This window comes from Candidatus Izemoplasmatales bacterium, assembly GCA_041649275.1.
GTDB lineage: Bacteria > Bacillota_I > Bacilli_A > Izemoplasmatales > Hujiaoplasmataceae > UBA12489.
Window position 1 is genome coordinate 57,672 of record JBAZNL010000001.1, and the last position, 114,665, is coordinate 172,336.

Annotated in this window: 104 protein-coding genes and 1 tRNA gene (2 of these 105 cut by a window edge); 18 read left to right on the forward strand and 87 right to left on the reverse strand. The window is 63.1% G+C overall.

The features are described 5' to 3' along the window. The 11 genes in view from WC509_00230 to WC509_00280 are tightly spaced (at most 26 nt apart) and all read right to left on the reverse strand, a layout consistent with a single transcriptional unit that may run on beyond the window. On the reverse strand, positions 1 to 1,355 hold the beginning of the coding sequence (locus WC509_00230) for a metallophosphoesterase family protein (GenBank protein ID MFA5005884.1). It extends 2,032 nt beyond the left edge of the window; the window shows 1,355 of its 3,387 coding nt (coding positions 1–1,355); its start codon is at positions 1,353 to 1,355; its stop codon lies off the left edge, out of view. Positions 1,356 to 1,377: 22 nt separating this feature from the next. Beyond that, positions 1,378 to 3,828 carry a glycoside hydrolase family 125 protein gene (locus WC509_00235; protein ID MFA5005885.1) on the reverse strand — a complete coding sequence of 817 codons (2,451 nt, stop codon included), beginning with the start codon at positions 3,826 to 3,828 and terminating at the stop codon, positions 1,378 to 1,380. A gap of 26 nt (positions 3,829 to 3,854) precedes the next feature. Further along, positions 3,855 to 8,843 (reverse strand): cadherin-like domain-containing protein, encoded by a 4,989-nt coding sequence (locus tag WC509_00240; GenBank protein ID MFA5005886.1) that lies wholly within the window; start codon positions 8,841 to 8,843, stop codon positions 3,855 to 3,857. 14 nt (positions 8,844 to 8,857) lie between these two features. Beyond that, on the reverse strand, positions 8,858 to 10,249 hold the full coding sequence (locus WC509_00245; GenBank protein MFA5005887.1) for a hypothetical protein: 1,392 nt from the start codon (positions 10,247 to 10,249) through the stop codon (positions 8,858 to 8,860). 4 nt (positions 10,250 to 10,253) lie between these two features. Further along, complete coding sequence (locus WC509_00250; protein ID MFA5005888.1) at positions 10,254 to 11,192, reverse strand: DUF1861 family protein; 939 nt, start codon at positions 11,190 to 11,192, stop codon at positions 10,254 to 10,256. Continuing rightward, the gene (locus WC509_00255; GenBank protein ID MFA5005889.1) at positions 11,189 to 12,085 is read right to left on the reverse strand and encodes a carbohydrate ABC transporter permease; all 897 of its coding nucleotides are present in this window, start codon (positions 12,083 to 12,085) and stop codon (positions 11,189 to 11,191) included. The genes WC509_00250 and WC509_00255 overlap by 4 nt, the downstream gene beginning before the upstream one ends. Continuing rightward, entirely contained in the window at positions 12,082 to 13,017 is a 936-nt protein-coding gene (locus WC509_00260) for a sugar ABC transporter permease (GenBank protein MFA5005890.1), read from the reverse strand. The genes WC509_00255 and WC509_00260 overlap by 4 nt, the downstream gene beginning before the upstream one ends. Before the next feature lie 21 nt (positions 13,018 to 13,038). Beyond that, complete coding sequence (locus WC509_00265) at positions 13,039 to 14,358, reverse strand: extracellular solute-binding protein (GenBank protein MFA5005891.1); 1,320 nt, start codon at positions 14,356 to 14,358, stop codon at positions 13,039 to 13,041. 4 nt (positions 14,359 to 14,362) lie between these two features. Beyond that, positions 14,363 to 15,394 (reverse strand): glycoside hydrolase family 130 protein, encoded by a 1,032-nt coding sequence (locus tag WC509_00270; GenBank protein MFA5005892.1) that lies wholly within the window; start codon positions 15,392 to 15,394, stop codon positions 14,363 to 14,365. 22 nt (positions 15,395 to 15,416) lie between these two features. Then, positions 15,417 to 17,261 (reverse strand): Ig-like domain-containing protein, encoded by a 1,845-nt coding sequence (locus WC509_00275; GenBank protein ID MFA5005893.1) that lies wholly within the window; start codon positions 17,259 to 17,261, stop codon positions 15,417 to 15,419. Between the two features lie 11 nt (positions 17,262 to 17,272). Next, the gene (locus WC509_00280) at positions 17,273 to 19,276 is read right to left on the reverse strand and encodes a hypothetical protein (GenBank protein ID MFA5005894.1); all 2,004 of its coding nucleotides are present in this window, start codon (positions 19,274 to 19,276) and stop codon (positions 17,273 to 17,275) included. 196 nt (positions 19,277 to 19,472) lie between these two features. Between WC509_00280 and WC509_00285 the strand changes: the two genes are divergently transcribed. The 5 genes from WC509_00285 (at position 19,473) to WC509_00305 (ending at position 23,856) form a co-directional block, all read left to right on the forward strand. Continuing rightward, positions 19,473 to 20,462 carry a LacI family DNA-binding transcriptional regulator gene (locus WC509_00285; protein ID MFA5005895.1) on the forward strand — a complete coding sequence of 330 codons (990 nt, stop codon included), beginning with the start codon at positions 19,473 to 19,475 and terminating at the stop codon, positions 20,460 to 20,462. Positions 20,463 to 20,654: 192 nt separating this feature from the next. Continuing rightward, positions 20,655 to 22,046, forward strand: coding sequence for an oxaloacetate decarboxylase subunit alpha (locus WC509_00290; protein MFA5005896.1), 1,392 nt, complete (start codon positions 20,655 to 20,657; stop codon positions 22,044 to 22,046). A gap of 1 nt (position 22,047) precedes the next feature. Continuing rightward, a complete protein-coding gene (locus tag WC509_00295; GenBank protein ID MFA5005897.1) occupies positions 22,048 to 22,350 on the forward strand; it encodes an OadG family protein in 303 nt (100 codons plus the stop codon). Further along, entirely contained in the window at positions 22,347 to 22,676 is a 330-nt protein-coding gene (locus tag WC509_00300) for a biotin/lipoyl-containing protein (protein ID MFA5005898.1), read from the forward strand. Before WC509_00295 ends, WC509_00300 begins: the two co-directional genes overlap by 4 nt. Before the next feature lie 4 nt (positions 22,677 to 22,680). Further along, complete coding sequence (locus tag WC509_00305) at positions 22,681 to 23,856, forward strand: sodium ion-translocating decarboxylase subunit beta (GenBank protein MFA5005899.1); 1,176 nt, start codon at positions 22,681 to 22,683, stop codon at positions 23,854 to 23,856. 90 nt (positions 23,857 to 23,946) lie between these two features. Here the strand turns inward: WC509_00305 and WC509_00310 are convergent, their stop codons facing one another. After that, the gene (locus WC509_00310; GenBank protein MFA5005900.1) at positions 23,947 to 24,486 is read right to left on the reverse strand and encodes a hypothetical protein; all 540 of its coding nucleotides are present in this window, start codon (positions 24,484 to 24,486) and stop codon (positions 23,947 to 23,949) included. Positions 24,487 to 24,650: 164 nt separating this feature from the next. Here WC509_00310 and WC509_00315 point away from each other — a divergent pair, with 164 nt between their 5' ends. Next, positions 24,651 to 25,385 (forward strand): biotin--[acetyl-CoA-carboxylase] ligase, encoded by a 735-nt coding sequence (locus tag WC509_00315; protein MFA5005901.1) that lies wholly within the window; start codon positions 24,651 to 24,653, stop codon positions 25,383 to 25,385. 141 nt (positions 25,386 to 25,526) lie between these two features. After that, entirely contained in the window at positions 25,527 to 25,706 is a 180-nt protein-coding gene (locus tag WC509_00320; GenBank protein ID MFA5005902.1) for a hypothetical protein, read from the forward strand. A gap of 47 nt (positions 25,707 to 25,753) precedes the next feature. On the opposite strand, the gene WC509_00325 is transcribed toward WC509_00320, so the two are convergent. The 6 genes from WC509_00325 to WC509_00350 all read right to left on the reverse strand — a co-directional run bounded on the left by WC509_00325 (position 25,754) and on the right by WC509_00350 (position 33,573). Beyond that, positions 25,754 to 26,287 carry an immunoglobulin-like domain-containing protein gene (locus WC509_00325; GenBank protein MFA5005903.1) on the reverse strand — a complete coding sequence of 178 codons (534 nt, stop codon included), beginning with the start codon at positions 26,285 to 26,287 and terminating at the stop codon, positions 25,754 to 25,756. Next, entirely contained in the window at positions 26,280 to 29,159 is a 2,880-nt protein-coding gene (locus WC509_00330) for a S8 family serine peptidase (protein ID MFA5005904.1), read from the reverse strand. The genes WC509_00325 and WC509_00330 overlap by 8 nt, the downstream gene beginning before the upstream one ends. Before the next feature lie 105 nt (positions 29,160 to 29,264). Beyond that, a complete protein-coding gene (locus WC509_00335) occupies positions 29,265 to 31,166 on the reverse strand; it encodes a DEAD/DEAH box helicase (protein ID MFA5005905.1) in 1,902 nt (633 codons plus the stop codon). A gap of 18 nt (positions 31,167 to 31,184) precedes the next feature. Next, positions 31,185 to 31,532: a DUF1801 domain-containing protein gene (locus tag WC509_00340; protein MFA5005906.1), complete on the reverse strand. Its 348-nt coding sequence runs from the start codon at positions 31,530 to 31,532 to the stop codon at positions 31,185 to 31,187. A 108-nt stretch (positions 31,533 to 31,640) separates the two neighbouring features. Continuing rightward, entirely contained in the window at positions 31,641 to 32,273 is a 633-nt protein-coding gene (locus tag WC509_00345; protein MFA5005907.1) for an RloB family protein, read from the reverse strand. A 1-nt stretch (position 32,274) separates the two neighbouring features. Then, the gene (locus WC509_00350; protein ID MFA5005908.1) at positions 32,275 to 33,573 is read right to left on the reverse strand and encodes an AAA family ATPase; all 1,299 of its coding nucleotides are present in this window, start codon (positions 33,571 to 33,573) and stop codon (positions 32,275 to 32,277) included. A gap of 226 nt (positions 33,574 to 33,799) precedes the next feature. Between WC509_00350 and WC509_00355 the strand changes: the two genes are divergently transcribed. Continuing rightward, positions 33,800 to 34,831, forward strand: coding sequence for a branched-chain amino acid aminotransferase (locus WC509_00355; protein MFA5005909.1), 1,032 nt, complete (start codon positions 33,800 to 33,802; stop codon positions 34,829 to 34,831). Between the two features lie 85 nt (positions 34,832 to 34,916). On the opposite strand, the gene WC509_00360 is transcribed toward WC509_00355, so the two are convergent. The 3 genes from WC509_00360 to WC509_00370 all read right to left on the reverse strand — a co-directional run bounded on the left by WC509_00360 (position 34,917) and on the right by WC509_00370 (position 37,229). Continuing rightward, positions 34,917 to 35,114, reverse strand: a complete 198-nt coding sequence (locus WC509_00360) for a DUF4250 domain-containing protein (GenBank protein MFA5005910.1) — start codon at positions 35,112 to 35,114, stop codon at positions 34,917 to 34,919. Between the two features lie 276 nt (positions 35,115 to 35,390). Next, positions 35,391 to 36,641 (reverse strand): KamA family radical SAM protein, encoded by a 1,251-nt coding sequence (locus WC509_00365; protein ID MFA5005911.1) that lies wholly within the window; start codon positions 36,639 to 36,641, stop codon positions 35,391 to 35,393. A 150-nt stretch (positions 36,642 to 36,791) separates the two neighbouring features. Further along, positions 36,792 to 37,229: an SRPBCC family protein gene (locus WC509_00370; GenBank protein MFA5005912.1), complete on the reverse strand. Its 438-nt coding sequence runs from the start codon at positions 37,227 to 37,229 to the stop codon at positions 36,792 to 36,794. Positions 37,230 to 37,343: 114 nt separating this feature from the next. Between WC509_00370 and WC509_00375 the strand changes: the two genes are divergently transcribed. Continuing rightward, positions 37,344 to 37,877, forward strand: a complete 534-nt coding sequence (locus tag WC509_00375; GenBank protein MFA5005913.1) for a GNAT family protein — start codon at positions 37,344 to 37,346, stop codon at positions 37,875 to 37,877. A gap of 49 nt (positions 37,878 to 37,926) precedes the next feature. Here the strand turns inward: WC509_00375 and WC509_00380 are convergent, their stop codons facing one another. Genes WC509_00380 through acpP form a run of 12 tightly spaced genes read right to left on the reverse strand, consistent with a single transcriptional unit; the run spans position 37,927 to position 47,459 of the window. Further along, a complete protein-coding gene (locus WC509_00380) occupies positions 37,927 to 38,460 on the reverse strand; it encodes a biotin transporter BioY (GenBank protein MFA5005914.1) in 534 nt (177 codons plus the stop codon). Between the two features lie 4 nt (positions 38,461 to 38,464). Then, positions 38,465 to 38,887 (reverse strand): 3-hydroxyacyl-ACP dehydratase FabZ, encoded by a 423-nt coding sequence (gene fabZ, locus WC509_00385; GenBank protein ID MFA5005915.1) that lies wholly within the window; start codon positions 38,885 to 38,887, stop codon positions 38,465 to 38,467. After that, entirely contained in the window at positions 38,887 to 40,134 is a 1,248-nt protein-coding gene (gene fabF / locus WC509_00390) for a beta-ketoacyl-ACP synthase II (protein MFA5005916.1), read from the reverse strand. The genes fabZ and fabF overlap by 1 nt, the downstream gene beginning before the upstream one ends. 8 nt (positions 40,135 to 40,142) lie before the next feature. Then, positions 40,143 to 40,886: a 3-oxoacyl-[acyl-carrier-protein] reductase gene (gene fabG / locus WC509_00395; GenBank protein MFA5005917.1), complete on the reverse strand. Its 744-nt coding sequence runs from the start codon at positions 40,884 to 40,886 to the stop codon at positions 40,143 to 40,145. Beyond that, the gene (fabD, locus tag WC509_00400; protein MFA5005918.1) at positions 40,870 to 41,820 is read right to left on the reverse strand and encodes an ACP S-malonyltransferase; all 951 of its coding nucleotides are present in this window, start codon (positions 41,818 to 41,820) and stop codon (positions 40,870 to 40,872) included. Before fabD ends, fabG begins: the two co-directional genes overlap by 17 nt. Next, positions 41,820 to 42,752, reverse strand: a complete 933-nt coding sequence (locus WC509_00405) for a DUF561 domain-containing protein (protein ID MFA5005919.1) — start codon at positions 42,750 to 42,752, stop codon at positions 41,820 to 41,822. Before WC509_00405 ends, fabD begins: the two co-directional genes overlap by 1 nt. Before the next feature lie 8 nt (positions 42,753 to 42,760). Then, positions 42,761 to 43,699, reverse strand: coding sequence for a beta-ketoacyl-ACP synthase III (locus tag WC509_00410; protein ID MFA5005920.1), 939 nt, complete (start codon positions 43,697 to 43,699; stop codon positions 42,761 to 42,763). Next, on the reverse strand, positions 43,683 to 44,525 hold the full coding sequence (locus WC509_00415; protein MFA5005921.1) for an acetyl-CoA carboxylase carboxyltransferase subunit alpha: 843 nt from the start codon (positions 44,523 to 44,525) through the stop codon (positions 43,683 to 43,685). Before WC509_00415 ends, WC509_00410 begins: the two co-directional genes overlap by 17 nt. Then, positions 44,522 to 45,397: an acetyl-CoA carboxylase, carboxyltransferase subunit beta gene (gene accD, locus WC509_00420; protein ID MFA5005922.1), complete on the reverse strand. Its 876-nt coding sequence runs from the start codon at positions 45,395 to 45,397 to the stop codon at positions 44,522 to 44,524. The genes WC509_00415 and accD overlap by 4 nt, the downstream gene beginning before the upstream one ends. Beyond that, positions 45,378 to 46,754, reverse strand: coding sequence for an acetyl-CoA carboxylase biotin carboxylase subunit (accC, locus tag WC509_00425; protein ID MFA5005923.1), 1,377 nt, complete (start codon positions 46,752 to 46,754; stop codon positions 45,378 to 45,380). Before accC ends, accD begins: the two co-directional genes overlap by 20 nt. Beyond that, positions 46,744 to 47,202, reverse strand: a complete 459-nt coding sequence (accB, locus tag WC509_00430; GenBank protein ID MFA5005924.1) for an acetyl-CoA carboxylase biotin carboxyl carrier protein — start codon at positions 47,200 to 47,202, stop codon at positions 46,744 to 46,746. Before accB ends, accC begins: the two co-directional genes overlap by 11 nt. Before the next feature lie 14 nt (positions 47,203 to 47,216). Further along, positions 47,217 to 47,459, reverse strand: a complete 243-nt coding sequence (gene acpP, locus WC509_00435) for an acyl carrier protein (GenBank protein MFA5005925.1) — start codon at positions 47,457 to 47,459, stop codon at positions 47,217 to 47,219. Between the two features lie 621 nt (positions 47,460 to 48,080). On the opposite strand from acpP, the gene ispG reads away from it, so the two are divergent. Next, on the forward strand, positions 48,081 to 49,130 hold the full coding sequence (ispG, locus tag WC509_00440) for a flavodoxin-dependent (E)-4-hydroxy-3-methylbut-2-enyl-diphosphate synthase (GenBank protein MFA5005926.1): 1,050 nt from the start codon (positions 48,081 to 48,083) through the stop codon (positions 49,128 to 49,130). A gap of 73 nt (positions 49,131 to 49,203) precedes the next feature. Here ispG and WC509_00445 read toward each other — a convergent pair whose 3' ends face one another. From WC509_00445 to WC509_00490, 10 genes are all read right to left on the reverse strand, one after another. Next, a complete protein-coding gene (locus WC509_00445) occupies positions 49,204 to 49,797 on the reverse strand; it encodes a nitroreductase family protein (GenBank protein MFA5005927.1) in 594 nt (197 codons plus the stop codon). 112 nt (positions 49,798 to 49,909) lie between these two features. Beyond that, positions 49,910 to 50,401, reverse strand: a complete 492-nt coding sequence (locus WC509_00450) for a hypothetical protein (GenBank protein MFA5005928.1) — start codon at positions 50,399 to 50,401, stop codon at positions 49,910 to 49,912. Between the two features lie 147 nt (positions 50,402 to 50,548). Next, a complete protein-coding gene (locus tag WC509_00455; protein MFA5005929.1) occupies positions 50,549 to 51,310 on the reverse strand; it encodes a CvpA family protein in 762 nt (253 codons plus the stop codon). 26 nt (positions 51,311 to 51,336) lie between these two features. Beyond that, complete coding sequence (gene gcvPB, locus WC509_00460; GenBank protein MFA5005930.1) at positions 51,337 to 52,803, reverse strand: aminomethyl-transferring glycine dehydrogenase subunit GcvPB; 1,467 nt, start codon at positions 52,801 to 52,803, stop codon at positions 51,337 to 51,339. After that, positions 52,800 to 54,134, reverse strand: a complete 1,335-nt coding sequence (gene gcvPA / locus WC509_00465) for an aminomethyl-transferring glycine dehydrogenase subunit GcvPA (protein ID MFA5005931.1) — start codon at positions 54,132 to 54,134, stop codon at positions 52,800 to 52,802. The genes gcvPB and gcvPA overlap by 4 nt, the downstream gene beginning before the upstream one ends. A gap of 12 nt (positions 54,135 to 54,146) precedes the next feature. Further along, positions 54,147 to 54,524, reverse strand: coding sequence for a glycine cleavage system protein GcvH (gcvH, locus tag WC509_00470; GenBank protein ID MFA5005932.1), 378 nt, complete (start codon positions 54,522 to 54,524; stop codon positions 54,147 to 54,149). Beyond that, entirely contained in the window at positions 54,521 to 55,630 is a 1,110-nt protein-coding gene (gcvT, locus tag WC509_00475) for a glycine cleavage system aminomethyltransferase GcvT (GenBank protein ID MFA5005933.1), read from the reverse strand. The genes gcvH and gcvT overlap by 4 nt, the downstream gene beginning before the upstream one ends. A 19-nt stretch (positions 55,631 to 55,649) precedes the next feature. Next, complete coding sequence (locus WC509_00480; GenBank protein MFA5005934.1) at positions 55,650 to 56,636, reverse strand: lipoate--protein ligase; 987 nt, start codon at positions 56,634 to 56,636, stop codon at positions 55,650 to 55,652. 43 nt (positions 56,637 to 56,679) lie between these two features. Continuing rightward, complete coding sequence (locus tag WC509_00485) at positions 56,680 to 57,405, reverse strand: Fic family protein (protein MFA5005935.1); 726 nt, start codon at positions 57,403 to 57,405, stop codon at positions 56,680 to 56,682. A gap of 99 nt (positions 57,406 to 57,504) precedes the next feature. Then, positions 57,505 to 58,764 carry a hypothetical protein gene (locus tag WC509_00490; GenBank protein MFA5005936.1) on the reverse strand — a complete coding sequence of 420 codons (1,260 nt, stop codon included), beginning with the start codon at positions 58,762 to 58,764 and terminating at the stop codon, positions 57,505 to 57,507. 408 nt (positions 58,765 to 59,172) lie between these two features. On the opposite strand from WC509_00490, the gene WC509_00495 reads away from it, so the two are divergent. Further along, the gene (locus WC509_00495; GenBank protein MFA5005937.1) at positions 59,173 to 59,745 is read left to right on the forward strand and encodes a helix-turn-helix domain-containing protein; all 573 of its coding nucleotides are present in this window, start codon (positions 59,173 to 59,175) and stop codon (positions 59,743 to 59,745) included. An 83-nt stretch (positions 59,746 to 59,828) separates the two neighbouring features. Here WC509_00495 and WC509_00500 read toward each other — a convergent pair whose 3' ends face one another. Continuing rightward, the gene (locus tag WC509_00500) at positions 59,829 to 61,448 is read right to left on the reverse strand and encodes a class I adenylate-forming enzyme family protein (protein MFA5005938.1); all 1,620 of its coding nucleotides are present in this window, start codon (positions 61,446 to 61,448) and stop codon (positions 59,829 to 59,831) included. Positions 61,449 to 61,467: 19 nt separating this feature from the next. Continuing rightward, positions 61,468 to 62,268: a heparan-alpha-glucosaminide N-acetyltransferase domain-containing protein gene (locus WC509_00505; protein ID MFA5005939.1), complete on the reverse strand. Its 801-nt coding sequence runs from the start codon at positions 62,266 to 62,268 to the stop codon at positions 61,468 to 61,470. A 146-nt stretch (positions 62,269 to 62,414) separates the two neighbouring features. On the opposite strand from WC509_00505, the gene WC509_00510 reads away from it, so the two are divergent. The 3 genes from WC509_00510 (at position 62,415) to WC509_00520 (ending at position 65,393) form a co-directional block, all read left to right on the forward strand. Then, positions 62,415 to 63,614: a hypothetical protein gene (locus WC509_00510; GenBank protein MFA5005940.1), complete on the forward strand. Its 1,200-nt coding sequence runs from the start codon at positions 62,415 to 62,417 to the stop codon at positions 63,612 to 63,614. 73 nt (positions 63,615 to 63,687) lie between these two features. Next, positions 63,688 to 64,212, forward strand: coding sequence for an RNA polymerase sigma factor (locus WC509_00515; protein MFA5005941.1), 525 nt, complete (start codon positions 63,688 to 63,690; stop codon positions 64,210 to 64,212). Further along, entirely contained in the window at positions 64,209 to 65,393 is a 1,185-nt protein-coding gene (locus WC509_00520) for a hypothetical protein (GenBank protein ID MFA5005942.1), read from the forward strand. The genes WC509_00515 and WC509_00520 overlap by 4 nt, the downstream gene beginning before the upstream one ends. Positions 65,394 to 65,441: 48 nt before the next feature. Here WC509_00520 and WC509_00525 read toward each other — a convergent pair whose 3' ends face one another. From WC509_00525 to WC509_00600, 16 genes are all read right to left on the reverse strand, one after another. Then, complete coding sequence (locus WC509_00525) at positions 65,442 to 66,350, reverse strand: cation diffusion facilitator family transporter (GenBank protein MFA5005943.1); 909 nt, start codon at positions 66,348 to 66,350, stop codon at positions 65,442 to 65,444. A gap of 72 nt (positions 66,351 to 66,422) precedes the next feature. Further along, the gene (locus tag WC509_00530) at positions 66,423 to 67,352 is read right to left on the reverse strand and encodes an aldo/keto reductase (protein ID MFA5005944.1); all 930 of its coding nucleotides are present in this window, start codon (positions 67,350 to 67,352) and stop codon (positions 66,423 to 66,425) included. A gap of 243 nt (positions 67,353 to 67,595) precedes the next feature. Beyond that, positions 67,596 to 67,683 (reverse strand) — tRNA-Leu (locus WC509_00535). Between the two features lie 108 nt (positions 67,684 to 67,791). Then, positions 67,792 to 69,645 (reverse strand): ABC transporter ATP-binding protein, encoded by a 1,854-nt coding sequence (locus tag WC509_00540; GenBank protein MFA5005945.1) that lies wholly within the window; start codon positions 69,643 to 69,645, stop codon positions 67,792 to 67,794. A gap of 1 nt (position 69,646) precedes the next feature. Next, positions 69,647 to 71,491: an ABC transporter ATP-binding protein gene (locus WC509_00545; GenBank protein MFA5005946.1), complete on the reverse strand. Its 1,845-nt coding sequence runs from the start codon at positions 71,489 to 71,491 to the stop codon at positions 69,647 to 69,649. 42 nt (positions 71,492 to 71,533) lie between these two features. Next, the gene (argS, locus tag WC509_00550) at positions 71,534 to 73,243 is read right to left on the reverse strand and encodes an arginine--tRNA ligase (GenBank protein MFA5005947.1); all 1,710 of its coding nucleotides are present in this window, start codon (positions 73,241 to 73,243) and stop codon (positions 71,534 to 71,536) included. Between the two features lie 45 nt (positions 73,244 to 73,288). After that, positions 73,289 to 73,804, reverse strand: a complete 516-nt coding sequence (locus tag WC509_00555; protein ID MFA5005948.1) for an NUDIX domain-containing protein — start codon at positions 73,802 to 73,804, stop codon at positions 73,289 to 73,291. 73 nt (positions 73,805 to 73,877) lie between these two features. Then, positions 73,878 to 75,710, reverse strand: a complete 1,833-nt coding sequence (locus WC509_00560; GenBank protein ID MFA5005949.1) for an ABC-F family ATP-binding cassette domain-containing protein — start codon at positions 75,708 to 75,710, stop codon at positions 73,878 to 73,880. Positions 75,711 to 75,868: 158 nt separating this feature from the next. Continuing rightward, positions 75,869 to 76,906: a magnesium transporter CorA family protein gene (locus WC509_00565; protein ID MFA5005950.1), complete on the reverse strand. Its 1,038-nt coding sequence runs from the start codon at positions 76,904 to 76,906 to the stop codon at positions 75,869 to 75,871. 120 nt (positions 76,907 to 77,026) lie between these two features. Further along, entirely contained in the window at positions 77,027 to 78,220 is a 1,194-nt protein-coding gene (locus tag WC509_00570) for an extracellular solute-binding protein (protein ID MFA5005951.1), read from the reverse strand. Positions 78,221 to 78,255: 35 nt separating this feature from the next. Next, complete coding sequence (locus WC509_00575) at positions 78,256 to 79,188, reverse strand: ABC transporter permease (GenBank protein MFA5005952.1); 933 nt, start codon at positions 79,186 to 79,188, stop codon at positions 78,256 to 78,258. Continuing rightward, on the reverse strand, positions 79,185 to 80,018 hold the full coding sequence (locus WC509_00580) for an ABC transporter permease (GenBank protein MFA5005953.1): 834 nt from the start codon (positions 80,016 to 80,018) through the stop codon (positions 79,185 to 79,187). Before WC509_00580 ends, WC509_00575 begins: the two co-directional genes overlap by 4 nt. After that, positions 80,015 to 81,055, reverse strand: coding sequence for an ABC transporter ATP-binding protein (locus tag WC509_00585; protein ID MFA5005954.1), 1,041 nt, complete (start codon positions 81,053 to 81,055; stop codon positions 80,015 to 80,017). The genes WC509_00580 and WC509_00585 overlap by 4 nt, the downstream gene beginning before the upstream one ends. 171 nt (positions 81,056 to 81,226) lie before the next feature. After that, positions 81,227 to 81,448 (reverse strand): hypothetical protein, encoded by a 222-nt coding sequence (locus WC509_00590; GenBank protein ID MFA5005955.1) that lies wholly within the window; start codon positions 81,446 to 81,448, stop codon positions 81,227 to 81,229. A 235-nt stretch (positions 81,449 to 81,683) separates the two neighbouring features. Beyond that, entirely contained in the window at positions 81,684 to 83,009 is a 1,326-nt protein-coding gene (locus WC509_00595; GenBank protein ID MFA5005956.1) for a HAMP domain-containing sensor histidine kinase, read from the reverse strand. Continuing rightward, the gene (locus tag WC509_00600; GenBank protein ID MFA5005957.1) at positions 82,993 to 83,715 is read right to left on the reverse strand and encodes a response regulator transcription factor; all 723 of its coding nucleotides are present in this window, start codon (positions 83,713 to 83,715) and stop codon (positions 82,993 to 82,995) included. Before WC509_00600 ends, WC509_00595 begins: the two co-directional genes overlap by 17 nt. Before the next feature lie 153 nt (positions 83,716 to 83,868). Here WC509_00600 and WC509_00605 point away from each other — a divergent pair, with 153 nt between their 5' ends. After that, on the forward strand, positions 83,869 to 84,324 hold the full coding sequence (locus tag WC509_00605; protein MFA5005958.1) for a glutathione peroxidase: 456 nt from the start codon (positions 83,869 to 83,871) through the stop codon (positions 84,322 to 84,324). A 52-nt stretch (positions 84,325 to 84,376) separates the two neighbouring features. Here WC509_00605 and WC509_00610 read toward each other — a convergent pair whose 3' ends face one another. After that, positions 84,377 to 85,240, reverse strand: a complete 864-nt coding sequence (locus tag WC509_00610) for a hypothetical protein (protein ID MFA5005959.1) — start codon at positions 85,238 to 85,240, stop codon at positions 84,377 to 84,379. Positions 85,241 to 85,392: 152 nt separating this feature from the next. Here WC509_00610 and WC509_00615 point away from each other — a divergent pair, with 152 nt between their 5' ends. Continuing rightward, positions 85,393 to 86,115 carry a phosphatase PAP2 family protein gene (locus tag WC509_00615; protein ID MFA5005960.1) on the forward strand — a complete coding sequence of 241 codons (723 nt, stop codon included), beginning with the start codon at positions 85,393 to 85,395 and terminating at the stop codon, positions 86,113 to 86,115. 47 nt (positions 86,116 to 86,162) lie between these two features. On the opposite strand, the gene WC509_00620 is transcribed toward WC509_00615, so the two are convergent. From WC509_00620 to WC509_00655, 8 genes are all read right to left on the reverse strand, one after another. Further along, the gene (locus WC509_00620) at positions 86,163 to 86,459 is read right to left on the reverse strand and encodes a pyruvate kinase alpha/beta domain-containing protein (protein ID MFA5005961.1); all 297 of its coding nucleotides are present in this window, start codon (positions 86,457 to 86,459) and stop codon (positions 86,163 to 86,165) included. Further along, on the reverse strand, positions 86,460 to 87,587 hold the full coding sequence (gene pyk, locus WC509_00625; GenBank protein MFA5005962.1) for a pyruvate kinase: 1,128 nt from the start codon (positions 87,585 to 87,587) through the stop codon (positions 86,460 to 86,462). A 68-nt stretch (positions 87,588 to 87,655) separates the two neighbouring features. Further along, positions 87,656 to 89,488 carry a translational GTPase TypA gene (typA, locus tag WC509_00630; protein MFA5005963.1) on the reverse strand — a complete coding sequence of 611 codons (1,833 nt, stop codon included), beginning with the start codon at positions 89,486 to 89,488 and terminating at the stop codon, positions 87,656 to 87,658. 28 nt (positions 89,489 to 89,516) lie between these two features. Next, positions 89,517 to 90,389, reverse strand: a complete 873-nt coding sequence (locus WC509_00635; GenBank protein MFA5005964.1) for an RluA family pseudouridine synthase — start codon at positions 90,387 to 90,389, stop codon at positions 89,517 to 89,519. Positions 90,390 to 90,457: 68 nt separating this feature from the next. Then, on the reverse strand, positions 90,458 to 90,826 hold the full coding sequence (locus tag WC509_00640; GenBank protein MFA5005965.1) for an HIT family protein: 369 nt from the start codon (positions 90,824 to 90,826) through the stop codon (positions 90,458 to 90,460). Position 90,827: 1 nt separating this feature from the next. After that, the gene (locus WC509_00645) at positions 90,828 to 91,130 is read right to left on the reverse strand and encodes a DUF5668 domain-containing protein (protein MFA5005966.1); all 303 of its coding nucleotides are present in this window, start codon (positions 91,128 to 91,130) and stop codon (positions 90,828 to 90,830) included. Between the two features lie 181 nt (positions 91,131 to 91,311). Continuing rightward, a complete protein-coding gene (locus WC509_00650; GenBank protein MFA5005967.1) occupies positions 91,312 to 93,483 on the reverse strand; it encodes a hypothetical protein in 2,172 nt (723 codons plus the stop codon). A 37-nt stretch (positions 93,484 to 93,520) separates the two neighbouring features. After that, positions 93,521 to 97,597 (reverse strand): EAL domain-containing protein, encoded by a 4,077-nt coding sequence (locus WC509_00655; protein ID MFA5005968.1) that lies wholly within the window; start codon positions 97,595 to 97,597, stop codon positions 93,521 to 93,523. Positions 97,598 to 97,783: 186 nt separating this feature from the next. On the opposite strand from WC509_00655, the gene rpsT reads away from it, so the two are divergent. Then, positions 97,784 to 98,047: a 30S ribosomal protein S20 gene (gene rpsT / locus WC509_00660; protein MFA5005969.1), complete on the forward strand. Its 264-nt coding sequence runs from the start codon at positions 97,784 to 97,786 to the stop codon at positions 98,045 to 98,047. A 71-nt stretch (positions 98,048 to 98,118) separates the two neighbouring features. On the opposite strand, the gene holA is transcribed toward rpsT, so the two are convergent. The 8 genes from holA to WC509_00700 are packed head-to-tail and all read right to left on the reverse strand — an operon-like array spanning position 98,119 to position 105,361. Beyond that, positions 98,119 to 99,090 carry a DNA polymerase III subunit delta gene (gene holA / locus WC509_00665; GenBank protein ID MFA5005970.1) on the reverse strand — a complete coding sequence of 324 codons (972 nt, stop codon included), beginning with the start codon at positions 99,088 to 99,090 and terminating at the stop codon, positions 98,119 to 98,121. Further along, positions 99,087 to 101,285 (reverse strand): DNA internalization-related competence protein ComEC/Rec2, encoded by a 2,199-nt coding sequence (locus WC509_00670; GenBank protein ID MFA5005971.1) that lies wholly within the window; start codon positions 101,283 to 101,285, stop codon positions 99,087 to 99,089. Before WC509_00670 ends, holA begins: the two co-directional genes overlap by 4 nt. Beyond that, positions 101,254 to 102,039: an SLBB domain-containing protein gene (locus WC509_00675; protein MFA5005972.1), complete on the reverse strand. Its 786-nt coding sequence runs from the start codon at positions 102,037 to 102,039 to the stop codon at positions 101,254 to 101,256. The genes WC509_00670 and WC509_00675 overlap by 32 nt, the downstream gene beginning before the upstream one ends. 45 nt (positions 102,040 to 102,084) lie before the next feature. Continuing rightward, positions 102,085 to 102,774: a class I SAM-dependent methyltransferase gene (locus WC509_00680; GenBank protein ID MFA5005973.1), complete on the reverse strand. Its 690-nt coding sequence runs from the start codon at positions 102,772 to 102,774 to the stop codon at positions 102,085 to 102,087. Then, complete coding sequence (gene rsfS / locus WC509_00685) at positions 102,752 to 103,099, reverse strand: ribosome silencing factor (protein MFA5005974.1); 348 nt, start codon at positions 103,097 to 103,099, stop codon at positions 102,752 to 102,754. The genes WC509_00680 and rsfS overlap by 23 nt, the downstream gene beginning before the upstream one ends. Continuing rightward, the gene (gene yqeK / locus WC509_00690; protein ID MFA5005975.1) at positions 103,096 to 103,680 is read right to left on the reverse strand and encodes a bis(5'-nucleosyl)-tetraphosphatase (symmetrical) YqeK; all 585 of its coding nucleotides are present in this window, start codon (positions 103,678 to 103,680) and stop codon (positions 103,096 to 103,098) included. The genes rsfS and yqeK overlap by 4 nt, the downstream gene beginning before the upstream one ends. Next, positions 103,680 to 104,798, reverse strand: coding sequence for a ribosome biogenesis GTPase YqeH (yqeH, locus tag WC509_00695; GenBank protein MFA5005976.1), 1,119 nt, complete (start codon positions 104,796 to 104,798; stop codon positions 103,680 to 103,682). Before yqeH ends, yqeK begins: the two co-directional genes overlap by 1 nt. A 5-nt stretch (positions 104,799 to 104,803) precedes the next feature. Beyond that, entirely contained in the window at positions 104,804 to 105,361 is a 558-nt protein-coding gene (locus tag WC509_00700) for a YqeG family HAD IIIA-type phosphatase (protein MFA5005977.1), read from the reverse strand. A gap of 152 nt (positions 105,362 to 105,513) precedes the next feature. Here WC509_00700 and WC509_00705 point away from each other — a divergent pair, with 152 nt between their 5' ends. Further along, positions 105,514 to 106,875, forward strand: a complete 1,362-nt coding sequence (locus tag WC509_00705; protein MFA5005978.1) for an MATE family efflux transporter — start codon at positions 105,514 to 105,516, stop codon at positions 106,873 to 106,875. 51 nt (positions 106,876 to 106,926) lie between these two features. On the opposite strand, the gene WC509_00710 is transcribed toward WC509_00705, so the two are convergent. The 9 genes from WC509_00710 to alaS all read right to left on the reverse strand — a co-directional run. Continuing rightward, entirely contained in the window at positions 106,927 to 107,637 is a 711-nt protein-coding gene (locus tag WC509_00710; protein MFA5005979.1) for a hypothetical protein, read from the reverse strand. Then, positions 107,630 to 109,453 carry a YgiQ family radical SAM protein gene (locus WC509_00715; protein ID MFA5005980.1) on the reverse strand — a complete coding sequence of 608 codons (1,824 nt, stop codon included), beginning with the start codon at positions 109,451 to 109,453 and terminating at the stop codon, positions 107,630 to 107,632. Before WC509_00715 ends, WC509_00710 begins: the two co-directional genes overlap by 8 nt. Position 109,454: 1 nt before the next feature. Then, on the reverse strand, positions 109,455 to 110,066 hold the full coding sequence (locus WC509_00720) for a YgjP-like metallopeptidase domain-containing protein (GenBank protein ID MFA5005981.1): 612 nt from the start codon (positions 110,064 to 110,066) through the stop codon (positions 109,455 to 109,457). Beyond that, the gene (locus tag WC509_00725) at positions 110,063 to 110,749 is read right to left on the reverse strand and encodes a 5'-methylthioadenosine/adenosylhomocysteine nucleosidase (protein MFA5005982.1); all 687 of its coding nucleotides are present in this window, start codon (positions 110,747 to 110,749) and stop codon (positions 110,063 to 110,065) included. The genes WC509_00720 and WC509_00725 overlap by 4 nt, the downstream gene beginning before the upstream one ends. A 45-nt stretch (positions 110,750 to 110,794) precedes the next feature. Then, complete coding sequence (gene greA, locus WC509_00730) at positions 110,795 to 111,262, reverse strand: transcription elongation factor GreA (protein ID MFA5005983.1); 468 nt, start codon at positions 111,260 to 111,262, stop codon at positions 110,795 to 110,797. 45 nt (positions 111,263 to 111,307) lie between these two features. Then, positions 111,308 to 111,928, reverse strand: coding sequence for a uridine kinase (udk, locus tag WC509_00735; GenBank protein ID MFA5005984.1), 621 nt, complete (start codon positions 111,926 to 111,928; stop codon positions 111,308 to 111,310). An 82-nt stretch (positions 111,929 to 112,010) separates the two neighbouring features. Then, positions 112,011 to 112,388: a DUF1292 domain-containing protein gene (locus tag WC509_00740; GenBank protein MFA5005985.1), complete on the reverse strand. Its 378-nt coding sequence runs from the start codon at positions 112,386 to 112,388 to the stop codon at positions 112,011 to 112,013. Between the two features lie 8 nt (positions 112,389 to 112,396). Then, positions 112,397 to 112,813, reverse strand: coding sequence for a Holliday junction resolvase RuvX (gene ruvX, locus WC509_00745; protein MFA5005986.1), 417 nt, complete (start codon positions 112,811 to 112,813; stop codon positions 112,397 to 112,399). Next, positions 112,810 to 114,665 carry the 3' portion of an alanine--tRNA ligase gene (gene alaS, locus WC509_00750; GenBank protein ID MFA5005987.1) on the reverse strand. The gene runs 778 nt beyond the window's last position, so 1,856 of the gene's 2,634 nt are visible here — the last part of the coding sequence; the start codon falls outside the window, past its right edge; the stop codon is at positions 112,810 to 112,812. The genes ruvX and alaS overlap by 4 nt, the downstream gene beginning before the upstream one ends.

Below are 114,665 nucleotides of genomic sequence, written 5' to 3' on the forward strand. Positions count from 1 at the left end.
ATCCAGCCGGAGCCGGCGAGGACGAAGTCGCTCGACCGCATCATCCCCATCCGTTCCTGGTTCAGGTCCTTGTTCGCGTTGTCGTAGGGATCGGCGTAGACGCCGAAGAGGTAGTTCCCGTCCTTGTTGTAGGGGTTCGTGCCGGCGGAGCCGTAATACGCGGTCGAAACGACACGTTCGTTCCGAAACGCCGTGAGCGCGCTTTCGTCCTTCCAGATCCCGTAGGTCGTCCAGCCGGAGAGGTCGCCTTCCTCGAAGCCGCCGTTTACGATCTCGTAGGCGGCTTCGTCGTAGACGGTGACGAGGGTTCCCTCCCCGTCCTGCGCGATCAGGTAGGCGCGGACGGTCGAAGCGGAACCCGCCGCGAAGCTCATGAGGAACTCGCCGGTCGGCGCATAGCGCTTCTGCGAGACCCTCCGGACGGCGCCTTCGGTGTCGATGGTCAATTCGGCGATCCGGTCCGCATGGGTGAGGAAGCCGCACTCGACGAAGGCATAGCCTTCCGGCAGGACGTAGCGCGCGAGGCCCGTCTTCCGGAATTCGTCGTGCCGGAGGCCGAGGTCGCCCTGATGGACGACCCGCGGGGCCGATGCCGGCGCGGCGTCGGCGTAGACCGCGACGAGCGCGGTCGATGAAAACACCGTGAAGGAGAACGGCGTGCCGTAGCCGAAGACCTTGCCGTCCCTCTCCCAGTGGTGGAAGACCTTGCCGGACGGGGCTTCGTCGGCGACGGCGGTCGCGACCGCGTTGTAGGCGTAGGTGCCGTCGCCCGAACCGCCCGCGACCGAGACGGCGTAGGTGCCGGCCTCGACGGTCTCGTAGGCGACGTGGGTGACGACGTCGGATGTCACATGGTCGTAGGCTTCGCTCCATCCGGTCACGGCCATGCCGGGGCGGTCGGGAAGCGACGCCGGCGGCGTCGCGGTCGCACCGTCCTGGACGTATTCGACCTTGAGGATCTTCCCGTTGGCGTCGACGAAGGCGACCACGTGGCGATCGGAGGGGCTGAAGACGGCGGTGAGGGCGTTTTCGCCGGTGAGGATGAACTCGTGGTCGAGCGGGACGGAGAGGATCGTGCCGTTCAGTTCCCAGAAGAGGAACGTGTAGTCGACGGCGCCGGAAGGCGCGTCGGCGAGGTCTCCCTGCAGGGAGATCTTCTCGCCGTAGACCATTCCCGCGATCGTCGTCGAAAGAATGTTGGAAGGATCGAAATAGGACGTCAGCTCGACCGTCACGGGGACGGCCGACTGGTTCCCGCCCGAGGCGGAGACGATCGGGAGGTCACGGCGGAAGAGACCCGCGAAGGCGAGGGACGAAAGGATCAGGATCGTGATCAGAAACGTCTTCTTCTTCATCGTCCCGGGACCTCCTTTCGGGTCATGAGGCCGGTTCGGCCTCGAGGATCGCGGTCAGGTACAGATGGGCGTAGAGCGCGCACGGCCACGTGAAGTAGTCGCGGCTGTACTGCGTCGGATCGTTCGCGTTGAACGCCTCGTGCATCACGTAGGTGCCCGCCGTCGTGGCGGTCATCCAGTCGATGCATCGGCGGGCTTCTTCGGGATCGAGGGCGGTGAGGCCCTGCATCGCGATCGCCATGTGCCACGGCACCGGCACGTCCGGATGCGGGTTTCCTCCCGATCCGACGCCGTCGTGCGGATCGCCGATCCCGCTCGCGTACGTGCCTTCGTAATAATAGGGGTTCTCCGACGAGAGGATGAAGGCGCGGGTCCCAAGGTACGTCGGGTCGTCGGCGCCGCAGTATCCGAGCCACGGGGCGGAGAGAAGCGAGGGGATGTTCGCCATGTCGGTCAATAGCTTGTGGGCGGAGGAGGACGGATCGGCGTTTTCGCCGTCGGTCTCGAACACCCAGATGCGGCCGAGCGTCGGGTGGTCGTAGACGCCGTAGGTCTCGATGCCCTGGCGGATCGAGGCGGACAGGGCGGAAGCGCGCGCTGCGAGCGCCGGCGCCTTGCCAAGCGCCTCGAGCAATGCGGCCATCTTCGCCATCGTCGCCGCCGCGAACATGTTCTGCGGGATGTTGTAGCGGTAATGGGTCACGTCGTCGGACGGCCGGTAGGCGCTCCAGACGAGACCGGTGCCGACCGCGAAGGCGTTCTGCCCCGCTCCCTGGTCGTAGCCGTTGGTGATCCGGTAGTCGGCATCCGAATGGTTCTGCTCGTGTTCGAGGGTCGTGATCGCGCGGTCGAGCGCGATCTGGAAGAAGGCGTCGAAGACGCCGTCGTCTTCGGTGATCTCGTAGTACTGCGAGGCGAGCCAGAACGGATAGGTGAGGCTGTCGACCTCGAACTTGCGTTCGAAGGCGCTCCCGTCCGGGTTGAAGGCGTTCGCGTACGGGTCGCGGCGGATCAGCTCGAACTGGCGCTTCAGGAGTCCCTCGACCAGCTGCTTGACGTCGGAATCGAGGTTCATGAAGCGGAGATACGCGAGCACCTGCGCGCTCGAGTCGCGGAGCCACATCGCGTCGATGTCGCCGGTGCGGATGAAGACGGTTCCGTCGGGATCGACTTCCGTCACCGACGGAAACGTGCCGACGCGGTTTTGGACCCCGTCCAGCGTCGCATAGAAGGTCTTCTGGAAGGTGAGCCGTTCGGTCTCGTCTTCGATGCCGGCGATCAGGCCGTCCACGGTCGCGCGCATTTCCGCGTAGTCCGGCGTGGTGTCAAAGGGTTCGAGGAGGTTGACGGCGACCTCGTCGGTCATGGACGGATACGCCGCGTAGAAGGTGGCGAGGTCCTCGAAGGTGACGAGACCCCAGTCGCCGCGGGCGTTGTCGACGAGCTCGACGTAGAGGCATTCGCCCAGATGATCGTACAGGTCTACGTAATAGAGATGGGTGTTCTCCTCGTCGGCTTCCTTCCAGCGGTCGCTGTAGGTGCGGAACACTTCTTCGTTCGTCCCGACCTTGAGGATCGAGAGGTAGGTGAGGTCCGAATGCTTGGTCGCGCCGAGGCGGAAGGAGATGAGGCCGGTGCCGCCGACCTTGAAGGCGGAGGACCGGAGGAGTCCGACCCTGGTCTCGTCGGGGCGGTTGGAGAGTCGATCGTTGGCGTTCAGATGACTGGCCCGGAAGGCGCCGTCCTCGCCGACGGCCGTCCAGCCCGAGAGCGACCCGGTCGCGAAGTCGGCGTTGTAGAGCACGTTCGGGGTCCCCGCCGCGTCGGCGAAGACGGGCTTGACGTCTTCCGCCAGGGTCATCCCCGAGAGGTCCGGAGCGACCGGGTAGTACGTTTCGAAGGCGTCGAAGGTGAGGTAGCCGCGGTTTTCCGTCGAGCGGTCGACGAGCAGGATCCGCACCGTTTCCCCCATCATCGCCGAGAGGTCGGCGCAGTAGGGGACGAGGTTGTCGACGCGATACCCGGAGGGATCGGTCGCATATGCGGTCTCGTGGTAGAGGGCGTTTCCGAAGCGGAACCGTTCGACGCCGGTCTCATCGTCGACGATCGAGACGTAGGTGAGTCCCGGGTTCGCCCCGGCCCCGAGCCGGAAGGTGAGGATGCCGGCGCCGCCGATCGTGAAGGGAGCCGAGGACAGGACGCCGACGGCGGTCTCGTCTTCCCGTCCGTAGAGGTAGGCGCCTTCCTTCCCGTAGGGCACGGCGGCGGCGGTCGCGTCGTCGTCGGTGACGCCGGAAGCGGTAAACGCGGTGCCGGAGACGATCGTCCAGCCGGTGAGGTCGCCGGTCTCGAAGCCGCCGTTCTCGATTTCGTACGGCGCGGGGTCGACGGTCGTCACGGTCGTCGTCTCCCTGCATCCGAGGAGGATGGTGGCGAGGGCGAGGATCGCGACCATGGAGAGATGTCGTTTCATGCGGTCACCCGCCTTTCTGCTTCGGTTCATGGGATCGGGTCGAAGGCGAGCGGAAGGCCCGTGATCGATACCGCGCGGTCGCCGCTCGTGACGGCGTTCCATTCGGTTTCGCTCACGAAGCGGATCGAGTCGATCTTCGATACGCCCCACGAGGCGTTCACGTTGTCGACGATCTCGAGGTAGTAGAGCTTCGACTCGTCGAGACCCGAGAGGTCGAGCATGTGGTTGTCGAAGTTGCCGTCCTGCTTGGTCGAGAGGTTGTCCCGGCGCACGAAACGCAGGACTTCGATGTTCGTTCCGACCTCGCGGATCGAGATCGAGACCTGCTTGTCGAACCTGAGGCCGCCGGCCCAGTCGAGACGGAGGTACTTCATCCCGACGACGGTGAAGGCGGAGGAGCGGAGGAGGCCGGTGGCGGAATCGCCGCCGACCGAAGAGATCGCGTAGCCGTCGGCGACCTGGAAGATCCCGTCCGGATTCGACCAGCCGTCGAGGCCGGACGAGAACGATCCGTTCTTGATCTCATTGGTTGCGGTGTCGATCCCGAGGACGGTCGGAAGGACGTTCTCGGCGAGGGTGTCGGAAGTGGTCGCCGGCGCGCTTCCGAAGTAGGTCAGGAAGGAATCGGCGGACAGGACGCACCATTCGTTGCTCATCGTGTCGGCGATGACGAGGTAGTAGGTCTCCCCGAGGGTGCCGACGGCGGAAAGGTCATAGTAATACGGGAAGAGGCAGGCTTCCGCGTTTTCGGTGCCGGAGAGGGTCGTATCGCCGAAGTGGCGGTTCCCGAAGCGGGCGATCTCGACGTCGTCCGACGCGCGGCGAACCGACACGTAGGCGAAGGCGTCGTTCTTTCCGCCGCCGAGTCTGAAGGCGATCCAGCCGGAACCGCCGAGGACGAAGTCGGACGATCGCAGATAGCCCATCCGTTCCTGGCCGGAGTCCTTCGTGATCGCGCCGCCGTAGATCCCAAGGTTGAAGGACCCGTCGCGGTTGTAGGTGTAGTTTCCGTCGAAGTAGGTGCCGGAGACGACGCGGTCGACGGTCCACGCGGTCATCCCGCTTTCGTCCTTCCAAAGCGAGAACGACGTCCATCCGGAAAGATCCGCGGTCTCGAAACCGCCGTTTTCGACGCGGTTTTCGCGGTGGTCGTAGGGAACCGTGACGGAGAGGTCGTTTCCGTCCGCGGTGCGGATCACGAAACTGATCACTCCGGCGTTCTCCGCCCGCCGCGTCGCCATCCAGGCGACGGACAGGGTGAGGATCCCGGTCTCGTCGTCGAAGGTGTAGTCGGCGTCGCGGATGAGCGTCGCCGCTCCGGCGGTGAGGTTCTCAAAGACGTTTCCCGCCAGGTCGACGCCGTAGCTGACGGATGCGGAAACGTCGATGAGATAGCCTTCCGAGACGAGCAGCGCCTCGGGAAGGGTCGTGAAGGGCGTGATCGCGATCGCGAGGGTCAGGTCGCCGCCCGTCGTCATGATCGTGAAGTCGAGTTGCGAAGGCGTCCCGAGAAGGCTTTCCAGGTACGCCCCGTCGAACGTGAGGATGCCGGGTGTATAGGAATAGGCCGCCGTCGGGACCGTCGCCGAACCGAACAGGATCGACGAGATCGAATCATCGTAGAGCGAGAACGCCACCTCGACGTCGACCATGGAATGTTCCCCATAGGCGAAGGGACCGGTTCCGAGCTCGGGCGTCCGCGAATCCGTGACGACGATCGTCAGATCGACGGAACCGGTCGCGTTTCCGACGCGGATCACGACGTCGACGTAGCCCTGGACGGACAGGAATCCGGACTTGATCGTCAAAAGATCGCCGTCGAGGACGTAGTAGGCAGGGGCGAGCGGAACGCCGCCGCGGGTGATCGCAAGCGGTGAAAGCGGGTACCCCGTCAGAAGGAACGTCACGTCCGCGGGGGCGGCGAGGTCGAACGACGCGACTTCTTCTTCGCACGCCGGCGCGCCGAGGACCGTGAGCTGGAAGTCCGCGTTCCCGCCGTCGGTCCAGAGGGTGAACGCGTGCGGGCCGAACGCCAGGGTTTCGAGATACGCGGCCGTCAGGTCGAAATAGAGGATGGAGCCTTCCCGCGGTCCGACCGTGTAGTCGGTGTCGAGAAGAAGGTCACCCGAAGCGCCGGTGATCTTCAGAATCGGGAAGTCGGTGTCGCCGGACGCGTTCGTGATCGGCCAGCGCAGGTTTTCGCCGCCCGTGACGAAGGTCTTGTCGGTGGCGTCGGCGATCGCCGGCGGCACCTCCAGATAGACGATGTCCATCTGGATGAAGACGCTCGCGAGACCGACCTCGTCGGTCGCCTGATAGTCGAAGACGACGATGCCCCACCAGCCGGGGGCGCGGACGAACGTGAAGGCGTCCTTGGCGTCGTCGATCGTGATCGTGCCGAAGTCGCCGAAGAGGGTCTTTCCGTCAAGCGAGATCTGGACCGTCGACGGCTCGCCTTCCTGCGCGTCGAGATGGTCGAAGGCGCTGCCGCCGGTGAAGACGTAGGAATCGATCAGAAACGATCCGGCCGCGGTCACGCGGAACGGCTCGTCGACGATCGTCTCGTAGGTGTATTTCGTCACGTTCTGGCTGCCTTCGCTGGCCGTCGCACGGTCGCTCACGTGCAGTTCGAAGGTGTCGGATCCATGGGTGTTGGTCACGGTGAAGACATGGATGCCGTACGGAAGCGAGACAAGATAGGCTTCGCGGAGGATGATCCGGTCGATTTCGACGGCGTAGGCTTCGTTCGACAGGATGACCCCGCCCGTCGCGACGGTCGTCTCGGCCTCGCGGCCGGACAGGCTCGTCCAGACGATCAGGTCATCTACGACCTCGGCGCGCGCGACGAGGGTCGTCTTCGAGCCGGCGACGACCTGCGGGCCGGTCGGATTCTTGACGTGGATCGTGACAAGCGCCACGCCTTCGACGCTGACGACATGGTCGCCCGCGGAACGGGCTTCCAGGAAACCTTCCCTGATGGTCAGAATCCCGTCCGCATAGGCGTAGTCGACGCCCGCGGTCCAGGCGACGTCCGCGAACGTGAAGTCGGCGGGATCGAGGTCGTGGGCGTACGGGGTGATCGCGAAGGCGAGGTCCCCGCCCGTCACCGTGAGGACGTAGTCCGCTTCGTCCGGTTCCGCAAGGACGGCGCGGGTATCCCGCACCTCGATCGTGAAGTCGGATGCGCCGGCTTCGGTCACGAGGGTGAAGGTGTGGACGCCGACGGAGAGGGTGAGGAGATACGACGCCCTGATCGAGAAGAGGCGGGCGTTTCCGCCGGTGCGGAGGATGAAATTCCCCGCGCCGATCGAGTCTTCGCCTTCCTTGACGTCGACCATCTTGAAGTACAGGGAGGACGATTCGGAACCGAAGGTGTCGACCGTCATCACGACGTCGCCGAAGGAGACGGCCTTGTCGACGACCTTTGCGCCGACGGCGTCGTAGACGAACGGATTCACGGTCTTGTACAGGAGGACGATCGTCCGCTCGGCGGATGCGCCGTAGGTGTCGGTCACCGTGAAGGCGATCTCGACCGCCCCGGCGTAGACGCTGTCGGGGACGAAGTCGAAGGTGCCGTCGCCACGGTCGGTGAGGGCGCCGGCGCCGGAAACGAGCGAAAACGCATAGCCGAGGTCGCCGACCGCGTCCGTCACCAGACCGCGGAAATCCTCCGCGAGGACGCTTTCGCCCGGCAGCTTGATGAAGTCGTCCTTGGCGGCGATGACCGGGACGTCGTTCAGGACGAATCCGACCGCGACGGTTCCGGACGAGAGGGTGATCAGAACCGTCTTCTCCCCGGGCGCGTAGGTGCCGGTCTCGGCGCCGGCGAGCGTGAGGCGCGTTCCGTCGAACGCATAGAAGGAGGCGTTCACGGGCGTGCCGTCGATCGCGACCGACACCAGGGTTCCCCCCTTGGGGTCGACGTCGATCGGCAGGTCGGCGGTGTCGCCCTTCAGGAGAATCCCGGTTCCGACGATTTCGGCCGTCGGATGAGCGCTTACGGCAACGGAAAACGCGCGTTCGCCGGCGGTGGTCGTAAGCAGGAACTCGTAGGTTCCGAACGCGAGCGTCGAGAGGTAGTCGGCCTTGATCGTGACCGTGTCGAACTCGTCGTCGAGGACGTAGTCGTAGGGATCGATGCCATGACCCGTAACGATAACGAGGTCGCAGGCGAACACGACCGGTTCGGCGCCGTTCTTGTCGACCGCGAAGGTCACGTCGGCGGGAGCGTCGAGGTCGAACGCCTGGTCCGGAATCGGACTCGGATCGACCGTCTTGTAGGTGAGCGTGACGTCCCGCGAGGCGAAGGCGCCGTATTCGTCCGTCGCCGTGATCCGGATCACGGCCGTGCCGGATCCGATCCCGTCCGGGACGTAGTCGAAGGAACCATCAAGACGGTCCGTGAAGACGCCGTCGCCCGAAACGAGGAGATAGCGCACCGCGAGGGCGCCGATCGCGTCGTTCACGAGTCCGGTCCAGTCCTCGCCGGAAATCGCTTCGCCGGGATACTTGATGAAGTCGTCCTTGGCGGAGATCGTCGGGACGTCGTTACAGACGAAGGCCGCGTCGGCGGTCCCGCCGGTCGTTTCGAGAACCAGCGCGTGATTCCCGAGAGAGAGGTCCGCCAGGGTCGCGGCGTACAGGTGCAGGATCCCGCCGGAGAGGTCGTAGTCGCCGGAACCGAGGCTCCCGCCGTCGATCGCGACGGAAACAAGCGCCGCCCCCTTCAGGTCGGCCGCGGCCTCGAGGCCGTCGCCGCCGACGGTGTAGACGGACGGGCCGTCAAACGACAGCGTCGGCGCGTCGTGGATCGTGACCGTGCCGGTCGTCGTCCCGGTCGAACCGGTCGTCGTCGTGCGCGACCCGGTGGTCGTGGTCGCGGTCGTTGTCGACGTCGAAACGACGGTGCCGGTCGTCGGCAGCGTCGGGAGGGTGGTGGTCGTGACCTCCGCGCAGCTGGCGGGGAGGATGCCCATCGCGATGAGCATGAGGATGATCTCGAAGATTTTTTTCATGCGTCCATCTCTTTTCATGAGTTCAGGTCCGTTCCCGCCTCGCCGAAATCGTAATCCGGCGCGATCGCGTAGTAGGTGACGATGTCGTCCACGAAGATCACGTCCCAGGGTCCGGCGGCGTTGTCGACGATCTCGATGTAGCATTCCTTCCCGAGATACGCGGAAAGGTCAATGTAGTAGGTGATGAGCGCGTTCCCGTCGTGGCGGACGTTGGCGAGCCGGAAGAGCTCCCGATTCGTCCGCCGCTCGCGGATCGAGACATAGGTGTCCTTGTCGAAGCGGGCTCCCTGCGCGGCGCCGATGCGGAGGCTCACGATCCCCGACCCGTCGATCCGGAAGAGCCCGGACCGGAGCAGCCCGGTGGCGGCGTCGCCGCCCTCGTCGCTCCGCAGGACGCCGTCCAGGATGCGGAAGGAGGCCAGATCCCCGGACCATCCCGCAAGACCGTTTGCGAACGATCCGTTCTCCACCTGGTTCGTGACGTAGGCCGCCTCGAAGGCCGGCTTCACGTCAACGGCGAGAAAACCGACGTCGGGGACCGTCTCTTGGTAGGTCTCGAAGGCGTCGAAGGTGAGAAAGTCCCAGGCGTGTCCGCCGCGGTCGACGATCTCGAGGTAGAGCCTTCGGCCAAGCAGGGCGGTGAGGTCGGCGCGGTAAGGGGCGAGGTTCTCCCCGAAGTAGGCGGGATCGGTTTCGGAGACGCCGACGTCGAAGGCGGCGTTCCCGAAGCGGGCCACCTCCGTCCCCGTGCTCGCATCGTAGACCGAGACATAGGAGAGGTCGGGGTCGTCCCCGCCGCCGAGCAGGTATGTGATCCAGCCGACGCCGCCGAGGGTGAAGACGCTCGAACGGAGGATTCCCGTCTTCTCGGTCCAGGCGTCGCCGCCGTCGCCCTCGAAGGCGAAGACGAAGCCGCCGGTGCCGCCGAAGGGGATGGAGCTCCCGGGGACGAGCGCGTTCTCGCGCACGGCCGCTGCCGAGAAGGAAAGCAGCGCGTCCTCGCCCTTGAAGGACGTGATTGCGGTCCAGCCGGTCAGATCGCCGGTCTCGAAGCCGCCGTTCACGACGCGGCAGGAATTCTGCTCGTCGGCGACGGATAGTTCGAGGGTCGCCGTCCCGGAGGTGTAGACCGCATCGAAGGCGTAGGTGCCCGGCGCCAGGGTCGCGAGGTAGACGGCCTTGATCGTCACCGTCCCGTCCGCGACGAGGTAATCGCCCGAGGCGATGCCGTGGCCCTCGAGCCAGGCGAAGGAACCCTCCCCGGCGTCGATCGCGAACGTCACGTCGTTCATCGCCGAAAGCGAGAAGACGGCGTTCTCGGACGTGAAGTCGAGCGCCGCCGCGCACGCCGAAAGGACCCCGACGAGGGCCAGGACGAAGAGCGTTTTCAGGCGGCGGACGAACATGGGATCACTCCTTTTCGAAGGCTTCGAACGGATCGTCGACGATCGCCGCGTGCGCTTCGGCGTCGGACAATCCGACATAGACGGTGGCGGTACCGTTGCCGTGGCGGACGAGTCCGCCGGCGAAGACGACGTCGACGAGGTCGGGGCGCTTGGCGGCGCCCGGTGTGAAATCGCGGCGTTCGCACAGGATGTTGACTTCCGTGCTTCGGCGCGTGGCGGGATCGAAGACGAAGGTCATCCCGTAGTAGTGGCGGACGTCGCCTTCCGACATCGTCGCGATGTGCCCGACGATCCCGAGCAGGCCGCCCTCGAGCGGAAGGATCTGGTTCACGCCCCCCCAGCATCCCTCCGGGAACTGGGTGGCGAGCAGCGGTGCGCTTGCGATCGCGGCCGGGTTCACGCCCGAAAGGTCGTCGCAGGCGTAGTAGCCGATCCGGCCGGGGCCGGCGATCCCGCCCTGGGGACGGGTGAAGACGTGGAGCACGCCGCGGCGTTCGACGCGGACGTCCTTCATCTTCGCGGGCGCGTCGGCGATCCGGACGAGGGTGGAGAGGTCGTCGCCCCGGTAGAACGCGGTGTTCCACGTGTCGATCCGGCCGTCGGCGTCCTCATGGATCGCGGTGCCGCCGATCAGGAGCGCGCCGTCCAGAACGGTCGCGTACGGATCCTGGAAATCGTCGATCCCGCCCGGGAGGACCCGGTAGCAGTCCAGATCGACCTTCTCGAAGAAGCGCACGGCCGATCGTTCGCTTTCGCGCCGTTCGACGCGGCCGGCGATCAGGCGCCTTCCCTTCCACGAAAACTCGTTTGAGACGTTGTAGACGTCGAAACCGTCGACGCCGAGGAATTCGAGTCGCGCCGTCTCGTAGACGGCCGGATTGCGGCGGTGCCGTTCGACGAGGGTCGACAGCGCCGTCGGTTCTGTCACATACTTGATGTTCATCCCTTGATCCCCACTCCGGAGACGCTCTCCATGAATTGTTTTTGCATGAAACTGAACAGCAGGACTTCCGGAATCATCGCGATCAGGCTCGCGACCGACACGTAGTTCCAGGGGACGATCGGATTGCTGCCCCCCCATTGATAGAGGTTTTCGAAGATCGTGATGCTGTTGGCCATCAGCCAGTTGCTTTGCCGGGTGACGTAGAGCGCGGGACCGTACAGGTCGTTGTAGGTGCCGATGAAGTACAAAAGGATCGCCGTCACGAAGACCGGACGGTTGAGCGGGACGGCGATCTTCCAGAAGATCCGAAACTCCGAGTAGCCGTCGATCCGGGCGGCCTCGATGTAGGCCTTCGGGATGTTCTGGAAGAACTGCTTGAAGAGGAAGATCATGAAGACGTCGGTCCCGAACCAGCAGGCGATCCAGAGCGGGATGTAGGCGATCTCCCGGAGCCCGGTGTTGACCATGAACTCGTAGATCGGGATCCCGAGGATCTCCCCGGGGATCATCATCGTCGCGAGCAGGACGACGAAGATCGCGTTCTTGTGGGGGAAGCGGTAGACGGCGAAGGCATACCCCGCCATCGAGCACGTGATCGCCGTGCCGAGGGTCTTGAGAGCGAACACGGCCATCGTGTTCAGAAACATCCGGACGACGTCGTAGTCGGGATGGGTGAGGACGAACTCGATGTTCTCGAAGAGGGCGAACGAGTGGGGAAACATCGTCGCCTGGGTGGAGGATTCGGCGAGGTCCTTCATCGCGGTGATGACGAGGTAGTACAGCGGCAGAAGCGCGACGATCGCGAAGAGGATGAGGGGGATGTACACGAGCGCCTGACGGCGGTTGCGCCGGCGACGGACCGCCGACAGCGGCTTCTTCCCGGAGGGGCTCATAACGCCACGTCCTTCTGGACATAGTACCGGGAGAACAGGAAGTTGAGTCCGGTGAGGGCGAGGATGACGAGGAAGAAGAGCCACGCCATCGCCGCCGCATAACCGAGCTCGTAGGAGTAGTCCGGGGTGAAGGCGGTCATGAACATGTAGATGGGGAAGAGGAGGGTCGAGTGCGCCGGCTCGCCGCTGCCGTTGCCCATCACGTAGGCGAGCGAGAACGACCGCATCCCGTCGATGGTGATCATGATCACGTTCAGGAAGAGCATCGGCGAGATCAGGGGCATGGTGATCTTCCAGAACTTCCGGAAGGGCGTCGCGCCCTCGATGTCGGCGACCTCGTAGAGCGATGCGGGGATTCCCTGGAGGGCGGCGAGGAAGACGAGCATCTTGACGCCGAACCCCATCGCGGACACGAGGATCATCGTGACGAGGGCGGTTTCCGGCGAGACGTACCACAGCGGCGGATTCGCCACGCCGAACGTCTCGAGGATCCGGTTCAGGAGTCCGGTATTCGGATTGAGGATGTTCTTGTAGACGGCCCCGACGGCGAAGGCGGGGATGATGAACGGCAGAAAGTAGATCGTCCGGAAGATCCCGATGCCCTTCACCTTGGCGTTCAGGAGCATCGCCAGGATGAGCGAAGTGACGAGCACGAGGATCCCGGATCCGACCGCGAAGACGAGCGACTGGATCATTGAGCGTTTGAACAGAGGATCCCCCGCGAGGGCCAGACGGTAGTTGTCCCAACCGACGAAATGGACGTCGATTCCATAGACGGTCTTGTCGGTGAACGACAGGACGATCGTGCGGATCACCGGTACCAGATAGAAGAGCAGGAAGCCGAGGAGGGCGATGCCGGCGAACAGGAGAAAGTACTTGTATTCCTTGCGGTAGCCGCGTTTCAGGATCCTGGCGAGTGCGCGCTTCTCCATCGGTCCGCGCCTCCTTTCTTCTCAGTCGTACAATCCGTCGTAATAGTCGTCCACGTGGGTCTTGATGCGGGACAGCACCGCCGCGACGTCCGTCTCGGATCCGCGTCCCTCGTACATCAGAAGATACAGTTCGGTCATCACCATGTCGCGCATGACCTTCGCGAAATCCTTCTCGGCGGGCAGGGTCACCGCGATCTCCATCGCATCGAAGACGATCGTGTGGTCGATCGAGGCCCGCTCCGTTTCCGGCAGGGCGTCGATCAGACTTTCCATGTCGTTGCGCGCGCCGATCTTGCCGTATTTGTACATTTCGACCGCGCCTTCCTCGCCGGCCCAGATCTTGAGGAAGGTGAAGGCCTGCTCCTTCTTCTCGGAGCGCACCGAAATCCCGAAGGCGTCGGCGGAGATCTCCCCGCCGCGGGCGTCGGGACGGCCGACCGGCGTCGGCAGGAGCTGGACGCCCCAGTCCATGTCGAGGAGGTCATAGGCGTACCAATCGCCGAGGTGACCGCCGAAGATCATCGCGACGTTCCCCGCAAGAAACGAGAAGCCCGAGGACTGTTCGACGGCGTCGGGGGCGAACTTCTCGGTCGCCGACCCCATCGACTTGGAACGGTAGAAGGTCGTCGCCGCAAATGCCGCCGCGGAATCGAGGGCGCAGATATGGTCTTCCGTTTCCGGAACGTAGAAGGTGCCGCCCATCTGCTGGAGGTAGACGAGCCATTCGCCCCACCAGCCGAGCTGCGCCTCGGCGCCGAATCTCGTGTATGTGCGGTCGTCGCCGCTTCCGGTGTACTGCGAGAGGATGACCCCGGCGGTCCGGAAATCGTCCCAGGTCCAGTCGGCGCGCGGATAGACGGATTCGTCAGAGGAAAGCCCGAAGGCGGATCTGAGTTCGTCTTCCTTCCCGTCGAAGAGAGTCTTGTTGTAATAGAGAAGGGAAGTGTTGACCGCCGTCGGAAGGGCGTAGACTTTTCCGTCGAAAGTGAGGGCGTCGATCAGGACCTCGCGGTAGTCGGACACGTCGATGTCGGGATCGGCGTCGAGGTAGGGGGAGAGGTCGACGAAGATGTCCTTCATCGACCGGATCGCGACCGTCGACGTCTTGATGATGTCTGGTTCGTCCTTCGTGTTGATGATCTTGACGGGATCGAGACCGTAGGTGGCGCGGACAGATATCCCGGTGGTCTCCGTGAAGTACGTGAAAAGTTCGTCGTAGCGGCCCTCGTCCTCGATGTCGAGGGCGATCCGGAGGATGTCGTCCTCTGCGCCGCCGCAGGCGAAGAGCGCCATGCTTGCGAAGAACGCGACGAACAGGCAGATGATGCGTTTGACGATCATCGTCTCACACCTCCGCCATCGTCGCGACGGCCTCCGCGACGGTCATCCGGCAGAGCGCCACGTTCTCGTCGCAGACGCCGTAGTAGATCGAGAGGACGTCGTCTTCGAGGGTCACCCCGCAGGTGAAGACGACGTTCTTCACGAACCCGTCGCGCTCGTACGGTTCCGTCGGCTCGAGCAGCGGCCGCGCGCCCTTCATCAATACCCGGTTCGGATCCTTCCGATCGAGGAGCATCGCCGTCAGATGGTAACGATCCGATGCGTCCGCGGAATGGTAGACCTCGAGCCATCCGCGGGGCGTCAGGAGCGGGACCGCGCCGGCGCCGACGCGGACCGACGGGGCGTATCCGACCCGCGCTTCGGTCATGACCTTGTGGTTCCCCCAGTCGACGAGGTTCGGGCTTTCCGCGGTCCAGACGTCGAGCTTTCCGAAATGCGAGAGGCTCGGGCGATGGAGCGCGAAGTACTTCCCATGGATGCGCTTCGGGAAGATCACGCAGTCCTTGTTGTCGGAATGGAAGATGTTGCCGATGCGGCGGAAGTCGACGAAGTCGGTCGTCGCCATCAGCCGCACGTTGATGCCGCAGTCGGAGACCGCGGTATAGGTGACGAAGAAGGTCGATCCGATTTTCGTGACGCGGGCGTCCTCGATGCCGTAGCGCTCGTAGATGCCGTCCGGCTGCACGATCCCGGCGGCGTCGAAGGCGAAGTGCTCGCCGTCCCGCGAACGGGCGACGCGCAGATGCGAGATCGAGGTCAGGTACGACTGCCGGTGGTTCCGGATCAGCCGCGGGTCGCAATAGTCGTAGTCGGGATCGTCCTTGGGAAGCCGCACGATCTCCATCCCGCCGGTCGCCGACAGGACCGGAACGAGGAAATGGTCCGGATCGTCCTGGACGACGGCTTCGGCCACGCGGGCGAGCATGACGTAGCCGGCGCCGACTCGGACGACGGCCGGGTTGAAGACGCCGATCACCCGGAATCGGGGACGGGAGGGGATGACGTTCTTGGCTTCGATGATCAGTTTCTTCTCCATGTCGTTCCTTTCGGCCCCGTCTTCAGTCGAGGGAGTAGATCTTGAGGCTTCGGATCCGCATCGTCGCGTCGGCGAACTGGGCGCCGATGTCGGATCCGTTGACGACGAGATAGACGCGGAAGAACGGATACGCCGGCGTGAAGGCGACCGTCTGCACGCCCGCTTCGTTGCCGGAGGCGATCTTGATCGGGTTCGCGCTCACGGGCGCGCCGTCGATCGAAGGATAGTACAGGATCCTGATCTCCCACATCGTCTTCACGTAGTCGTTCATCCGGTTGAGTTCTCCGACGTCGAGGATGAACTCGACGGCGTGACCTTCGGGAGCCGCGAGGACGCCGCTCACCAGTCCGCCGAAGCAGTACTTCGCTTCGGGGTACTTGTCCTGCCGGATCACGGCGACGTCGCCGGAAAGCGTGACCGAGGCCGGCGAGAGCGCGTGGATCACGGCGTCGTCGGCTTGCCGGGTGCGGTCGGGGACGATCCATCGGGCGGGGTCGGCGAAAGCGGACGCTTCGAAAGCGGAAATCAGCGTCGCCGCCAGCATCGTCAGTTCGTACTTGCGGACCGAACCGTCGTCCCAGACGACGATCGCGCGCTCCTCATAGGTATCGGATTTCGACCACGCCGCGGCGTGCTCGGCGTAGACGGCGCCGAAGGAGGCGGCGTAGCGCTCGGAGACGAGGACGCCGTCCGTCATGCGGTAGACCGTCGCCCCGCCGCTGCCGGCGAGGGCGATGCCGATTTCGCTCGTTCCCCCCGACAGGGCCGCGTCCGCGACGGCGACGTCCGCGGGCGATTCGGGATCGAAGTAGTTCTCGACGATCGCCGCGCGTCCGTTTCTTCGGACCGCGAGGAAGGGGGCTCCGGCGATCGCGTATTCCTGGTCGTTCTCGCCCTCCCAGGTCGTGCGGTAGAGGTCGAGGAACGCCTGGGCGTCGCCGGCGGTGCCGTCGAATGCGAGTTCGCCGAGTCGCGAGGCGAGCGCGGCGGGATCCTCGTATCCGCTCCTGACGACGATGTCCACGGCGGCGGACTTGCTCTGGTCGACGGCCGCGGTCGCGACGATCGACGTCGTCCCGACGCCGACGAAGGCGACCGAACCGTTCTCGTCGACGGTGGCGACCTCCTCGTCGAGCGAACTCCAGAGGACCGATCCGTCGCCGACGGCGGGCGAAATCGCCGCCGACAGCGCGACGGGATCGCTGCCCTTGAGCCGTTCGACGGCATTCCCGACGATCGCCTCGGAGATGATCGAGACGCCCGTGACGGGTTCGGTGTCGTTGGTGATCGAGATGCTCTTCAGGACCAGTTCGGCGGTCTGCTTCTCGCCGTCCGGACCTTTCGCGAGGATGTGGAAGGAACAGTTCTTGATCTCGCCGTCGTACTTCCAGCCGGACGCATAGCCGGGATCCGGCTGGGTGTTCTTGACGCGGTATTTCGTCGAGAGCATCGCATCCACGACGTTGATCGAGACGACGCCGGACGCACCGGAGTCGGAGAGGACGTAGAAGTACTCGCTTTCGCCTTCGACGGCGAGCTTGACGATGTACTGCTCGAAGCAGTCGACGACCTCCATCCGGAAGATGACCGCCTTCGAGAAGTCGAGTCGGATCGTCGGCGTCTGCACGCCGCCGTAGTTGTCGAGACTGGCGTCGACGTTCCAGATCACGGCGGTGTCGCCCTCGGCGCGGTAGAACGCCATGCCGGCGGGCGTGGCGCTGCCGAAGGCGGCGATCGCCTCGGCGTCGTAGGAGGTCGTGACGGCCGGGGCGGTGGTCGCCTGCGTCGTCGTCTTGCCGCAGGCGAGGATGCCGGCGGACAGGAGGAGGATCGATAGGAGTAGTGCGAATGGACGGATGTTCTTCATGTCGGGAAACCTCATCGGCAGACCACGCGCTTGGTGACGTAGTCGGACCGTCCGGCGCGGGTCGTGATCGTAATCTTGATCGTATAGTCGGTATCGGGCAGAAGCGCCTTGTCGTAGGAGAATGAAGCGATCGGCGCGCCGTCGTAGGCGACGATCCCGTCGAAGGCGATCCGCATCGCGACGACTTCGTCGCCGCGCGGCGCGGCGTAGCCGATCGCGATCGCGTCGGCGGACGTCAGTTCGGTGCGGGACGCGAGGCCGGGAAGCGTCACGGCAGCGCGGTAGCGGGCGACCATGACGCCGTCCACGAGGACGTCGTCGCCCGCATGCGTCAGGACGCTGCCGGCGGGAAGGACGACGAGGACGCTCGCCGACTTCGCGGGGATCGAGACGTTCACCGCGCCGCCGACGTTCTTCGCGACGTAACGCTTCGTGACCGCGTCGAACAGGTCGTAGGCGTCGCCGCCGTCGAAGCGGATCACGCGATCCGCATCGTAGGGATTGTAGTAGAGGAATCGTTCGTAGTCGTTGACGCCGAAGCTGTCGGTCGCGTTCAGGTCGATCGCGAGGATGCCCTCGACGTCGGTCGGGGAGACGATGCCGGCGAAGGCGCCGAGGAACGCGGAACTGTACACGGAGAGGTCGCTCGGCTGTCCGAACATCGTCGTGGCGTCGCCCATGGCGAGGCGGCGGACGCCGCCGAATTCGTTGCGGAATCCTTCGTAGAGGAGCGATCCGGCGCGGTCGAAGGAGAGGTATCCGGCCATTGTCTGGTGCGCGAGGGTCTGGTTCTGCGGGAAGAAGACCCTGGCGTTGTTCGCGAGGTTGAGGATGTACTTCCCGATCGCGGCCGCATAACGCTCGTCGTATTTCGCGACCGGCGCGAGCACGGTCGCGAGATGGAACGAGTTCATCGCGAAGGCATAGTCGCCGGCCTGGCCGACGAGACCGTCGACCGCGACGCCGTCGAAGTCGCCGCTCATCGCGGACCATCCGGGACGGAAGGCGGAATCGCCTTCGAACAGGTAGTCGAGGAACTTTCCGACGTCGTAGTCGGTGCCGTAGCGGGCGTTCAGGGCGGCGGCGACGAAGGGGGCGTAATCGGTCAGCGCTTCATAGTTGGGGTTGCGGGGATAATCCTGCAGGTAGTCGAGGACCTGCTTGGCACCGTCGAGGTAGCGCGTCTCGCCGGTGATCGCGTACGCGGAATAGAACAGGAACGCGAGACCGCCGTTCGGCGGCTCGATGTGGTCGCCGACCACCGTCGGCGACTCCAGCACGACGTTGTATCCGACGAACTCGTAGTCGGGGTCGCCCAGCTCGTCGATGAAGAACGGAAGCGCCTCGAGCCACTGGTCGGCGCCGTTCAGCACGACCTGCCGCATGGTGGGGGTATCGGGATACAGGTCGTAGAGACGCGCGAACAGGATCTGCGGGAACACGTCGTACCAGAAGCTCTGGCCCTGGAGGCCGACGTTGTGGACCAGCTTCGATCCGGTGTCGTAGCTCGCAAGCGTCATCTCGACGAAATCGTAGACGTCCGAACCGAACGTCTGGGAGCTCTTGTCGATGCCGGCATAGCTCGATCCCAGCACCATCGCGATCGTCGTGACCGCCTCGGATCCCGAGGACACGACGCGCGCGTCGCCGACGTAGGTCGGAAGGCCGAAGGTGCGGTCGAGATACCCGGAGACGAGCGGGTCGTAGCCGGCCGGCACGCGCGCCTGGTCGATCCAGAAGCCGATCGGATTCCAGCTCGAGGCGTCCGCGGCGACGTAGGAAGGCGCGACGGCATCGGGATCGGCCGCAAACCCGAAGACGACCTCGTCGAGCGCGACCGCCTTTTCGAGATAGTCGAAGAAGGAGTATCCTTCCGGCAGGTCGGGGTAGGCGTCGACGCCGTGGATGTTCTTCGCGATCGCATCGTCCACGCCGAAAACCTGCGGCGTCGCGCAGGAGATCAGGAAGACGGAGAGGGCGATGTTCAGGATAACAAAACACACGAGTTTTTTCATGCGCCGTACCTCAATGCTATATTAGCATAAGAGAAAAACGTTTGCACTACAAACCTTTCAAATTAGGCGAAATATGTTAGTCTTTTTGATTAATTTGTAAGCGCTTTTTGGTTAATTTTTTATGTTATCCTTGACTTAAGATTAATGTTGTGGTAATTTGGGGGACGAGATGTTTTCATTAACCTGGAGGATCCCGATGGCAAAGGTCACGCTGGAAAAAATCGCACGCGACATGGGATGCAGCAAGGTCGCGGTCTACAAGGCGCTCTCCGACCAGAAGGGCGTGAGCGACGAACTCCGCGGCCGCATCAAGGCCCACGCCGACGCGCTCGGTTACGTTCGAAGACTCTCGCCGCAGGAGGCGAAGAACAAGAAGTTCATCTTCTTCATCAGCCAGGACTTCTTCCTGATGCCCTCGGAGCAGTACTACTCGACGATCTTCTACTTCCTCTCCGCCGAATGCAACAAGGCGAACAGCACCCTGCAGATCGCGTTTCTCGAACCGGTGCGGACCTTCGAGCGGATGGAGGCGGCGATCGCCTCGTTCAAGCCCGACGGCATCTTCATCGCCGGCCAGATCGGCGACTCGATCCTGGATCGGATCGACGGCCTCGGGACGCCCGTCGTCGTGGTCGACTACTTCTCGCCGATGCACGCCGGAAACTACGTCTTCGTCGACAACTTCCACCTCTCCTACGCGCTCACCCGGTATCTTCTTGGAAAGGGGCACCGGCGGATCGGCTTCGTCGGCGACGTGACGAAGACCTCGTCGATCGCCGACCGCTACTTCGGATACCTGAAGGCGATGAGGGAAGCCGGCGTCGCCCCCGACGACGACTGGCACGTCAACGTCAACATCGAACACAACGTCGACGTCCCGGTGATGACCTTCGCGAACCTCCCGACCGCCTTCCTCTGCCATTGCGACGCGGCCGCCCAGTGGATGTACACGTCGCTTGCGATCAAGGGGCTTCGGATTCCCGACGACGTTTCGATCGTCAGTTTCGACAACACCCCGCTGTGCGACTCGCTCCTTCCGAAACTGACGAGCGCCGGGCCGCACAAGGACTACTACGCCAAGAAGGCGTTTACGGCGATGATCGAGGTGCTCGCGAACCCGAACCGGAACGTCCACGTGACGATCCGGACCGCCCTCGTCGAACGCGGTTCGGTCCGCGCGCTCTGAACCGAAGAAAGGCCCGATCCGGCCTTCCGCCTGCACGCGGAAGGCCGTTTTTGTCGGTTCGCGAAGCGGATGCGGCCGATTCGCCCCATGAAACCCGCTTTCACGGAAATCGCCCCTCCCGTTTCTTTGAAACGGTGTATAATGGGTCTTGAATACGGCTTTCGAACATCATGAGGAAAGGATGCGATTCGAATGGGCGTGAAGATCGTCGAAACGGCTCTCAGGGACGGACACCAGTCCCTGTTCGCCACCCGCATGACGACGGAGGAGATCCTCTCCGCGATCGACGACCTCGACAAGGCGGGCTACTACTCCCTCGAGGTCTGGGGCGGAGCCACCTTCGACGCCTGCATGCGCTTTTTGAACGAAGACCCGTGGGAGCGGCTCCGGAAGATCCGCGCCCGGGTCAGGAACACGAAGCTGCAGATGCTTTTCCGCGGCCAGAACATCCTCGGCTACCGCCACTACTCCGACGACGTCGTCGAGATGTTCGTGAAGAAGTCCCTGGAAAACGGCATCGACATCATCCGCGTCTTCGACGCCCTGAACGACGTGCGCAACCTGAAGTGCGCCGTCGACGCGACGAAGAAGTACGGCGGCCACTGCCAGATCGCCCTCTCCTACACCACCTCCCCGGTCCATACCGTCGACTACTACGTCACACTGGCGCAGGAGGTCGAACGGATGGGCGCGGACTCGCTCTGCATCAAGGACATGGCCGGCGTCCTTCTACCGGACGACGCCTACGAGCTCGTCTCGCGCCTGAAAAGGAACACGAAGCTGCCGATCGACGTCCACAGCCACTGCACCGGCGGGATGATGGACATGACCTACCTGAAGGCGATCGAGGCCGGCGCCGACATCGTCGACTGCGCGATCTCGCCGCTTTCCGGCGGCACCAGCCAGCCGGCGTCGGAAGCCTTCCAGTACGTCCTCGCCGGCACGGAGCACGATCCGCACCTCGATCTCGAGGCGCTCGGTCGGGCTGCCGTCAAGCTTGGCGCCGTCCGGGACAAGTACCTCGCGAACGGTCTCCTCAATCCCAAGGCGCTCTCCCCGGATCCCCGCGTCCTCAAGTTCCAGCTTCCCGGCGGGATGCTCTCGAACCTGATGAGCCAGCTCAAGGAACAGAACGCGATGAACCGCTACGAAGAGGTCCTGAAGGAAGTCCCGCGGGTCCGGAAGGACCTCGGCTACCCGCCGCTCGTGACGCCGCTCTCGCAGATGGTGGGCACCCAGGCGGTCATGAACGTGATGACCGGAGAACGGTACAGGATGGTCCCGAACGAGATCAAGGAATACCTCCACGGCTTCTACGGGAAGAGCCCCGCGCCCGTGGACGAGGAGATCCGAAGGAAGATCATCGGCGACGATGCGGTGATCACGCACCGTCCCGCCGACGACCTGGCTCCCGAGTTCGAAGGGCTCAAGGCGAAGTACAGGGATCTCGCGCGATCGGACGAGGACGTCCTCTCGCTCGCACTCTTCGAAGCCGTCGCCCAGAAGTATCTTTCCCAGAAATACGCCCCGCCGATATCGGCGGTCGAGACGGTCGAGTTCGACCTGAAGATCGGAGGCCGATGAGATGTTCCTCGCGATCCAGTATCCGTTCCTGCAGGGACTGATGGTCTCCGTCGTCTGCGTCCTGATCGTCTTCGCCATGCTCGAACTCATCACCCTCGTCGTCGGCGGGATCCGGAACCTGATCCGCGAAGAACCCGCGGACGGCCCCGAGCCGCCGGCCGCGCCGATTCAGGCAAAGCCCTTCGGTCCCGAGGACCTGAAGGACGACGACATGGTCGCCGCCGTCCTCGTCGCCGCCATCGATTTCCGTGAAAGCACGAAACAGGAACCCAACGTCGTATCCGTGAAGGAGATCCGCTCATGAAACTCTACAAGGTCAAGGTCAACGGCAAGGTCTACGAAGTCGAACTCGAAAGCGTGACCGAATCGAACGCGAAGATCGAATCGCCGAAACCGGCGCCCGCCGCCGATGCGGCAGGCGCGCAGGTCGTCGCGCCGATGCAGGGTCAGATCGTCAAGGTGAACGTCGAGGTCGGAACGATGGTCAAGAAGGGCGCGATCCTCGCCGTGCTCGAGGCGATGAAGCTCGAAAACGAGATCCTCTCGCCCGTCGAAGGCGTCCTCCGCCAGGCCGCCGTCGCGAAGGGTCAGTCCGTCGCCGCCGGCCAGCTCCTGTTCGTCGTCGGTTAAGGCCATGGGTTCCGACCTGATCGAATCGATCCTCCGCTTCCTCGGCGATTCAGGCATCGCCGGCTTCTTCTCGGAAGGCGGCTGGAAGGCGGCGCTGATGGTGCTGCTTGCGCTCGCGATGCTCTATCTCGCGGTGTTCCGCAAGTTCGAACCGTACCTGCTCATCCCGATCGCGTTCGGGATGCTGCTCGTGAACATTCCCGGATCGGGGATGTTCGTGAAGACGACCGAAGTCGTCGGCACCGAGACCGTCGTCTCCTATTCCGGACTACTCGGCTACCTCTACTACGGCGTCAAGTTCGGCATCTATCCCTGCCTGATCTTCCTCGGGATCGGCGCCACGACCGATTTCGGTCCGCTGATCGCCAACCCCAGGAGCATGCTCCTCGGGGCGGCCGCCCAGATCGGCATCTTCGTCACCTTCCTCGGCGCCATCCTCTTCGGCTTCTCGGCCGCCGAGGCCGCCTCCATCGGCATCATCGGCGGCGCCGATGGACCGACCGCGATCCTGCTCACCTCCCGGCTCGCCCCCGACCTGCTCGGACCGATCTCGCTCGCCGCCTACTCCTACATGGCGCTCGTCCCCTTCATCCAGCCGCCGATCATCCGGCTCCTGACGACGAAGAGGGAACGCCTGATCCGGATGACGCAGCTCCGACCCGTCGGACGCGTCGAGCGGATCGTCTTCCCGATCGCCGTGACCGTCCTGTGCGGATTGATCGTGCCGAGCTCGGTGCCCCTGATCGGGATGCTCATGCTCGGGAACCTGATCAAGGAATCGGGCGTCGTCCCGAACCTCGTCGAGACCGCCGGCAAGTCGCTCCTCTACATCGTCACGATCCTCCTCGGCCTGTCCGTCGGCGCGACGGCGACCGCCGACGCGTTCCTCTCGCTACAGACCCTCTTCATCGTCGGCCTCGGGCTCTTCGCCTTCGGCACGGCGACCGCCGCGGGCGTGCTCGGCGGAAAGCTGATGAACGTCCTCTCCAAGGGCAAGGTCAACCCGATGATCGGGGCCGCCGGCGTCTCGGCGGTGCCGATGTCGGCGCGCGTCGTCCAGCTCGTCGGCCAGAAGGACGATCCGGAGAACTTCCTATTGATGCACGCGATGGGTCCGAACGTCGCCGGCGTCATCGGCAGCGCCGTCGCCGCCGGACTGTTGTTCACATTCTTCGGATGAGGATCGATTTTCAGAGTTGAAACGAGGGTTCCGGCCAGTTCCGGAACCCTCGTTTCGTTCTATGATGCGAAGACCGACCGCGCGCGGCCGTCACTGCTCGTGGTACGATCCCTTGCGGATGCCTGCGGGGGCGGCGCCGGGATCGACTGCGATCGCGGGATCCTTCGCCTTCTTCCATGCCGCCTGGCAGAGCGCGGGCAGGTCCCGGTAGCGGCTGAAGGTGGCGAGTTCAACGTACGGGAGATTCTTCCGGAGCCGCTCCGGGATCGCCTGGAGCGCCTTCGGGGCGCCGGCCCGGATCTTGTCGAGCGACACGTCGGGACTCTCCATCATCAGAAGCACGATCCCCTTGCGGATCCCGGTTTTGCCCAGAAGGGCGTGATGGAGTTCCTGATCGACGTGCGCCTTCATGGAGGTCGTAGGGCCGACAACGCAGACGACGACGTCGGACGGGTCGTAGAAGGTCTTCACGAGGTCCTGGAGGATGTGCTGCGGCGACTTGTCGGGCACGGCGAAGTCGGCCGGCACGCATTTCGCGGAATGGCCCGTTTCCTTCAGATATCCCATCACCGTCTGGCATTGCTTCGCGTTCGGGGAGTCGTAGCAGAGAAACACGTTCGGATTCGACATGTCGATCCCTCCTTCGCGTTTTATCCTAACATGCCCTCCCCGTCGAATCAAGGCGTTCGCCGAAATCGTTCCGTTTTCACGGCGATTTCACCTTGCCTTCTTTCAATCGTCATCGTTTGATGATACAATTCGACCAGATGAACGATGAAGCGAGGACGATCCCCATGAACCACATCCGACTCGAAACGGTCGACTCGACCAACGAACGCCTGAAACGCGAGTATCAAGGACATCCCCATCTCACCGTCCTGTCCGCCGTCCGCCAGACGGCCGGACGCGGCCGTCTCGGACGCGTCTGGATCGACGACGGGAAATCCGCCCTGTTCTCGATCCTGCTCAAAGAGGGCCTCGACGTCGCGACCCTCGACCGGATCCCGCTGATCGCGGCGGTCGCGCTCCACAAGACGCTCAAGGCCTACGTCCGCGGCCTGCGGATCAAATGGCCGAACGACATCGTCTGCGCCGAGGGGAAGCTCGCCGGGATCCTCTGCGAGAGCGTGATCGAGGACGGACGCGTCCTCGCGCTCGTCGTCGGCTTCGGCGTGAACGCGAACACCCTCGACTTCCCCGACGAGATCGCGGCGAGCGCCGTCTCGCTCTTCGGTCTCACGGGCAGACGGACCGATCCCGTCGAGATCGTCGAACGGACCGCCGCGGCCTTCGTCGCCGAACTGGCGGCGGAACGCGCGGGCGAGTCCGACTGGCGCGCCTACGCGAACCGCGTCTCCGCCCTCAGGGGCGAACGCATCTTCTTCCTCCGGGAGGGCGTCCGCCGCGACGGCGTCGCCGGCCGGATCCAACAGGACGGATCGCTTCGCGTCGAGACGTCCGCCGGAATCCTCGACCTCCGCAGCGGCGAGGTCACGATCACCGGCGGGATGAAGCTCCCTTCCGAATGATTCCCTGCGACCCGAAACCATCCTTTGAGGTTCAATCGAAAACGTGTTCATCGGCGATACGCCAATAAAACGGTGCGCCCGCGCGTATAATGGTTGTAGCGAACCCATCGCCCACCATCATCTGATCCGGGAGGAACCAACATGCTTCGCAAGAAACGACCGTCGTCGGAAGTCGTCCTCTACAACTTCGACGTCAAGAACCAGGAACTGAAACTGCTCCACCGCGGCGAGGACATCCCCGCCGAATTCCGGAGCTACCAGAAGCTCTGGCGGCTCACGGACAAGCACCGCAAGGTGGAGACGATCATCATCTCGATCTAGGAAAACGGCCGGCGTACCCATGGAATCCATGGAGCGCCGGCCGTTTTCTATCCGTTGTCGCTTCGGAGCACGTTCACGTAGCGCACGGCGACGGTCTCGTTTCCAGCGCCGTCGGTCGCGACGTAGGTGATGATGTATTCGCCGGGGATGTCGGAGGTCACGACGCCGCGGACCGTGACGGAGACCGTTCCGCCGTCGTCGGTCGCGGTCACGCCGGCATCGGTCCAGACATCGCCTTTCAGGATCGTGTCGACCCCCGCGTTCAGGACGACGACCGGAGGAATCTCGTCGACGACCGCGACATAGCGGACGACCTCCTTCACGATGTCCTTGTACGTGCACCGGTAGACGATCCGGTAGAACCCGACCGCGGCGACGTCGACGGTGTTCTCGACGACCTCGACGGAGAGCGGGAGCCAGCCCGCCGTCGCCTTCGCGCCGGCGTCGACGAAGACATCGTTGATCTCGACGGTGTCGACGCCCGCCCGGAGAACGATCGTGACGTCGCCCTCCGCGATCGGGGCGCACCCGAGCAGCAGGAATGTCGAAAGGAACATGACGACGATCAGAAACCTACGCATGGTCTTCCTCCTTCCGCCAGAGCGGAATCGAGAGCACCGGGACGGTGCCGCCGGCGTCGACGACGAAGACATAGCGCGTCCTCGTCGTCGTCGCGCCGTCCAGTTCGACCGCATAGGTGATCAGATAGATTCCCGGAACGCCGGTGTCGACGGTTCCGGTGATCGCGACGCTTCCGCGGTTCGAGGTCGCGCCGGCCTCGACGTACGCACCTCCGACGGGAATGGTCGAGAGCCCGTCGCGCAGCGTGATCTCGACCGGGACCGTGGTTGTCCGGACGTTGACGATGCGGCTGAGCCGGTAGACTTCGACGTCCTCGAAGACGATCGCATAGGTCACGACGAAGCGACCGGCAAGGATCGCCGCGGGGATCCCGCTGGCGACGACCTCCACCGTCGGATCGGCGCACTCGACGCCCGGATCGATCCAGACGTCGTTCGAGGCGATCGTGTCGACGGACGGGACGAGCGCGACCGTCGTCGCGTCGAAGGCCATGGTATAGCGCGGGTAGAGGTCGAGGTCGGCGACGACGGAATCGAACGCCTCGCTCCAGCCGGCGAAGGAAAACGTCACGGCGAGGGTCGCGGTGCGGACGGGATCGGCCGGCGGGGTCGCGGCCGCGCCGTAGAGGACGTGATCGGTCGCGATCACCGTCCCGGCGGCGTCATGGAAGCGGACCAGGTAGACGATCGGTTCGAGTTTCGCGTAGAGGACGAGATCCCCTGCGATCGGGGCGGGGACGTATGCCTGAAGCAGCGCTTCGTCGACGAACCATCCGGAAAACGTCGCACCGGTCGCGACCGGATCGGCCGGGGCGGGCACTTCGCCCGGCGAGTAGTAATAGACGGTGTCCAAAGATTCGGGAACCCGGAGCGTGATCGAGAAGGAGGTCGCCAGGAAACGGGCGTAGAGGGTGATCGCCGCCGTCGCCGGTGCGGGAACGTACGATGTCGAATAGGTCTCGTCGAGATACCAGCCGGCGAACTCGTGGTCGGCCATCGTCGGGTCCGGCAGCGCCGGTACCTCGCCGTAGAAGAACGCGACGGGATCGATCGGGTCGCCGGGGGTCACGACCGTGGCGTAGAGGACGATCCGGTCCATTCCGGCGTAGAGGACGAGGTCGGCGGTCGCCGGAGCCGGAACGTAGGGGATCGTGGCCTCCGCATCGAGGAACCAGCCGCGGAACGCGTACCCCTCGCGGACCGCGTCGGGGAGGACGACGGCGGACCCCTCCTCGAAGGTGAGGACCGCGTCCGTCTCGTCGAGGACGACGAGGGTCACGTCGTGGACCACGATCGCCGAAAAGCCGGCGTAGAGGGAAAGGTCGGACGTGACCGGGGCGCTCTCGTAGGGGACGGTCCGTTCCTCGTCGACGAACCAGCCGGTGAAGCGATAGCCGTCGCGGACGGATGCGGGGAGGTCGAAGACGTCGCCGTGCGCGACCACGAGCGCGTCGATCGGCGCACCGTCGGTGAAAAACGTCACGGTGTGGTGGGAATCGGAGAAGAACGCGTACAGGGTCATGTCCGCGGTGACCGGGACGCCGCGCACCCACGGGACCGTAAGCGCCTCGTCGAGGCACCAACCGACGAAGACCATGTCGGGCTTGGTCGGCGGAAGGGGCAGGGTCAGATAGCGGCCGTCCTGGATCCAGACGGAATCCACGGAGGAACCTCCGTCGGTGAAAAAGGAGACTTCGTGGAAGACGGTCGCGAGGAGCGCATAGGCGTCGACGATCCCGTAACCGTAGTACGGATCGACGCCGATCGGGCCGGCGTCGTCGGCGGTGCCTTCGAGGCGCGCGCGGATCTCCGGCACCGTGGCGTCGGGGAGGTACGACCGGAGAAGCGCCACGACTCCCGTCACCTGCGGAGCGGCGAACGACGTCCCCGAAACGCTCGCATATCCGTCGGAGAGGCTCGTCGTGACGATGTCGGTTCCCGGCGCGGCGAAGTCGACCGCGGCGTTGTGGTTGGAGTAGTCGGCGACCATCGAGGTCGGACCGACCGCCCCGACCGAGAGGACCGTCGGGAAGGAGGCGGGATAGAAGAGTTCGTCCGTACCGTCGTTGCCGGCGGCGCCGACGACGACGACGTCGTGTTCGAAGGCGTACTCGACGGCGGTCTTCGTGAGCGGATTGGCGTACGATCCGCCGAGCGAGAGATTGATCACGTCGGCGCCGTGGTTGACGGCGTAGTAGATGCCCTCGATGATCGATGCGTCGGAGAAGGAACCTTCGCCCGCGGCGTTGGCCTTGATCACGAGCAGGGCGACGTTCTGGGCGATGCCGGCGATGCCGATCCGGTTGGCGCGGATGGCGCCGATGACGCCGGCGACCATCGTGCCGTGGCCGACGTCGTCGACGACGGCGGCGGATCCGGCGGTATCGGTGACGGTGTTATAGGAGAGCGGGGAGATCCTTCCCGCGAATTCGTCGTGGGTGACGTCGATCCCGGTGTCGATGATCGCGACCGTGATCGCACTCGATCCGGTCTCGAGCTCCCAGGCTTCGGTGACCCGCGTCAGGTCGAGGGCGTACTGATCGGAAAGGTAGGGATCGGATTCCCGGCCGAGGACATCCGTGGCGATGGCGCTTTTCGCGTTGTACGCGAATCCGGCCGCGATGTATTGGACCGCGCGGCCGGGATCGCCGCGGAAGACGGCAAGGCCGGATTCGGAGACCTCGACGACGGCCATGCCGTACCGTTCCGCGAGCGCCGACGCTTCGGCTTGATCCCGTACCATCGCGAGGAATTCGCCATCCACGACGTCGAAATCCGCCACGGTTCCCGCCTTGACGACGAAAAGCGGCGCAAGCGCCGACAGGAGGAATAGCAGGATCGCGATCGCGGGGAAGAATCTCGTACGCTTCATGGGTCGCCTCGTCGATGTCGTCTATTCGTATTATATACGCATTCGCCGGTTTTCGTATTGGCGGGACCGAAAAAATGCGCCGGAATCGCTTCCGGCGCATCGGCTTCAGTTCTTCTTCTTTTCGTCGGGAAACGACATCAGGTCGGGAGCCTTGTATCCAGGCAGCTTGGTCGGGTCAAATCGCTTCCAGCCGCCGGGGAGGTCACCCGCCGGCTTCGGCTGCGCCGGTTCGATCGATGGTTCCCACAGCGGATCCTCGTCGGCCCGTACCTTCTTCGGCTCCTCGGGGAGCGGATCGGGGAAGGACCTGTCGCGCGGCTCGGGACGGTTGTCCCGGTGCTTTCCGCCCTGGTTCTGGCGATCGCGGTCGCGGCGCGGCTGATCCTGCTTCTTCGGCTGCGGCTGCGGCTGCGAGGCCCGCGTGTCGGTCTTCTCGAGGAGGACGAAGTCGGCCGGATCGTAGGCCTTTTCGGGGTGGTTCGGCTTCTTGAACTGCGGCTTCGGGATCGGCGCCTGCTGGGGCTTCTGGGAAGTCGGCTGCTTGGGGGAATCGGATTGACCTTCCTGCGCCTTCGGCTTCGGCGCATTCTGGTTCTGGGGTCTCTGCTGGTTCGGATTCTGCGGCTTCGGCTGGTTCTGCGGCCGCGGCGGGTTCTGGACCTGCGGTTTCGGCTGGTTCTGGGGTTTCGGCTGGTTCGCGTCCGGCTTTCTGTCGTTCTGTTCCATCGGGATTCGTTCTTCCTTCCTTGCGGGCCGCGGTGCGGCATGGTCGTTCTTCGCGTCGTGGCGCGAGAAGTTCTTGGGCTCCCGGTCGGCGTCGGACAGTTGCTTCGGCGATTTCGCGGCGCCCGTGACAGTGAGCGGATCGGGGTAGTTCTCGGCGTGCGGATGGTTCCGCACGATCGGGATCGGCTTCTTGATGTGCTTCACGATGTCCCTTAGCATCGGCAGTTCGTCGACGTCGCAGAAGGAGATCGCGTCGCCGGCGAGACCGGCGCGGCCGGTGCGGCCGATGCGGTGGATATAGGTCTCCGGGACCTCGGGGAGGTCGAAGTTGATCACGTGCGAGAGGTGGTCGATGTCGAGGCCGCGGGCGGCGATGTCGGTGGCGACGAGAATGCGGGTCTTCTTCGCCTTGAAGTCGCCGAGCGCCGTCTGGCGCGCGGTCTGCGACTTGTTTCCGTGGATCGCGTCCGCCGGCAGGCCGGCGAGGGTGAGTTCCTTCACGATCTTGTTCGCGCCGTGCTTGGTGCGCGAGAAGACGAGCGCGGAGGTGATCGACGGATCCTCGAGGAGGAGGATGAGGAGGCGCGTCTTGTTCTTCTTGGCGACGAAGTAGACCTTCTGGTCGATCGCGTCGACGGTCGTCTCGACCGGCACGACGGCGATCCGGACCGGATCGATCAGGATCGATTGCGCGAGTTCGGCGATCTCGGAAGGCATCGTCGCCGAGAAGAGCATCGTCTGACGCTTCTTCGGCAACTTTGCGATCACCTTCTTGACGTCGTGGATGAAGCCCATGTCGAGCATCCGGTCGGCTTCGTCGAGGACGAAGACGTCGAGGCTCTCGAGATGCACGAAGCCCTGGTCCATGAGGTCGAGGAGGCGTCCCGGGGTGGCGACGAGGACGTCGACGCCCGCCTTGAGGGCGTCCGTCTGCGGCGCCTGGCCGACGCCGCCGAAAATGACGGTGTTGCGGATCGTGAGGTAGCGCCCGTAGGCGTCGAAGCTCTCCTTGATCTGAAGCGCGAGTTCCCTGGTCGGCGTCAGGATCAGCGTCCGGATCGGACGGAATCCCTTCGGGAGGTTCATCGCGGAAAGCCTTTGGAGGATCGGGATCGCGAACGCGGCGGTCTTGCCGGTGCCGGTCTGGGCGCTGCCGATGACGTCCTTCCCGAGGAGGAGCGGCGGGATCGCGCGTTCCTGGATCGGGGTCGGGGTTTCGTATCCTTCGGTCTTCAGGGCGCGGAGGATCGGTTCGATGATGGAAAGCTGGTCAAACTGCATTCGGTAATCTCCTTTGGATTAACGCAGCGGCATGCGCGCCGCGAGTTCGTCGAGGATCGACGGAAGCTCGGCCGCGGCCGCTTCGTCTTGATAGCGGATCTGGTAGGAACCCTTTCCGAACTTCGCCTTCGGATGGCGCCCCTTCAGGCCTTCGAGATACTCGAAGTCGAGCGTGTGGAGGGTGAAGTGGGCGGCGTGGAACGAGAAGGCGATGAAGTCGTACTTCCCCTTGCGCCACGCCGGCATCCCGTAGTAGAGCCGGTCCTCGAGCTCGGGATGGTTTTCGCGCATGTGGTCGAGGATCGGAGCGAGCCGTTCCTTGGCGATCGCGGTCTGTTCGTTCAGAAAGGCGTCGACGTCGTTCATGGCGGTCCTCCCGAGGAAACAGCGTTCCATGGATATTATACACCATGCGGCCGATTCTCACGACGCTTTTGTTCAAAACGGACGAAGCCGGCGTCGGCGACGTCGGCTTCACTGTTTTTTTGCGTTGATGAGGAATTCCACAAGCTGATAGACCGTCGTCGCGGACTCGAGTTCCCAGATGTGGGCGTCGGCGGCTGCGGGATGGTCGTTCATGTATTCCCTCTTCATCGTCTGGTGCATCATCTTGGCGTTGACGGCCGCCTGTCGGTAGCGCGGAACGAAGTGGTTCTCCAGCAATCTGGCATCGTTCTTGTCGTACGGGCCGGATCCGAACTGCTCCTTCTTCAGCAGCGCGGTCATCGAAGCCTTCAGTTGCTTCATCGTCGACTTGGCTCGGAAAGGGGCGAAATGGTTGAGGAGCCAGACCTCGAACGCCCGGTTCGAACACGCGACGCTGACGTTCTCAGCCGAGCGCGTAAGTTCGCACGCTTCCTTGACTTTCCCATGATGTTGGAAATCGTCGACGTCGAACACGCACCAGATGCGGTTGTACCCTTCGGAGAGCGTGATGGCCTTCTCCACAAGGCCGACGGGATCGGCGTTCTCGAACTTCACGGAGACCGAGTAATAAGTCCGAAGACCCGACTTCAGAAGTTCGAAGTAGTTCTTCTCGGAGTGTTCGCCGTTCGTCAGGATCAGGACCTTGTTCTTCGGGGTATATGGTTTCCCGGCGCGGGCCATCTCATTGGTCCTCGGTCATGTCCGGGACTCCCGAATAGAAGCCGAGGAGGTATTTCTTGCTGAAGAGGTCGTTCTTGCGTACGCCCTTGTAGTCCGACAGGGCGCGGATCGAGGAAGCGCCGGCGGGATCCTTGCTGGCGAAGAGGATCTGGTCGCGGCGGACGGGGCCGTCCATCAGCAGGATGTTGTGCGCCGTGCCGACGAGCTGCGAATTCAGCGGATTGCGGTCGATCGAGTTGTACATGCGCATGAGATAGTCTGCCAGGACGACATGGAACTTGGTGTCGATCTCGTCGATGAGGATCACGCGCCCCTCGTGGAGCGACGCGAGGATCCAGCCGAGATAGAACATGAGCCGGCGCGTCCCCTCGGAGTGGAACTCGCGGTCGCGAAGAAGGTGGACGATCTTCTCGCCGACGACGGTCCCGTGTTCATCGCGGACATCGAATACCGTCTTCAGGTCCAGTTTCCCAAGGTCTCCGCCGTCGGCGTTCAGTTGGATCGGCTCGGAGAGCAGGCGTTCGATGGCCTTCAGCGATTCATAAGGCGTTTTCTTCTCAAGCACGATCTTGTCCCTATACACCGAGAAGTCGCGGATGCCGATGTCGGCCATCCTCATGATTCTCAGGGCATCCTCGATGAATCCGGGGTTCTGCTCGTACTTGACGAATGGCAGAACATTCTCTTCGAAAACGACGAGTAGACGAGAGAACCAGGTGCGGACCCGGTTGAGATCGCCCGCGATCGAGTCGGGAAGGTGATACTGCTGGAATACGGACAGGAAGAGCGCACCGTCATCGATCCGGATGAAACGGGTCGTTGTGTCATCGAGGCCGATGATCGAGATGTCGCCGCTTCGACGTTGATAGACCTTCGTCATGCGTTCGTTCTTCCGCTCAAGCGACTCGTCCTGGATCCGTCCATCCATGATCGTGAAGCCGTAGCGATAAAGGACCTGATCCTGAATCAGCGTCATCTCGAAGACGGTCGGTTCGTGCAGGCATTTGTCGCAAAGCGCGAACGGCTCGTTGCTCTTGACGACGCCAAGCGCCGGCGCCGAGGAATACACGACGACGCTCTGCATGTATCGGATCGCCTTGATCAGGTTCGATTTGCCCGATGCGTTGGGGCCGTAGATGACGGCGCTCTTGAGCAGGACGTTCTCGCCCTTTGGAAACAGCCGCTCATCGACCTCGAAGGTGTTGAAGTCGCGATGCTCGTCGCCGGAGGTCGCCTGCATCGACAGGATCGCTTCATCACGAAAAGACCGGAAATTCTTGCAACGGAACTTGACCAGCATGATGGCACCTCTTCAATCGTTGATGGTAATTCAAGTCTAGCACGCACATCATCGATTTGCAATATCTTATTTATTGTTTTTGTAAAATTTTTACATTATCAATTATTAGTACACTTTCAGCTCCAGATAAATTCACCCGTGAGTCGACGCAGTAATCCCAATGACCATTTGTTTTCATCGCGGCGATGGTGTATCATTAAGGCGAAGCCACAATTCGAGGTGCAAGATGATCAAGGCCCCGTCCCCGAACGTCGATTTCGCGAACCTGTCCTTCGTCCCCGTCAAGACCAACGGCATCTATCTCTCCCATTACCGAAACGGCGCCTGGGACGCGGGCGGGATGCAAGAAGGCGACACCGTCACCGTCCACGCACTCTCCACCGGCATCAACTACGGCCAGCAGGCCTTCGAGGGCATGAAATGCTACCGCCGCACGGACGGCGGAATCCAGTTCTTCCGTCCCGAGGAAAACGCCCTCCGCTTCCAAAGGTCCTGTCGCCGCCTGGCGATGCCGGAACTGCCCGTCGAGCGCTTCCTCGAAGCGATCGAGGAGGCCGTCCGGTACAACTCCGAGTTCGTCCCGCCGCACGACACGAAGGCGACGCTCTACGTCCGCCCCTTCATGATCGGCGTCGGTTCGAACCTCGTCCTCGCGCCCTCGAAGGAATACCTCTTCGGCGTCGTCACGATGCCGGTCGGGCTCTTCTTCAAGAGCGGCCTAAAGCCGGTCGACTTCGTCACCACCGACTACGACCGCGCCGCGGCGAACGGTACCGGTTCGGTCAAGGTCGGCGGAAACTACGCCGCCTCGATGCTGCCGAACGCGATCGCGAAGTCGCAGGGTTTCGCCGACTGCCTCTACCTCGACCCCCTCACCCACACGAAGATCGACGAGGGCGGCGCCGCCAACTTCTTCGCCGTCACGAAGGACGGCGTCTTCGTGACGCCGAAGTCGAGTTCGATCCTGCCCTCCGTGACCAAGCTTTCGCTTCTCTATCTCGCGAGGGAGCGCCTCGGCATGAAGATCGAGGAGCGCGAGGTCTATGTCGACCGCCTCGACGAATTCTCCGAAGCCGCGACCTGCGGCACGGCGGCGATCATCACCCCGATCGCCGCGATCACCCACCGGGGCGTCCGCCACGCCTTCCCCTGGGAGAAGGATGCCGGCCCCTGGTCGAAGAAACTCTACGACCTGTTGGTCGGGATCCAGTTCGGGGACGTCGAAGCCCCCGACGGATGGATCAGAAACGTCGAGTGACCGCTTGACCATCGGAATACATGAAAGCCGGCACGGACCCCGATCGGGTTCCATGCCGGCTCTTTTGATCCATGGTGTGTATCGATCAGCGCGCGTCGGACGGGCGATACCGCTTCAATCCGGCGTCGTAGACGTAGCCGATCCGCGCAAGCATCTGGTCGAGCAGCGGCCGTTCGACGGCGAGCTCCTCGCAGACGCCGTCGAGGTCCTTGACACCGTCGCGCAGTTTCGTGTTGACGAGCGACACGACGACGTGCGGATCCATCTTGTAGAGCGAACTCATGATCTCATCTCCTGAAAAAAAACATGAACGGGACGCGCGGTCCCGTTCCTGGTCTATGGGTGGTGCGGGAACCGTATCGGCATGGCGGGGTTTCGTCCCGGCGGAACGGTACATGTCGGCACGGCGCGTGAGCATCGCGGGGTCATCAAGCAGTCTGTGGGGGCATTCCGCGATCCGTCGCGTCGGGACGAAACCGCCAAACCGGTCGGCTCGCGCCGACGAGAAACATTATACTCCAACGTGCGCGCGAACGCAAGGAAAAGATGCGCCTTCCGATTAGTCTTCCGGGAACGGCCGCGTCGGCCGGTCCGGGATCCTGAGGACGACCCGTTCCCAGGTGCGGATCGTGAGATGGTCGGGCGTCCGCTCGAGGACGTAGTCGGGCAACAGCGGCGTCTTTCCGAGCCCTCCGGGCGCGTTCACGATGTATTGCGGGATCGCCAGACCGGAGGTGTATCCCCGGAGATATTCCATGATCCGGAGGCCGTCGTCGAAGGACGTGCGGAAATGCGAAGTCCCCCGCACCGTCTTCGCATGGAAGAGGTAATAGGGCCGGACGCGGATCTTGAGCAGTTCCTGGTTCAGGCAGCGCATCACGAACGGATCGTCGTTCACGCCGTTCAGGAGGACCGTCTGGTTCCCGATCGGGATCCCCGCGGCCGAAAGCCGCGCGCAGGCCTCTCCCGCCTCGCGGGTGACCTCCATCGGGTGGTTGAAGTGGGTGTTCACGTACAGCGGATGGTACTTCGCAAGCATCGCGCACAGGTCGTCGTCGATCCGCATCGGCAGGGTCACGGGTGTCCGCGTGCCGACGCGGATGATCTCGACCGAGGGGATCGCCCGGAGCGCCGCGAGGATCTTCTCGAGGCGCGGCGTCGGCATCGTGAACGGGTCGCCGCCGGTGACGAGCACGTCGCGGATCTCGGGATGTTCGCGGACGTAGGCGATCGACGTTTCGATCGTCCGGTCCGAAGCGACGCGGTCGACGGAGCCGATGTTGCGCCGTCTCTGGCAGTGCCGGCAGTACGACGCGCATTCGTTCGTCACGTTCAGGATCAGCCGGTCCGGATAGCGGCGCGTGATGCAGCCCGCCGGGCTGGTCCGTTCCTCCGCCATCGGATCGTCCTCGCCCTCCGGGTCGAGCAGTTCGAACGGATGGGGCACCGCCTGGCGGCGGATCGGATCGGTCGGGTCGGCCGGATCGACGAGCGAGAGATAGTAGGGCGAGACGGCGAACCGGAAGCGTTCGCCGACGGCGGCGATCCGTTCGCGTTCGCGATCCGTGAGCGAAAGCAGCCTCGCGAGCGTCTGCGCGTCGCCGACGCGATGGGAGAGTTGCCACCGCCAGTCGTCCCAGTCGGACGGACCGGCGTGAAAATAGTCGAGCATTCTGGCCTTTCCGGCGTCGTTCTCATGACGGCGCTCCAGGCCCTTCGGGATGCGTTCACGCTCCCGGAGATAATCGTCGATGCGGCGTTTCAGTTCCTCGGCCCGCATCACGGCCGCACGTCTGTTCCGTTCCTCCATCATTCCTCCTCGGATCGTTCTGACTTCCTCGGCCCCCGATCCCCGGGCGTTCCGATAAGCGTATGATAAGCGACTTTCCGCCGTTTGTCCACCCATTCGACGAAATTCACGAAAAGACGATCCGGCGCGGAGTGCGGCCGGATCGTCGGTTCAGTTCTTCCTTCCCGGTTTCCCGAGGCTTTCGGCGAAGCGTTTGAAGCGGGCCATCCCCGTCTCCGTGCCGCTTCGGAAGTCGGCCGCCGGAAGCGGCGTCATGTCCTTTCCGAGGAACGTGACGTCCATCGACCAGAGGGTTCCCTCGGGCATCGCCTCAAGCCGGTTGACGCAGCGGTTCCAGACGGTTCCGAGCTCGTAGACGACCTCGAGGCGGAGCGGCTCGACGGAGAGGACCGTCTCCTTCATCCGCATCTCCCCCTCGGGAGCGGCGAAGACGAGCCAGGCGGAGCCTTCGCCCCGTCCCTTCGGTCGTTCGATCCAGTCGATGCGGAGAAGCCCCTCTTCCCATTCCTTCATGCGGTCGTGGTCGAGCAAGAGCGCCATCACCGCGGCCGGCGGCCGGCGGACCAGGGTCGTGCAGGTGTAATCCATCGGATCGCCTCCCTGCCTCCATTATAACAGAACGCACGGGGACGCGATCGTTTATTTTCGATCCCGTTGACAATCGCGGTTCGCTGCCGTATGATATCCGCAAGGGGTGATACCATGGATGAAGTCGCGCTCAAGGACGGCAGGACGCTTGCGATCCGGCGGGCAGGACCCGCCGACGCCGAGGCGATGCTCGACTACCTGCACGCCGTCGGCGGCGAATCGGACAACCTCCTGTTCGGTTCCGAGGGCGTGCCCTACGCCGTCGAACAGGAACGGGAGATGCTCCAGAAGCTGTCCGAGGCGAAGACCTCGGCGATGTTCCTCGGCATCCTCGACGGCCGGATCGTCTCCGTGGTGAACGTGAACGCGCCGACGCGGCCGCGCATCGCCCACACCTGCGAGATCGGGGTGTCGGTCCGGAAGGAATGCTGGAACCTCGGCGTGGGGTCGGCGATGATGGACCGTCTCGTCCGCTTCGCGCGCTCGACCGGGATCCTCGAGGTGATCCATCTCTCCGTGCGTTCCGACAACCTCCATGCGATCCGGCTCTACGAGCGGACCGGCTTCGTCAAAATCGGCACCTACGAGAAGTACATGAAGGTCGACGGCCGCTCCCACGACGTCCTCCTGATGAACCTCTACCTTTAAGGACGTCGAAAAGCGCGTCGCTCCGCATATCGCGGAACGGCGCGCTTTTTCAGTGTTGATCCGCGATGCGGCGAAGGCGCTTCGCAAGCATCGCCGCAAGGACGACCTTGACGACGTCAAGGACCGCGTAGGGCGTCATTCCGAATAGAACAGATAACCACGGAATCCCCGCGACGAACGCGGTCCAAAGGGACGCGAGCGGGTAGAGTCCGAGGATCGCGAAGCCGATTCCGGCCGCGATCCGGATGACGGTCCGGTTTGTTCCGCGAACCGCCAGAGCAATCGCGCCGGCGACGGCCGGGAAGAGCCAGAGGAACGCCCCCGACGGACCGACGAGGACGGAAAGGCCGCCGGTTCCGCCGGCGAACACCGGCAGCCCGGCCGCGCCGAGCGCGACGTACCCGAGCATCGCCGCAGACGCCGCGGCGGGGGGGAGAACGAATCCCGCGAGGACCACGAAGAACGACTGCAGGGTGAAGGCGACCGGAATCCCGGGCAGCGTGAAGGGCGGAATCAGCCAGACGGAGACGGCCGCGAGGGCGGTGAAGACGGCGGTTCCGGCGAGGCGGCGGGTCCTCGTCAAGGCGTCATCCGACCACGAACGAGAACTGCGCCTCGCAGGCGACCTCGTCCTCGACCCTGGCGACGGCGGTGCCGAAGCCGAACCTCCCGCGCATGCGGGTGATCTCGACTTCGAGCAGGAGCGTGTCGCCGGGGACCACCTTCCGGCGGAACTTGGCCTTCTCGATGCCGGTGAAGTAGGCGATCTTGCCCTGGTACTGCGGGTCGGAGAGGAGCACGATCGCGCCCATCTGGGCGAGCGACTCGGTGATCAGGACCCCCGGCATCACCGGGTGTCCGGGAAAATGGCCCTGGAAGTAGAACTCCTCGGCGCGGACGTGCTTGATCCCGATGCCGCCCTTCATCGGCGTGTAGTCGAGGACCTCGTCGACGAGCAGGAACGGTTCGCGGTGCGGCAGGATCTTCTTGATCCCCTCGAGCGAGAGCATCACTCCGCCCTCCCCTCGATCCGCTTGACGACCACGGCTGCGTTCTGGCCGCCGAAGCCGAGGTTCACGTTCATCGCGTAAGTGAGGTTCTTCCGCTTCGCGACGTTCGGGGTGTAGTCGAGGTCGCAGTCGGGGTCGGGTTCCCGGTAATGGATCGTCGGCGGGACGATCCCGTCCTTCACCGCGAGGAGGGTGAGGATCGTCTCGATCCCGCCGGTGGCGCCGAGGGCGTGTCCGGTCATCGACTTCGTCGAACTCACGGACAGCTCGTACGCAAGCGGACCGAACGCCTTCTTGATCCCGAGCGTCTCGAACTTGTCGTTCAGGACCGTCGAGGTCCCGTGCGCGTTCACGTAGCCGACGTCGGACGGGGAGATCCCGGCGTCCGCGAGGGCGAGGGTCATGCATCTTGCGACTGCCTCGGCGGATTCGTCCGGGGCGGTGATGTGGTATGCGTCGGAGGTTGCGCCGTAGCCGACGACCTCGCCATAGATCGACGCCTTTCGCGCGACCGCGCGCTCGTATTCCTCGAGCACGAGGATGCCCGCGCCCTCCGCCATCACGAAGCCGCTCCGGCGCTTGTCGAAGGGCACCGAGGCGGTCTCCGGATCGGCGGACGTCGAGAGCGCCTTCATGTTCGCGAAGCCGGCGACGCCGAAGGCGTTCACGGCGGCTTCGGCGCCGCCCGCGAGGGCGAGGTCGAGATAGCCGTCGCGGATCGCCCGGAAGGCTTCTCCGATCGCGTTCGTGCCGGCCGAGCAGGCCGTCACGATCGGGATGTTCGGTCCCTTGAGGCCGAAGCGGATCGAGACGTTCGCGCCGATCAGGTTGACGATCGCGTTCGGGATGAAGAACGGGCTCATCCGGTCGAGACCCTTGGCAACGGCGTTCTTGGCCTCCTCCCAGATCGTCGTGAGACCGCCGATCCCGGAGGCGACGTAGGTGCCGAAACGGTACGGATCATAGTCCGCCGGCGCTAAGCGCGCGGACCGATAGGCCTCGTCCGCGGCGGCGATTCCGAGCAGGATCGCGCGGTCGAGGCGGCGCGCGTCGCGCGGACCGACGAGCGGCGTCGGATCGAAGCCCTTGACTTCGCCGGCGACCTTGACCTTCGACTCGGAGGCGTCGAAGAGGGTGATGGGGGCGATGCCGTTCTTCCCGGCCCTGATCGCCTCCCAGGTGCTTTTCACGTCGTTTCCGACGCTGGTCAGAAGGCCGAGACCGGTGACGACGACCCTGCGCTTCACGGCCGGCCTCACATCACGATCCCGCCGTCGACGGCGAGCGTGTGACCGGTGATGTAGGCGGCGTCCGCGGACACGAGGAAGGCGACCGCCTTCGCGACGTCCTCAGGCGATCCGATGCGTCTGAGCGGAATCTGTTCCTTCCACTTCTCGATGGCTTCGACGGGCATGTTCGCGGTCATCGCGGTGTCGATGAAGCCGGGAGCGACGACGTTCACGGTGACGCCGCGGGAGGCGACCTCGCGGGCAAGCGCCTTCGAAAGCCCGATGACCCCCGCCTTGGCGGCGGAGTAGTTCGTCTGGCCGGGGTTCCCGAGGATGCCGGAGACGGAGGAGACGTTCACGATCCTGCCCGCCGGACTCCGGAGGATCGGCTTCAAGGCATGGCGGCACATGTTCCAGACGCCCTTCAGGTCGGTGTCGACGACCTTGTCGAACTGCTCCTCCGTCATTCGGAGAAGCAGGTTGTCGGCGACCACGCCGGCGTTGTTCACGAGAATGTCGAGACCGCCGCACTTCTCGACGGCGAAGTCGACGATCCGTTTCGCGTCCGCATGGACGCTCACGTCCGCCTGGACCGCATAGGCGATTCCACCTGATGCGGTGATTTCCGCCACGAGTTCCTCCGCGGCCGCGGCGCTCGAGCGGTAGTTCACGACGACCTTCGCGCCGCGTGCAGAAAGTTCGAGCGCGATCGCCCGGCCGATTCCGACCGCACCGCCGGTGACGACGGCGATTCTATTCGACAAATCCATGTTCTGTCAACCACCTTTCCAGATCCGGAAGGCCGTCCGGCCCGTCGAGACGGGCGACGGCGGCCGTCGGATCGATCTTGCGTATGAACCCCGAGAGGACCGATCCCGGTCCGATCTCGAGGAAATGCCCGATGCCGGAAGCGACGAGCGCCCGGATCGTATCCTCGAAGCGTACCGGCTCGAGGACCTGTCGGACGAGAGTCTTCCTCAGTTCGCCCTTGCGATGCGGGGCGGCGGTCACGTTCGACCAAACCGGGACGGCGGGGAAGAACGGTTCCGCATTTTCGAGTGCGCGGGCCAGACGTTCCGCCGCCGAGGACATCAGCGGCGAATGGAACGCTCCCGAGACGTTCAGGGGGACGATCCGCTTCGCGCCGGCCTGCTTCGCGAGTTCCGCGGCCTTCGCCACGGCTTCCGCGTCGCCCGAGATGACGATCTGCCCGGGACAGTTCAGGTTCGCCGGAACCACGATCGCGGTCGGCGTCGAGGCGACCGCGCAGACTTCCTTGAGCCTGTCTTCGGACAGGCCGAGGATGGCCGCCATCGCGCCGGGACGTTCCTTCGCGGCCGCCTGCATCGCCGCGGCACGGATTCCGACAAGGCGGAGGAGGCTTTCGAAGTCGTAGACGCCGGCGGCGCCGAGGGCGGTCCACTCGCCGAGCGAGAAGCCGGCGAAGGCGGCGGGTTTCAATGGATGGCGGCGAAGGAGCGCCTTGTAGGCGATCAGGGACGAGATCACGATCGCGGGCTGGGCGAGGAGGGTGTCGTCGAGACTACCGTCCTCGGAGGACAGGACCGCGGACAGGTCGTATCCGAGAATCCGCGAAGCCTCGTCGAGGGTCTTCGCGACGCCGGGGTCGTCGTCGAGCCAGTCGATCCCCATGCCGGGGTGCTGCGCCCCCTGGCCGGGGAAGAGGATCGCGAGCGCGGGCATCAGAGAACCTCGAGCGAATCCTTGTAGGCGGCGACGCCGTCGAAGAGGTCGGAGAGGACCTCCTTCATCGGCCGGATCCGCCTGACCATGCCGGCGATCTGTCCGGCCATGAAGGAGCCGGTCTCGACGTTCCCGTCGAAGACGGCGCGGCGGAGCGACCCGAGCGTCAGCTTTTCGAGTTCCTCGAGGGTGGCGCCTTGCTTGGACATCTCGAGGTATTCGTTCGCCATCGGGTTCTTCAGGACCCGGACCGGTGCGCCGGTCTGACGGCCGGTGACGACGGTCGAGGTGTCGCGCGCGTCGACGACCATCTTCTTGTAGTTGTCGTGGATCGGGCACTCCTCGGTCGCGAGCAGGACGGTCCCGACCTGGACGCCCTTGGCGCCGAGGGCGAAGGCGGCGAGAACGCCGCGCTTGTCGGCGATCCCGCCGGCGGCGATGACGGGGATCCTGACGGCGTCGACGACCTGGGGGACGAGCGCCATCGTCGTCAGTTCGCCGATGTGTCCGCCCGACTCGGTGCCTTCCGCGATCACCGCGTCGGCGCCGGCGCGCTCGACGCGCTGGGCGAGGGCAACGGAGGGGACGACCGGGATCACCTTGATGCCGGCCTGCTTCCAGACCTCCATGTAGATGCCAGGGTTGCCGGCACCGGTGGTGACGACCGGCACCTTCTCCTCGACGACGACCTTGGCGATCGCCGGGGCATGCGGACTCATCAGCATGATGTTGACGCCGAAGGGCTTGTCCGTCATCGTCCGGCACGTGCGGATCTGGGAGCGGACCCATTCGGGATCGTTCCCGCCGGCGCCGATGAGGCCGAAGCCGCCGGCCTCGCAGACCGCGGCGCAGAGGGTCGCGGTGGCGATGTTGGCCATCCCGCCCTGGATCAGGGGATATCTCGAACTGAGCAATTCCGTGATGTTTCTCATGGTTCCTCCTAAAGGGTGATGATCGCGCTGCCCCACGTGAAGCCGCCGCCGAAGCCGACGAGCAGGGCGCGCTTGCCCCGCGCCTCGGGATGGATGTCGCGGTATTCGTCGAGGGCGATGATGATCGATGCGGCCGACGTGTTGCCGGTCTCGCGGATGTTCATGAAGAACTTGTGGAACGGCACGTCGAGCGATCGTGCGACCGACTGGACGATGCGGATGTTGGCCTGGTGCGGGATCACGACCTCGATGTCGTCGAGCGACATTCCGGCGACCTTGAGGATGTGCCGGATCGCCGTCTCGACGGCGTTCACGGCGAAGGCGTACACCTTCGCCCCATCCATCCGGATGCGGTCGCGGACGACGGTGAGGGCGCTCTCTCGGTCGCAGTCGGAGGCGGTGAAGAAGTGCGCCGGAGCGGCGGTGAGGCGCGCCGGCTCGAGGATCGCGGCGCCGGCCCCGTCGCCGAAGAGGACGCAGGTGTTGCGGTCGGTGTAGTCGACGCAGCGGGTGAGGGTTTCTGCGCCGATCACGAGCGCGGCGTGAAACCGTCCCGACTGCAAAAGGTTCGAGGCAACCTCGAGGGCGTAGATGAAGCCGGTGCAGGCGGCATTCACGTCGAACGCCATCACCGGCCGGCCTTCGAGGCCGAGCTTGGACTGGATGAAGTTGGCGGTCGACGGCGTCTGCTGGTCGCCGGTGATCGTCGCCGTGACGATCAGGTCGATCCTGTCCTTGTCGTAGCCGTTCTTCGCGATTGCGTCGAGCGCGGCCTTGAATGCCATGTCGGAAGTCTGTTCTCCGACCGCCTTGTGGCGGTTCATGATCCCGGTGCGCGTCTCGATCCATTCGGAGGAGGTGTCGACCATCTTCTCGAGGTCGGCGTTCGAGATCGTCGCCGGCGGGAGATAGCGGCCGGTGCCGACGAGCCTAATCCTGGGTTTCACCATGGACCCCCTCAGGCATCGCGGAGCGGATCTCGCCGATCGCGCGGTATTTGGCGTAACGGTTCTCCAGGAGCGTCTGAAGCGGCAGACCGCAGACGGCGACGAGGGCGCTCTTGAGGAAGCCCTCGACGGCGACATAGCCGGTTGCGGGATCGACGTGCAGTCCCGGACCCTCCGGCATCACTTCGTCGATGGCCCCGAGGGCGTACAGGTCGGGGGCCGTCAGCTTCATCAGCGCCGCCGCCTCGGGGGCCTTCTCGGCGTCCTTGTACAGGATCGCCGCGAAGCCTTCGGGCGAGAGGATCGAATAGGTGGCGTTCTCGAACATCGCGACGCGGTCGCCGAGGCCGATCCCGAGGGCGCCGCCGGATCCGCCCTCGCCGAGGACGATCGTGACGACGGGAGTCTTCAGGGTCGACATCGCCTTCAGGTTCTCGGCGATCGCGCCGGCCTGGCCGCGTTCCTCGGCGCCGATCCCGGGATAGGCGCCGGGGGTGTCGACGATCGTGACGACGGGACGGTGGAACTTCTCCGCCTGGCGCATCAGCCGAAGCGCCTTGCGGTATCCCTCCGGATGGGGCATCCCGAAGTTGCGGTGGATCTTGTCGTCGGTGTTCGTGCCCTTCTCCTGGGCGATGACGGTGACGGCGCGGCCGTCGAAGGTGGCGATCCCGCCGACGACGGCGGGATCGTCGCCGAAGAGGCGGTCGCCGTGCAGTTCGAGGAAGTCGGGGAAGAGGCGGGCGATCAGCGAAAGCGCCGTCGGGCGCTTCGGATGGCGCGCGAGTCGGACCTTCTCCCAGGCGTTGTTTCTGATCTCATTCATGGCCGTACCTCCCGATGGAGACGGAGCAGGCGCGACAGGAGCATCCGCATCTCGGAGCGCGCCGCGACGAGGTCGACGGCGCCATGCTTGAGCTGGAACGTCTCGGTCTGGAAGCCTTCCGGCAGCTCCTGGCGGATCGTCTGCTTGATGACCCGCGGACCGGCAAAGCCGATCAGCGAGGATTTCTCGGCGATGTTGACGTCGCCGAGCGAGGCGAAGGAAGCGGCGACGCCGCCGGTGGTCGGATGGGTGAGGACGCTCACGTAAAGGAGACCCGCGGCGTCGTGGCGCGCGAGCGCTCCGGCCGTCTTCCCCATCTGCATGAGCGAGAGGATGCCCTCCTGCATGCGGGCGCCGCCCGAGGCGGAGAAGATCACGAGGGGCAGTCGACGCTCGGTCGCGCGTTCGACGAGCCTGGCGACCTTCTCGCCGACGGCGGAACCCATCGAACCCATCATGAAGGAAGCGTCGAGCACGCCGACGGCGACGGGGATGCCGGTGATCGACGCGGTTCCGGACAGGAAGGCCTCGTTCATCCCCGAGGCGGCCTTTCCGGCCGCGAGCTTCTCGGGATAGTCGGGCATGCCGAGGGGATCGGCCGAAGTGACCTCGGCGTCCGTCTCGACGAACGAGCCGGGGTCGACGGTGATCTGGATCCGCTTCGCGGCGCCGATCTTGAAATGCGCGCCGCAGGTGGGGCAGACGCCGTCGTTCTTGTCGAGGACGCGCTGGTAGACGGCGTTCCCGCAGGCTTCGCACTTGACGAAGAGGCCTTCGGGAATGTCGACGGAGCGGGCGACCTCTTCCTTGTTCAGGATCGTCTTCCTGAACTTCGCGAGCCGTTCCTGACGTTCACTCAGCGAATCTTTCATAACGCTCGCCTCCGATCGTCGTCTGGAACCGGGCGATGAATCCCGTGTCGACGAGGCCCTTGACGTACTCGGGATCGTGCATGATCAGATAGAGGTATTCGACGTTGTTCTTGACGCCGTCGACGACGAACTGCTCGAGCGCGGTCCGCATCTTGCGGATCGCGTCGCGCCGCGTCGGCGCGTGCACGATCAGTTTCGCCATCAGCGAATCGTAATAGGGGGGAATCTCGTAGCCGGAGAACAGGTGGGTGTCGATTCGGACCCCCGGGCCGCCCGGGAGGATCAGCCGTTCGACGGTTCCCGGCGTCGGCCGGAAGTCGTTCATCGGATCCTCGGCGCAGATCCGGCACTCGATCGCGTGACCCTGGAAGCGGACGTCGGTCTGGCGGAAGGACAGTTCGTTCCCGTAGGCGATGCGGATCTGTTCCTTGACGAGGTCGATGCCGGTGACCCATTCGGTCACGGGATGCTCGACCTGGATCCTGGCGTTCATCTCGATGAAGAAGAAATCGCCCTGGTTGTCGACGAGGAACTCGATCGTGCCGGCGTTCTGGTAGCCGACCGCCTTCGCGAGCCGGACGGCGGCCGCACCAAGTTTTCGCCGGACGGCGTCGGGAAGGTTGACACCCGGCGATTCCTCGACGATCTTCTGGTTGCGGCGCTGGATCGAACAGTCGCGCTCGCCGAGATGGACGACGTTTCCGGCCTTGTCGGCGAGGATCTGGACCTCGATGTGGCGGGGCCGGTCGAGATACTTCTCGACGTAGAGGGACTTGTCCCCGAAGCTCGATTCGGCTTCGAGACGCGTACGTGCGAACGTGCGGGCGAACGCCTCGTCATCGCCGACGACCGCGATCCCACGACCGCCGCCGCCGGCGGCGGCCTTGATCATCACCGGATAACCGATCCGATGGGCGATCCGGAGACCGGCGTCGACGTCTTCGATGATGCCCTCGCTGCCTTCGATCACGGGGATGCCGTTCTCCGCGGCGACACGCCGCGCGGCGACCTTGTCGCCCATGAGCGCGATCACCCTCGCGGAGGGACCGATGAAGCCGATCCCGCAGCTTTCGACCATCTCGACGAAACGCGGGTTCTCGGCGAGGAAGCCGTACCCGGGATGGATCGCGTTGCATCCGGTCGCGATCGCCGCGGCCAGGACGTTGTTCATGTGGAGGTAGCTGTCGCGGCTCTGGGGACCGCCGACGCAGACGGCCTCGTCGGCGAGCTTGACGTGGAGGGCGCCGGCGTCCGCCGTCGAATGGACGGCGACCGTCGGAATCCCGAGTTCCTTCGCCGCCCGGATGATGCGGATGGCGATCTCCCCGCGGTTGGCCACGAGGATCTTATTGGGCATCGGCGGCTCCCGTATGGATCGTCATCAGGACCTGGTCGTAGCCGACGACCTGGCCGTTCTTGACGTCGACGCGCTCGACGACGCCGGCGACCGGCGAGGCGATCTCGTTCATGATCTTCATCGCCTCGATGATGCAGAGGGTCTGGCCCTTCTTCACGATCTGGCCGACTTTGGCGAATGGTTCGCCGTTGGGGACGGCAGCGGCGTAGTAGGTGCCGACGAGCGGACTCTTGACGGCGACGCAGGTGGCGTTCGGCGACAACCCGCCCTGGACCGGAGCGCAGGCTTCGCCCTCCGGTGCGGGGGCGGGGGCGTTGGGCGCGGGGGACGCGGTCGGTCCGGCGAGCTTCGAGAGCCTGAGCTTGACGTCGCCGGTCTCGAGTTCGAGGGCGGTAAGGGTGGAACGTTCGAAATCACGGATGATTCCCTGGATCTCCTTGAGCGTCATGGCGCGGTCTCCCTTCAGGCCTTGCGGGTGCGGTTCTCGACGAGGACGACGATGTCGTCGACCGACTTGAGGCGGGTCGCCTCGTCGTCCTCGATCTTGAAGCCGAAGGTTTCCTCCAGACGCATCATCAGTTCGACGGCGTCGAGGCTGTCGATGTTCAGATCTTCCACGAGACGGGTCGAGCGGGACAGTTTCTTCTCGTCGACGCCGAATTCTTTCGCGATCAGTTCGGTGACTTGGGACAGGATCATGTTCATGCGACCTTTCCGAGCGTTTCAAGGGTTAGTTTGAATTTCAAAATATCGCTCTCAAATATCATAATCACAACGGGCGATAATGTCAACACCCATCGGCGCATTTTCGTCTACCATGAACCGCATTTCACGGAATCGCCACAATCCCCGGCGGAAATAAAAACGCACGCCGGGCGGATGCGCGGCGGGCGTCGGTCGGATTGCGCGGTGCGGCTCATGACAAGAGGATCGTCCTCGTCATTTCTTGCCAGCGGGTTTCGGAGCGGGTTTCGGTTCCGGTTTCGGAGCCGGTTTCGGTTCCGGTTTCGGAGCGGGCTTCGGTTCCGGTTTGACCGGTTTCTTCACTTCTGCCATGGAAAGCCCTCCTTTCTCTTTGTTGTTGGTATACCCGGAATCGATCGTTCCGAGTCAACAAATCGGGGTAGCCAATTGCGGTCGAACGCCAATGAGAGGGATCACCTCCAATATAGCACAACCCCCCTGAAATGCAAGGGGTCCGAACCCTGTTTTCGATGCTTTCCGCACGCTTGCCACAGGTCGTTTCCGATGGCGATTTCGCGGCTCGGAAAACATTCCGAAAACCGATTCCGGAGGCATGGTGTATAATGGAAACGGGTGATCGACATGTATGAGAGAAACCGCACCAGACCGGTCCTCGTCGGCTCCGTCCAGATCGGCGGAAACGACCGGATCGTCGTCCAGAGCATGACCACGACGAAGACGAAGGACATCGCCGCGACCGTCGCGCAGATCGACGCGCTGGTCCGCGCCGGCTGCCAGATCGCGCGCGTCGCGGTCCTCGACATGACCGATGCGGCCGCGATCGGCGAGATCGTGAAACGGATCTCGATCCCCCTCGTGGCCGACATCCACTACGATCACCGGCTCGCCCTCGAGGCGATCCGCCAGGGCGTTCACAAGATCCGCATCAATCCCGGCAACATCGGCGCCGACGAGCACGTGAGGGCGGTCGTCGACGCATGCGCGAAACGACACATCCCGATCCGCATCGGGATCAACTCCGGCTCGCTCGAACCGTCGATCCTGGCGAAGTACGGATCGCCCACGGCCGAAGCGATGGTCGCGTCCGCGAAATACCACGTCGACCTCCTCGAACGCTACGACTTCACCGACATCGTGCTCTCGCTCAAGTCGACCGACATGCGCGCCACCGTCGCCGCCTACGAGCTCGCCGCGAAGACGTTTTCGTATCCCCTCCACCTCGGCATCACCGAAGCCGGCACCGCCGTCGGCGGCACGATCCGCTCCTCGATCGGCCTCGGCATCCTGATCCACGAGGGGATCGGTTCGACGATCCGCGTCTCGCTCACGGCCGACCCCGTCGAGGAGATCCGGGTCGCCAAGGAGATCCTCACCAACTTCGGCCTCTGGAAGAAGCCGCGGCTCATCAGCTGTCCGACCTGCGGACGGATCCAGTACGACATGATCCCGATCGCGACCGCGATCGAAGCGTATCTCGATACGATCGACAAGGACATCACCGTCGCAATCATGGGTTGCGCCGTCAACGGCATCGGCGAGGCACGCGACGCCCAGATCGCCGTCGCCGGCGGGAAGGAAGAAGCCCTGCTCTTCGTCGACGGGAAGATCGTCCGGAAGGTGCCCCAGGCCGATCTCGTCGCCGCCCTCAAGGAAGCCATCGACGCCTATTGACGATGCCATCGGAAACAAAAGATCCCCGTCCGCGGTTCAGCGGACGGGGATCTTTTCGTTCGAAATGCTTGATTCAGCGTTTGACGAGCAGCCGCTCGTGGATCTTGTCGGGATCCTTCGCACGGGCCGGGGCGAGGATCTTCCCGAACGGCATCTGCGCGGACATCCGCCACGTCGACGGAATCGCGAACGCTTCTTTGACGGCGTCCTCGATCAGTTCGCCGTAATGCTGCAGGGACGCGCCGTAGCCGACGTCGGCGAGCGCGACCCAGACGTTCGACTGGAGCATCCCGCCCTGCTCGACCGCCCAGCGTTCGAAGTTTCTGGCATAGAGCGGGTTGGCCTTGGCGAGGCCGTCGGTGACGGCGGAATCGTCGTAGAAGAGGACCGTGCCGCGGCCGGCGGAAAAGCCCGCGATCTTCTTCTCGGTCTTGGGAAACGACGCTTCGGGAACGATCTTGCGGAGTGCCTCGAGGACGATTTTCCAGAGGCGGAGGTGGCTTTCGCCGAAGAGCAGAAGGACGCGCTGGCTGCGCGCATCGTAGGCGGACGGGGTGAATTCGAGCGCGTGGGCGATAAGGGCGGAGACGATGTCGTCGGACACGACCGTCTCGTTGGACAGGGTATAGTTCGAACGGCGCGTTTCCAGCGCCTTGCGGAATTCCATAGGATGCCTCCTCATGAGATGGACCTCAATCATAGTATACCATTCGCCGCGAACCTGGGCGAGGACGACGCTCGACGTCGCTCAAAAAGGAAGGCCGGAGCGGCTCCGGCCTTCAGTCGAACAACACCATGACCGTGGTGCCCTCAGGAACCACTTCGCAATCGAAGCCGGCGACCGCACGGACCGCCGCTTCCACGGACGGATCGCACACGACGACGTTCACGACGAGCGAGTTGAGTTCGGGGTAGAAGCTCACTTCGTCGATTCCGAGCTCGTCCCGGCATTCCAGCAGGCGGATCTTGATCATCATCAGGTCGAAGAGCGATCGATCCGTCTCCACGAACCCGACGGATTCGCCCAGACGGTTGCGGACGGCGCGTTCGTAGGCTCCCACCCGCGCTGCGCCGGCGTCGCGGTCGACATAGACGTAGAGCCGGTCCCGGACGCGATAGGATCCGCCGTAGACGTCGGTATCGCGCAGATCCGCCGGCAGGACGAGGTCGTCGCCGGCCGCCGGGGCGGACGGAAGGATGACCCGCACCGACAGCGCGAACAGCACCCCGAGCGCTCCGAGGATTCCGAGTGTTCCGAGAAACCGCTTCATGATCAGGCACCTCCTCCGCCGAAAACGTGAATCCATGTCCCGTTTCGATTCCATGATAGCACGATCGTGCCGTTTGTCAACACGTTCGCGGAAAACGGACGATCAATCCGGAAAATGAACAAGGGCGACCCGCAGGCCGCCCTTTCGCTACAGGTTGGTGGAGAGGAACAGGTTGATGACGTCCTTGAGCGGATTGTGGTCGTAGATCCACTTCGAGATGCGGAACTGTTCCTCGAATTCGGGCGCGAGCCCGAAGTCGACCGAGATGAATCCGCCGATCGCCTCGGAGATCGCCGGAATCGTCATGAGGAGGCCGAGGAGGAAGAACAGGACCAGCACGATCGCGAAAATCTTGACGAGCCCGAAGAGCACGCCGAGGACCTTGTCGACCTCGCGGATGACCGGGATCTTGGTGATGCCCTTGACGATCAGCTTGAGGATGAAGAAGACGATGATCGAGCCGAAGAACAGGCAGATGAAGGCGATCACGAGCATCGCCACGTCCTTGAGGACGGGATGGATCGTGTCGACGAGCGAGGCGGCGATGTCCTCCACCTTGATGCCGTCGGCGATCCATTCCTGCAGGAAGGTCGGGAAGCTCGGAAACGCCTCCTGGATCGCCGCGAGACGGTTTTCGTAGGTGAACTGCACCGTGAACTGCGCCGTCTGCGTGTTCAGGTACTCGAGGATCTTCGTGCTCACCGTCGGACCGATCCACTGGTCGAGGACGCCGGCGAACGGACGCGCGAAGATGATCGAGCCGAGGATGCCGAAGATGCCGGACGCCATCTGGACGATCTTGAGCAAAAATCCCGACTTCCATCCGATGATGCCGAAGACGATGGCGACGAGGACGATGCCGACGTCGACGATGCCGATGCCGAAGGAACCGAAATTGAGAAGCGTCATGTACTGTACCCCCCTAGGTCACACGGTTAACGCGCGTGTTCCGCGATGTAGTCCTGATACGTGAGGATCATTTTCTTGGCCGCGTAGACCTCGTCGATGCGGGTCACGGGTGTCGTCGTCGGTGCGTTCTTGAGCGCATCCGGGTTTTCGATCGCCTCGTCGGCGACCTTCCGCATCACGTCGATGAAGGCGTCGAGCGTCTGTTTCGACTCGGTTTCCGTCGGTTCGATCATGATCGATTGATGGAAGAGGAGCGGGAAGTAGATCGTCGGTGCGTGGAAGCCGTAGTCGAGCAGGCGCTTGGCGACGTCGAGCGTGGTCACGCCGGTCGACTGGTCGACGAGACCGTCGAAGACGCACTCGTGCATCGCGAAACTGTCGATCGGCAACTTGTACTTGTCCTTCAGGGCGACGCGCACGTAGTTGGCGTTGATCGTCGCGAGGCGGCCGACGTCCTTCATGTGCTCGCGACCGAGCGTGAGGCAGTAGGCGTAGGCGCGCAGCCAGACGCGGAAGTTCCCGTAGAAGCCGGAGACGGAGCCGATCGCGTCGGCGGCGTGCTCGACGTAGAAGGAATCGCCGTCCTTCTTCACCTGCGGGTTGGGCAGGAAGCGCTCGAGCCCCTGGCGGACGCCGACGGGTCCGGATCCCGGACCGCCGCCGCCATGCGGCGTGGAGAAGGTCTTGTGGAGGTTGATGTGCATCACGTCGAAGCCGAGGTCGCCGGGACGGCACTGGCCGAGGATCGCGTTCAGGTTGGCGCCGTCGTAGTACATCAGGCCGCCGGCCGCGTGCACAAGACGGGTGATCTCGAGGATGTTCTTGTCGAAGATGCCGAGGGTGTTCGGATTCGTGAGCATCATCCCGGCGATCTCGTCGGAGAGGACCGCCCTGAGGGCGTCCATGTCGACGAAGCCTTCCGGCGTCGACGGAATCTCGACGATCTCGAAGCCGCAGAGCGCGGCCGAGGCGGGGTTGGTGCCGTGGGCGGCGTCGGGGACGACGACCTTCTTCCGTTTGAAGTCGCCCCGGTCCTCGTGGTAGGCCTTGATGATCATCAGTCCGGTGAGTTCGCCGTGGGCTCCCGCGAACGGGTTGAGCGAAAACTCGGAGAGGCCGGAGATCTCCGAAAGCATTCCCTGCAGCTCGTGGTAGACGCGGAGCGCGCCCTGGACCTGGCCGGCCGGCTGGAGCGGGTGGATGCCGGTGAATCCGGGCAGCGAGGCGATCTCGTCGTTGATCTTCGGATTGTACTTCATCGTGCAGGAGCCGAGCGGGTAGAAGCCCGACTCGACGCCGAAGTTCTTCTGCGAGAGGTTGGTGTAGTGACGGACGACGTCGAGTTCGGAAACCTCGGGAAGCGCCGGTGCGGTCGGGCGCAACAGCCCGCCGAGATCGGCGAGACGATGGCTTCCGCGCTCGGGCTCGGGAAGCGAGAAGCCCACGCGGCCGGGAACGGAAAGTTCGAAGACGAGACGGTCGTAACGATTCATCGGAGGCCTCCCAGAACGGCGGCGAACCGTTCGATCTCGGCATCGGTGCGTTTCTCGGTGACGGCGAAGTTGACGACGTCGCGATACGCCTCGTCGTAATCGGCGAGGCTCACGGCGCCGAAGAAGCCGGCCTCGGCGAGCGCCTCCTGAATCCGCGCCTGGTCGAGCGAGGTATGGAGCACGAACTCCTTCAGGAAGGACTTGTCGAAGACGGGGGAGAACTTCCCCGTGGCGACGAGCAGATCATGAAGCTTATGCGCCTTTTCGTAGGAGAGTTCGTTCACCCGCTTCAGTCCCTCGGGGCCCATCAGGGACAGATAGATCGTCCCGTAGAGTGCCATCAGCGACTGGTTCGAGCAGATGTTGGAGTTGGCCTTCTCGCGGCGGATGTGCTGTTCGCGCGCCTGAAGCGTGAGGACGAAGGCGCGTTTGCCGTTCCGGTCGAACGACTGGCCGACGATCCGGCCCGGCATCCGGCGGACGTACGGCTTCTTCGTGGCGAGGTAGCCGAGGTAGGGACCGCCGAACGCGAGCGGCATCCCGAGCGACTGGCAGTCGCCGCAGGCGATGTCGGCGCCGTCTTCGGCGGGCGTTTTGAGAACGCCGAGCGTCGAGATGTCGCACGACTCGATCATCACCGAACCGTTGTTGTGGATCGCATCGGCGAATCCTTCGAAGGATTCGATGATCCCGAAGTAGTTCGGCTTCTGGACCAGGACGCCGGCGACCGTCTCGTCGAGCAGCGCGGAGAGGTCCGTGAAGGACGTCTCGCCGTCGGCGACGGGCACGAACGCGACCTCGAGGCCGCGGAAGTGGGCGTAGGTCATGACGACCTCGGCGATGTTCGGATGGACCGCGGCGGAGACGAGGACCTTGTTCCGCCTGGCGATCGCGGAAGCCATGAAGCAGGCTTCGGCGGCGGCGGTCGGGCCGTCGTACATCGAGGCGTTGGAGACCTCCATGCCCGTGAGCATGGTCACCATCGACTGGTATTCGAAGATGTAGGAAAGCGTCCCCTGGGCGATTTCCGGCTGATAGGGGGTATAGGAGGTGAGGAATTCCTGGCGCGCGATGAGCGCGTGGATCACGGCGGGATCGTAGTGGTCGTAGGCGCCGAGGCCGGAGAAGACGGTCATCGTCCGGTTCTCGTTCGCGATCGCCTGCAGGCGGGCGCGCAATTCGACTTCGGAAAGCGCGGACGGGATCGCGTAGTCCCGCGTCATCCGTACCGACGCGGGGATGTCGACGAACATGTCCTGATCCGCGGCGATGCCGATCCTCGCCCGCATCGCCGCCAGATCGGCTTCGGTATGCGGGAAGTATTTGAACACGGCGGTTCCTCCCTACTTGGAGACGGCGCGATACTGGTCGGGAGACAACAGGTTCTTGAGTTCGGCCGGGTCGGCGATCTTGATCCGGATCATCCACGATTCGAACGCGTCCCTGTTCACGCCCTCGGGATCGCCGACGAGGTCTTCGTTCACTTCGACGACGGTGCCGGAGAGCGGCGAGATCAGGTCGCTGGCGGCCTTGACGGATTCGACGGCGCCGAATTCCTTGTTCTGCGCGAGTCTGGTGCCGGCGGCCGGGAGGTCGACGAAGACGACGGTGCCGAGCTGATGCGCGGCGAATTCGGTGATGCCGATGACGGCGGTGTCGCCATCGACCTTGACCCACTCGTGGGTCGGATTGTAGAGGATTCCTTCCAGAACTCTGCTCATGACGCTTCTCCTTTTTGTTTATAGCTCTTCTTGAAGAATTTCTTGTCGCGGACGAATCCGGGAACCTTGCGGTTGCGGACCTGGACCTGGACCTTGGTGTTGAGCGGGGTGTACTCGATGTCGAGCATCGCCATCGCGACCGGCTTGCCGGCGGAGATGGAGAGGTAGCCGGTGGTCACGAAGCCGATCTTCTTCTCGCCGGAGTACACCTCGTAGTGGGCGCGCGGGATCGCCTTCTCGGCGAGTTCGATTCCGACGACCTTGCGTTTCAGGGCGCCGGCCTTCTGTGCGACGAGGACCGCCTTGCCGATGAAGTCGGGTTTGTCGAGTTTCACGAAGAAGCCGAGTCCGGCCTCGAGGGCCGTGATCTCGTCGGAGATCTCGTGACCGTAGAGCGGGAGCGCCGCCTCGAAGCGGAGCGTGTCGCGGGCGCCGAGGCCGCAGGGGAGGATCTCGCCCGATGCGAGCAGAAGGTCCCAGATCTCGGCGGTCGCGATCGCGTCGGCGTAGATCTCGAACCCGTCCTCGCCGGTATAGCCGGTGCGCGAGATCAGAAGGTCGTTCAGGTTCCACCAGACGTGCTTGAAGGTGAAGGCCTCGAGGTCGGAGAGGTCGACGCCCATGATCTTCTTCAGGAGCGCTTCGGTCGCGGGACCCTGGACGGCGATCTCGGCGTATTCGTCCGAAAGGTTCTTCACGACGACGTCGAACCCTTCGGTCCGCTCGACAAGCCAGGCATAGTCCTTGGCGACATTGGAGGCGTTCACGACGAGGAAGAGTTCGGTGGCCGAGACCTTGTAGGTGAGCAGGTCGTCGACGACGGTGCCGTTTTCGTAGAGCATCATCCCGTAGACGACCTTGCCGTCGGGTTTGGAGGAGATCTCGTTGGTGGTGACGTAGTCGATGTAGCGGAGGGCGTCGGGTCCCTTGACGAGGATCTCGCCCATGTGGGAGACGTCGAACATGCCGGATTTCGTGCGGACGGCCGTGTGCTCCGGAATGATTCCGGAATACTCGATCGGCATCAGCCAGCCGGCGAACGGCTCCATCTTCGCGCCGAGCGCGACGTGCTTGTCGTAAAGGCAGGTCTTGCGGATATCTTCCATTCTACACACCTCTCGATAATTATAGCATGGTCGGGTTTTCACCGAACAGGATTTCACAAAAATCGCGTGCGTCCAGTTTCATCACGTAGTCGCCGAGGTCGACCGCCGAGAGTGCCTCCTCGAAGGCTTTCCGGGTGAACGGGAGACCGCGGAACAGGGCGAGGAATTCATCCTGGTCGCCGATCAGGAAGTAGTCACCGAGGAGGTTCATCTTCTGGACGACGCCGTTTTTGATCTCGAGCCGCGCCTCGACCGTTCCGGCGGCGACGTAACCCTTGCGGACAATCGTGTAGTTGGGGTTCTTGCCGTAGATGAAATCGTCGGACAGATAGCTTCTCTCGATTGTGGCGATCCCCTGCAGGTCCGCCCCCGTCAGCGTCATTTCGGAATCGGTCATCTCGCGCTTCACGAACGCCTTGAACTCCTCGATCGATAGCGTCAGATGGTCCTTCAGGTTGGTGACGCGCTTGCGGACCGAGTCGATCCCCTTCGAAACGAGCTTCTCGTTGTCGGGCGTGATTGCACGGACCATCTGCTCGACGTCGGTCGCGAACAGCATCGTGCCGTGCACGACGGAACGTTCGCGGACGCGGTAGAAGGCGTTGCCGGAGACCTTGAGGTCACCGATGAGGATGTCGTTTCGGCCGGAGAAGCGGGCGTCGAGCCCGAGTTTCCGAAGCATCCGGACGACCCGGTTCAGATAGTCCTCGAAGACGAAACTCTGGTTGAACGAGGGGGTGATGAAGGAGAACATGATGTTGCTCGGATCGGAATAGACGCAACCGCCGCCGGACTTGCGGCGGTACATCCTGATCCCGTGCGCCTTGCAGTAGGGGACGTTGACCTCGTTCTCGATCAATTGGTTGCGGCCGAAGATGACCGAGGGTTCGACCTGCCACATGAAGAAATACTCGTCCGCCGGATAATGGAGGGCGAGGTATTCCTCGGTGGCGAGGTAGAACGAGAGATTGCGTCGTTCTTCCCTGGGATAGTTGACGTATTTCATGGCTGCCTCCGTGGATGCCTCTCGAAAAAAAAGGAGTAGCGAGCTACTCCCTTTCCAGAAACGCGGTGATTCGCTTGATTTCGAGATCCGCGAGGAACTCGGTGAACGGAACCGCGTCCTTGTTGATCTTGTACTCGTCGATGGTCGCGTAGTACTGGTTGCGGATGCCCTTGGTGATCGAGACCGGGAGATACCCTTCGAGTTCGAGCTGGTAGTTCAGGAGCAGGCGCGCGAGGCGGCCGTTCGCATCCATGAACGGGTAGATCTTGAGGATCTCGAGATGGGCGAACGCCGCCTTCGCAAGACCCGTGAGGTTCGGGTTGGCGAGTTCGGCGAAGTAGTCGTCCATCTTCTTGAAGATCTTGAGGTAATTCGGAGGCACGTGCTTCGCGCCGAGGATGAAGAGGTCGCGGGTCCGGTACACGCCGCCGGGGATGATTCCGTCGACGAGTTCCTGATGAAGGTCTTTCACGATCGTCTCGCTGATTTCCTGATGCCGTTCGGCCAGCCGGTGCACCATCTGGACGGCATGGTAGTTGTTGATGATCGCCTTACGGACGTTCTCGTCCTTGTCCGGGAAGATCCGGGAATGATCCTCGAGCAAGAAGCACACGTCCTCGAAGCTGAAGTCGCCATTGTCGAAACTCGTCGATTCGTAGATGTAATGCCTGTCGAACTCGTCGCAAAGTTCCTTTCTCAGTTCCGGGGTCATGCCAGCCTTCTTGTCGAGCAACCGCTGTTTGAGGCCTTCCGCCTCCATCGATTTCATGATGTATCACCTCGTCTTTTAGTGTATCATAGAAAACGTTTTCTATCAAGGTTTCCGCCATTGAATGAGAAAAAGAAAAGCAACTTCAAAAGTTGCTTCTCAAGCGTGGACGTTGTCGAACGCGGACTTCACGATGTCGTAGACGACTTCCTTCGGAAGATCGCCGTAGTTGTTGGCCTTGAACCAGAGGCTGTCCTTGGTTCCCTTGTTCTTCGAGATGGTAGGATACTTGATGATCATCCGGATGCCCTTCTCGAGTTCGGAGCGGAAGGCCATCCGGTAGTAGTTCCCGAAATTCAGGAGCACCAGAAAGGGCTTGCGGTCGACGTAGAAGGTGATGCGGTCGTCGGCGAGCTTGGTAACGACGTTGGGCAGTTCGCGGACATACTGGACGAGCTGGTCGAAGGTCGGGTCGAGCGGCTTGAACATGCGCGGTTTCTCGATGTAATATTCGATCGAGGAGACCTGGCGGTCGAGGTTGGCGGTCTTGTTGAATTCGGGATCGACCTCGACGTCCTCGAAGAGCATCGCCGTCGGCTCGACGGTCGCTTCCTTCGACACGATCGCCTGGTTGGCGTCGACGATCACCGTCTTGTTCTGCGGCTGCGGCGGTTCCACGTTCCGTGCACCCTTCTTGCCATGCTTCGGAGCGGGAGCGGCGGCCTGCGGCTGCGGGGCGGTCTGGCGTTCCGGTTCACGGGCGGGCTGTTCGGCGACTTCGCCTTCCTCGAGTTCGCGGCGGCGACGCGCGGCCTGCAGGATCAGGTGAACCACGTAGAGCACGAGGAAGAGGACCGGTGCGGCGGCGTAATAGAGGGTGTTCAGCGCCTGGTAATCGGCGGTAGCGAATTTCTGGAGCATCAGATAGGCTCCGTACCCGCCGATGCCGAGGAGTTCGAGCGACAGCGCGAAGAGCGCGACCTTCTTGAGGGGACGTCCCGTGCGGAAGTTGCCGAGGACGAGATGCGCGAGGGCGATGGCGTTCAGAAGACCCACTCCGGCGCCGGCAAGGATGATCAGGTTCGTCGTGTCATGCGCGAACCACTGGTAGCGGAACAGCTGCATGATGGTCGTGTAGCCGAGCATGGCGACGCCGTAGAGCCACATCGGCAGGATCGCCGCCTGGGCGACGCTCGGTTTCACTTCGCCGTAAACGTTCTCGTCGTGGATGCTGACGATCAGGAAGATGAGCGAGAAGACGAACAAGAGTCCCGCGACGCCCGCCTTGATGTAGATCTCGTACGTGGTGACGATCGGATAGTACAGAGCCCACTGGGAAAGGTCGTTGAACGGGATCAGGACGATTCCGCAGAGCAGAACCGACAGGAACAGAATCAGGTTGGCAAAGAATCGTTTCATGCGCGTCACCTCTGTATTCGATATAGATTGATTATATAACGTGAACGGGGTGATGTCAACCGACTCGGACAATCTCTTCGGGAAAGATCGAAACCCGTGGACGGCGACGGATGGCTCTTCCGGCATTTTTAGTGAACCGCATCCGGGCCATCCGTCCTGCGTCCTTCCGGAAAGCGGATAATGCAAATTGGTGGTATTATCACAGTCGATTACGTCCCGTCAATTCGGATAATAAGAAATATTGAACAACGTTTTTCGAAATGATCCGACAGCGGTTTTTCGCCGTTCCCGATAAATAAATGATTAAATCGACTCTTCGCCGATAGATTCTCGCTCTTTTCGATTGACAATGAAAAATCGGAGTGCTAATATGAGGTTGTAAAGGACCATATCAAAGGAGGAATAATCATGCAGGTTCTGAAAGAGTCAGTCAAGAAGGCCATCCTGAACGGTGCCATACTCGAGTTCTTCGAACATGGATACCAGAATGCGAATATGCGGCGGATCGCGGATTCCGCGAACATCACCGTCGGCAACATCTATCGCTATTTCGAAAACAAGGAGGCCCTGTTCAACGCCGTCCTGGCGCCGGCGAAACGCGCCCTGGACGATCTCGAATCGTTCGACAAGAAGCTCCACATCACCCACATCGAGAACCAGAAGGAAGCCACCCAGATCGTCACCTACGTGATCAACGTCCTGCGCCCGTATACCCGCGAGATCTTCATCATGATCTTCAACGCGAACGGATCGCACTACCAGCAGGTGAAGTCGCAGCTCGAAAGCCTCGTCGTCACCAAGGTCAAGGAGTTCTTCCCCGGAATGTTCTCCGACTACTTCCTCAAGATCGTCGCCGCCAGCTTCATCCAGGCGCTGTTCGTCGTCTTCAAGGACAACGTGAACGACATCAAGAAGATCCAGGACATGATCGTCCAGCTCATCGTCTTCTACTTCCGCGACCTCTCGAACCGGCTGTTCTGACATCGCATCGAAAGTTCATCGGATCCCTCTTCGGAGGGATCTTTTTTTGCATGGAAAAGGGGATCGTTCGGATCCCCTCGGTTTCATTCCATCTTCGCAAGCGCGTTCGTGTCGATCTTCCCGACCACCGTCCGCGGCATCTTCTCGAGCCGGACGATCTGCTTCGGGATCGAATAGACGGAGAGATGTTCGCGAATCCGCTTCCGGATTTCCTCGTCGGTCGGACCGGGCCTGCGGTCCGGCTTGATCGTGATGAAGAGACGGATCATGTTCCCGCGTTCGGGATCGGGGATGCCGATCGCCGCCGCCTCGAGGATCTCGGGCATGCCGGTGACGAGCGTCTCGATCTCCGAGGGCATGACCGGCATCCCGGAGACCTTGACGATCCGCTTCAGGCGCTGCTTGAAGTGGACGTGTCCGTCGACGTCGAGATAGCCGTAGTCGCCGGTCCGGAGGAAGCGGCCCTCCTTCAGCTCGATGATCGCCTGGGCGGTGGCGCCGGGATCATGGAGATAGCCGATCATCATCGTATCGCCCGCCACGGCGATCTCGCCGCAGACGCCCATCGGGACCTCCGACTGGTTGGCGACGTCGAGGATCTTCACCCGGATCCCGGGAAGGGGATGCCCGACCGTGTCGGGTTTCTTGTTCGACGGCGTGTTGACGGCGAGGACGGTCACCATCTCGGTGAGGCCGTAGCCCTCGAGCAGTTCGGCGGCGGATCCCCATTCGCTCGTGACGCGCGAGAAGTCTTCCTTCAGCTTCGTCGCGACGAAGTCGCCGCCGACATAGGCGCGGCGGAGGTTGACGAGATGCTTTCCCGCGAACTTCGGATTGTTGAGGAGGGACTCAAAGAGGGTCGGCACGCCGATCACGTAGTTGACGCGGTTCTTCTTGATCAGCTCGATCGTCTCGTCGGCCTTGAACTTCGGCATGAGCGTGTCGGTGCCGCCGTAGCAGAGCATCCCGTGGATCCCCATGCAGAGGCCGAAGCCGTGAAACATCGGCAGGACCGCCAGCATGTGCCGGCCGGTGAAGTCGGGTTCCTCCATCACGAACTGGGTCTGGAAGGCGAGGGTGTTGATCGCGAACGCCGACAGTTCGATCGTCTTCGGCTGGCCGCCGGTACCGCCGCTGTGGAGATAGACGGCCGCGCCGTGCGGATCGGTCTTGGCGGTCTTCGCCGCCGGGCGTCCCGCGGCGAAGGTCGCAAACGACAGGATCTTCTCGCCATAGGCGATGCCCTTCAGCTTCTTGCGGTTGATCAGCCGGTAGGCGAGCGGCTTGATGCCGGAAAAGGTCGCGACCGGCGAACAGAGGACCAGTTTGACGCCGAGCTCGTCGACGAGCGGGGCGTAGGTACGGTACATCGTGTCGAGAATCACGAGCATCTTCGAATCGGCGTGCTTCATGTAACCGCGCATCTGCGCGATCGGCGTGAGCGGATGGACCATGTGCGCGATCGCCCCGAGCTTCGAGAGCGCGTAGAAGGCGTAGATCGTCTCGAAGACGTTGGGCATGCAGACGGTGACGACGTCCTCCGCGCGGATGCCCGCGCCTTCGAATCCCGCCGCGGCGGAATCGATGCGCGCGACCAGTTCGGGGTACTTGACCGCCTTGCCCATGAAGAAGAGCGCGTCGTTCTCGGGATGGAGCGACGCGGTCGTCGCGACGATGTCGTAAAGCGAGTGATTCGGATTCATGGTTTCCCTCCTTCGTGGTTCAGAAACGGTAGCCGGCCAGAAGGCCGATGAGGAAGATGAGGCCGGCGATCACCGGCTGATGGGCGACGAAGATGGCGAGGGTGTGCCGGCCGGCGAGGACGAACGGCCTGTTCCACCTGCCGTCGAGCTTCGGCAACAGGCTCCTTCGGGCGGCGTAGAAGCGATTGCCGATGACGGTGCCGATCATGATCACGCCGGTGTACGGCAGAAGTCCGAAGTGGTCGGCGCCGTAAGCGGCCGTCCCGACGATGATCGACAGGAAGTTGTCCCACGTGACGTTCCCGTAGGCGGGCACGTCCCGCCACGCGAAGAGCACGCCGAGGATGACGACCGCGGATCCGACCGCGAGCATGAACATGTCGTTGTCCCAGATCTTGCGCAGTGCCCAGGTGATCAGCGTACCGAGCGCGAACATGTGGATGATGCCGAAGAAGACGCTGATCCCGAGGTCGGCGAACCGGTCGACGGTCATCGTCACCGCCGAGATCAGGACGGCGAACAGGAGGAACTTGAGACCGCGCTTCAGGTTCGAGCGCGAGAACGTGAAACTGATGCCGGAAACGACCAGGAAGAAGCCGACGAAGACGTAGTGGAACGTCGCCCGCAGGTCGCCGTGCCAGTAGTCGCTCGCGAAGCCGACGAGCCACTCGATCCCGGGACGCTCGAACGCGTAGAAGTTCGAAAACCACGACGGCAGGCTCTTGAGATCGTACATGAGATGGTCCCAGACCATCATGATGATCGAGAAGCCGCGCAGGAAGTCGACCTCCCAGATCCTCGTTCCCTTCTCCCGTTCCATCGTCATCACCCGCGCTTCGTATCTCTAATATATCACATCTTTTTTCAGATAGAAGAGCATTGTGCAAAAAAAGCCGAAGCCGCCAATATTGCGTGCTCCGGCAACGTATATGTTGTGACCACGAGTCAACCCAGGAGGTATCATCCATGAAGAAGATCCTTTCCATCGTCTTTGCCCTCTTCGCGACCATTGCCGTCGCGGCCTGCAACGCCGTTCCGACGGCCGACACCTTCGGCGCCCCCGAGGACGTCGTCGGCTTCGAAGCCATTTCCGCAACCGAACTGCTCGCCGGCACGCTCGATCCGGTCGCGACCGTCGCCCAGCCGCTTACCTACGCGATCCTCGAGGAGACCACCACGGAGGAACCGGCCGACGATGAGGAAACCGTCGTTGACGACGACCTTTCCGAAATCGACAAGTACCTCGCGATGATCGAGCGGTTCCTCGGCAACACGAACGGCCTGTCCGTCACCGTCGAGTCGTCCGACCTGCCCGAATACACCTACAAGATGACCTACGTCTCCAAGGACATCCTCGGCAACGACGTCACCTACGTCCTCTACTACACCGAAGTCCTCTATGAGGAACCCGTCGACGGCGACCCGGTCGAAACCACCACCGAGGAACCGGCGGTCACGACCGAGGAACCGGAAGCCACCACCGAAGAGCCCGAGACCACGACCGAATCCGCGACCACGACCGAACCGCTGTCCTTCGAAGATCGCGACCAGGACCAGGAACGTCTCCGCAACCGCGAGTTCGAATTCCAGGACGAGAACGACGATGACGTCGTCTACGCCCTCACCGGCATGCTGCTCGTCGGCGAATCCACCTTCTACCTCGAAGGCAAGAAGGTCGTCGAGGACGACGAGGAAGTCATGATGCTCCGTTCGTTCGTCGACCACGACAATTTCGTCAAGGTCCGTTACCAGAGCGACGGTGACGGCGACCGGAAGTTCTTCTACGAGATCGTCGCCGACGGCGTCATCGTGAACCGGTCGAAGATCAAGGTCGACGTCGAGGACGACGGCGTCAAGGTCGACCTCTCCTTCATCGAAGGCGAGGCGTGCGGCCGCTACCAGTTCAAGCTCGAAACCGTCGAGAACGTCACCACCATCATGGTCCAGTACGACGTCGAAAATGAGGAAGGCGCCGAGGAATCCGGCAAGATCCGGATCGTCGCCACCTACGACGAAGCCTCGGGACTGACCACGTACACCTACGATGTCATTCCCGAATATCGGAACGGACATCGGGTCGACCACCAGGAGTCGCATGAGTTCGAAACCCAGCGCGGCGGCCGCGGCGGACAAGACAACGGCCACGGCGGTCGCGGCGCCGCCTGAAACGAATTCCACAAGCCGGGTTTTCCCGGCGGCCGGAGTATGATATAATGGTCATCGAAACGAGGTGGGTCCCATGTTCGATTTCGATGGCCGCCTGGATGCGCTCCGCCAGAAGGACGAAGCCGCATTCGGGGAAATCTATGAACAGACGAAGCGCGGCGTCTACGCCGTGATCGTCGCCATCGTCCGCGACCGCGGGACCACCGAGGACCTCATGCAGGAAACCTACATGAGGATGCTCGCCAACCTCGACCAGTATGAACCCGGACGCAACTTCAACGCCTGGCTGGTCCAGATCGCCAAGAACCTGGCGCTCGACCACTATCGCAAGGAACGCCGGACGACCCCGGTCGATCCGCAGGAGCAATCCTACGTCTTCGACCGGGTCGAACCGGCAGGCCCGGCGGAATACGACCTCGAGTCGCTCGTCGCTCCCCTCGATTCGGAGGAGCGCCAGATCGTCCTCCTGCACGTCGTCTCCGACCACAAGTTCAAGGACATCGCGACCATCGTCGGAAAGCCGCTCGGCACCGTGCTCTGGCTCTACAACCGGGCGATCCGGAAAATGCAGCGTCATGTCGGAAAGGAGGAGCCATGAAACGTCAAGAACTGAAGCGGATGATCCGCCGCGCCGCGCTGGCCGAGATGCCGGACGTCCGCGGGAAGATCGATCTGGAACGTGTCCCCGTGGCTCCCGCCCCCGAACCCGCTCCGCGCCGGCTCCCGCGCTTCAACTATGCCTTCGCGCTCAAGGCGGCGATGGTGCTTCTCCTCGCCGCGCTTACCGGCATCTTCATCTACGACCGCCTCAAGACCGACGACCCCGTCGTCCTCGCGCTCGAGACCGAAGCCGAGATCTACGGCTTCCAGATGGTCTCGGCGACCGCGCTGCTCTCGCAGTTCGCGGACGCGGACATCGCCTTCGAACCGATCGATTTCGGCGACGGTCCGATGACCACCCAGCCCCACGGCGGTCAGACGACCGGACCCGGCGGAAACGATCCGACGACCACCATCCCGATCGCATCCGACCCGATCGTGACCCTGAAGATGCAGAAGCTGAACGAGTTTCTGAACACGATGGAGGTCATGCTCGCGGAGAAGGACGTCACGACCTACGAGATCGTCGAGATCGACGTCCTACCTTATCGTTGGCAGCTGACCTTCACGACCGTCGACCTCCTCGGCAACGCCCTCTCCTATGAGATCCTCTACAACCAGTCCGCCGATCCCGGCGACGTGAACCGGTCGCTCATTGACGGCGTCATGACGATGGGCGGCGACGAATACGCCCTGTCCGGCGCGGTCACGGCCGAAGGCGAGACCGTCCGCACGCGCTTCACCGCGGTGCGCGGCGACGATTCGATCACGATCGTCGACCAGACCGACGCCGACGGGCAGAAGTACCTTTACGAAGTCACCCGCGACGGCGCGCTCTACGAAAGCGTCCAGATGCGCCTGTCCCGCGAGGACGACAACCTCGTCGCCGCGATCGCGAGCGAAACCGCGGACGACTCCTACGAGTTCAGCTTCCGCCGCGGCGAGGACGGAGCCGGCTTCATGATCCGCTACCGCGTCGAGATCGACGGTCAGACGGAGATCGGCCGCCTCGGCGTCGCGGTCGCCTACGACGAAGAACAGGGCGTCTACCGTTACCAGTACGAGATCGACGCCGAGACCGGCAACCATGCGGGACATTCCTCGCATTCCGGCGAACGCACCGACAAGACCCGCGGCGGCGCTGCCGGCCACGGGATGGACACGAGCTTCGTCATCTGATCCACGAAAACAGAAGGTCACTCGCCGAATCCGGAGAGTGACCTTCTTTCAATGATGGTGATGATGCCCGCCGTCCGCCTCGGGCGGATTGCACTCGGCGTCCTCGCAGGTCCGCGGATCGGTCTCGACCTCGATCGTGGCGTGCGGGATCCCGATCCCTTCGAGGCGTTCGCGGAGGGCGGCGCGGATCGATTCGAGTTCCGCCGCCGTCGCTTCCGAACGGACGACCGCATGCAGCGTGACGAGCGGATTCGTGCCGTCGACGCTCCAGAGGTGGACGTGATGGACCGACAGAACGTCGGTCCCGTCGACCGCCGCAACGGCGACCTTCGCCGGATCGAAGCCGGCGGGCGAGCGTTCGAGGAACACCGCCATGATCTCGCGCAGGTTCTTGAAGACGTGGAAGAGGATGTAGACGGTGAAGGCGAGGGAGAGGATCGCGTCGACCACGAAAACGTCCCAGATGGCCATCGCAACGGCGCCGATCAGGACCGCGATCCAGCCGGCGACGTCCTCGAAGAGATGCAGGCCGACGGCCTTCTCGTTGAGCGTCTTCCCCTTCGCGGCGGTATATGCGGCCGCACCGTTCACGACCACGCCGAAGACGGCGATGGCGATCATCCCGGTCGCGTCGACGACAGTCGGATTCAGGATCCGCGGCACCGATTCGCCGATCACGGCGGCGGCGCCGCCGACGAGGATCAACGACGAGATCATCCCGCCGAGCAGGGAGTAGCGCCCATAGCCGTAGGTGAAGCGGGCGTCCGGCTTCTGCTTCGCCTTGAGGTCGAGCAGCCACGAGAGGCCGATCGCGATCGAATCCCCGAAGTCGTGGACGGCGTCGGCAAGGATCGCGACGGATCCGGTATAGAAGCCGCCGAGGATCTCGAAGACGGTGAAGAACAGGTTCAGGAAGAAAGGAAGCGCCAGTCGGCTCTTCATCTTCTTTCGCGTCATGTCCATGCCCCCATTCATCAGCGTATCATATCACAAGGCGCGCGCAAACGCACGCGGATCGACTCGCGCGTTTCACCACGGAAGCGGATCGGGACGGATCTCGCGGTCGTACAGTTCCTCGAGTTTCCGCTTCGTCTCGACGGACATCGGATGGTGGAGTGCGGCGAGGTTGTCGTTCATCTGGCGGTGGGACTTGATGCCGGGGATCACGCAGGCGACCGCATCGTAGGAGAGGATGAAGGCGAGCGCGTCGAGCGAGATGTCCTCGCGGCCGACGACATCCTTCACCTTTCGGACCAGTCCGGCGCGACGTTCGACGACCTCCCGCGACCAGCGGGCGCGGATACCGGTGAAGATCGACTGTTCGTCGTATTTGCCGGACAGCCAGCCGGAATCGAGCGGAACCTTCGCGACCAGGAAGATTCTTCTCCTCCTGACCTCCTCGAAGAGATCGCGCGCGCTTTGGAAGAAGACGTTGTAGAGCAGTTCGACGACGTCGACGTCGGTGCGTTCGAGGCTCGTCTTCAGTTCCTCGCGGGTGTCGATCGAGACGCCATAGGCGCGGATCAGCCCGAGCCGCTTCAGACGCGCGAGTTCCTCGAAGTGGTTCGTATGCCCCTCGAGGATCTCCTTCGGTGGATTGTGGAGGAGGAGGGAATCCGCATAGGTGGTCTTCAGACGCGCAAGCGACGCCCTCAGCGACGGCTCGATCGCCGCGACGTGCCAGTCGCTCGAACCGTCGGGATTGTGTCCGAACTTGGTCGAGACGGCGATTTTCCCGCGGTCGGATCCGATCGCGCGGCCGAGGATCTCCTCCGACTTCCCCCCGGCGTATCCCGGGGCGGTGTCAAAGAAGTTCACGCCCTTCTCGATCGCCGAGCGGACGAGCCGGATGGACTCCTCCTCGCCGGCTTCGCCCCACAGGGGATTGGCCAGCTGCCAGGCGCCGAAACCGACGCGGCTGAGTTCGATCAGGGGTTTTCCGAATTTCGTCAATGTCATCATGGTTTCCCTCCTCATGGAATCGCGTCTGGCTCCTCGGGAAAGCGCCGGTCGCGGTCGTTCAGGTGTGCGTCCAGTTCACGTTCGAGCATGTCTCCATCTTCCCTTGATGCGTGTTCCTTCCCGTCTATTTATACCATATCGTCAAGACCAATGCATCTCCTTCGCGCATTTTCGTCCTCCTGATCCGATCGGTACACGAAAAAAGCCATGTCCAGACATCGGACATGGCTTCGCTTGCGATGGTACCAGTGGCCGGACTTGAACCGGCATGCCTTTGGGGGGCAATGGATTTTGAGTCCATCGTGTCTACCGATTTCACCACACTGGCAGATGGCAATGCATATTATACAACATCGATCGCGTTTTCCAGCCTCAAAACGCATGCTTCTTCATGAAAAAAAACGCCCTTCGCGATCGTCGCGAAGGGCGTTCCACCTCAGCGCCGGGACAGTTCCAGCATCTCTTCGGTGTATTGGTTGGTATAGAGCTTGTAGTAGTGGCCCTGGGCCGCGATCAGTTCGCGGTGGGTTCCGTCCTCGATCACCCTGCCCTGTTCGAGCACGAGGATGCGGTCGGCGTGGACGATCGTCGAAAGGCGGTGGGCGACGATGAACGAGGTGCGACCCTTGAGGATCTTCGCGATCGCCGTCTGGACGGCCTGTTCGGTCTCGGTGTCGACCGAGGAGGTCGCCTCGTCGAGCACGAGGATCTTCGGGTCGGCGAGGATCGCGCGGGCGAAGGAGATGAGCTGCTTCTGCCCGACGGACAGGCGGGAGCCGCCTTCGCCGCATTCGGTCTCGTAGCCCTTCTCGAACTTCATGATGAACTCGTGCGCCTCGACCGCCTTGGCGGCGGCGACGGCCTCCTCGTCGGTGGCGCCGATGCGGCCGTACTTGATGTTGTCCATCACGGTGCCGCTGAAGAGGTGGGGCGTCTGGAGCACGTACCCGAGGTTCGAGTGGAGCCAGCCGAGGGAGCGTTCGCGGTAGTCGGCGCCGTCGATCAGGATCCGGCCTTCCGTGGGTTCATAGAACCGGCAGATCAGGTTCACGATCGTCGTCTTGCCGGCGCCGGTGTGTCCGACGAGGGCGATCGACTGCCCGGCCTTCACGGTCAGGCTGAAGTCGGAGAGGATCTTCTCGCCGACGTCGTACTTGAAGGTGACGTCCTTGAACTCGACGTCGCCCCGGAGGGATTCGAAGTTCTCGCGCTTGTAGTCGAAGAGCGTCCCGTACTTCGCGATCACCTCGGGGGTGTCGACGATGTCGGCTTTCGCCTCCATGAGCGAGACGACGCGCTCGACGGACGCCTGCGCCTGCTGGATGCGGGCGTAGACGCCGGCGATGTTGTTGACCGGCTCGAAGAACTGCCAGACGTAGCCAGTGAAGAGCACGAGCGTACCGATCGAGAGGCCGCCGGCGAGGACCATCGAACCGCCGGAGTAATAGACGACGGCGGTGAAGATCGAGATCAGGAAGATGACCGTGGGGAAGTAGAGGCCCTGGATCACCGCGGCGCGCACAGACTGTGTGCGCATGTCGGACGTGAGGGCGTCGAAATCGCCGAAGTTGGCCTTTTCCAAGACAAGCGTCTTGGTGGTGAGGGCACCGGTGATGCCTTCGTTGAAGGCGCCGGTGATCTTCGAATTGACCTTTCGGATCGCGCGATGCGCCTTCAGCATGTATTTCCTGAAGAGCGCCGAGACGACCGCGAGTAGGGGCAGGACGGCGATCGTGATGAGGGCGAGATGCCAGTTGATCAGAAACATCACGACCATCAGGATGACCATCATGAAGAGACCCCAGGTGAGGTCGATGACGCCCCATGACAGGATGTCGGAGAGGTTGCGGGAGTCGGAGGTCATGCGCGCCATGATCCAGCCGGTGCGGGTCTTGTCGTAGTAGGAGAACGGCAGTTCCTGCAGGTGGCGGAAGGCTTTCGTGCGGATCGCATAGGCGAGCTCGGTCTGGACCTTCGCGGCCCAGACGATGAAGAGGTAGACCATCGAGCCCTGGATCGCCATGAAGCCGAGGTAGATGCCGACGAATTTCAGGATCTCGGTCCTGAGGTCGGCTTCGCCCGCGATCAGGGAGGGGATGACGTCGTCGATCGCGTGCGTGGTGAGGAGCGGGAAGAGGACGTCGGTGGAGGCCAGGACGGCCATCGCGGCGATCGAGAGGATCGCCCACTTGCGGAGCGGGACCATGAAGGAGAGGATCTTCTTCCACGCCTTCAGGTCGATCTTCTGCGAGGTGAAACTCTCCTCGTCGAACTGTTCTTCGTTCGTCACGTCACTCGCCTCCTTCCAGCTGGAAGTCGATCCGGGACTGGATGTCCCAGATGTTCCGGTAGGCGCCGCCGCGGGCGATGAGTTCGGCGTGCGTGCCGGACTCGGAGATCCGGCCGCCGTCGATCACGAGGATGCGGTCAGCCTCCTTCGCGGTGGTGATGCGGTGGGTGATGATGAAGACGGTGGATTCCTTCCATTCCTTCTTGAGGGCGCTCCTGATCTCGAGGTCGGTTTCGGTGTCGACCGCCGAGAGCGAGTCGTCGAAGACGATGATCGGCTTCGGCCGAAGGAGCATGCGGGCGATCGCCACGCGCTGCTTCTGGCCGCCCGAAAGGGTCACGCCGCGCTCGCCGACGAGGGTATCGTAGCCTTTTTCGAAGCCGACGATGTCGCTGTGGATGCGGGCGATCTTGGCGACCTCGACGACGCGGTCGGCGTCGCGCGACTTGTCGGCGATCTTGATGTTCTCGGCGACCGTCTTGGAGAAGAGGAACGGTTCCTGGAGGATGACGCCGACGTGCTCGCGGAGATGGTGCTTCTCGATCTCGCGGATCGGCACGCCGTCGATCAGGATCCGGCCCTCCTGGTTCTCGAGGAGGCGGACCAGCAGGTTCATCAGGGTCGACTTGCCCGATCCGGTCTTTCCGACGATCGCGATCGTCTCGCCCGGCTTCACGTGGAAGTCGATGTCCTCGAGCTGGTTGTAGGTGGAGTCGGCGAACTTGAAGCTGACGTGATCGAAGACCACGTCGCCCTGGATCTCCGGCTTCCCGACGGCCGTGTCCATGGCGTATTCGTCGGGTTTGGAGAGGATCTCGTCGAGACGGCCGACGGCGACGGTCGCCTTCGAGAAGTCGCCGACGATGCGGCCGAGCTGACGCATCGGCCAGATGATGTTGCCGGCATAGCCGATGATCGCGGCGTAGACGCCGATGGTGATGGCGCCCTGGGCCGCGAAGACGATCCCGATGACCGAGAGGATGCAGAACTGGGCGAAGCAGATGAAGTCGGTCGACGCCCAGAAGGCGCCGATGATCTTGGCGACCCTGAAGTCGGAGTCGGTGAACCTGCGGTTGAGGCGGTCGAACTTCTCGATCTCGAACTTCTCGTTGGCGAAGGCCTTGACGACGCGTGCGCCGGAGACGTTCTCCTGCACGTGGGTCGTCATCTTGCCTTCGTTCTCCTCGATCTTGGTGAAGACCTTTTCGATGCGGACGAAGTAGACGGCCGCGACGACCAGGAGGATCGGGGCGATCGTGAGCGAGATGAACATCAGATCGCGGTTCAGTTTCGCCATCTGGACGATCGAGAGCGCCACCAGCAGGACGAGGCGGACGATCTCGACGATCTGGTCGGAGATGAAGTACTTGTAGGTTTCGACGTCGGTCGTGCACCGCTGGATCACGTCGCCGGTCTCGGCGTGGGCGTGATAGTCGTAACCGAGGTCCTGGAGCTGACGGTACAGGCGGTTGCGGAGGCGGTAGCTGACGCTCTCCGAGAAATGCGCGGTGATCGTGCGGCGGGCGACGATCGCAAGCGAGCGGAAGAGATCGATGACGACGATCGCGACGGCCGCCAGCAGGAGCTTGGCGTACACGTCGCCCTGGCCGATCAGGTCGAGGATGTAGCCAGGCAGCCGCGAGGCTTCGCCGAGCAGGACGTAGTCGATGATGTGCTGCGTGAAGAGCGGGATCAGCGTGCGGGCATAGGATACGGCATAGAGGAAGACGAAGGAGAGCGGCATCAGCCACCAGGACCTTCCGGTCCAGCGGAACATGAGCGCGATCGATTTGAGGATGCTCTTCTTCGGTTTCTTGTCTTTGGGGTCTTGCGTTTTGTTCTCCAAGGGATTCACCTTCTTTCGCCGATGGAGAGGATTGTGCGGTGCTTACATGCGTTCGATGGGTTGCATCCCGAGCAGGGTCATGCCGTCGTCGAGGACGGCGCGAACCATCGCGACGAGATGCTTCTTGGTCTTCTTCTCGCGGACGTCCTCGACGTTCACGCGTTCCTTCGCGTAATAGCTGTTGAAGAGGGCGGCGAGGTTCAGGAGGTATTTCGCGACGACCGAGGGCGCCGCTTCGGCGGCGGCCTTCTCGACGGTCGCGGCGTATTGGCCGATCGTCTTCACGATCTCGAACGCCGGTTCGGCGGAAAGGATCGCATCGTCGACGTCGCCGTCGAAGGAAAACGGTTCCTGGGTCAGGATCGAATTGATCCGGACCGAGGTGTACTGCAGGTACGGGCCGGTCTGGCCCTCGAACTTGACCATTTCCTCGAGGTTGAACTCGAAGTCGTTGGCGCGGTAGTTCTTGAGGTCGTTGAAGATGATCGCGGAGACGCCGATCCTGGTCGCGACGGCCTCCTTGTCGGGAAGCGTCGGATTCTTTTCCTCGATGTACGACCGGGAGAGCCGGATCGCCTCGTGAAGGACGTCGACGAGCTTCACGACCTTGCCCTTGCGGGTCGACATCTTCTTGCCGTCCTGAAGGACGAGGCCGAAGTTGACGTGTTCGATCCGGTCGGCTTCGGGATATCCCATCAGCCGGACGACGCGCTTGAGCTGGTCGAAGTGGAGCTTCTGCTCGTTGCCGACGACGTAGAGCGCGCGGTCGAAATGGTAGGTATGCATGCGGTAGAAGAGCGCCGCGAGGTCGCGGGTGATGTAGAGCGTCGAGCCGTCCTTCTTCTGGATCAGGGCCGGCGGGATCTCTTCGCCGAGGTCGACGATCATGGCGCCGTCGTCTTCCTTGAGAAGACCCTTGGCGGCGAGTTCGTCGATCACCGGCTGCATCTTGTCGTTGTAGAAGGCCTCGCCGTTGTAGGAGTCGAAGCGGACGCCGAGCAGATCGTAGACCTGCATGTAGTCCTGGAGCGACACCTCCCGGAACCACGACCAGAGGGCCACGTATTCCGGATCGCCCTTCTCGAGCGCGGCGAAGATGGCGCGGGCCGCGTCGTCCATCTCGGGATGCTCCTTGGCGCGCTCGTGGTACTCGACGTAGAGCTTCACGAGTTCGTTGATCGGATCGCGTTCGACCGCGACGCGGTCGCCGAAGTTCTGGAAAGCGTAGATGATCTTGCCGAACTGGGTGCCGAAGTCGCCGAGGTGGTTGATGCGGACGACCTTCGCGCCGGTCTTTTCGAGCAGATTGCCGAGGGCATGGCCGATGATCGTGGAGCGCAGATGTCCGATCGAGAACGGCTTGGCGATGTTCGGCGAGGAGTAGTCGATCACGACGGTTTCGCCGGCATGGGTTTCGGAGCGGCCGTAGTCCTTCCCGCGGGTGCGGAAGTCGGCGACGATCGCGCGGGCGATCCCGGCCGGGTCGAGCCTCAGATTGAGGAACCCGCCGGTCGGCGTGACGGCGGCGAAGAGCGGTGCGATCGGCGATGAGGCGATGACGGCCTCGACCTCCGAAAGGATCGCCGGAACGGGGGTCCTGGCGGTCTTCGCGATCGTGAAGACGGGGACCGAGAGGTCGCCCTGGTCCTTCCGCTTCGGTTCCTCGACGACGACGTTCACGGACGTCCCGTAGCGCGTCGACAACTCCGTCTCAAGCAGCTTCTTGAGTTCGTTCTTGATGGTTTCGATCATGTCGATCCCTGCTTTCTGCCAAAATAAAATCGATTCGGACGGCTCTCACAGTCCAAATCGATCCTTGAAATGCCGGAGTACCGCCGTCTGCGTGTCGTAGAAGCAAAGCTTCTGTCCGACGCGATCCCGAAGGACCGCTTCGTTTCCGGCGATGGCCTCGTCGATGCCGACCCATTCGGGAACGAGACCCATCTCCTCCTCGTGCTCTTCGAGCTTCGAGTCGGTGAAATGGAGCACTTCCACGTGATAGTAGTCGGAGACCACGCGGACCACGGCGCCGTAGAGCGAGCGCGATTCGCGGATCTCTTCGGTCTGGCCCAGGTGTTCGATGATCTTCACCTGATACCCGCCGACCTCTTCGAGAAGTTCACGGTAGAGCGTATCGAGTTTGGACTCGCCGAGCGTGATGGCGCCGCCCGGCGTGCCGTACATGTGGTCTTTTCCGGAGTACATGAGAAGGATCTTTCCGTCACGGATGACGATCGCCCGCACGACGTCGCGCGTGACGATTTTCGGCGGAATGTCGACCAAAGCGTCGGTGACGACCATGAACGGTTTCATCGCATGTTCCTCCCTTCTGGACCACTATGAACATTTTAGCACAAAACGGCGCGGATTTACAATCTATTTCGCGTCAGTCCTGGAGCGCGGCGACCTTTTCGAAGAGACCGTCGGCCTCGGTTTCGGCTTCCGCGATGCGGGCGGCGACTTCCCGGTACTTGGCGGCGTCGCCGTAGACCGCCGGATCGAAGAGCGACTGCTTCATCGTCTCGATCTGCCCGTGGAGCGCGTCGATCCGCGCTTCGAGGCGACGGATCTCGGCCGCCGCATTCGTCGATTTCAGGCGGGTCGGACGCACCGTCTTCTCCTCGGGACGGGCGGCCATTGCCGCCTTGAAGGCATCGTAGTCGCCGTCGAAGACGACCGTTCCGCCGTCCTTGAGCCAGATGATCTTGGTCGCGACCTTGTTGATGAAGTAGCGGTCGTGGGAGATGAACAGGATCGGACCGTCGTAGTCGTCGAAGACGTCCTCGACGATGTTCTTGGTCTCGATGTCGAGATGGTTGGTCGGCTCGTCGAGGATCAGCATTTCCGGCTCCTCGAGCATCAGAAGCAACAGCACGAGCCGGACCTTCTCGCCGCCCGAGAGGACGGAGACCGGCTTGTACACGTCGTCCTCGACGAAGAGGAAGCGCGCAAGCAGGCCGCGCACCTCGCCGACGGTCTTGGTCGGATAGCGGTCGTGGATCGTCGACAGCACGGTCAGGGTCTCGTTCAGACCGGCGAGGTTCTGGTCGAAATAGCCGATCTTCAGAGCCTTGTGTCGGACGACCTCGCCCGCAAACGGCGGGATCGTCCCGATCAGGGTCTTGATCAGCGTCGTCTTCCCGATCCCGTTCGGACCGATCACGCCGATCTTGTCGAAACCGCGCATCGAGAGCGAAAGATGTTCCTGAAGCGGCCGGTCGTATCCGATCGACAGATCCTCGGTCTCGAGGATCACGGCTTCCGTCGGGCGCTTCGTGCGGAAGCCGAAACGGACCTCGGCGTGGCCGGTGGTCGGCTTGTCGATCCGCTCGATCCGGGCGAGTTTCTTGATCCGGTCCTGGGCGCTCTTCGCCTTGGTGGCCTTGTAGCGGAAACGGTCGACGAAACTCTGGAGGTGGGCGATCTCCTTCGCCTGACGGTTGTAGCGGCCGAGGAGCGCCTCGTAGCGGCGCACCTTCTCGACCTCGTAGGCGTCGAAGTTGCCGTGATAGACGGAGGCGGTCCTTTGGTCGATCTCGTAGATCTTGGTGGCGACGCGGTTGATGAAGTACTTGTCGTGGGTGACGACCAGGACCGCGCCGGGATATTTCCGGAGGTAGTCCTCGAGCCATTCGATGATCTCGATGTCCATGTGGTTGGTCGGTTCGTCGAGGATCAGGAGTTCGGGCTTCTGGAGGAGCAGCTTGGCGAACGCGATGCGCGTCTTCTCGCCGCCCGAGAAGGTGCGGATGACGCGATCGTACTCGTCCTTGGCGAACCCGAAGCGCGAGAGCATCGTGTCGATCGTGACGCGGAAGTCATAGCCGCCGAGGCGGACGTACTCCTCCTCGAGCCGGGCGTAGCGGCCGATCGACACCTCGTCGTGGTCGCGCTCGAGCCGTTCGGCGGCGAGAGCGATCTCGGCTTCGAGCCGAAGCAGGGGTGCGTACACCGACAGGAGTTCGGCGTGCATCGTACGGTTCTCGTCCTCGAGGACGTCCTGCGAAAGATAGCCGATGTGCGCCTGACGGCTGATCGCGACCTCGCCGAAATCGGCTTCCGTCTCGCCCAGGATGATCTTCACGATCGTCGACTTCCCGACGCCGTTCTGCCCGATCAGGGCGACCTTCTCGCCCTCGGAGACGTCGATGTCGACGTTTTCGAAGAGGAGATCGCCGGCGAAGCTCTTCTTCAGATTCTGGATTTTGAGCAGACTCATCGTACGACCTCCCTTCCGCGGGCTTTCCGTCCTCCATTGTATCACGAACGGCGTCCGTCGGACAACGTTTTTTCGGCGGTGATCCGCCATGAAAAGGACGGCCTCCGGATCGCGGAGGCCGTCCCATGGGCGCGAAAGCGCGCGCAGTTCGGTTTTTTTCAGCGGTTGTGCCGTGTCTTGCGGGGACGGTTCCGCTTCTTGCCCGTCCCGCCGCCCCAGTGGTAGTTGAGCCGGCTCGAATAACGTGCGAGGAACATGCCGAGGAGGAGCGAGAGCGCGATCGAGAGGATGAAGGCGAACCAGAAGCCGCTGTCGACGTGGATCGGCAGGGTGAAGTTCATCCCGAAGAAGGACGCGATCAGCATCGGCACCGTCAGCACGATCGTGACGACGGTGAGCGTCTTCATAACGGCGTTCACGTTGTTCGAGATGACGGAGGCGTAGGTGTCGAGCGTGCCGTTCAGAATCTCGCGGTGGATCGAGCTCATCTCGATCGCCTGCCGGTTCTCGATCATCGCGTCGTCGATCAGGGCGACGTCGTCGGGAAACTGGCGGAACGCTTCGGAGTTCTTCAGGCGTTCGAGCACGTTCAGGTCGGCGCTGAGGCCGGTGGCGAGGTAGACGAGCGACTTGTTCAGGTTCATCAGGTCGAAGAGCTCGCTGTTCTTGAGCGCTTCCTGGAGCCGTGCCTGGACGCCCTCGGACTCCTTGTCGAGCTGTTTCAGGAGGGTGACGAACATCGAGGCGTTCCGGTAGAGCAGCTGGATCGTCAGCTTGTAGTGCTTGGCGGTCGAGAAGTTCTTCATCGTCTTCGCGAGGAACGCCGGGATCACGAAGTTCTTCTTCGCGCAGGCGACGACGAAATAGTCCTTGTCGAAGAGGATGCTCATCGGGGTGGTGTAGTAGCGGCTGATGTGCGGACGCTCCGGATCGGCGGTGAAGATGGGCGTGTCGGCGACGACGATCGAGACGTCGCCCTCCTCGTCGATGTGGGCCGACTCCTCTTCGTCGAGCGCCTTGCGGAGGATCGACTCGGCGATCTTCGTCGAGCGTGCGACCGCGAGGATCTCGTCCTCGTTCGGTTCGGCGAGATAGATCCAGGAGCGCGGCACGATCCGTTCGACGACATCGGCATCGACGCCGCTTTTCCAGACCTGCAGTTCTCCGGCTTCGGTGGTGAGATAGACGTTGATCATGAGATCCCTCCTTCCGCCCGCGGGCTGTATCCATTATACCACGCTTCAGCCGCAGGAAAAACCCGCGAATCGTCAAAAAAAGAACCCCGCTCCGGAAAGAGCGGGGGTTGGGACGGAATGTCAGTTGGCGCCGACCTTGACGCGGTTCAGCATCGTGATGATGGCTTCGTTCTGATCGTCGGTGTAGGGGGTGAGCGGCGTCGCGGCGACGCTGACGGCCATCGGCGCGTACGGATGGTTCTGGACCATCGCCTGGCGGACGAGATCGCCGTGGGTGGCGTTCAGGATCATGTCGTAGGTCTCCTGAAGGGTCGTCGTGTAGCCGACGATGTCGGAGTTCACGTAGGCGTTCTCGGGATCGAGGAAGAAGTCGATGAACCTGTGGGCGTTGTCGACGTGCTCGGCGTTGACCGGGATGACCATCATGTCGACGAAGGCGATCGTGTTCGAGGGGATGTAGATGCCGATGCCCGAGGCGGCGGCTTCGGCCTCGGCGCCGGTGGTCGCGTCGGCGTCGCCGGCGAGCAGGAGATAGGTGTCGAAGAAGTCGCCGACATACAGGAAGGCGGCGTCGAGCTCGCCCGCGGCGATGTTCTTCTTGAGCATGTCGGTCGCCCATTCGGTGTAGTCGCGCTGGGCGAGGATCGTCTCGACGAGCGAGATGTTGGCGTTCGAGAAGACGTTCATGTCGCTCGGCACGACGTCGTAGAGGCCGCTGTCGGCGGCGTAGAGGAGCGCGGCGGCGTAATCGAAGCGCTCGACGTCGTAGAGGCCGACGCGGATCGAAGAGCCGAGGCCGGCGGGCGCGGGACCGAAGACGGTTCCCCAGCCGTTGGCTTCGACAAAGTCGGCGAGGCCGGCGATGTTGTTGTTGTACATGATGCCGAAGAGACCCCAGAAATACGGGATGCCGACGCTGTAGGGCGTCGTCACTTCGTCGTTGTCGACGAACAGCTGGTTCATGATCGCGGCGACACCCGGCAGGAAGGCGGCCGCGTCGTAGTTCGTGAGCTTCGTCAGGTCGATCTGCTGCAGATAGCCGTTGTCGTAGAGGAGTTCCGCCATGTAGTCGGACGGGACGACGATGTCGTAGTTGCCGGTGCCGCTGTCGAGTTCGGACTTGAAGCCTTCGTTGCTGTCGACGGTCGAGATCTCGACGGTGATGCCGGTTTCATCGGTGAAGGCGGCCACGAGGTCCTCGTTGATGTATTCGCCCCAGTTGAGAAGATAGAGGACGTCCTCGTCGGTTCCAGAACAGGCCAGGAAGTTGAACGGAAGGATGACCATGACCAGAATCAATAACCACTTCTTCATTTCTTTTGACTGCTTCTCCTTTTTGATCCTAGGATTCATATTTTTTGTTGCGAAAGCACTTTGTGGCGTTCGGCGCTCTTCTTCTTGAGGGCGCTGCGGAGGTAGATCGCGAGCAGGAGGACGAACACGCCGGTCGAGAGGATCGAACTGAAGGCGTATACCTCGTGCTCGATGATGCGATTGGCGGCGTTGTAGACGTACATCGAGAGGTTGTCGCCGCCGATGCCGCGCTGCCCGGCGTTGAAGAGGCTGATGAGGTAGTCGTCGATCGACATCGTGAACGCGATCAGCATCCCGGAGAGGATGCCCGAGCCGATCGCCGGGACGATCACCTTGACGATGCCGCTCGCGGGCGTGCAGCCGAGGTCGAGGGCGGCGTCGTAGAGGTTGTCGTCGAGTTCCGCCAGTTTCGGAAGGACGGAGAGGACGACATACGGGATGCAGAAGAAGATATGCGCGATCACGAGCGTGACGAATCCGAACTGGAACGCGTCGGGGATCAGGTTCAACAGGAGCCTGAAGACCATCATCATCGAGATGCCGGTAATGATGTCGGCGTTCAGGATCGGCACCTGGTTCAGGATCACCATGCCCTGGCGCTTCCTGCGCGAGAGCGAATGGATGCCGATCGCGAAGATCGTGCCGGCGACGGTCGCGACGACCGTCGCGATGATTGCGACGAGCATCGTCGTCGTGATCGCGTTCTCGACCGCCTTGGAGGGGATGTCGAAGGTGAGGACGTTGAGCCAGTACTCGAACGTGAAGCCGCTGAAGTTGTAGAGGCTGTTCGACTGGTTCACGGACTGGATCGCGATGAAGACGATCGGCAGGTAGAGGATCAGCATGACGCCGAGGAAGAAACCGACCTTGAGGACGGACCCCAGGATGCGGGTGGTCTTCTTGATCCCCGGTCTGCGGAAGAACAGGACGACGGTGCGGCGGAAGCGCGAAAGGGCGGAAGCGATCACAATAGCGTCTCCCCTTCCTTGTCGACCCGGTTGAAGAGGATCATCGAGCCGAAGATGATGATGAGGATGACGAGCGACAGCACCATCACGAAGTTCAGGTTCGAACGGTAGAGGGTGGCGATCTGCTTGCCGATGACGAAGGCGTTGCCGCGCCCGAGGATGTCCTGGACGACGAAACCCGAGAAGCACGGCAGGAAGACCATGATGACGCCGGTGGCGACGCCCTTCATCGAGAGCGGGAAGGTGACCTTGAGGAAAGTCCTGACCGGATTGGCGCCGAGGTCGGCGGACGCTTCGATGAGCGATTCGTCCATCTTCTCGATCACGGTGTAGATCGGCAGGATCATGAACGGCAGGAAGGTGAGCACGAGGCCGATGATGACCGAGGCGTCGGTGCCGTAGAGGTTGAGCGAGAAGGTGATGCCGATCCTCGAGAGCAGGTTCGAGAGCAGGCTGTTCGAACTGAGCAGGTTCGCGATCGCGCGGGTCCGAAGAAGCGAGTTGGCCCACATCGGGATGATCGACAGGATCATGATGACGAACTTGTTGGCGAACGTCGAGCGGGCGACGATGTACGCCATCGGGTAGCCGATCAGGAAGCAGAGGACGGTCGCGACGATCGCGTACTTGAAGGTGTTGTACAGGATGATCACGTTCTCGCGGGCGAACAGGTCCGCCCAGTTCTCGAGCGTGAACGTGCCGTTGAAGAAGTCGTAGGCGCTCGTGTCCATGAACGACAGAAGCACCATCATCAGGAGCGGGATGCCGACGAGTGCCGACATCCAGATCAGATAGGGCAGCGACAGCCTCCCCAGCTTCTTGACGTTCATCTCGCGGCCTTCATCAGATGGATCTCGAAGGAGTCGACCTTGAGGCCGATCGTCTCGCCCACGGGATGGTTCTCGTAGGTGTGGACGACGAACTCCTTTCCGTCGATCATCACGCAGAGTTCGAAATGGACGCCCTTGAAGATGTTCGAGGAGATCTGCCCGACGAGCGGAGCGTCATCGACGGGAATGATGTCGAGGTCCTCCGGACGGATGACGACGTCGACCTTCTCGCCTTCGGCGAAGCCGACGTCGATGCAGGCGAACTCCTTGTCCATGAAGCGGACCACCTTGTCCTTGACGTAGGTACCATCGAGCAGGTTCGACTCGCCGATGAACTTCGCGACGAAGCGGTTCTTCGGCTCGTTGTAGATCCCGAACGGGGTGCCGATCTGAAGGATCTTTCCCTGGTTCATGACGACGATCGTGTCCGACATCGTCAGGGCTTCCTCCTGGTCGTGGGTGACGTAGATGAAGGTGATGCCGAGCTTTCGCTGCATCTCCTTCAGCTCATACTGCATGTTCTGGCGAAGCTTCAGGTCGAGCGCGGCGAGCGGCTCGTCGAGAAGCAGGATCTTCGGTTTGTTGACGATGGCGCGGGCGATCGCAACGCGCTGCTGCTGTCCGCCGGAGAGGTTCGTGACCTTGCGGGCGGCGAAATTCGGAAGGGAAACCATCTTGAGCGCGTCGAGCACGCGCGTCTCGATTTCCGGCTTGGGCACCTTGCGGTTGCGCAGACCGAACGCGATGTTGTCGAAAACGTTCAAATGCGGAAAGAGCGCGTACCTTTGGAAGACCGTGTTGATCGGTCGTTCGTAGGGCGGAAGATCGTTGACGACGACGCCGTTCACGACGATGTCGCCCTTGTCGGGTTTCTCGAAACCCGCGATCATCCGCAAGGTCGTGGTCTTTCCGCAACCGGATGGGCCAAGCAGGGTGATGAATTCGTTTTCGTTGATATACAGATTGATGTCGTCGACGACCGCGGCGCCGTCGTACATCTTCGTGACGTTCTTCAGCTCGATGAGCTTCTTGGCCATTCTTTACCCCTCTTCCGAATCAAAAAATCAATGATAATTATAGTACCATCAGGGGGGTTTGTAAACTGTTTTTATCGAATATTTTCCGGGGGGTTCCGACAGGGGGGAACCCCCCTCGGAAATCACTGTTTTCGAATGAAAAAACCACCCTTTTATGGATGGTTTTCGACCTTATGCGAAGATCGCGTAGAGACCCGCACCGACGTAGTAGAGACCGACGAGGAACAAGAGGATCCCGATGATCCGGGTCATCAGCCGTTCTTCCTTCCGCGGCTCCGCGATCCGTCCGTACTTGCGCTTCTGGACCCATTGCACGATCCGTTTCCAGCGCAGGAAGAACGATCCTCCCACGAAGCAGAAGAACAGGCCCGAAAACAGCAGTGTCAGTTTCATGAAGAGATCCATCGTATCGCCTCGATCCATGCATCCATTGTATCAAATCGGACGCACGCGCGCAAGTAAAAGACGCCCGCGTCGGCCTGCGCTTTCCAAGGAGAGAGGGAAGCGTCATAGGGGGGGTGGCCGGACGGGCGTCTTTCGGGCATCTCGTGGTGTCCGAACCCATGATAGCACGACGCGGACGCCCTCGGCGCGATTTCACAATCTTGCCACGGCGATTCCGCACCGTTCACGAAGACCGTTTCGGGAATTCGAAGAGGAAGCGCGCGCCGCCCGCGGGCGAACCCTGCGCGACGAGCGTTCCGCCGTGGGCTTCGACGATCGCCCGGGCGATCGTGAGACCCAGGCCGGTATGACCCTTGTAGCCGATGTAGTAGCGTTCGAAGACCCGTTCGCGATCCGCCTCGGGAATTCCGGGGCCGTCGTCGTCGATCGTGACGACGATGCGTTCGGCGGTCTCGGAAACCGCGATCGCGATTTGCGCCTTCGCGTACCGCACGCCGTTGGAAAGGACGTTGGCGAACGCGGTCTCGAGCCGATCGGCGTCGCCGTCGAGGTACGCTTCCGCCTCGGGACCGAACCGGAGTTCGATTCCGGCGTCGCGGGCCGGCATCTGGACCTGGGTCATCGCGTCCGCGATCACGTCGGAGAGGTTGGTCCGCTGCTTCTTGATGTCGTTCTCGACGGCGTCGAGACGGCCGAGGAGGAGGATCTGGTTGATGTTGTCCTTGAGTTTCTCGCTTTCGGTCATGATCACCTTGCAGGCGTTGTGGGCCTCGTCGCCTTGGACGACGCCGCAGTCGATCCCTTCGGCGTATCCGTAGATGTTGGTGAGCGGGGTCTTCATCTCGTGCGAGAAGTTGTGGAGGAACTCGCGTTCGCTCTGACGGTACTCGTCGAGGCGAATCGAAGCCTTTTCGAGGGCGCCGGCGAGTTCGTTGAACTCGGCGATCTCGAATACCGGCCGCGGTTCGGGCTTGCGTTCCGGATCCATCCGGTTGGCGTACCCGGCGAGGACGCGGAGGGGCGAGGCAAAGACGCGCGCGGCATAGACGGAGATGCCGGAGATCGAGATCAGGAGGAAGATGACGCCGACGAAGGCGGCGAAGAACATCCCGTCGCCGCCGTCGACGGCGAGGTCCTCGCTGCGGAAGACGAAGAGCGAGTATCCTTCCGTTCCAAGCGCGGAGATCGTATAGTAGTAGTACTTGTCGCCGGTGCGGATTCCCCAGACGCCGTAGCGCTCGGAGACGATGTGCGCCTGGTCGAGGACCGGGAGCGCGGCAGTGAAGGTCGAAGAGACCATCGCGCCGTCCTTGAACAGGATCGTCTCGACGCCGGTGATCGCCCGGATGTCGCCCATGTCGTCGAGCATCTCGGCCTCCGACGCCGTCGACACCGAAGACGCGATCGTGTCGTTCATCGCGTCGACGTTGGCGAAGAGCAGGCGGTTGGAGGCGCTCCGGAGGAAGATCCCGGTCAGCATGCCGGCGATCGCGAAGCAGACCGAAAGGAGGATTCCGAAGTAGAGGATCAGCTTATTCCTGATCGTCATGGGTCGATCCTCCCGCCTCGTGCACCACCTTGTAGCCGAAGCCGAAGACCGTCTTGATCTCGACCGTCGAATGCGTCTCGGCGAGCTTCTTGCGGATGCGCTTGACGAGGTCGTCGACGCTTCTGGTGCCGTCGATGACCTCCCATTTCCAGATCTTGCGGAGGAGTTCCTCGCGCGAAAAGGCCTTCGGGCTGTCCTTCGAAAGCATCACGAAGAGGTCGTACTCCTTCGAGGTCAGACGGAGCGGCACGCCGTCGCAGACGAGTTCGCGTTCCTTCAGCCGGTACTCAAGGTTGCCGAGGACGAATCCGCCGGTCTCCTCGGTCGGTTCGGTCTGCGTGCTGCGGCGGATCAGCGACTTCACCCGCACGGCCAGTTCGCGTCCCGAGAACGGCTTCGTGATGTAGTCGTCGCCGCCGATCTCGAGGCCGAGGATGCGATCCATCTCCTCGCCCTTCGCCGAGACGAAGAGGATCGGGATGTTGTGTTCCGCACGGATCTTCGTGCAGACCGCAAAGCCGCTCATGTCCGGCAGCATCACGTCGAGCACGAAACAGTCGGGGAGGATCTTCCCGACCGCGTCGAGGAGTCCTTGCCCGGTCTTGAATTTCTCGACCCGGAACCCCTCGTAGACGAGGAACTTCTCGATGATGTTGCGGATGTACTCGTCGTCGTCGAGGACATAGACCAGCTTCGCCAATTTCATCACTTCTTTCGCGGAATGTCACCCATATCTTACCACATTTCGCTTTTTTTCACTCGCTTTCACGACATTGCCACACCCGTTCCGGGCGGATTCCTTGACCTTCTTCCGGGATATGGTATGATGGAGGTGGAAACACCCAGGAGGTATCCCACCATGTCCGTCTACGATTTCACCGTCCAGGACGCGAAAGGCGCTCCCGTCCCGCTCTCGAACTATCGCGGAAAGGTCCTGCTCGTCGTCAACACCGCCACCCACTGCGGCTACACCCCGCAATACGCCGAACTCCAGGAACTCCATGCCCGCCATCACGCCGCCGGGCTCGAGATCCTCGATTTCCCGTGCAACCAGTTCGCCGGTCAGGCGCCGGAGGAGATGGACGACTACATCAACGTCTGCCGCCTGAAGTTCCACACCGAGTTCACGCCGATGATGAAGCTGAACGTCAACGGCAAGGACGAGGATCCACTCTACACCTATCTCAAGAACGGCAAGCGGATCCGCTGGAACTTCACGAAGTTCCTGATCGGCCAAAACGGCGAGGTCGTCAAGCGCTTCGAACCGGGCGACAAACCGCTCTCGTTTGAAAAGGACATCATCGCGCTCCTCTGAGAAAACGATCCATGGAAACATCGAAGGCGCCCCCGTCGGGAGCGCCTTCGTTTCATTTCTGGTCTTCCTCGACCTTCTCGAGGGGAGTCTCGAGCAGGGCCGGATTGGCGAGCATCTTGACGAGTTCGCGGATCGAGAGCGAGTTGTAGAGGCCGTCGGTGATACGTTCGTCGACGACGCCGCCGATCGTGATCAACTTGCGTGAACCGAGCGTGCCCTCGTCGGGGTCGAGGACGACCGGGACGTAGCGCTCCTTGCCCATCGAAAGGAAGATCGAGCAGGTGCCGAAGTTGTAGATGTGGTGGTAGACGTAGCCCATCTTGATCGACTTCATGTTGGTGAGGAACATCGAGGTGTGGAACGGCGAAGCGTCGATCACGCTTCTCGGCAGGATCCCGTGCTTGTCCATCCACATCAGGAAGTTGACCAGGCCCTTGATCATGAAGTGGGGCACGATCGTGAGCAGCTTCGCGAGCTTGTCGGTCTCGTTCTCGCTTGAGAGGTGGGCGTTCTGGTCGATCTCCTTCTGCATCTTCTCGTGCACCTCGTAGATCGTCTCGGTGCCCTTGAAGGTGAGCTTGATCGCGCCTTCCTCGGCGGTATCGGTGAGCTGCTTCTTGATCATGAAGCTGATCTGGATCTGGTTGCGCTTGAAGAAGCGGCCGTTGATGACGAAGCGGTTCAGCTTCGGACGGATCGCGATCGTCCGGACCATCGCCGCGACGATTAGGTCCATATAGGTGAAACGACGCCCGAGATGGCGTTCCTTGAAGATCCATTCGTCCATGCCCGCGCAGTCGATCTCCATCGGGGCGAAGACATGCGCGTCGTTGCGCGTCTTCATGATGTGGGGCATGATCTTGGTGATCGGGTCGATCGTCTTGATGCGCTTTCCGTCGCTTCTGAGTCCGAACATGGGTTGCCTCCTGAAAGCAGTATGCAATGATGATATCACAAAAGCGCCGCCAATTCAAGTGCGGCGGCGTTTGCGGCATTTTGGTAAACGACTTGAAAACCTCACCGGGCTTGTGTATAATCTTTATAGTTTACAAACAGGATGGTGCAGCGATGGATTTCAAGAAGATCACCCGTGCGGTACTGCCGTTCGCCCTCGTGGCGGTCATGCAATTCGCCGCCTACTGGGGGAACCAGTGGTACGCCGAGACGTTCGGAAATCCCGGGTCCGACCTCTCCGTCATCTTCCTCGGCCTCAACGAGGCGGTGCCGTTCCTTCCCTGGACGGTGTGGCCGTACGTGATCGCCTACCCGTTCTGGATCCTCGGATTCTTCTACATCGGTTCCCGCGACAAGACCAACATGTACCGGATCCTGCTTATGATCCTCGTCACCTTCACGATCTGCGGCCTGTGGTACCTCTTCTTCCAGACAGACGTGCAGGCGTGGCGCGAGACCTCCGGTCTCTTCGCCCGCGACCCCTCCACCTTCACCCTCTCGGAAAGCCTCACCTACTGGATCTACGCCGCCGCCGGACCGCGCAACGCCAACCCCTCGATGCACTGCCTGATGAGCTGGCTCGTGATCCTCGGCGCCCGTCTCGACAAGAAGATGCCGAAGCCGGCGAAGATCGCCATCTGGGTCCTCGGGATCGCCATCTGCATCTCCACCCAGACCCTGAAGCAGCACTATGTGATCGACCTCATCACCGGCATCGCCCTGCCGGAGGCCGCCTTCTGGCTCCTCAAGGGATCCAAGGCCGTCGGCTGGCTCGAACGGACCTTCACGAAGCTGAACGTCAAGCTCGGCCTCGAATCCCTCCCGGCCGCCGAATAGGAAAGAAAAGGATCGCGATTCCCGTCCGGGAGCTGCGATCCTTATTTTCACTGGATCTCGATGATCCGCATCGTGTTGGTGGAACCGTGCTTCTGTCCCCAGCCGGAGGTGATGATGATCTGCTGGCCGGGCTTGAAGCCGAAGTCCTTCGCGACCTCGACGGCGAGGGTGTCGGAATGCTCGATCCCGGTCACGTCGTCGCGCAGCGTCGGGAACACGCCCCAGTAGTAGGACAGCTTGCGGGCGGTGTGGATCGAATCGGTGATCGCGATGATCGGCACCGAGGGACGGAACTTGCAGATCCGTTTGGCGGTGCCGCCGGTCTCGGTGAAGGCGGCGATCACCTACGCCTTCGGCAGCGTCAGGGCCGACTGCGTGACGGCGATGCCGATCGCGTCGTTGACCGTCCTCTGCGAGGTCTTGATCGCCTTCGCGAGCCGCTCGTCGTAGGGCATGATCTCCTCGATCGCCTTCGCGATCGTATCCATCGTCAGGACCGCCTCGACCGGGTATTCGCCGGCCGCGGACTCGCCCGAAAGCATGATCGCGTCGGAGCCGTCGAGGATCGCATTGGCGACGTCGGAGGCTTCCGCGCGCGTCGGTCGCGGGTTGGTCATCATCGATTCGAGCATGTGGGTCGCGGTGATCACCGGCTTCCCGACCTCGTTTGCGCGGGCGATGATCTTCTTCTGGTAGATCGGCACGAGCGCGGTCGAGACCTCGACGCCGAGGTCGCCGCGGGCGACCATCACGCCGTCGGAAACGGCGAGGATGCCGTCGAGGTTGTCGACGCCCTCCTGGTTCTCGATCTTGGCGATGATCTCGATGCCTTCGCGGTTCGCTTCCTTCAGGATCGCGCGGATCGCGAGCACGTCTTCGGGACGGCGCACGAACGAGGCGGCGACCATGTCGACGCCGTTCTCGGCGCCGAAGCGGAGGTCGTCGCGGTCCTTCTCGGAGATGAACGGCATCGACAGCTTGACGTTGGGGACGTTGCAGCCCTTCCGGCTCTTGATCGGTCCGGAGTTGTGGATCCGGCCGTCGATCTCGCCGGCATCGGGGCGGACGGCGAGGACGTCGACGCGGACCTTCCCGTCGTCGATGAGGATGTAGTCGTTCTCGCGGATGTCGTCGAACAGCTGCGGGCAGGAGATGTGGAACCGCTCGCGGTCGCCGAGGATCTCCGAACGGGTGATCGTGACGAGGTCGCCCTTCTTGAAGAGGACCTGGTTGTTCTCGAACAGGCCGGTACGGATCTCCGGGCCCTTGGTGTCGAGCATGATGCCGATGTAGCGGTTCTTCGCGACCGCCTGGGCGCGGATCATTCCGATCCGGTTCAGATGATCCTCGTGCGTTCCGTGAGAGAAGTTGAGCCGCGCCACGTTCATGCCGGCATCGATCATCTTGCCGATCATGTCTTCCGAATCGATGGCGGGTCCGATGGTGCAGATGATCTTCGTCTTCCGTTTCATGGGGGTACCTCCGGCGATGACTTCATTCTCATTATACAACATTCGGGAGCGCCGCATCGGCGCTTTTTCTATTCTTCGACGTCGGTTCCGCGCTTGCGGCGCATGTCCCATTTCTTGCGTTCGTCGGTCGTCAGGATCATCTTGCGCATGCGGATCGACTTCGGCGTGACCTCGACGAGTTCATCGTCGTTGATGTAGTCGAGGCACATCTCGAGGGTCATCTTGCGCGGCCGCTTGAGGACGACGGTGAAGTCCTTGACCGAGGAGCGGGTGTTGGTCTGCTTCTTCTCGGTGACGACGTTGACCGCGAGGTCCTTCTCGCGGTTGCACTCGCCGACGATCATGCCTTCGTAAACGCGGGTGCGGGGGTCGATGAACATCGTCCCGCGCTCCTCGAGGCCGCCGAGCGAATAGGCGGTGGCGAGGCCCTCCTCGACGGCGACGAGGACGCCGAGCTTGCGCTGACCGACGTTCAGGGCGACCATCGGACGGTACTCGAGATAGGTGTGGTTCAGGATCCCGTAGCCCTTCGTCGCCGTCAGGAAGTCGGTCATGAAGCCGATCAGGCCGCGCGACGGCATGACGTAGTTGATCCGCGTCTGGTTCTCCTTCGAATCCATCGACTGGACGATCCCGCCGCGCGAACCGAGGAGTTCCATCGCCGCGCCGACGCTTTCCGACGGACAATCGATCTGGACGGTCTCGAACGGCTCGCACTGGATGCCGTCGATCGTGCGGACGATGACCTTCGCCTGCGAGACCTGGAATTCGTAGCCCTCGCGGCGCATGTTCTCGATCAGGATCCCGAGATGGAGCTCGCCGCGGCCGGAGACGACCCACTGTTCCGAGGCGCCGATCCGCTCGAAGCGGAGCGCGAGGTCCTTCTGGGTCTCGCGATAGAGACGGTCGTCGATCTTCGTCGAGGTGACGAACTTGCCTTCCTGGCCGGAGAACGGGCTCGTGTTCGTGCCGAAGGTCATCTGCACCGTCGGCTCGCCGATCCGGATCAGCGGCAGCGGATCCTCGAGGCCGACGTTGCAGACGGTCTCGCCGACATAGATGTCCGGCAGGCCGGAGATCGCGACGATGTCGCCGGCGTAGGCCTCTTCGATCTCCATCCGTTCGAGTCCGAGGAACCCGTAGAGCTTCTGGATCCGGAATTCCTTGATCGAGCCGTCGAGACGGACGCAGCTGACGATCTGGTTGGTCTTCATCGTCCCCTGCATGATCTTGCCGATGCCCATGCGGCCGACGTAGTCGTTGTAGTCGAGCAGCGACGGCTGGAAGCGCAGCGGCGAAGCCGCATCCGTCGCCGGCGCCGGGACGACCCGGAGGATCGTGTCGAGCAGCGGCCGGAGGTCGTCCTCGGGCTTGAGTTCGGGGACGTAGCTCGACTGGCCGTTGATGCCGGAGGCATACACGACCGGAAAATCGAGCTGGTCGTCGTCGGCGCCGAGCTCGATGAAGAGTTCGAGCACCTGGTCGACGGCCTCGTCGGGACGGGCCGCGTAGCGGTCGACCTTGTTGATGACGACGATCGGCTTGACCTTGGCCTCAAGCGCCTTCTTGAGCACGAACCGCGTCTGCGGCATCGTGCCCTCGTAGGCGTCGACGACGAGGAGGACGCCGTCGACCATGTTCATGATGCGCTCGACCTCGCCGCCGAAGTCGGCGTGGCCGGGGGTGTCGAGGATGTTGATGCGATGACCCTCGTAGTCGATCGCGGTATTCTTCGCGAGGATCGTGATCCCGCGCTCGCGCTCGATCGGATTGGAGTCCATCGCGCATTCGTCCATGTGCTGGTTCTCGCGCAGGGAATGGGACTGTTTCAGAAGCCCGTCGACGAGGGTGGTCTTGCCGTGGTCGACGTGGGCGATGATCGCAACGTTTCTGATGTTCATGAAGGGGTCCTTTCAGGCGCCCGGTCGTTCACATCAGCCGGGCGATATCGTATGGCAGGGGGGCGATGACCTCGATCTTCTCGCCGGTCATCGGATGCGGAAACGCGATCGTCTCCGCGTGGAGCGCGGTCCGCGCGATCCCTGCCGTTTCGCCTCCGTAGAGGGAATCGCCGAGGAGCGGATGGCCGAGATGGGCCATGTGCGCGCGGATCTGGTGGGTTTTGCCGGTCAGAAGCGTCAGCGCGACGGCGGCGTAGCCGTCGTATTGACGCAGGACGCGATAACGCGTCACGGCGCGTTCGCCGTCCGGATGGACGCGATGGCGGCCGGCGACGTGGCGGTCGCGGCCGAGCGGCAGGTCGACGGTGCCCGAAGCGTCTCGGAACCTTCCCGAGACGAGGGCGAGGTAGCTGCGCGTCACGGTCTCGTGGTCCCACTGGGAAGCGAGTTTCGCATGCGCGAGGAAGTCCTTCGCGACCAGCAGGCAGCCGGTCGTGTCCCTGTCGAGGCGGTGCAGGTAACCGACCCTGCGGTCGAGTCCCTGACGCTCGAAATGACCGGCGACGAGATTGACGAGGGTGCCCGTCTTCGCCTTGTCGTCGGGATGGACGATGATGCCCGCGGGCTTGTCCACGACGAGGACGCTGTCGTCTTCGTAGAGGACGGCGACGTCGCCGTATTCTGGGACGAAATCGAGGCCCTCGAACGGACGGAGGTCGATCGTCACGACGTCGCCCTTGACGAGGGTCGCCGCGGGGTCGGCGGGACGGCCGTTCACGAGGAAGGCGCCCAGGCGGAAGATGCGGGACGCCTTCGCCTTCGCGAGCGCGAAGTCGGAAAGGAACTCCGCAGGCGTCATGCCGGCGAACCGGCCGTCGATTCGAAACCGCAGGACGTCCATGGGATCCCTCCTCTCCATAAAAACGAATGCCCGACGCGCGGTCGGACACGATCGTCCCCCGAGGGACGCTAGTAGCTTTTTCTGGATGCGATCACGCCGCGGACGCCGCCGCGCGGATGGAGCTCGTCGCCCGCATACCGCGGAATCACGTGGACGTGCAGATGCATGACCGTCTGGCCGGCGGCCGCGCCGCAGTTCACGCCGATGTTGTAGCCGTCGGGACGATGCCTCGCGTCGAGGATCTCCCGGATCTTGACGACGGCGTCGCCGAGCGCCTTGCGTTCGGCTTCGGTGGCGTCGAAATAGGTCTCGGCGTGCCGCTTAGGAATGATCAGCGTATGGCCCAAGGACACCGGAAAGGCGTCCTCGATCGCGAACACCAGGTCGTCCTCGTAGATGACGGGACGTTTGCCCTGGACGTCGCAGAAGACGCACATGTCAGTTCTTCTTGACGATCGTGACCACGCCGAGGACGACGAGCACGATCGCGAGCATGTATCCGGTCAGGTTGACGCCCTGTTCCTGCAGGAAGAGGATCGCGCCGACCGCCACGAGCAGGGTGTTGCCGACGCGGACGCCCTGTTTCGTCATCGAGACGATGCCCGGGATGATCAGAAACAGCGTCCACCAGCCGTTGAAGAACGGATCGAAGACGAGCCAGCCCATGCGATCCGCCAGCACCATCGCGCCGATCGCGATCAGGGCGATCCCCGCCAGAAGTCGCTTGTTGTCCTTGTTCATGTCCATCACTCCCCGATTCATTGTACCCTACGACGCGCTCGATGTCAACGCAACGCGCATGCGCAGGGAACGCCTAGAATATCATAGACCCAACCCAGGCGAAAGTCAACCGCGGAACGCGTGAAAACGCCGCCAGAAGCGCCCGCGATGAAAAAGGACTCCGGCACGCCGGAGCCCCGTTTCACGCATTCCGTTCCCAGGTGATCCTGCCGCCGGTGTTCTTGACGACGACGTTCGCGACGTTGGCGAACTGCGACACCCGGAAGGAAATTTCCTTAATGGAATCCGGCAGCCGCGCGTCGCACATCAGGTACCCGTCCTTCGCGCGCAATCCGCAGAATCCGGCGGTGAGGGAAAGATAGGCGGCGCCGGCGGCCAGCGGGTAGGTGCCGCCGACGAAGAGGTTGTCGACGAACTGCCGACCCTCGAAGGTCGTGTTCGCCGAGACCGACTTCTGCAGGTAGTGGACCGCCGACTCGGCTTTCCCGAGCGCCGCCGCGAGGATCGCGTGAAAGGCGCCGGAGAGCGGCGTGCCGCGTTCGGTGCGCGGTTCGTAGTACTGCAGGTTGACGTTCTTGACCATCCGCGAAAACTCGGATTCGAAGAGCGAAAGGAGCATCACGACGTCCGCCTGGCGGATGATCTTGGTCGACGTCGCGACGCCCTTCGGGCCGCCGAGGTATTCGCTCGGATGCGACATCCGCTTCTTGACGTCCTTGATCGACGCGTCTTCGAGCGCATGGTAGCCGGGATACTGCTCGATCAGGAAGTCGGAACCGACCTTGACCGAAGGCATCGCCGGAAGCGCCGCCTTGATCGCGTCGACCGCCTCGGCATAGCCGTTGGCTTCGAAGAGTTTCTTCACGAACGGCGCATTCTCGAGCTTGATCGCCTTCAGAACCTCGATCGCCGACTCCATCGTGAAGACGGCGAGGCGGATCGTGAGGGCGTCGTCGTCGACTTCCGCATGGTATTCGTCGGGTCCTGTGACGCCCTTGGCGGAAAGCCGGCGCCGTTCCGGTTCGGCGGTGAAGCGGGTGGCGTAGAAGTGGGCGCACTCGAGCAGAAGCGAAAGTCCCCCGTTGACCATGATCTCGTCGTCGCGGACGCGGGCGTAGTAGGCCATCAGCGCATAGGCGACGACGCCGGAGGTGTAGATCGAGGTTCGGGCGATCCGTTCGCGGTCGGCGGCGGAAAGCGATTCGGATTCGGAGACGACGGCCTCGGAGCCGTCGGAAAGGCTCTGCATGGCGAAGAAGGCTCCCTTGCAGCCGATCGACGCGGCCTTCGCACGGGCACCCGGCAGCGTTCGGAAGCGATAGAGCAGAAGGTTGCGCGCCGCCTCGGGATCGGTGTTCAGGTAGAAGGACAGAAGGCAGAGTTCGGTGTCCCAGGAGACGGCGCCCTGCATGCCCTGGCAGCCGAGTCCGCGCATCGGCACCGACGACAGCGGCGTCGACGGACGGTTCGCGAGCAGCGTCCAGATCGAACTCCGGATCGCCGCCTGCTGCTTGGGATTGTCGGGGGTGAGCACGTCGGCGCGGTCCCAGCGCCGACGCCAGAGTTCCGCACTCTTCAAAAGGGCTTCGTCGAACGACGCCGACCGGAAGGCGGTGACGGCGGCGACGGTCGTCGTCGAGGGATCCTGAACGCCGTAGGCGACGGCGGCGACCTTCAGGAGCGTGTAGGTCCGGTTGGCCTCGGCGCGGAAGCGGTAGCGTCGGAGCGGCATGGCCTCGATCATGACGGTGTCGTACTCGTACTCGGCGGAGAGGGTCGCCGTCTCGCTCACGGAAACGAAGCCGCGGCCGTCGAGCAGCGGCGCCATCGCCGTATGGATGTCGTCCTCGGAGAGGAAGCGCGGATAGTCGAGATGCGGTCCGCGCCCGTCGGCGACCTTGGTGTCGGTGCCGGTGAAGAGTTCGAGGTCGACGTCGCGGTTGACGGAGAAGCGGTACCGAAGCAGGATCGCGGACGGCGCCTGCGCCGGGAGGAAGCGCTCGGCGGTGACGCTTACGTCGGCGCCTTCCACCTGGAAGACGGTGCGGCGAACATGCAGACCGTTCTCCATGTCGAGCGTCTGGACGTGCTTCTCGGGCGGGAAACGGCGCGGATGGAGCGTCTCTCCGTTGATCCGGAGGTAGGTGTAGAGCGGATTGAAGAAGGCCACCGCTTCCTCGAAGCCGTCACGGCGGCGGTCGTAGACGCCGCCCATGGTCAGCTGGACGAGATCCTCGGCGCGATATTCCTCGAGCGTCCCGCGATAGCCGAACACCCCGTTCGCGACCGTGAACTGGTTGCCGTTCTTGACGATGTCGTCGGGTTGGAAGCCCGCCGTTTCGATCACGTACATGCGGATCAGATCCTTTCGCGGAAGATGGGGGAACCGGTCATTCGTGGGTCAGACGCTTCCAGAATTCCTCGGCAGGTGCGGGCTTGCCGAAGAGGTAGCCCTGGAGATGGTCGACCATCACGCCCTTGAGGAGCGCCTTCTGGGTCTCGTTCTCGATGCCTTCGCAACAGATCCGGGTCCCCTTCATGTGGCAGAACTTGGCGATCGTGTCGACGAACGAGACGGTGTAGGGGTCGAACTCGATGTTGAAGATGAAGCTGCGGTCGATCTTGACGATGTCGAGCGGCATCCGCCGCAGATGGTTGAGCGAGGAGTAGCCGGTGCCGAAGTCGTCCATCGCGATCCGGACGCCGATCTGGCGGACCGCCGTGAGGATCTCGATGATCTTCTGGATGTCGTCCACGGCGAGGCTCTCGGTGACCTCGAAGATCAGGTTCTTGGCCGGCAGACGATATGTCTGGAGCGCCTTCAGAAGCGTCTGGACGAGATCCGTCTGGAGGATCTGGATGACCGAGAAGTTGACCGACACGGCGATGTCGAGGCCGTAGTCGAGCCACTTCTTCGCCTCCTTGACGGCGGTGTTGAGGATGTGCTTGCCGAGCGGGATGATGAGGCCGGTCTGTTCCGCGACGGGGATGAACTTGACGGGGCTCACGAACCCGTATTCGTCCGAGAACCAGCGCACGAGCGCTTCGGCCGCGGTGATCTTGCCCGTCTTCGCGTCGACGATCGGCTGGTAGAAGACCTTGAATTCGCCGCAGCCCTCGTCGACGGCGCCCTTGAGCGCGCGTTCGAGGCTGACGGTATCCTCCTGATACTTCTGGAGGCTGACGTCGAAGAGGACGAACTTGTTCTTGCCGTTGGTCTTCGCATCGGAAAGGGCGAGGTTGGCCTTGCGGATCAGATCGTCGGGATCCTTGTTCGTGTCGGTGAGAAAGGCGATGCCGAGCGAGACCGTGCAGGCGGTCTCGTACCCGTCGATGTAGAACGGCGCCTCGAACAGCCGCATCACCTTGTGGGCGACCTCGTAGACCTGTTCCCCGTAGAGGTTCTTCACGAGGAACGAGAACTCGTCGCCGCCGAAGCGGTAGATCTTGCCCTGGATCTCCGGGATCTTGTTCAGGTGGATCGTGATCGTCTTCAGGAGCGCGTCGCCGAACGAATAGCTGTACATGTTGTTGATCAGCTTGAAGTTGTCGATGTTGAGGATGCCGACGAACGAGTTGGCATACATCGCCGGGCTCAGTTCGAAGGTCTTCTTCAGGTCGGCCTCGAAGCGCGACCGGTTCGGCAGACCGGTGAGGACGTCGGTGTACGCGAGCGACGAGATCGTCTCCTGCGTCTTCTTGTTGGCGGTGATTTCGGTCAGAATCACCAGTTCCGCGTTCTGCGCGCCTTCGTAGTCGATCGGCGAGCGGTTCACGATGAACCAGCGGTCGACTTCCTTCAGATACAGTTCCTTGATCGCCTTCGCGGTCGGTTCGGCCGCGAGGAAGGAGCGTACGTACGCTTCGCCGCGCAGTCCGCCCGCGGTCATCTCGCGGCGCAGGAAGAGGTCGGAGAAGAAGGCGTTGGCGTAGAGGATCGCGGCATTGTCTTCGTTCACGATCGCGACTGCGCTGGGAAGCGAGTCGAGCACCTTGACGAAGTCGGTGCGGTGTCCGCCCTTCCGTCCCGACGCAAGTTCGCGTTCGAGTGCGCCGTGCAGGAGGATCCCGACGCTTTCGAAGAAGATCTTCTCGTCCTCGGTCCAGGTCCGTCGTGACTGGTTGTCGACGAAGACCGCCAGCCCCCACGGCACGGAGCCCTTCATGATGCGGACGCCGACGGCGGCGCGGGCGTTCTCGCGGGTCCCCGTCGGATCCGTCACGAGATCGGAATCGTTGACGACGAAGATCGGAGCCTCGCCGATGTTCCAATCGGCGAGGAAGGTCGCGGAAAGGAGGTTTCCGCGCGACTCGCGTCCGATCCGCGGCATCGACTCGTCATACCATTCCTCGACGAGATCGAACCGACCCTCGGCCTCGAGCGAAAAGAGCGAGATGCGCGAGAGCTGGACCGCGCCGCCGATCGTCGGGGCGATGCGCCGGAAGGCCTCGCGAAGCCCGGAGGCCGCGACGGCGGGTTCGCTGATTTCGAGATAGACGTCGGTCATGCGGCGCTGCCGGTCGGCGTCACCGCGAAGCGAGGAATCGGCGTGGATCTCGAGCGTCGTGACGGCGGCGACCTCGATCATCGCGGCGACGTTGTCGGCGACGATGCCGGCGTAGCGGTAGACGCCTTCGAGCTGGCCGGGGGACAACGGCGGGAAAAGACCGAGGTCGTTCACCAGACGGACGCCTTCGCGGACGCCGTTCAGGCGCCCGAAGAGGAGGAGCGAGCCGAGACGCGCGCCGTGGCGCTCGACCGGATGAACCGCGAGCGCGAGGTCGGCGTAACGCGATTTCAGGACCGGGGTGAGCGCGAGCGATTCGTAGTCGTCGAGACTCTCGCGGATGATCTCCCACGTCTTGACGTTCTCGCGGGTTTCCCAGAGCAGGCCGCCGGAATTGTTGAAGAGGAGGGCGCCGACGCCGCTTTTTTCCGAGAACGAGCGAAGCAGCGAGGCGAGGTCGACGTGCCGGATCGCCGTCATCAGGTTGAAATCGGGGACGGGTCCTTCGGGAAGCGTCGGCTCGAGCGTGCGCAACTGGTCGACCGCGTTCTTCGTCGTGGTGACGTTGGTGATCGCCGATTCGAGGTATTCGATGCCGCCGACGTTCAGGACGAAGAGGCTTTCCTTGACCCAGAAATGCTGCTTCTTCCGGTTGACGACGCGATACTCGAGGACCGTCTGGCGGATCCGCCGGTTGACGAGGTCGCCGATCTCGCGCTGGTAGGTCTCGAGGTCGGACGGGTGGAGGAGTTCGCGGTACTGCATCTTCCCGATCGTGAATTCCTGGGCGGAATAGCCGAACTGGCTCACGTTGTCGGTGACCACGACGAAATGGTACGGGTCGCCGAGATTGCGGACGGTGTAGACCGTATGCGTGCGATTGGCGATGGCGATGAACCGCTGGTAGTTCAAACCCTCGTCCTGATAGCTTTCGGGGAACTGCAGGATCATCGCGACCTTGCGGATCCGGTTGTTGTCGCCGAGCAGGGGCGAGAGCGAGATCTTCGCCCAGACGACGTCCTTCGCCGCGTTGAAGAGCCGGATCGTCGTCGAATACGATTCACGCCGCGAATAGAGGATCTCCTTCACCTCGACGAGATAGCGGTCGAGATCCGGCGGATAGATGATGTCCTTGAGCGTCATCCGGCCGTCGATGAACATCTCGAAATCGTAGCCGAGATGGTTCAGGTTGTCGCTGTAGTACTCGATCCGGGTCGATTCGCCGACGCTGTTGACGATCAGGTAGACGTGCGCGTCCGAAAGCGCGCGGTTGATGAGGGCCTGCATCTGCTTCATGTCGTCATCGTCCGCGGTTGCGCCGATCGACTCGTTGACCGGCCAGTAGACGATGAGGATGCCGAGAAGGCAGTTGTCGAGCGAATAGTAGGGGAACTTCTCGATCTTGACGAGGGTGGTGAAGACGTTCGCCTTGATCTTCCCCATCATATCCCAGAAGCAGACTTCCTTCTCGAGGATGGCCCTGTCGCTGTGGTCATACTCGGCGGTATGCCGCTTCGGGAACAGTTCGGCGTCGGTCTTCCCGACCATTGTCTCTTTCAGGTCGTTCTCGTAGGGGACGTAGTCGCTGTGGCCGCGATAGACCCCCTGGGCATCCTTCCAGAAGATGCGCGGAAGCTGGTTGTCGCGGAAGGTGGAGATGCGCGCGTCGAAGAACACGACCACGAGCGTGCCGCCGTCGACGTCGATCAGGCTGACCGAACCGCTGACGATTTGGACGCGCTTGTCGAAGGCGAGGGTCAGACCGTAGAAGACGCGCGAATTCTCCGCGGGGATCGATTCGTAGTCGATGTTGACGGAACACGTGACGGGACGCAGGTCGTCCTCGGCGTGTTGTCCGCGGTACGCCAAAACCTCACCGGTTTCCTTCCGGAATACGACGCAGTTGTAGTTCAGGCGATCGCACATCCCTTGAAAATGATGCCTGTAGGTTTCCGTCATGTCAACACTCCCGAGCGCGCAGCATTTGCCATCTATTAAATCATTATATCACAGTTCGCGATGGGAAATACCGCATATTGGGGAAAATGGCGCCGCCGCGGAATGAAAAAAAGTGGAAACTCTTTCTTGCATTTTAGGGATGGATTTGATACAATAAGAACGCTGATATCGATGGAGGTGACATCCATGGCAAACATCAAATCTTCGAAGAAAAGCATTCTGACCAGCGAGAAGAAGCGTCAGGCGAACTCCGCGTTCAAGACCTCCCTCAAGACCGCGATGAAGAACGTCGAACTCGCCGTCGCGAAGGGCGACAAGGAAGCCGCCGCCAGCGCGCTCGCCCTCGCATACAAGAAACTCGACAAGTCGGTCGCGAAGAACATCCACAAGGCGAACTTCGCCTCCCGCGAGAAATCCCGCCTGTCGGTCAAGGTCAACACGCTGAACTGAAATCCGCATCCGAACGAAATGCCGCCCAAGGGCGGCTTTTTTTCGTGATGGAAAAGGAGCCTTCCGGCTCCTCATTCGTATTGGTAGAGAAACGTCTCGAGACCGACGCGCTTGTCGATCGTGCCGCTCTTCATCCCGAAGTCGAGTTCCTCGAGCCGCGCCAGCCGGTCGAGGACGAAGTCGTCCTTCTGCTCGTTGGCGTTCTTCATGATGTAGTAGGTCCGTCCCTTCGACGCGCCGAAGTACTTCATGACGTCGTCGAACCGCGCCCCCGTCCGGAGCAGTTCCTTCGCGTACAGGATCTCCTGGAACTTGCTCGCCATCAGGGTCGCGACGCTCGCGGGGTCGATGCCCGTCTTGAAGAGGTCCTGAAGCGTCGACGTGACGCTCCAGGCGTCCTTCGCTAGATAGGCGTTGACCAGGTCGAAGACGTTGTCCTCGACGTTCTTGGTGACCACGCTCCGTACCATCTTCACGTCGATCGCGACTTTCTTGCCGGCGAACAGGATCAGCTTGTCGAGCTCGTTTCTGGCGATCCCCTCGGACTCCTTGGTGCGGATCGCGAACTCCTCGAGCGCATCGGCGTCGATCGTGTGCCCGGCCTCCTCGACGCGCCTGCGGGCGACCGCATAGGCGTCTTCCTTGCGGACCGGCAGGCATTCGACGACCGTGGCCTTCTCGGTGAACAAGCGCGCGAGCGCCTTGCGGGAATCGAGCTTCTCGGTGACGACCTGGACGACCAGGACCGTCGTCGGATTCGGATGGGCGAGATACTCCTGGAGCCGTTCGAGGTGGTGTTCCGGTTCCTTCTGCGGCTTCGGCGCCGCCGCCAGGAAGTAGGCGTTGCGCAGGACGACGCCCTTCTTCTCCGACAGAAACGGGATCGTCATCGCCGCCGCGACGGCCTCGTCGACCGTCGTCTCCTCCATGTCGAAAGATTCGACGTCGGCGGGATCGACTCCCGCGGCGGCGAACAGGTCTTCGGTCTTCGACTGGAGCGGCATGCGGTCCGGTCCGTAAAGCAGGGTCACGACTCCGTTCATCCTATCACCGGACCTATTATACCACGCCGGCGGTCCGAAAGGAACACCGAGGCGACGCGGACGAGCTTCCCCGCGGCCTGCGCGAAGCGGTCGTCCTCGGATCGGCTTCCGAGGATGCGGATCCCCCCGGGGAGATAGGTGAAGGTGATCGTTCCGAGCCGGTCGGTGCGGAGGATCGCGGCGCCGGCGGCCGTCAGACGCGAGAGCACTTCCGCGTGCGGATGCCCGTAGCCGTTCGTGCGCCCGACGGAGATCACCGCGACCGACGGCGTCGTCGAGTCGAGGAACTCCTGCGTGGTCGAGGTGTCGCTCCCGTGGTGGCCGACCTTGAGGACGTCGACGTCCGGCCACACGATCCGGCGTTCGACATTCGTGCCGGCGTCGCCCATGAAGAGCCAGCGGTCCGACCCGATCATTCCGTCCAGCACGACCGACCCGTCGTTGTCGTCCGATCCCGCGTTCAGCACCTCGAAGCGAAGCGTTCCGCAGGCGAGGATCTCGCCGGCGGCGACGATCCGCTCATCCGCCCGGCAGTCCGGACAGAGCTCCGTGCCGGAGACGATCGCGCCGATCTCGAGGACGGCGTCGAGATCGCGCGTCTCGCCGTCGTGGTCGCTGTCGCCGTGGGTGAGGACAAGGACGTCGAGGCGTCGGACGTTTTCCTTCAGGAGGTACTCCAGGACGGTGTCGTAGGCGTCGGGCGCACCCGTGTCGACGAGCATCCGGCAGCCGCTTGCGGCGATGTACGTGGCATCCCCCTGTCCGACGTCGAGGACCTTCACGACCGTCGTTCCCGGCAACCGCGGCGAAAGCGACAGAAGCGCGGCTCCCAGAAGCGCGACCAAGGGCGACAAACCGATCCGGCGCTTGCGGGACAGGCGGACCAGGATCAGGCCGACCCCGATCCAGTAGAATGCCTTGGCGAGGTCGGAGGACAGGTTGAACGGGATCGCGAGATCGACGCGTCCGACCGCCTCGAGCGCGAGGAAGAAGCCCCTGCCGGCGAGGTCGAGCACCCCCTCGGCGGCGGGGACGAACCAGCAGAAAAAGGACAGCGGGACCGCCAAACGGTCGACGAACAGGACGAAGACCAGGTTCGCCGGGATCGAGACGGGCGACAGCGCGCCGTTCAGTTCGAGCAGGATCGGCATCGCGACGGCCTGTGCCAGGATCGTCACCGACAGCGTCCGGCGGACCGGATCGGACGCGACGACGAGGCCGCCGCCGAGGATGATCGCGAAGGCCACGAGGTAGGAGAGCTGGAAACCGACGTCGTAGAGCGCGAACGGATGCACCGAAAGCGCGCCGACCGCCGTGAGAGCGATCGCGTCCGCGGGCGGCAGCGGGAAGCGGGTCAGCTTCGCGACCGCAAGCGCGAGATAGGTGGCGGCGGCGCGCACGACCGAAACGGAGAAGCCGGTGACGGCCGCGAAGAAAAAGAGCGAAACGCCGATCGCGACGGCCGTCGCCGTCCTGGAAGCGTGCAGGCGCGCGAGCAGTCTTTCGAGGAACAGCGCGATCGCGCCGACGTGCATCCCCGAGACGGCGAAGAGGTGCGAGACGCCGAGGTCGCGACCCGTTTCCTGCAGTTCCGGGGAGAGGGCGTCGGCGTCGCCGAGGACGAAGAGACCGACCATGACGCGCGCGTCGCCGTCGAAGCGCCGGTCGGCGTCGGCCGAAAGGAAATACGGGATCGCCCCGAGCACGAACCGATGCCCCGTGACCGTCGTCGAACGGGCGCGGCACGTTCCCGCGATCCCGCGTCCGAGCAGGTAGGTGCCGTAGTCGAAGCCGTGCTCGACGGAGCGCGGTTCGAACCCGGACGACCGCGTCGCGACGACGACCTCGTCCCCGGGGCGGACGACGACGCTTCCGTCGTGGAAGACGAGCAGCCTGCCGGCATCCGTCCGGACCACGTACCGATCCTCCTCGACGGAAAGGACGACGCCCGAGAACGATGTCGGAATCGCCTCCGGCAACTGCGCGTCCATCGCCGCGCGGACGACGAGGAAGGCGGAAACGAAGAGCGCGCCGACAAACATCCGGCGCGCTCTTTTCCAGAGATGGAGGAACTCGGCGAAAAGGAACGGCAGCGAGACCGCATGCCGGATGGAAAGCAGCGCCAGGACGGCGGCGATGCCGAGATGGACGTAGTTCCCGCTCTCAGACGCGAATGTCGTCCTTGATCTTCTCATAGACGCTGTCCTTGATGCCGGCGACGTTCATGATCTCCTCGATCGACGCGAACGGCCCGTTCTCGGCGCGGTAGTCGATGATCCGCTGGGCGAGGATGTAGCCGATGCCGTAGAGCGTGTCGAGTTCTTCGACCGTCGCCGTGTTGATGTCGATCTTTCCATCCTCCGCATTGTCCGTCGAGGTGGTCGCGGTTCCGCCCGCGGACGCGGTCGGAACGACGATCATCATTCCGTCGGCGACGCCGGAAGCGAGGTTGATCGAGGCGGTGTCGGCCGATTCCGTCAATCCCCCCGCCAGCATCACCGCGTCGACGACACGGAGGTCGGCGGCGATGCGGTACACCCCGGGGTAGCGGACCGCCCCCTTGACGTCGACGTAGACGTAGGCGGCCGGGGTCGGCGCCAAGACGCCCGGGACGTCCAGGACCATCCCGTCGTAGACGGCCTTGGCGAGATTGACGCGGTCGAGGTCGGCGGTCGCGGTGGCGCCGCCGGCAAGCGCGATCGCGTCGGCGACGGTGGCGTCGCCGGCGAGGACGTAACGTCCGGGGATGTCGACCTCGCCCCGGACCTCGACGACGTAGACGGCCCGCGATGTCGTGGCGGCGGACGTCGCGGCGGGTGCGGCCGAGGTGGTCGTCACGGCCGCGGCGACGGGCGACGCGTCGACCACATCGAGGCTCAGCACGATCAGGCCGCCGACCGACAATAGAAGAAACAGAAAACCCGCATAGCGTTTGACGAATGCGATCAATGGGATCACCTCGTCGAACATATTACGCCGTGCGGGTCTGTTTTGCTATTTGGATTTCTGCAGGACGACGATCGATCGTTCCGGCATGTCGACGCGTTCGAGGACGGTGAAGCCGACCCGGGACGCGATCGCGAGGTATTCCTCGAGCGGATGGGTCTCCTCGTAGATGCGGACCTCCCGCTCGCCGTCGGGAAGATGCAGGGTGACGGTGTGGACGATGCTGTGGAGGGTCTTGCCCCGGTCGCAGCGCCAGTGGAAGTGGAAGTCCTCGTCCTCCTCCGAATAGCCGTCGAGGGCGTCTATGTATTCGGCGGAGAGGATGTCGAAGATGAAGACGCCGTTCTCGTTCAGGGCGTCGTAGATGTTCATGAAGCCGAAGTTCACGTCCTCGAGGTCGGAGAGGTGGTTGATCACGTCCATCGAGGCGATCACCGCGTCGAAGCGTTCCGCGATCGGGTCGAGCATGTCGTAGAGGTAGATCCGGAGCGGCACGCCCCGTTCGTTCGCGCGGTAGCGCACGATCGAAAGCATCTCCTCGGCGAGGTCGGTGGCGGTCACCTCGTAGCCGCGCGCGGCAAGTTCGACCGACAGGTTTCCGGTGCCGCAGCCGATGTCGAGCAGGGTGCCGCGGACGGTGTACTTGTCGAGCAGGTCGAGGTAGCTGTCGTAGACCTTCTGGTCGATGAAGGCGTCGTAGAACGTCGCCAGATTGTCATAGCCGATCGTCGATTCCATCGATCCTGACTTCCTCCCGCTGGATGAAGAGCTTCTCCAGCTGGTAATAGGCGCGTTCGTCCTTCTGCATCACGTTGACGATGATGTCGCCGAGGTCGATGAGGATCCAGCGCGCGTCTTCCGCGCCCTCGACCTTCTTGACCTCGATCTCCGGGACCGCGTCGAACAGGTGGCGGACGGACGCGGCGACCTGGCGCTCGGTGTTTCCGGTGGCGAGCACGACGTAATCGTAGAGAGGCGAGAAGCCGCGGAAATCCCAGATGCGGATGTCCTGCAGTTTCAACCCCGACAAGGCCGTGGCGACGCGTTCCAGCATTGAACTCATTCGTTCCCCTCCAATAGGTGGCGGTATTCCGCCCAGGCGGCGTCGCCGCGTTCGGCGCGTTTCCAGCCGGTGCGGGACAGGATCCGGTTCGTCTCCCGAAGCACGAGCGCGACGCCGCGGTCGAGGTCCTCGAAACAGACGGCGCGGATCGCGGCGTTGTCGAAATCGCGATGCGGTTCGACATAGTCGGCGACGAAGACGATCTTCTCGAGAGTCGACATGCCGGGACGGCCGGCGCTGTGGTTCTCGATCGCCGCGAGGACGTCGGGATCGTCGATCCCGAGTTCGCTCTCGGCGTACTGGACGGCCGCGAGGCCGTGCCAGAGCTGCTCGGGCCAGCGGTCCGCCTCGGCGGGGCCGTAGCGGATGTCGATCCGGCGGCGGAGCGTCGCGGCGTCCTCGTACTTCACGACGTCGTGCAGGAGCGCGGCCAGCCGCGCCTTGACGACGTCGGCGCCGAAGCGTTCGGCGAGCGCCGCGGCGGTGTCGACGACGCCTTCGACGTGGCGGAAGCGGCGGGTCTTGCCGGCGGCCTCGAAACGCATCCGCACGAGCGGAAGCAGTTCCTCGTAGCGATCCATCAGATGATCGCCGGGCGGACGTAGACGCCGACCACGAACGGGGCGTGGACGCGGACGTTGAAGGGACCCCGCAGAGTGACGAAGCCGAGTCCGGAGAAGACGATGTCGTACTTCAGGTTGTCGCGGATCTTGAAATCGTGATAGACCCACTTCGGCAGCTTCTCCTCTTCCGAGAAGGGCGGCGTCAGAAGCGTGTACATCTTGGTCGCGAAGATCTCGTCGGCGCGCTCCGTCTTCGTACGGTGGACGTTCAGGGTGTTGGCGAAATAGGTGACGACGTTGATCCGGTCGCCGGTCTCGCCGGAGACGACGTCGATCCGGGCGAGGCCGCCGAAGAAGAGCGTCTGGCCTTCCGAAAGCTGGAAGACGAGCGGCTTGATCTCCTTCTTGGGGACCGTCATCTTGTAGGAGGGACGCGTCAGGTAGTGGGTGTACTGGTGCTTGTTGATGACGCCGGGGGTGTCGAAGATCATCGTTCCGTCGGACAGCGGGAAGCCGATCAGGCCGATCGTCGTCCCCGGGTTGGACGAGACGGTCACGATGTCCGCGTCGGCGCCCATGTACCGGCGCAGGATCTGGTTGATGATGCGCGACTTGCCGACGTTGGTGGAGCCGACGAGATAGACGTTGCGGTGCCCCTTGTACTTGAAGATCATCTCCATCAGATCGTCGAAGTTGTTGCCGTACTTCGCCGAGATGAGGATGCTGTCGAGGACGGTGAAGCCTTCGATCGAAAGCATCTGCTTGAGCCAGCCGAGGATCTTGTCCTGCTTCACGTTCTTCGGCAGAAGGTCCATCTTGTTGCCCACGAGGATCACGTCGTGGTTGCCGGTGAGACGCTTGATCGCCGGAACGAAGGATCCGGAGAAGTCGAAGATGTCGACGATCTTGACGATCAGCGCGTTCTCGCGGCTGATCTTGTCGATCACGGTCAGATAGTCGTCGTTGGAAAGCGAGAGCGTGATCGCGTCGGAATAGTTGCGGATGCGGAAGCAGCGCTGGCAGAGCAGCCGCTTCGGATCGGTTTCCGCCAGGACCTTTTCGGAGGCGAAGCCCGGCAGGTTCTTGTCGACGCTCTGGATTCTCGCGCCGCAGCCCAAACAGAACAGTTCTTCCATCGAGTCTACCTCTTCTCCCCAAGATGCAATCCGTCGTGGAAGGCGGAATCCGCTCGCTTCAGGTCGGCGAGCGCCCGCCGTTCGAGTGTCCGGTTGATGCGGGTGAACCAGCGTTCGGTCTTGCGTTTGATCGCGTCGACCACGACGACGCGGTACCCCATCCGTTTCCCGCCGTAGACGTCGGTCATGAACTGGTCGCCGACCACCAGGACCGCATTGCGGTCCGGCCGGCCCGCCAGCGCTTCGGCGCGGCGGAAGCCGCTCCGGAAGGGTTTCTTCGCGCCGTGGACGTAAGGCAGTCCGACGGCTTGGGCGAAGGTCCGGACGCGCGGTTCGTGGTTGTTGGAGATCAGCACGATCCGAAACGACGCCGAAAGCCGCTTCAGGAGCGCGGCGGTCGCAGGACCGGGAACCGTCTCGTCGTAGGGGACGAGCGTGTTGTCGACGTCGATGAACAGAACGCGCACGCCGGTTTCCTGCCAATGGTCGTAATCGATGTCGAAGACGGTTCTGCGGTAATCGTCCGGCCGGAAATACGCCCGTTTGAAGAAAATGAGTGCCATTCTGAACCTCCGGATGCTATTTCATATTATACCCAAAAAATCGTCTTCTGTCCAATTTTTTCGACCCGCGGGTCCGTCTCGGGTCTTTTGGCGCACGGCTCTTGCGGGGGTCGGAAAGCGTGATATAATGGATGGGGAAGCGGGGTGGGGACATGTCCGGAAAGCTGTTGACGTCGGAACGAAACGAACTGTTGAGACTGTCGTGGCCGCTGCTTGCTGAGACCCTGCTGGTGATGCTCATCGGGAACGTCTCGACGATCCTGCTCGCCGCCTTCTCCGACGATGCGGCCGGCTCGATTTCGGTGGCCAACCAGGTCGTCGCGATGTTCCATCTCGTCTTCATGATCGTCTCGACGGGAGCCGGCATCCTGATGGCGCAGTACGTCGGCGCGAAGCTGTACGAGAAGACCGCGCGGCTCGGCGGGATGGCGATCTTCGTCGCCTTCCTCCTCGGCGTCCTCGGCACGATCGTGCTGTCCGTCTTCGCCGAGACCTTCCTCTCATGGCTCAACCTCGAAGGAACCTTCCTCGCCTACGGGAAGACCTACGCGCTCATCACCGCGGCCGGCTTCGCGGTCCAGGCGGTCTCGTTCTCGATGTCGCAGATCATCTTCAGCCACGGCTACACCAAGGTCGGGCTGGTCGCGTCGATCTTCGCCAACGTCGTCAACCTCGGCGTCAACTACCTGCTCATCTTCGGCGTTCCGGGACTCCGGATCCCCGCCCTCGGCGTCGCCGGCGCGGCGATCGGCGGCCTCGTCGCCCGACTCGTCTACTTCTCCCTTCTGGCCATCTTCCTCTTGCGCTCGATCGACGTGAAGGTGTCCTTCCGGATCTTCCGTCCGTTTCCAAAGGAAATCCTCGGCGACATCCTCAAGGTCGGCGCCCCGTCGGTCGCCGAAAACCTCTCCTACACCGGATCGCAGCTCGTCATCACCGGCTTCGTCGCCGTCGTCGGCACCGTCGCCGTGACGACCAAGTCGTACTACGAGACGATCGCGATGTTCACGTGGGCGACCGCCGCCTCGATCGCCGGCGGCACGACCATCATGGTCGGCCACCACATGGGGGCCGGCGAACCCGACCGCGCGGTCAGGGTCGTCCGTTTCAGCCGGACCGTCGGACTGATCTCCACCCTTTTCGTCTCGTCCCTTCTGATCTTCACGATCGGCCCGCTCGGCGGCCTCTTCACCGACAATCCCGAGATCATCCGCCTGATGAAGACGATCGTCTTCGTCGACATCTTCCTCCAGCTCGCCCGTTCCCAGAACATGGTGGTCGGCACGAGTCTCAAGGCCACCGGCGACACGCGGTTCCCGCTCTACCTCGCGCTCGTCGTGCAGTGGACGACGATGATCCCGGTCGCCTACCTGCTCTGCTTCACGGCCGGACTCGGTCTTGCCGGCATCTGGATCGCGATCGCCCTCGACGAGCTGCTTCGCGCGATCTTCCTCACGCTCCGCTGGCGCAGGGGGAAGTGGAAGACGCTCTCGCTCGTCCGCCGCAACGCCTGAAGGAAAAACCGCATCCGCGGATCGTGTCTGGATCCGGAGATGCGGTTTTTTTCATGGACGTGGCGCATAGCGCCCGGCGAAGGCGCGGACCGCGATGCCGGAGCGTACGACGTGCGCGCAGAATGCGATCCCGTCTCCTTCGCGGCGCAGGCGGACGAGCGCGGTCTCGCCGGCGAAGAGCGCGTTCCGGTAGGCGATCTCAAGACGGGCGACGGGTTCCGTCGGAAGTCCCGCGGCGGCTGCGGCGGAAAAGACGAGGTCCCAGTAGCGGGCATTGTTGAGATGGCCGTTGCGATCGATGCCAGACGCGGGCACCATGATCGGGCGATCGGGTTCCTCGAGGTCGAAGTCGAGCGTCCCGAACCCGGCCGGATAGGCGTCTTCGGTTTCGAAACGCCGCGGTTCGAGGAGTCCGGGCGTTTCCGCGAGGCGGACCGGCCGGCCGTCGGCGAGGCGGACGAGCGCCCAGCGCGCGACGCCTTCGGCGAACGTGCCCGAACCGTCCGATAGACGGTACATGCGGTCGATCGACGCCGCGGCCGGCGGCGTCGCCCAGGTCTCGATCTGAAGCGGTCTCCCGTCCGGAAGCCTTCGGAATCCGGCGGCGACGCGGACCGCGACCCAGAAGTAGCCGCGCTCCTTCAATGCGTCGTAACCCTGACCGACGCGTTCGTCGTCGTGGACCGACGCGTCGGTGAGAAGCCTCTGGAAGTCGGCGAGGTCGCGGTAGGGCGACACGGTCTCGCGATGGCGGTCAGGCACGGTCGCGTCCCTTCCCGCGCCCGGCTTCCCGCGGCTTCGCGAGACACTTCGGTCCGAATCCGATCAGGTCGGTCCGACCCGCCTTCTCGAGCGCCTCGAGGACGAGTTCGCGGTTCTTGGGCGCGCGGTACTGGATCAGCGCCCGCTGCATCGCCTTGTCGTGCGGCGAACGCGGGACGTAGATGCGCTTCATCGTCCGCGGGTCGAGTTCGGTATGGAACATCGTGGTCGAAAGCGTCCCCGGGGTCGGATAGAAGTCCTGGACCTGTTCGGGATCGTGGCCGAGGTCGCGGACGTACTCGGCGAGGACGACGGCGTCCTGGATCGTGCATCCCGGGTGCGAACTCATGAGGTAGGGGACGAGATACTGCTCCTTGCCGGCTTCGCGCGACAACCGCTCGAAGGTGGACACGAAACGGTCGAAGAGGACCTTCTTCGGCTTGCCCATCGCGTCGAGTACCGGGTCGCTCACATGCTCCGGCGCGACCTTGAGCTGACCCGAGACGTGATGCGTCACGAGTTCGCGGAAGAACGTTTCGTCCTTGTCGTAGAGGAGGTAGTCGTAGCGGATTCCGCTCCGGATGAAGACCTTCTTCACGCCCTTCATCGCGCGCAGCGTCCGAAGGACGTCGAGATACTCGCCGTGATCGACCTTCAGGTTCGGACACGGCGTCGGATGCAGGCACTGCCGCTTCGGGCAGACGCCGTGCTCCGCCTGCCGGTCGCAGGAGGGTCGGTTGAAATTGGCGGTCGGACCGCCGACGTCGTGGATGTACCCCTTGAAGTCGGGCGCGGCGACGATCCGTTCGGCCTCGGCGACGACGGACGCCTTCGACCGTGACTGGACGACGCGTCCCTGATGCATCGTCAAGGCGCAGAACGAGCAGCCGCCGAAACAGCCGCGGTTGATCGCGATCGACATCTTGATCTCGTCCATCGCGGCGACGTGGCCCTTCGCCTCGAGCGCGGGGTGGACGTCGCGCATGAACGGCAGTTCGTAGACGGCGTCGAGTTCGTCGCGGGAAAGCGGCGGCGCCGGCGGATTCTGGACGACATGGACGTCCCGGCACTTCTCGACGAGCGGTCTGGCAACCACCGCATCGGTGTTCTCGTACTGGACCATGAACGATTCGGCGTAGGTCTTCTTCGAGGCGACGATCGCCTCGTAGTCGGGCAGGCGGAGCGCGTCGGGGGGGAGGATCGCGGCGTCGGCCGTCTTCCAGACGGTGCCGCGGAGCCACGTCAGGTCCCGGGCGCGCAGGCCGGAGGCGAGCGAATCGGCGATCTCGACGATCGCCTTCTCGCCCATCCCATAGACGAGGAGATCGGCGTCGGAATCGAGCAGGATGCTTCTTCGGACCTTGTCGTCCCAATAGTCGTAATGACCCAGTCGCCGGAGCGACGCCTCGATCCCGCCGATCACGACAGACCCTTCCGGATCGATCCGCCGGATCGCCTCGCCGTACTTGATGACGGCCCGGTCGGGCCGTTTTCCCATGGCCCCGCCGGGGGTGTATGCATCGGTCGCGCGGCGTTTCTTGGAGACCGTGTAGTGGTTCACCATCGAATCGATGACGCCGGCGTTGACAAGCCATCCGAGCCGCGGGCGGCCGAATTCGAGGAACGCCTCGGGATCGTCCACGGACGGCTGGGAAAGGATGCAGACGGAGTAACCGTGCCGTTCGAGGATGCGGGCGACGATCGCCGTGCCGAAAGAGGGGTGGTCGCAGTAGGCATCGCCCGTGACGAACACGAAATCGGGGACCGAGATCCCCGCTTCGATCATTTCCTTCCTCGAGATCGGCAGAAACGGCATGTCAGACCTCCATGCGGCGGAACAGCGTTCCGAGTTCGCGGCGCAGGCGCCGGTACTCCGGAACCTGCGAAAGCAGCGTGCGGTAGAAGCCCGCCCCGTGGTCGGGATGGGCGAAATGGCAGAGTTCGTGGATCAGGATCGCGTCGAAGTAGCGGCGGTCGAAACGGGCGAGCGCGGTGTTCATCGTGATCGTCCGCGTCTGGAGCGCGTTCGACCCGAAGCGGGTCTTCATCAGCCGGGCGCGGAAGCGGACGCCGGCGGGCACGAGCGTCGACAGCGCCGTCGGCAGGTCAGCCGTCGCATCGGCCGCAGCCTTCAGGATCTCGGCCTTGTAGGACGCCTCCGACCAGTCGGCCGGACGCGGGACGACGGCTCCCCAGAGCCGGATCGTGCCGTCGGGAAGCCGGTCCTTCGCAAGCATCTCGCGTCGGGCGCGCAGGATCCGTTGCGCGTGTCTCCCGACGAACGCCTCGACCTGGGCCGGGCCGAAGGCGGCGTTCGCGGTGATGCGGATCGATCCGTCCGGACGGAGCCGCAGATAGGCGTTCCGGTTGGGTTTGACGACGAGTTCGCAGAAAACGAGTTCTCCGCCGACCGAAAGCAGCGTTTTCATCCGCGCAGGAAGGCGCGCACGAAGGCGGCCGTGTTCGCGCAGATCGCGGCGGCGACGTCGCGGTAGCCGTCGACCTGGCCGGGGGCGTCGATCACGTCGGAGATCCCGCGGATCACGACGAAGGGGACGCCGAAGACCTCGGCGGCGTGCGCGACCGCCATCGACTCCATGTCGACGGCGACAACGTCGGCGGTATGGGCGCGGATCGGCGAAAGCACGGCCGGGTCGGTGACGAAGCGGTCGGCCGAGGCGATCGTGCCGAAGCGATGCGGCATTCCGAGGCGTCCGAGGATCCGCGCGGCCCGCTCGAGGAGCGCCGGATCGGCGAGGGCGTAGAGTTTCTCTCCGGCCATCTGCCCGTAGGGAACGGGATCGATCGCGGTGACGTCGACGTCCGCGTAGAGGACGCGGGTCGCGACCGCGAGGTCGCCCGTGCGCGACGGAAAGACGCCGCCGGCGACGCCGGTGTTGACGACATAGTCGACCTGATAGCGCGAACACATGAGCGCGGCGGTGATCGCCGCGTTCACCTTCCCGACGCCCGACTGGGCGATGACGAGTTCGGTGCCCTCGCAGGTGCCGAGATAGAAGGCCTTGTCGGCGACGCGGACGATCTCGCGAACCGCGACGGCGTCGAGCCACCCGGCGAGTTCCTTGTCCATCGCGACGATGATTCCGACCATGGGATCCCCTCCTTTGAGAAAAAAAGCGGAAACGGGTGCGTTCCGCTACTTGATATCGACGATTTCGACGCTGACTTCCTTGCCGGTTTCGGCCTTGAAGGTGACCTTGGCGCCGCGCTTCAGACCCATGATCGCCTTCCCGATCGGGGACTCGTTGGAGATCTTGCGCTGCATCGGGTTGGCCTCGAGATGGCCGACGATCGTGTAGGAGGCGTCCTCGGGACGACCCTTGAACCGGATCGTGACCGTCTTCCCGATGGCGACGACCTTCGCGTTCGATTCGCGGATGATCTCGACGTTCTTGATGATGTTGTCGAGTTCCTTGATGCGGGCTTCGATGCGGGCCTGCTCGTCGCGGGCGGCGTCGTAGTCGGCGTTTTCCGAGAGGTCGCCCTGGGCGCGGGCTTCCTTGAGCGCCTCGAGGTTGTTCTTGCGGTCGACGTCCGTCAGCTTCTTGCGTTCGGCGATCAGTTCCTCGAGTCCCTTTTCGGTGATCTTGAATGTATTGTCCATGGTTGTTCTCCTTTGGGGTTCGTGACTAGATTATATCACAATTGCCTATTTCAGTATAGACAGCAGTTTCGCGTTGATGAGGTCGACGGCCACGTCGTGGCTATAGTCGTTGGGGATGATGATGTCGGCGTACCGCTTCGTCGGCTTGACGAACTCGTGGAACATCGGCTTGACGGTCTTCAGGTACTGGTCGATGACCGACTCCATCGAGCGGCCGCGCTCGTTGATGTCGCGGCGGAGACGGCGGATGAAGCGCAGGTCGTCGTCGGCCTCGACGAAGATCTTGACGTCGACGAGCGCGCGGATCCGCGGATCCTCGAGCACGAGGATGCCTTCGAGGACGATGATCTTCGCGGGCCGTACGGTCTCGGTCTCCGGCGAGCGCGTGAAGCGGACGAAGTCGTAGATCGGCTTCTGGATCGGGTTGCCGGCGATGAGGGTCTTCAGCTGGCGGATGAAGAGGTCGTTGTCGAGCGCAAACGGGTGGTCGTAGTTGACCGCGCGGCGTTCCTCCATCGTCATCTCGGACTGGTCCTTGTAATAGTCGTCGTGCTTGATCACGACGACGGGGTACTCCGTCAGGTTCGCCATGATCTTGTTCACGACGGTGGTCTTGCCGGAGGAGGATCCGCCGGCGACGGCGATCACGAGGGGTTTCGAGGACATGCGCGTTCACGCTCCTTCTTCAATCGATCGATGCGATCGGGTGGGGGTTAATCCCCCAAAAAAAGGGAAAAGAGTAAGTAACTTACTCTTTGTCCTCTTCGTCTTCTTCGTGCGCGTGGCCGCATTCGCAATCGTCGCCGCAGTCGCAGTCGTCGCCGTGCTCGTGGTCGTGTTCGTGCTCCGCGGTTTCGGCTTCCTCTTCGTCCTCGAGATAGTTTTCGAGGACCTCCTCGACGAATTCCCATTCCGCGTCGGTCTCGATCTGCATCAGTTTGCCTTCTTCGCCCGATTCGGGATCATATGCGGCGGCGAAAACCTCGCCGGATTCGTCGCCGGCGACCTGGTAGACGACGTACGACCGGTTGAACTCGTCCGAATCGAACGTCATGATGATCTCGCACTTGATGTCCTTGCCGTTTTCATCAGTCACGATGAAATATTCCTTTTCGTCCTTTTCCATGGGTTCTCCTACCTTCTGGCGTCGAGATAGCTCTGGAGGATGATCGTGGCCGCCAATTTGTCGACGATCTCCTTGCGGTGCTTGCGCGAGAGGTCCCCCGCAAGCATGGCCTGGTTGGCCATCCGGGTCGAGAGCCGTTCGTCCCAGAGGACGATCGGCACCGCGATCCGCTCCTTCAGGGCGTCCCGGAACGCCTCCGACTTCTTTCCCTGGGATCCGATCGACCCGTCCATGTTCTTCGGATAGCCGAGGACGACGAGACCCACTTTATTATTATCGACAAATCGCTTGACATAGTCAAGGGGCAAATCGAGATTCTCCTCGGGAAAGGTGAACGTCTCGATGCCGGAAGCGAGGATCGCGGAGGGATCGGAACAGGCGACGCCGAGCGTCTTCGACCCGAGGTCGAGTCCGAGGACCTTCATCGGATCGCCCGCCTGACCGCGGCCACGGCCTCGTCCGTCTTCGCGACGTCCTTCCCGCCCGCCTGGGCGAAGTCGGGTCGGCCGCCGCCGTTTCCGTCGCAGATCGCGGCGGCCGTCTTGACGAGCTGGCCGGCATGGAACCGGAGGCTCTTCGACTTGGCGACGAAGGCGACCTTCCCGTCCCGGACCGAAGCGACGAAGACGAGTCCCGTCGCCTGCGCGGCGAGGTTGTCGACGAACTGCTTCAGGGTATTCATGTCGAGCCCGTCGACGCGGCCGACGAAGCTGCCGTCGCGGATCTGGGCGAAGTAGCCGTCGAGCGACTTCAGGGTCGCCGTCTCGCGGCGCGAGGTGTATTCGCGTTCGAGTTCCTTGACGGCCTTCTGGAGGTCGGCGAACTCCTGGCGCTTGGCGATCACGTCGGCGTAGGAGCCGACCGGAACGGCCGCCTGCGGCGCGGCGAAGACGAGGTCGATCCGGTCGACGATCGCCGCCTGGAGGATGCCGTAGGCCTTGCGGTTGAGGTTGTCGATCTCGGCGACGATGCCGTAGAGCGTGTCGGCGATCCCCTGGACGCCGTCGTTGGTCACGGCTTCGATCCGGTAGATGCCGGAGCCGATCGACTGGATCCCGCGGATCGCGAAGCGGCGGATGTCGGAAAGGTTCTTCACGTGCGTGCCGCCGCACAGGTCGAGCGTGTACTTGAGGTCGACGACGCGGACGAGGTCGCCGTACTTCTCGCCGAACTCGGCGATCGCCCCGCGGGCGACGGCGGCGTCGACGGTCATCTGCTTCGTCTCGACCGGGTAGTCCCGGCCGATCATCGCGACGACGCGACGCTCCAGCTCGAGGATCGTCTCGTCGACGATCGGTTCGAAATGGTTGAAGTCGAAGCGGAGCGCTTCCGCGGAGACCTGGCTGCCCTGCTGGGAGACGTGGGTTCCGAGCAGGTCGCGGAGCGCCTTGAAGAGGAGATGGGTGGCCGAATGGTTCGCGGCGGTGGCGCCGCGCTTCTCGATGTCGACCGAGGCGAGCACGACGTCGCCTTCGCGGACGCGCCCCGAAAGGATCGTGACGGCGTGCAGGAACTGCCCGTTCGGCAGTTTCGTGACGTCGTCGACCTGGGCGAAGAACTTGTCGTTCGTGATCACGCCGGTATCGGCGACCTGACCGCCCGAGGTGGCGTAGAACGGCGTCGCCTCGAGGACGATGCCCTCCGGAAAGACCTTGAGGACGCGGGTCTCGGCGGCGGTTCGGTCATAGCCAACGAACTTCGACTTGGCGGTGAAGGCGAGGTGCGCCTCGTTCTGCGATTTCATCGACTGGACGTCCTTGCGGGCGTTTCGGGCGCGTTCCTTCTGCTTCTCCATCTCGGCCTGGAAGCCGGCGAGATCGACGGAAAGCCCGCGCTCCTCGGCGTATTCGGCGGTCAGTTCGATCGGGAATCCGTAGGTGTCGTAGAGGACGAAGGCGTCGGCGCCGGGAATCGTCTTGCCCGGAAGCGAGGCGGCGATCGCCTCGAAGCGCTTCTCGCCGGCGGCGAGGGTCTCGAGGAACTTCGTCTCCTCGGCGCCGATGACCTTCTTCACGATCGCGGTCTGGTCGAGGAGGGAGGGATAGTAGTCCTTCATGATGTCGGCGACGACGTCGACGAGCTCGTCCATGAACGGGCGCTGGATGCCGATCTTCTTGCCGTACTTGACGGCGCGGCGGAGCAGTCGGCGCAGGACGTAGCCGCGGCCCTCGTTGGCGAGGACGGCGCCGTCGGCGACCGCAAAGGTGACGGTGCGGATGTGGTCAGCGATCACCTTGAAGGCCATCTGGCCCTCGTAGGGGACGCCGGCGATCTCCT

Excerpts from the sequence above, each read along its gene's own strand:
- WC509_00720 (MFA5005981.1), bottom strand. The coding sequence starts at position 110,066 with ATGAAAACGCTGCTTTCGGTCGGCGGAGAACTCGTTTTCTGCGAACTC.
- WC509_00490 (MFA5005936.1), bottom strand. The coding sequence starts at position 58,764 with ATGAAACGATTCTTTGCCAACCTGATTCTGTTCCTGTCGGTTCTGCTC.
- WC509_00590 (MFA5005955.1), bottom strand. The coding sequence starts at position 81,448 with ATGAAACTGACACTGCTGTTTTCGGGCCTGTTCTTCTGCTTCGTGGGA.
- WC509_00365 (MFA5005911.1), bottom strand. The coding sequence starts at position 36,641 with ATGGAGGAACGGAACAGACGTGCGGCCGTGATGCGGGCCGAGGAACTG.
- greA (MFA5005983.1), bottom strand. The coding sequence starts at position 111,262 with ATGGACAATACATTCAAGATCACCGAAAAGGGACTCGAGGAACTGATC.
- accB (MFA5005924.1), bottom strand. The coding sequence starts at position 47,202 with ATGACGCTCAAGGAGATCCAGGGAATCATCCGTGATTTCGAACGTTCC.
- WC509_00240 (MFA5005886.1), bottom strand. The coding sequence starts at position 8,843 with ATGAAAAAAATCTTCGAGATCATCCTCATGCTCATCGCGATGGGCATC.
- WC509_00700 (MFA5005977.1), bottom strand. The coding sequence starts at position 105,361 with ATGGCACTCATTTTCTTCAAACGGGCGTATTTCCGGCCGGACGATTAC.
- WC509_00560 (MFA5005949.1), bottom strand. The coding sequence starts at position 75,710 with ATGAGTCTGCTCAAAATCCAGAATCTGAAGAAGAGCTTCGCCGGCGAT.
- WC509_00670 (MFA5005971.1), bottom strand. The coding sequence starts at position 101,285 with ATGAGAAGATCAAGGACGACATTCGCGTCTGAGAGCGGGAACTACGTC.
- WC509_00330 (MFA5005904.1), bottom strand. The coding sequence starts at position 29,159 with ATGAAGCGTACGAGATTCTTCCCCGCGATCGCGATCCTGCTATTCCTC.
- WC509_00320 (MFA5005902.1), top strand. The coding sequence starts at position 25,527 with ATGCTTCGCAAGAAACGACCGTCGTCGGAAGTCGTCCTCTACAACTTC.
- fabD (MFA5005918.1), bottom strand. The coding sequence starts at position 41,820 with ATGCCCGCGCTCGCGATCCTCTTCCCCGGCCAGGGGGCGCAGCACCCC.
- WC509_00280 (MFA5005894.1), bottom strand. The coding sequence starts at position 19,276 with ATGAAAAAACTCGTGTGTTTTGTTATCCTGAACATCGCCCTCTCCGTC.
- WC509_00505 (MFA5005939.1), bottom strand. The coding sequence starts at position 62,268 with ATGGAACGGGAGAAGGGAACGAGGATCTGGGAGGTCGACTTCCTGCGC.
- WC509_00680 (MFA5005973.1), bottom strand. The coding sequence starts at position 102,774 with ATGGAATCGACGATCGGCTATGACAATCTGGCGACGTTCTACGACGCC.
- WC509_00265 (MFA5005891.1), bottom strand. The coding sequence starts at position 14,358 with ATGATCGTCAAACGCATCATCTGCCTGTTCGTCGCGTTCTTCGCAAGC.
- WC509_00405 (MFA5005919.1), bottom strand. The coding sequence starts at position 42,752 with ATGAGAAACATCACGGAATTGCTCAGTTCGAGATATCCCCTGATCCAG.
- WC509_00360 (MFA5005910.1), bottom strand. The coding sequence starts at position 35,114 with ATGAGTTCGCTCTACAAGATGGATCCGCACGTCGTCGTGTCGCTCGTC.
- WC509_00525 (MFA5005943.1), bottom strand. The coding sequence starts at position 66,350 with ATGACGCGAAAGAAGATGAAGAGCCGACTGGCGCTTCCTTTCTTCCTG.
- WC509_00610 (MFA5005959.1), bottom strand. The coding sequence starts at position 85,240 with ATGTTCGGACTCAGAAGCGACGGAAAGCGCATCAAGACGATCGACCCG.
- WC509_00315 (MFA5005901.1), top strand. The coding sequence starts at position 24,651 with ATGAACCACATCCGACTCGAAACGGTCGACTCGACCAACGAACGCCTG.
- WC509_00645 (MFA5005966.1), bottom strand. The coding sequence starts at position 91,130 with ATGAACAAGGACAACAAGCGACTTCTGGCGGGGATCGCCCTGATCGCG.
- WC509_00375 (MFA5005913.1), top strand. The coding sequence starts at position 37,344 with ATGGATGAAGTCGCGCTCAAGGACGGCAGGACGCTTGCGATCCGGCGG.
- fabG (MFA5005917.1), bottom strand. The coding sequence starts at position 40,886 with ATGGATTTGTCGAATAGAATCGCCGTCGTCACCGGCGGTGCGGTCGGA.
- WC509_00335 (MFA5005905.1), bottom strand. The coding sequence starts at position 31,166 with ATGCAGTTTGACCAGCTTTCCATCATCGAACCGATCCTCCGCGCCCTG.
- WC509_00485 (MFA5005935.1), bottom strand. The coding sequence starts at position 57,405 with ATGAAATCGATGGAGGCGGAAGGCCTCAAACAGCGGTTGCTCGACAAG.
- WC509_00570 (MFA5005951.1), bottom strand. The coding sequence starts at position 78,220 with ATGAAGAAGTGGTTATTGATTCTGGTCATGGTCATCCTTCCGTTCAAC.
- rpsT (MFA5005969.1), top strand. The coding sequence starts at position 97,784 with ATGGCAAACATCAAATCTTCGAAGAAAAGCATTCTGACCAGCGAGAAG.
- WC509_00345 (MFA5005907.1), bottom strand. The coding sequence starts at position 32,273 with ATGGCCCGCGCCGGGAAACCATATACCCCGAAGAACAAGGTCCTGATC.
- WC509_00275 (MFA5005893.1), bottom strand. The coding sequence starts at position 17,261 with ATGAAGAACATCCGTCCATTCGCACTACTCCTATCGATCCTCCTCCTG.
- WC509_00270 (MFA5005892.1), bottom strand. The coding sequence starts at position 15,394 with ATGGAGAAGAAACTGATCATCGAAGCCAAGAACGTCATCCCCTCCCGT.
- pyk (MFA5005962.1), bottom strand. The coding sequence starts at position 87,587 with ATGAAACGGAAGACGAAGATCATCTGCACCATCGGACCCGCCATCGAT.
- holA (MFA5005970.1), bottom strand. The coding sequence starts at position 99,090 with ATGAACGGAGTCGTGACCCTGCTTTACGGACCGGACCGCATGCCGCTC.
- ispG (MFA5005926.1), top strand. The coding sequence starts at position 48,081 with ATGTATGAGAGAAACCGCACCAGACCGGTCCTCGTCGGCTCCGTCCAG.
- WC509_00615 (MFA5005960.1), top strand. The coding sequence starts at position 85,393 with ATGGATTTCAAGAAGATCACCCGTGCGGTACTGCCGTTCGCCCTCGTG.
- WC509_00565 (MFA5005950.1), bottom strand. The coding sequence starts at position 76,906 with ATGATCAACGTCTATCTCACCACCGAAGCCGGAGAACTGCAGGTCTGG.
- gcvH (MFA5005932.1), bottom strand. The coding sequence starts at position 54,524 with ATGAGCAGAGTTCTGGAAGGAATCCTCTACAATCCGACCCACGAGTGG.
- WC509_00585 (MFA5005954.1), bottom strand. The coding sequence starts at position 81,055 with ATGGCCAAGAAGCTCATCGAGCTGAAGAACGTCACGAAGATGTACGAC.
- WC509_00350 (MFA5005908.1), bottom strand. The coding sequence starts at position 33,573 with ATGCTGGTCAAGTTCCGTTGCAAGAATTTCCGGTCTTTTCGTGATGAA.
- WC509_00650 (MFA5005967.1), bottom strand. The coding sequence starts at position 93,483 with ATGTACGTGATCGAAACGGCGGGCTTCCAACCCGACGACATCGTCAAG.
- ruvX (MFA5005986.1), bottom strand. The coding sequence starts at position 112,813 with ATGAAGGTCCTCGGACTCGACCTCGGGTCGAAGACGCTCGGCGTCGCC.
- WC509_00725 (MFA5005982.1), bottom strand. The coding sequence starts at position 110,749 with ATGGTCGGAATCATCGTCGCGATGGACAAGGAACTCGCCGGGTGGCTC.
- WC509_00480 (MFA5005934.1), bottom strand. The coding sequence starts at position 56,636 with ATGAAATACGTCAACTATCCCAGGGAAGAACGACGCAATCTCTCGTTC.
- WC509_00595 (MFA5005956.1), bottom strand. The coding sequence starts at position 83,009 with ATGACGATCAGGAATAAGCTGATCCTCTACTTCGGAATCCTCCTTTCG.
- WC509_00715 (MFA5005980.1), bottom strand. The coding sequence starts at position 109,453 with ATGCCGTTTCTGCCGATCTCGAGGAAGGAAATGATCGAAGCGGGGATC.
- WC509_00325 (MFA5005903.1), bottom strand. The coding sequence starts at position 26,287 with ATGCGTAGGTTTCTGATCGTCGTCATGTTCCTTTCGACATTCCTGCTG.
- WC509_00520 (MFA5005942.1), top strand. The coding sequence starts at position 64,209 with ATGAAACGTCAAGAACTGAAGCGGATGATCCGCCGCGCCGCGCTGGCC.
- accC (MFA5005923.1), bottom strand. The coding sequence starts at position 46,754 with ATGCCCAATAAGATCCTCGTGGCCAACCGCGGGGAGATCGCCATCCGC.
- WC509_00740 (MFA5005985.1), bottom strand. The coding sequence starts at position 112,388 with ATGGAAAAGGACGAAAAGGAATATTTCATCGTGACTGATGAAAACGGC.
- WC509_00510 (MFA5005940.1), top strand. The coding sequence starts at position 62,415 with ATGAAGAAGATCCTTTCCATCGTCTTTGCCCTCTTCGCGACCATTGCC.
- WC509_00555 (MFA5005948.1), bottom strand. The coding sequence starts at position 73,804 with ATGAAACCGTTCATGGTCGTCACCGACGCTTTGGTCGACATTCCGCCG.
- yqeH (MFA5005976.1), bottom strand. The coding sequence starts at position 104,798 with ATGGAAGAACTGTTCTGTTTGGGCTGCGGCGCGAGAATCCAGAGCGTC.
- udk (MFA5005984.1), bottom strand. The coding sequence starts at position 111,928 with ATGTCCTCGAAACCCCTCGTGATCGCCGTCGCCGGCGGATCCTCCTCC.
- WC509_00655 (MFA5005968.1), bottom strand. The coding sequence starts at position 97,597 with ATGACGGAAACCTACAGGCATCATTTTCAAGGGATGTGCGATCGCCTG.
- gcvPB (MFA5005930.1), bottom strand. The coding sequence starts at position 52,803 with ATGAATCGTTACGACCGTCTCGTCTTCGAACTTTCCGTTCCCGGCCGC.
- WC509_00580 (MFA5005953.1), bottom strand. The coding sequence starts at position 80,018 with ATGAACGTCAAGAAGCTGGGGAGGCTGTCGCTGCCCTATCTGATCTGG.
- WC509_00340 (MFA5005906.1), bottom strand. The coding sequence starts at position 31,532 with ATGAACGACGTCGACGCCTTTCTGAACGAACAGACCGCGATCGCCAAG.
- WC509_00415 (MFA5005921.1), bottom strand. The coding sequence starts at position 44,525 with ATGAATGAGATCAGAAACAACGCCTGGGAGAAGGTCCGACTCGCGCGC.
- WC509_00500 (MFA5005938.1), bottom strand. The coding sequence starts at position 61,448 with ATGAATCCGAATCACTCGCTTTACGACATCGTCGCGACGACCGCGTCG.
- WC509_00290 (MFA5005896.1), top strand. The coding sequence starts at position 20,655 with ATGGGCGTGAAGATCGTCGAAACGGCTCTCAGGGACGGACACCAGTCC.
- WC509_00250 (MFA5005888.1), bottom strand. The coding sequence starts at position 11,192 with ATGAACATCAAGTATGTGACAGAACCGACGGCGCTGTCGACCCTCGTC.
- WC509_00640 (MFA5005965.1), bottom strand. The coding sequence starts at position 90,826 with ATGTGCGTCTTCTGCGACGTCCAGGGCAAACGTCCCGTCATCTACGAG.
- WC509_00245 (MFA5005887.1), bottom strand. The coding sequence starts at position 10,249 with ATGTTCGTCCGCCGCCTGAAAACGCTCTTCGTCCTGGCCCTCGTCGGG.
- WC509_00705 (MFA5005978.1), top strand. The coding sequence starts at position 105,514 with ATGTCCGGAAAGCTGTTGACGTCGGAACGAAACGAACTGTTGAGACTG.
- WC509_00235 (MFA5005885.1), bottom strand. The coding sequence starts at position 3,828 with ATGAAACGACATCTCTCCATGGTCGCGATCCTCGCCCTCGCCACCATC.
- argS (MFA5005947.1), bottom strand. The coding sequence starts at position 73,243 with ATGATCGAAACCATCAAGAACGAACTCAAGAAGCTGCTTGAGACGGAG.
- accD (MFA5005922.1), bottom strand. The coding sequence starts at position 45,397 with ATGAAAGATTCGCTGAGTGAACGTCAGGAACGGCTCGCGAAGTTCAGG.
- acpP (MFA5005925.1), bottom strand. The coding sequence starts at position 47,459 with ATGAACATGATCCTGTCCCAAGTCACCGAACTGATCGCGAAAGAATTC.
- WC509_00310 (MFA5005900.1), bottom strand. The coding sequence starts at position 24,486 with ATGTCGAATCCGAACGTGTTTCTCTGCTACGACTCCCCGAACGCGAAG.
- WC509_00455 (MFA5005929.1), bottom strand. The coding sequence starts at position 51,310 with ATGACGCTTCTCAATTTCGGTTCCTTCGGCATCGGCATCGTCGACGTC.
- WC509_00355 (MFA5005909.1), top strand. The coding sequence starts at position 33,800 with ATGATCAAGGCCCCGTCCCCGAACGTCGATTTCGCGAACCTGTCCTTC.
- WC509_00370 (MFA5005912.1), bottom strand. The coding sequence starts at position 37,229 with ATGGATTACACCTGCACGACCCTGGTCCGCCGGCCGCCGGCCGCGGTG.
- WC509_00530 (MFA5005944.1), bottom strand. The coding sequence starts at position 67,352 with ATGACATTGACGAAATTCGGAAAACCCCTGATCGAACTCAGCCGCGTC.
- WC509_00635 (MFA5005964.1), bottom strand. The coding sequence starts at position 90,389 with ATGGACGTCCTGCGGTTTCGAATCGACGGCCGGTTCGCCGGCATGACG.
- WC509_00600 (MFA5005957.1), bottom strand. The coding sequence starts at position 83,715 with ATGAAATTGGCGAAGCTGGTCTATGTCCTCGACGACGACGAGTACATC.
- rsfS (MFA5005974.1), bottom strand. The coding sequence starts at position 103,099 with ATGAGTTCAATGCTGGAACGCGTCGCCACGGCCTTGTCGGGGTTGAAA.
- WC509_00605 (MFA5005958.1), top strand. The coding sequence starts at position 83,869 with ATGTCCGTCTACGATTTCACCGTCCAGGACGCGAAAGGCGCTCCCGTC.
- WC509_00255 (MFA5005889.1), bottom strand. The coding sequence starts at position 12,085 with ATGAGCCCCTCCGGGAAGAAGCCGCTGTCGGCGGTCCGTCGCCGGCGC.
- WC509_00305 (MFA5005899.1), top strand. The coding sequence starts at position 22,681 with ATGGGTTCCGACCTGATCGAATCGATCCTCCGCTTCCTCGGCGATTCA.
- WC509_00295 (MFA5005897.1), top strand. The coding sequence starts at position 22,048 with ATGTTCCTCGCGATCCAGTATCCGTTCCTGCAGGGACTGATGGTCTCC.
- WC509_00260 (MFA5005890.1), bottom strand. The coding sequence starts at position 13,017 with ATGGAGAAGCGCGCACTCGCCAGGATCCTGAAACGCGGCTACCGCAAG.
- gcvT (MFA5005933.1), bottom strand. The coding sequence starts at position 55,630 with ATGGAAGATATCCGCAAGACCTGCCTTTACGACAAGCACGTCGCGCTC.
- fabZ (MFA5005915.1), bottom strand. The coding sequence starts at position 38,887 with ATGCTCTCGCTCGAGGGGATCAAGAAGATCCTGCCGCACCGCGAACCG.
- WC509_00300 (MFA5005898.1), top strand. The coding sequence starts at position 22,347 with ATGAAACTCTACAAGGTCAAGGTCAACGGCAAGGTCTACGAAGTCGAA.
- WC509_00445 (MFA5005927.1), bottom strand. The coding sequence starts at position 49,797 with ATGGAATTCCGCAAGGCGCTGGAAACGCGCCGTTCGAACTATACCCTG.
- WC509_00515 (MFA5005941.1), top strand. The coding sequence starts at position 63,688 with ATGTTCGATTTCGATGGCCGCCTGGATGCGCTCCGCCAGAAGGACGAA.
- WC509_00450 (MFA5005928.1), bottom strand. The coding sequence starts at position 50,401 with ATGAAGCGGTTTCTCGGAACACTCGGAATCCTCGGAGCGCTCGGGGTG.
- WC509_00495 (MFA5005937.1), top strand. The coding sequence starts at position 59,173 with ATGCAGGTTCTGAAAGAGTCAGTCAAGAAGGCCATCCTGAACGGTGCC.
- yqeK (MFA5005975.1), bottom strand. The coding sequence starts at position 103,680 with ATGGATCGCTACGAGGAACTGCTTCCGCTCGTGCGGATGCGTTTCGAG.
- WC509_00285 (MFA5005895.1), top strand. The coding sequence starts at position 19,473 with ATGGCAAAGGTCACGCTGGAAAAAATCGCACGCGACATGGGATGCAGC.
- typA (MFA5005963.1), bottom strand. The coding sequence starts at position 89,488 with ATGAACATCAGAAACGTTGCGATCATCGCCCACGTCGACCACGGCAAG.